General features: G+C 62.3%; 97 protein-coding genes, 1 tRNA gene and 1 pseudogene (1 of these 99 running past the window's edge). 55 read left to right on the plus strand and 44 right to left on the minus strand.

Annotated features, from left to right (window positions below):
* The first annotated feature begins 820 nt into the window (after positions 1 to 820).
* The 8 genes and pseudogenes from SB753_RS06610 (at position 821) to SB753_RS06645 (ending at position 6,677) form a co-directional block, all read left to right on the plus strand.
* Positions 821 to 973: a hypothetical protein gene (locus SB753_RS06610; RefSeq protein WP_410799647.1), complete on the plus strand. Its 153-nt coding sequence runs from the start codon at positions 821 to 823 to the stop codon at positions 971 to 973.
* Between the two features lie 117 nt (positions 974 to 1,090).
* Positions 1,091 to 1,748: pseudogene (locus tag SB753_RS06615) on the plus strand (PrkA family serine protein kinase); the annotation flags it as partial.
* A 166-nt stretch (positions 1,749 to 1,914) separates the two neighbouring features.
* Positions 1,915 to 2,667, plus strand: a complete 753-nt coding sequence (locus SB753_RS06620; RefSeq protein ID WP_410799649.1) for a hypothetical protein — start codon at positions 1,915 to 1,917, stop codon at positions 2,665 to 2,667.
* A gap of 175 nt (positions 2,668 to 2,842) precedes the next feature.
* Positions 2,843 to 3,655: a hypothetical protein gene (locus SB753_RS06625; protein WP_410799650.1), complete on the plus strand. Its 813-nt coding sequence runs from the start codon at positions 2,843 to 2,845 to the stop codon at positions 3,653 to 3,655.
* A gap of 51 nt (positions 3,656 to 3,706) precedes the next feature.
* Positions 3,707 to 3,967, plus strand: a complete 261-nt coding sequence (locus SB753_RS06630) for a hypothetical protein (RefSeq protein WP_410799652.1) — start codon at positions 3,707 to 3,709, stop codon at positions 3,965 to 3,967.
* Positions 3,968 to 4,228: 261 nt separating this feature from the next.
* Positions 4,229 to 4,729: a hypothetical protein gene (locus SB753_RS06635; protein ID WP_410799654.1), complete on the plus strand. Its 501-nt coding sequence runs from the start codon at positions 4,229 to 4,231 to the stop codon at positions 4,727 to 4,729.
* Positions 4,726 to 5,025 carry a hypothetical protein gene (locus SB753_RS06640; RefSeq protein ID WP_410799656.1) on the plus strand — a complete coding sequence of 100 codons (300 nt, stop codon included), beginning with the start codon at positions 4,726 to 4,728 and terminating at the stop codon, positions 5,023 to 5,025. The genes SB753_RS06635 and SB753_RS06640 overlap by 4 nt, the downstream gene beginning before the upstream one ends.
* Positions 5,026 to 5,516: 491 nt before the next feature.
* Entirely contained in the window at positions 5,517 to 6,677 is a 1,161-nt protein-coding gene (locus SB753_RS06645) for a hypothetical protein (protein ID WP_410799658.1), read from the plus strand.
* Positions 6,678 to 6,733: 56 nt separating this feature from the next.
* Here the strand turns inward: SB753_RS06645 and SB753_RS06650 are convergent, their stop codons facing one another.
* The 3 genes from SB753_RS06650 to SB753_RS06660 all read right to left on the minus strand — a co-directional run bounded on the left by SB753_RS06650 (position 6,734) and on the right by SB753_RS06660 (position 8,540).
* Positions 6,734 to 7,213, minus strand: a complete 480-nt coding sequence (locus SB753_RS06650; protein WP_410799660.1) for a hypothetical protein — start codon at positions 7,211 to 7,213, stop codon at positions 6,734 to 6,736.
* The gene (locus SB753_RS06655) at positions 7,152 to 7,529 is read right to left on the minus strand and encodes a hypothetical protein (RefSeq protein ID WP_410799662.1); all 378 of its coding nucleotides are present in this window, start codon (positions 7,527 to 7,529) and stop codon (positions 7,152 to 7,154) included. Before SB753_RS06655 ends, SB753_RS06650 begins: the two co-directional genes overlap by 62 nt.
* A 225-nt stretch (positions 7,530 to 7,754) precedes the next feature.
* The gene (locus tag SB753_RS06660; RefSeq protein WP_410799664.1) at positions 7,755 to 8,540 is read right to left on the minus strand and encodes an SPOR domain-containing protein; all 786 of its coding nucleotides are present in this window, start codon (positions 8,538 to 8,540) and stop codon (positions 7,755 to 7,757) included.
* 829 nt (positions 8,541 to 9,369) lie between these two features.
* On the opposite strand from SB753_RS06660, the gene SB753_RS06665 reads away from it, so the two are divergent.
* The gene (locus SB753_RS06665; protein WP_410799665.1) at positions 9,370 to 9,744 is read left to right on the plus strand and encodes a hypothetical protein; all 375 of its coding nucleotides are present in this window, start codon (positions 9,370 to 9,372) and stop codon (positions 9,742 to 9,744) included.
* A 295-nt stretch (positions 9,745 to 10,039) separates the two neighbouring features.
* On the opposite strand, the gene SB753_RS06670 is transcribed toward SB753_RS06665, so the two are convergent.
* The 5 genes from SB753_RS06670 to SB753_RS06690 form a co-directional block, all read right to left on the minus strand.
* A complete protein-coding gene (locus SB753_RS06670; protein ID WP_410799667.1) occupies positions 10,040 to 10,663 on the minus strand; it encodes a hypothetical protein in 624 nt (207 codons plus the stop codon).
* Positions 10,664 to 10,775: 112 nt separating this feature from the next.
* Complete coding sequence (locus tag SB753_RS06675) at positions 10,776 to 11,096, minus strand: hypothetical protein (RefSeq protein WP_143062220.1); 321 nt, start codon at positions 11,094 to 11,096, stop codon at positions 10,776 to 10,778.
* Positions 11,077 to 12,423 (minus strand): hypothetical protein, encoded by a 1,347-nt coding sequence (locus SB753_RS06680; RefSeq protein ID WP_410799669.1) that lies wholly within the window; start codon positions 12,421 to 12,423, stop codon positions 11,077 to 11,079. Before SB753_RS06680 ends, SB753_RS06675 begins: the two co-directional genes overlap by 20 nt.
* 175 nt (positions 12,424 to 12,598) lie before the next feature.
* Positions 12,599 to 12,673, minus strand: a tRNA-Arg gene (locus SB753_RS06685).
* Between the two features lie 367 nt (positions 12,674 to 13,040).
* Positions 13,041 to 13,232, minus strand: coding sequence for a rubredoxin (locus SB753_RS06690; protein WP_027775604.1), 192 nt, complete (start codon positions 13,230 to 13,232; stop codon positions 13,041 to 13,043).
* Positions 13,233 to 13,450: 218 nt separating this feature from the next.
* Here SB753_RS06690 and SB753_RS06695 point away from each other — a divergent pair, with 218 nt between their 5' ends.
* From SB753_RS06695 to SB753_RS06715, 5 genes are all read left to right on the plus strand, one after another.
* Positions 13,451 to 13,852 carry a DUF4399 domain-containing protein gene (locus SB753_RS06695; RefSeq protein ID WP_088172904.1) on the plus strand — a complete coding sequence of 134 codons (402 nt, stop codon included), beginning with the start codon at positions 13,451 to 13,453 and terminating at the stop codon, positions 13,850 to 13,852.
* A gap of 139 nt (positions 13,853 to 13,991) precedes the next feature.
* A complete protein-coding gene (locus SB753_RS06700; RefSeq protein ID WP_410799671.1) occupies positions 13,992 to 15,941 on the plus strand; it encodes an ATP-binding cassette domain-containing protein in 1,950 nt (649 codons plus the stop codon).
* A 407-nt stretch (positions 15,942 to 16,348) separates the two neighbouring features.
* Positions 16,349 to 18,334, plus strand: a complete 1,986-nt coding sequence (locus SB753_RS06705) for a DNA topoisomerase IV subunit B (RefSeq protein ID WP_020065293.1) — start codon at positions 16,349 to 16,351, stop codon at positions 18,332 to 18,334.
* Between the two features lie 69 nt (positions 18,335 to 18,403).
* Positions 18,404 to 20,728: a DNA topoisomerase IV subunit A gene (gene parC / locus SB753_RS06710; RefSeq protein ID WP_088172902.1), complete on the plus strand. Its 2,325-nt coding sequence runs from the start codon at positions 18,404 to 18,406 to the stop codon at positions 20,726 to 20,728.
* Positions 20,729 to 21,058: 330 nt separating this feature from the next.
* Complete coding sequence (locus SB753_RS06715) at positions 21,059 to 21,517, plus strand: CopD family protein (protein ID WP_020065296.1); 459 nt, start codon at positions 21,059 to 21,061, stop codon at positions 21,515 to 21,517.
* Positions 21,518 to 21,601: 84 nt separating this feature from the next.
* On the opposite strand, the gene SB753_RS06720 is transcribed toward SB753_RS06715, so the two are convergent.
* The 6 genes from SB753_RS06720 to SB753_RS06745 form a co-directional block, all read right to left on the minus strand.
* Positions 21,602 to 22,810 carry a chromate transporter gene (locus tag SB753_RS06720; RefSeq protein ID WP_087751297.1) on the minus strand — a complete coding sequence of 403 codons (1,209 nt, stop codon included), beginning with the start codon at positions 22,808 to 22,810 and terminating at the stop codon, positions 21,602 to 21,604.
* Positions 22,811 to 23,010: 200 nt separating this feature from the next.
* Entirely contained in the window at positions 23,011 to 25,362 is a 2,352-nt protein-coding gene (locus SB753_RS06725; protein WP_020065298.1) for an EAL domain-containing protein, read from the minus strand.
* Positions 25,363 to 25,949: 587 nt separating this feature from the next.
* Positions 25,950 to 26,852 carry a PhzF family phenazine biosynthesis protein gene (locus SB753_RS06730; RefSeq protein WP_410799674.1) on the minus strand — a complete coding sequence of 301 codons (903 nt, stop codon included), beginning with the start codon at positions 26,850 to 26,852 and terminating at the stop codon, positions 25,950 to 25,952.
* Between the two features lie 166 nt (positions 26,853 to 27,018).
* Positions 27,019 to 27,483, minus strand: a complete 465-nt coding sequence (locus SB753_RS06735; RefSeq protein ID WP_020065300.1) for a RidA family protein — start codon at positions 27,481 to 27,483, stop codon at positions 27,019 to 27,021.
* A gap of 55 nt (positions 27,484 to 27,538) precedes the next feature.
* Entirely contained in the window at positions 27,539 to 28,735 is a 1,197-nt protein-coding gene (locus SB753_RS06740; protein WP_087751292.1) for a PLP-dependent aminotransferase family protein, read from the minus strand.
* Between the two features lie 75 nt (positions 28,736 to 28,810).
* On the minus strand, positions 28,811 to 29,515 hold the full coding sequence (locus tag SB753_RS06745; RefSeq protein ID WP_410799675.1) for a VOC family protein: 705 nt from the start codon (positions 29,513 to 29,515) through the stop codon (positions 28,811 to 28,813).
* Between the two features lie 441 nt (positions 29,516 to 29,956).
* On the opposite strand from SB753_RS06745, the gene SB753_RS06750 reads away from it, so the two are divergent.
* Entirely contained in the window at positions 29,957 to 31,408 is a 1,452-nt protein-coding gene (locus tag SB753_RS06750) for a PLP-dependent aminotransferase family protein (RefSeq protein ID WP_204520438.1), read from the plus strand.
* Positions 31,409 to 31,557: 149 nt separating this feature from the next.
* The gene (gene htpG / locus SB753_RS06755) at positions 31,558 to 33,456 is read left to right on the plus strand and encodes a molecular chaperone HtpG (RefSeq protein ID WP_410799677.1); all 1,899 of its coding nucleotides are present in this window, start codon (positions 31,558 to 31,560) and stop codon (positions 33,454 to 33,456) included.
* Positions 33,457 to 33,597: 141 nt separating this feature from the next.
* On the opposite strand, the gene SB753_RS06760 is transcribed toward htpG, so the two are convergent.
* On the minus strand, positions 33,598 to 33,867 hold the full coding sequence (locus SB753_RS06760) for a hypothetical protein (RefSeq protein WP_020065305.1): 270 nt from the start codon (positions 33,865 to 33,867) through the stop codon (positions 33,598 to 33,600).
* A gap of 280 nt (positions 33,868 to 34,147) precedes the next feature.
* On the opposite strand from SB753_RS06760, the gene SB753_RS06765 reads away from it, so the two are divergent.
* A complete protein-coding gene (locus tag SB753_RS06765) occupies positions 34,148 to 36,040 on the plus strand; it encodes a hypothetical protein (protein WP_410799678.1) in 1,893 nt (630 codons plus the stop codon).
* Entirely contained in the window at positions 36,040 to 37,785 is a 1,746-nt protein-coding gene (locus SB753_RS06770) for a hypothetical protein (RefSeq protein ID WP_410799680.1), read from the plus strand. Before SB753_RS06765 ends, SB753_RS06770 begins: the two co-directional genes overlap by 1 nt.
* A 102-nt stretch (positions 37,786 to 37,887) precedes the next feature.
* Here the strand turns inward: SB753_RS06770 and SB753_RS06775 are convergent, their stop codons facing one another.
* Complete coding sequence (locus tag SB753_RS06775; RefSeq protein ID WP_087751296.1) at positions 37,888 to 38,394, minus strand: OmpA family protein; 507 nt, start codon at positions 38,392 to 38,394, stop codon at positions 37,888 to 37,890.
* A gap of 238 nt (positions 38,395 to 38,632) precedes the next feature.
* Between SB753_RS06775 and SB753_RS06780 the strand changes: the two genes are divergently transcribed.
* The 6 genes from SB753_RS06780 to SB753_RS06805 all read left to right on the plus strand — a co-directional run bounded on the left by SB753_RS06780 (position 38,633) and on the right by SB753_RS06805 (position 44,332).
* Complete coding sequence (locus tag SB753_RS06780; RefSeq protein WP_410799681.1) at positions 38,633 to 39,343, plus strand: chorismate--pyruvate lyase family protein; 711 nt, start codon at positions 38,633 to 38,635, stop codon at positions 39,341 to 39,343.
* Positions 39,343 to 39,816 carry a DNA-deoxyinosine glycosylase gene (locus SB753_RS06785; protein WP_020065310.1) on the plus strand — a complete coding sequence of 158 codons (474 nt, stop codon included), beginning with the start codon at positions 39,343 to 39,345 and terminating at the stop codon, positions 39,814 to 39,816. Before SB753_RS06780 ends, SB753_RS06785 begins: the two co-directional genes overlap by 1 nt.
* Complete coding sequence (locus SB753_RS06790) at positions 39,813 to 40,724, plus strand: spermidine synthase (protein WP_020065311.1); 912 nt, start codon at positions 39,813 to 39,815, stop codon at positions 40,722 to 40,724. The genes SB753_RS06785 and SB753_RS06790 overlap by 4 nt, the downstream gene beginning before the upstream one ends.
* A gap of 443 nt (positions 40,725 to 41,167) precedes the next feature.
* Complete coding sequence (locus SB753_RS06795; RefSeq protein ID WP_020065312.1) at positions 41,168 to 41,407, plus strand: DUF3311 domain-containing protein; 240 nt, start codon at positions 41,168 to 41,170, stop codon at positions 41,405 to 41,407.
* Positions 41,407 to 42,957 (plus strand): monocarboxylate uptake permease MctP, encoded by a 1,551-nt coding sequence (gene mctP, locus SB753_RS06800; RefSeq protein ID WP_020065313.1) that lies wholly within the window; start codon positions 41,407 to 41,409, stop codon positions 42,955 to 42,957. The genes SB753_RS06795 and mctP overlap by 1 nt, the downstream gene beginning before the upstream one ends.
* 160 nt (positions 42,958 to 43,117) lie before the next feature.
* Positions 43,118 to 44,332: an FUSC family protein gene (locus SB753_RS06805; RefSeq protein WP_027804201.1), complete on the plus strand. Its 1,215-nt coding sequence runs from the start codon at positions 43,118 to 43,120 to the stop codon at positions 44,330 to 44,332.
* Between the two features lie 55 nt (positions 44,333 to 44,387).
* On the opposite strand, the gene SB753_RS06810 is transcribed toward SB753_RS06805, so the two are convergent.
* The 5 genes from SB753_RS06810 to SB753_RS06830 all read right to left on the minus strand — a co-directional run bounded on the left by SB753_RS06810 (position 44,388) and on the right by SB753_RS06830 (position 49,662).
* On the minus strand, positions 44,388 to 44,804 hold the full coding sequence (locus tag SB753_RS06810) for a VOC family protein (protein ID WP_020065315.1): 417 nt from the start codon (positions 44,802 to 44,804) through the stop codon (positions 44,388 to 44,390).
* 294 nt (positions 44,805 to 45,098) lie between these two features.
* Complete coding sequence (gene tal, locus SB753_RS06815) at positions 45,099 to 46,052, minus strand: transaldolase (protein WP_410799684.1); 954 nt, start codon at positions 46,050 to 46,052, stop codon at positions 45,099 to 45,101.
* 294 nt (positions 46,053 to 46,346) lie between these two features.
* Positions 46,347 to 47,567, minus strand: coding sequence for a benzoate/H(+) symporter BenE family transporter (locus SB753_RS06820; RefSeq protein ID WP_408471872.1), 1,221 nt, complete (start codon positions 47,565 to 47,567; stop codon positions 46,347 to 46,349).
* 40 nt (positions 47,568 to 47,607) lie between these two features.
* A complete protein-coding gene (locus tag SB753_RS06825; protein ID WP_288823648.1) occupies positions 47,608 to 48,783 on the minus strand; it encodes a vWA domain-containing protein in 1,176 nt (391 codons plus the stop codon).
* A gap of 36 nt (positions 48,784 to 48,819) precedes the next feature.
* Entirely contained in the window at positions 48,820 to 49,662 is an 843-nt protein-coding gene (locus tag SB753_RS06830) for an AAA family ATPase (protein WP_020065319.1), read from the minus strand.
* 265 nt (positions 49,663 to 49,927) lie between these two features.
* On the opposite strand from SB753_RS06830, the gene SB753_RS06835 reads away from it, so the two are divergent.
* Positions 49,928 to 50,296 carry a c-type cytochrome gene (locus SB753_RS06835; protein ID WP_013338619.1) on the plus strand — a complete coding sequence of 123 codons (369 nt, stop codon included), beginning with the start codon at positions 49,928 to 49,930 and terminating at the stop codon, positions 50,294 to 50,296.
* 58 nt (positions 50,297 to 50,354) lie between these two features.
* Entirely contained in the window at positions 50,355 to 50,738 is a 384-nt protein-coding gene (locus SB753_RS06840; RefSeq protein WP_020065320.1) for a c-type cytochrome, read from the plus strand.
* 174 nt (positions 50,739 to 50,912) lie between these two features.
* Here the strand turns inward: SB753_RS06840 and SB753_RS06845 are convergent, their stop codons facing one another.
* From SB753_RS06845 to rsxB, 3 genes are all read right to left on the minus strand, one after another.
* A complete protein-coding gene (locus SB753_RS06845; protein ID WP_020065321.1) occupies positions 50,913 to 51,347 on the minus strand; it encodes a DUF1841 family protein in 435 nt (144 codons plus the stop codon).
* Positions 51,348 to 51,540: 193 nt separating this feature from the next.
* Entirely contained in the window at positions 51,541 to 52,185 is a 645-nt protein-coding gene (gene nth / locus SB753_RS06850; RefSeq protein WP_410799685.1) for an endonuclease III, read from the minus strand.
* Positions 52,186 to 52,204: 19 nt separating this feature from the next.
* A complete protein-coding gene (gene rsxB / locus SB753_RS06855; protein WP_410799687.1) occupies positions 52,205 to 53,137 on the minus strand; it encodes an electron transport complex subunit RsxB in 933 nt (310 codons plus the stop codon).
* Positions 53,138 to 53,371: 234 nt separating this feature from the next.
* Here rsxB and SB753_RS06860 point away from each other — a divergent pair, with 234 nt between their 5' ends.
* Complete coding sequence (locus SB753_RS06860; RefSeq protein ID WP_020065324.1) at positions 53,372 to 54,004, plus strand: TetR/AcrR family transcriptional regulator; 633 nt, start codon at positions 53,372 to 53,374, stop codon at positions 54,002 to 54,004.
* Between the two features lie 208 nt (positions 54,005 to 54,212).
* Here SB753_RS06860 and SB753_RS06865 read toward each other — a convergent pair whose 3' ends face one another.
* Positions 54,213 to 55,490: a polyhydroxyalkanoate depolymerase gene (locus SB753_RS06865; protein ID WP_020065325.1), complete on the minus strand. Its 1,278-nt coding sequence runs from the start codon at positions 55,488 to 55,490 to the stop codon at positions 54,213 to 54,215.
* Between the two features lie 181 nt (positions 55,491 to 55,671).
* Entirely contained in the window at positions 55,672 to 57,552 is a 1,881-nt protein-coding gene (locus SB753_RS06870) for a glycoside hydrolase family 15 protein (RefSeq protein WP_410799689.1), read from the minus strand.
* A 237-nt stretch (positions 57,553 to 57,789) separates the two neighbouring features.
* Between SB753_RS06870 and SB753_RS06875 the strand changes: the two genes are divergently transcribed.
* Positions 57,790 to 58,035, plus strand: a complete 246-nt coding sequence (locus SB753_RS06875) for a hypothetical protein (protein WP_006048362.1) — start codon at positions 57,790 to 57,792, stop codon at positions 58,033 to 58,035.
* A gap of 261 nt (positions 58,036 to 58,296) precedes the next feature.
* On the opposite strand, the gene SB753_RS06880 is transcribed toward SB753_RS06875, so the two are convergent.
* Positions 58,297 to 58,449, minus strand: coding sequence for a DUF3096 domain-containing protein (locus SB753_RS06880; protein ID WP_007175701.1), 153 nt, complete (start codon positions 58,447 to 58,449; stop codon positions 58,297 to 58,299).
* Between the two features lie 277 nt (positions 58,450 to 58,726).
* Here SB753_RS06880 and SB753_RS06885 point away from each other — a divergent pair, with 277 nt between their 5' ends.
* The gene (locus tag SB753_RS06885; RefSeq protein ID WP_310354655.1) at positions 58,727 to 60,031 is read left to right on the plus strand and encodes a lactonase family protein; all 1,305 of its coding nucleotides are present in this window, start codon (positions 58,727 to 58,729) and stop codon (positions 60,029 to 60,031) included.
* A 187-nt stretch (positions 60,032 to 60,218) separates the two neighbouring features.
* On the opposite strand, the gene SB753_RS06890 is transcribed toward SB753_RS06885, so the two are convergent.
* Together SB753_RS06890 and SB753_RS06895 are read right to left on the minus strand one after the other, a co-directional pair.
* Positions 60,219 to 64,271 (minus strand): DNA translocase FtsK, encoded by a 4,053-nt coding sequence (locus tag SB753_RS06890; RefSeq protein ID WP_410799691.1) that lies wholly within the window; start codon positions 64,269 to 64,271, stop codon positions 60,219 to 60,221.
* A gap of 154 nt (positions 64,272 to 64,425) precedes the next feature.
* Positions 64,426 to 64,965 carry an META domain-containing protein gene (locus tag SB753_RS06895; RefSeq protein ID WP_408170903.1) on the minus strand — a complete coding sequence of 180 codons (540 nt, stop codon included), beginning with the start codon at positions 64,963 to 64,965 and terminating at the stop codon, positions 64,426 to 64,428.
* A 240-nt stretch (positions 64,966 to 65,205) separates the two neighbouring features.
* Here SB753_RS06895 and purT point away from each other — a divergent pair, with 240 nt between their 5' ends.
* The 6 genes from purT (at position 65,206) to SB753_RS06925 (ending at position 72,357) form a co-directional block, all read left to right on the plus strand.
* Positions 65,206 to 66,429: a formate-dependent phosphoribosylglycinamide formyltransferase gene (gene purT, locus SB753_RS06900; protein WP_392392429.1), complete on the plus strand. Its 1,224-nt coding sequence runs from the start codon at positions 65,206 to 65,208 to the stop codon at positions 66,427 to 66,429.
* Between the two features lie 91 nt (positions 66,430 to 66,520).
* The gene (locus tag SB753_RS06905; RefSeq protein ID WP_204521197.1) at positions 66,521 to 66,748 is read left to right on the plus strand and encodes a DUF6726 family protein; all 228 of its coding nucleotides are present in this window, start codon (positions 66,521 to 66,523) and stop codon (positions 66,746 to 66,748) included.
* 22 nt (positions 66,749 to 66,770) lie between these two features.
* Entirely contained in the window at positions 66,771 to 67,127 is a 357-nt protein-coding gene (locus tag SB753_RS06910; RefSeq protein WP_020065333.1) for an MliC family protein, read from the plus strand.
* A 270-nt stretch (positions 67,128 to 67,397) separates the two neighbouring features.
* Entirely contained in the window at positions 67,398 to 69,050 is a 1,653-nt protein-coding gene (locus SB753_RS06915) for an acetolactate synthase large subunit (RefSeq protein ID WP_020065334.1), read from the plus strand.
* Between the two features lie 60 nt (positions 69,051 to 69,110).
* The gene (locus tag SB753_RS06920) at positions 69,111 to 70,547 is read left to right on the plus strand and encodes an aldehyde dehydrogenase family protein (RefSeq protein ID WP_131316623.1); all 1,437 of its coding nucleotides are present in this window, start codon (positions 69,111 to 69,113) and stop codon (positions 70,545 to 70,547) included.
* Between the two features lie 349 nt (positions 70,548 to 70,896).
* Positions 70,897 to 72,357, plus strand: coding sequence for a DEAD/DEAH box helicase (locus SB753_RS06925; RefSeq protein WP_410799694.1), 1,461 nt, complete (start codon positions 70,897 to 70,899; stop codon positions 72,355 to 72,357).
* A gap of 134 nt (positions 72,358 to 72,491) precedes the next feature.
* Here SB753_RS06925 and gluQRS read toward each other — a convergent pair whose 3' ends face one another.
* Together gluQRS and SB753_RS06935 are read right to left on the minus strand one after the other, a co-directional pair.
* Positions 72,492 to 73,388: a tRNA glutamyl-Q(34) synthetase GluQRS gene (gluQRS, locus tag SB753_RS06930; protein ID WP_410799696.1), complete on the minus strand. Its 897-nt coding sequence runs from the start codon at positions 73,386 to 73,388 to the stop codon at positions 72,492 to 72,494.
* Between the two features lie 20 nt (positions 73,389 to 73,408).
* On the minus strand, positions 73,409 to 74,272 hold the full coding sequence (locus tag SB753_RS06935; RefSeq protein ID WP_410799698.1) for a sulfurtransferase: 864 nt from the start codon (positions 74,270 to 74,272) through the stop codon (positions 73,409 to 73,411).
* Between the two features lie 362 nt (positions 74,273 to 74,634).
* Between SB753_RS06935 and dnaE the strand changes: the two genes are divergently transcribed.
* Positions 74,635 to 78,225, plus strand: a complete 3,591-nt coding sequence (gene dnaE / locus SB753_RS06940) for a DNA polymerase III subunit alpha (protein WP_410799699.1) — start codon at positions 74,635 to 74,637, stop codon at positions 78,223 to 78,225.
* A 52-nt stretch (positions 78,226 to 78,277) separates the two neighbouring features.
* Here dnaE and SB753_RS06945 read toward each other — a convergent pair whose 3' ends face one another.
* Positions 78,278 to 79,042 (minus strand): glycosyltransferase family 2 protein, encoded by a 765-nt coding sequence (locus SB753_RS06945; RefSeq protein WP_410799701.1) that lies wholly within the window; start codon positions 79,040 to 79,042, stop codon positions 78,278 to 78,280.
* A 249-nt stretch (positions 79,043 to 79,291) separates the two neighbouring features.
* Between SB753_RS06945 and msbA the strand changes: the two genes are divergently transcribed.
* The 6 genes from msbA to SB753_RS06975 all read left to right on the plus strand — a co-directional run bounded on the left by msbA (position 79,292) and on the right by SB753_RS06975 (position 87,409).
* Positions 79,292 to 81,085: a lipid A export permease/ATP-binding protein MsbA gene (gene msbA, locus SB753_RS06950; protein ID WP_410799703.1), complete on the plus strand. Its 1,794-nt coding sequence runs from the start codon at positions 79,292 to 79,294 to the stop codon at positions 81,083 to 81,085.
* Positions 81,086 to 81,188: 103 nt separating this feature from the next.
* Positions 81,189 to 82,265 (plus strand): glycosyltransferase family 4 protein, encoded by a 1,077-nt coding sequence (locus SB753_RS06955; RefSeq protein WP_410800283.1) that lies wholly within the window; start codon positions 81,189 to 81,191, stop codon positions 82,263 to 82,265.
* A 362-nt stretch (positions 82,266 to 82,627) separates the two neighbouring features.
* Positions 82,628 to 83,755, plus strand: coding sequence for a glycosyltransferase family 9 protein (locus SB753_RS06960; RefSeq protein WP_410799705.1), 1,128 nt, complete (start codon positions 82,628 to 82,630; stop codon positions 83,753 to 83,755).
* Positions 83,755 to 85,110 (plus strand): O-antigen ligase family protein, encoded by a 1,356-nt coding sequence (locus SB753_RS06965; RefSeq protein WP_310354676.1) that lies wholly within the window; start codon positions 83,755 to 83,757, stop codon positions 85,108 to 85,110. The genes SB753_RS06960 and SB753_RS06965 overlap by 1 nt, the downstream gene beginning before the upstream one ends.
* Positions 85,110 to 86,345, plus strand: coding sequence for a glycosyltransferase (locus SB753_RS06970; protein WP_410799707.1), 1,236 nt, complete (start codon positions 85,110 to 85,112; stop codon positions 86,343 to 86,345). Before SB753_RS06965 ends, SB753_RS06970 begins: the two co-directional genes overlap by 1 nt.
* A 140-nt stretch (positions 86,346 to 86,485) precedes the next feature.
* Positions 86,486 to 87,409, plus strand: a complete 924-nt coding sequence (locus SB753_RS06975; RefSeq protein WP_410799709.1) for a recombination-associated protein RdgC — start codon at positions 86,486 to 86,488, stop codon at positions 87,407 to 87,409.
* 273 nt (positions 87,410 to 87,682) lie between these two features.
* On the opposite strand, the gene SB753_RS06980 is transcribed toward SB753_RS06975, so the two are convergent.
* Together SB753_RS06980 and SB753_RS06985 are read right to left on the minus strand one after the other, a co-directional pair.
* Entirely contained in the window at positions 87,683 to 88,147 is a 465-nt protein-coding gene (locus SB753_RS06980; RefSeq protein ID WP_020065348.1) for a VOC family protein, read from the minus strand.
* 224 nt (positions 88,148 to 88,371) lie between these two features.
* Entirely contained in the window at positions 88,372 to 90,087 is a 1,716-nt protein-coding gene (locus SB753_RS06985; protein ID WP_410799710.1) for an SH3 domain-containing protein, read from the minus strand.
* Positions 90,088 to 90,205: 118 nt separating this feature from the next.
* On the opposite strand from SB753_RS06985, the gene SB753_RS06990 reads away from it, so the two are divergent.
* The 6 genes from SB753_RS06990 (at position 90,206) to pqqD (ending at position 95,837) form a co-directional block, all read left to right on the plus strand.
* On the plus strand, positions 90,206 to 90,631 hold the full coding sequence (locus SB753_RS06990) for a molybdopterin-binding protein (RefSeq protein WP_087751240.1): 426 nt from the start codon (positions 90,206 to 90,208) through the stop codon (positions 90,629 to 90,631).
* Positions 90,632 to 90,718: 87 nt separating this feature from the next.
* Positions 90,719 to 91,219, plus strand: a complete 501-nt coding sequence (locus SB753_RS06995; protein WP_087751241.1) for a GAF domain-containing protein — start codon at positions 90,719 to 90,721, stop codon at positions 91,217 to 91,219.
* A gap of 47 nt (positions 91,220 to 91,266) precedes the next feature.
* A complete protein-coding gene (locus SB753_RS07000; protein WP_087751242.1) occupies positions 91,267 to 92,961 on the plus strand; it encodes a putative bifunctional diguanylate cyclase/phosphodiesterase in 1,695 nt (564 codons plus the stop codon).
* A gap of 127 nt (positions 92,962 to 93,088) precedes the next feature.
* Positions 93,089 to 95,062, plus strand: coding sequence for a sigma-54-dependent Fis family transcriptional regulator (locus SB753_RS07005; RefSeq protein ID WP_410799712.1), 1,974 nt, complete (start codon positions 93,089 to 93,091; stop codon positions 95,060 to 95,062).
* A 279-nt stretch (positions 95,063 to 95,341) separates the two neighbouring features.
* Positions 95,342 to 95,416, plus strand: coding sequence for a pyrroloquinoline quinone precursor peptide PqqA (gene pqqA, locus SB753_RS07010; RefSeq protein ID WP_033379411.1), 75 nt, complete (start codon positions 95,342 to 95,344; stop codon positions 95,414 to 95,416).
* Positions 95,417 to 95,555: 139 nt separating this feature from the next.
* Positions 95,556 to 95,837: a pyrroloquinoline quinone biosynthesis peptide chaperone PqqD gene (gene pqqD / locus SB753_RS07015; protein ID WP_088174852.1), complete on the plus strand. Its 282-nt coding sequence runs from the start codon at positions 95,556 to 95,558 to the stop codon at positions 95,835 to 95,837.
* 151 nt (positions 95,838 to 95,988) lie between these two features.
* On the opposite strand, the gene SB753_RS07020 is transcribed toward pqqD, so the two are convergent.
* The 3 genes from SB753_RS07020 to SB753_RS07030 form a co-directional block, all read right to left on the minus strand.
* Positions 95,989 to 97,239, minus strand: a complete 1,251-nt coding sequence (locus SB753_RS07020) for a c-type cytochrome (RefSeq protein WP_410800284.1) — start codon at positions 97,237 to 97,239, stop codon at positions 95,989 to 95,991.
* Between the two features lie 88 nt (positions 97,240 to 97,327).
* Positions 97,328 to 99,055: a methanol/ethanol family PQQ-dependent dehydrogenase gene (locus SB753_RS07025; RefSeq protein ID WP_131316648.1), complete on the minus strand. Its 1,728-nt coding sequence runs from the start codon at positions 99,053 to 99,055 to the stop codon at positions 97,328 to 97,330.
* A 436-nt stretch (positions 99,056 to 99,491) separates the two neighbouring features.
* Entirely contained in the window at positions 99,492 to 100,808 is a 1,317-nt protein-coding gene (locus SB753_RS07030) for a GAF domain-containing protein (RefSeq protein ID WP_410799714.1), read from the minus strand.
* Between the two features lie 176 nt (positions 100,809 to 100,984).
* Between SB753_RS07030 and SB753_RS07035 the strand changes: the two genes are divergently transcribed.
* Positions 100,985 to 102,259: an EAL and HDOD domain-containing protein gene (locus SB753_RS07035; RefSeq protein WP_410799716.1), complete on the plus strand. Its 1,275-nt coding sequence runs from the start codon at positions 100,985 to 100,987 to the stop codon at positions 102,257 to 102,259.
* Between the two features lie 185 nt (positions 102,260 to 102,444).
* Positions 102,445 to 104,142: a methyl-accepting chemotaxis protein gene (locus SB753_RS07040; protein ID WP_410799718.1), complete on the plus strand. Its 1,698-nt coding sequence runs from the start codon at positions 102,445 to 102,447 to the stop codon at positions 104,140 to 104,142.
* Between the two features lie 138 nt (positions 104,143 to 104,280).
* On the opposite strand, the gene SB753_RS07045 is transcribed toward SB753_RS07040, so the two are convergent.
* Together SB753_RS07045 and SB753_RS07050 are read right to left on the minus strand one after the other, a co-directional pair.
* Complete coding sequence (locus tag SB753_RS07045) at positions 104,281 to 105,060, minus strand: MBL fold metallo-hydrolase (protein ID WP_410799720.1); 780 nt, start codon at positions 105,058 to 105,060, stop codon at positions 104,281 to 104,283.
* Between the two features lie 172 nt (positions 105,061 to 105,232).
* Positions 105,233 to 106,117, minus strand: a complete 885-nt coding sequence (locus SB753_RS07050; RefSeq protein WP_410799722.1) for a LysR family transcriptional regulator — start codon at positions 106,115 to 106,117, stop codon at positions 105,233 to 105,235.
* 56 nt (positions 106,118 to 106,173) lie between these two features.
* On the opposite strand from SB753_RS07050, the gene SB753_RS07055 reads away from it, so the two are divergent.
* Positions 106,174 to 107,010, plus strand: coding sequence for an SDR family oxidoreductase (locus SB753_RS07055; protein ID WP_410799724.1), 837 nt, complete (start codon positions 106,174 to 106,176; stop codon positions 107,008 to 107,010).
* A 49-nt stretch (positions 107,011 to 107,059) separates the two neighbouring features.
* On the opposite strand, the gene SB753_RS07060 is transcribed toward SB753_RS07055, so the two are convergent.
* Together SB753_RS07060 and SB753_RS07065 are read right to left on the minus strand one after the other, a co-directional pair.
* Positions 107,060 to 107,737 carry a carbonic anhydrase gene (locus tag SB753_RS07060; protein ID WP_020065365.1) on the minus strand — a complete coding sequence of 226 codons (678 nt, stop codon included), beginning with the start codon at positions 107,735 to 107,737 and terminating at the stop codon, positions 107,060 to 107,062.
* Between the two features lie 22 nt (positions 107,738 to 107,759).
* Positions 107,760 to 109,076, minus strand: a complete 1,317-nt coding sequence (locus tag SB753_RS07065) for a DUF2254 domain-containing protein (RefSeq protein WP_087751254.1) — start codon at positions 109,074 to 109,076, stop codon at positions 107,760 to 107,762.
* 347 nt (positions 109,077 to 109,423) lie between these two features.
* On the opposite strand from SB753_RS07065, the gene SB753_RS07070 reads away from it, so the two are divergent.
* The 3 genes from SB753_RS07070 (at position 109,424) to SB753_RS07080 (ending at position 111,274) form a co-directional block, all read left to right on the plus strand.
* On the plus strand, positions 109,424 to 109,642 hold the full coding sequence (locus SB753_RS07070; protein ID WP_020065367.1) for a DUF2964 family protein: 219 nt from the start codon (positions 109,424 to 109,426) through the stop codon (positions 109,640 to 109,642).
* A 168-nt stretch (positions 109,643 to 109,810) separates the two neighbouring features.
* Positions 109,811 to 110,275 carry a DUF4126 family protein gene (locus SB753_RS07075; RefSeq protein WP_204520466.1) on the plus strand — a complete coding sequence of 155 codons (465 nt, stop codon included), beginning with the start codon at positions 109,811 to 109,813 and terminating at the stop codon, positions 110,273 to 110,275.
* 159 nt (positions 110,276 to 110,434) lie between these two features.
* Positions 110,435 to 111,274 carry a class II glutamine amidotransferase gene (locus SB753_RS07080; protein WP_204520467.1) on the plus strand — a complete coding sequence of 280 codons (840 nt, stop codon included), beginning with the start codon at positions 110,435 to 110,437 and terminating at the stop codon, positions 111,272 to 111,274.
* A 24-nt stretch (positions 111,275 to 111,298) separates the two neighbouring features.
* On the opposite strand, the gene SB753_RS07085 is transcribed toward SB753_RS07080, so the two are convergent.
* Both SB753_RS07085 and SB753_RS07090 read right to left on the minus strand, forming a co-directional pair.
* A complete protein-coding gene (locus SB753_RS07085) occupies positions 111,299 to 111,652 on the minus strand; it encodes a BON domain-containing protein (protein WP_410799726.1) in 354 nt (117 codons plus the stop codon).
* Between the two features lie 197 nt (positions 111,653 to 111,849).
* The gene (locus tag SB753_RS07090) at positions 111,850 to 112,917 is read right to left on the minus strand and encodes a transporter (protein ID WP_410799728.1); all 1,068 of its coding nucleotides are present in this window, start codon (positions 112,915 to 112,917) and stop codon (positions 111,850 to 111,852) included.
* 181 nt (positions 112,918 to 113,098) lie between these two features.
* On the opposite strand from SB753_RS07090, the gene SB753_RS07095 reads away from it, so the two are divergent.
* Complete coding sequence (locus tag SB753_RS07095) at positions 113,099 to 114,139, plus strand: hypothetical protein (protein ID WP_410799730.1); 1,041 nt, start codon at positions 113,099 to 113,101, stop codon at positions 114,137 to 114,139.
* Positions 114,140 to 114,175: 36 nt separating this feature from the next.
* Here the strand turns inward: SB753_RS07095 and SB753_RS07100 are convergent, their stop codons facing one another.
* On the minus strand, positions 114,176 to 115,343 hold the 3' portion of the coding sequence (locus SB753_RS07100; RefSeq protein ID WP_087751260.1) for a SulP family inorganic anion transporter. The gene runs 569 nt beyond the window's last position; the window shows 1,168 of its 1,737 coding nt (coding positions 570–1,737); its start codon lies beyond the right edge, outside the window; it ends in the stop codon at positions 114,176 to 114,178.

Here is a 115,343-nt window from a genome sequence, read left to right on the forward strand (position 1 = left end):
AGAGTGATGTTTATGAGCATCAAGGGTGGGTCAATTCTAGATGCAAAAAGTGGGTCAGTTTCCGGCGCAAATCAACACCCTTACCAATAAAGGCGCCGGCAGCGTCGCGCAGCAGATCCTTAATCTGTTGTTCGTGCGCGCTCGTCGAGGAAGCTGTGTAGACGGTCGTTCACGACGGTTTCGGACGTGGTGAACAACATGACTTTATTCGCGCGACGGCCGAGCGCGGCATCGAAGCGCCGCGCGGCTCGCGCAACACGCCTATTGGCGCCCTGCGACCGTCCGTACGATAGGCGACATCAACCAGAGTTCGACGCAGATCCCCGGCATCGGCTCGATCATCAAGGGCGTCGTTGCCGCTCCAGTCGGAGAAGGCGGTAACTTGGGTTGGCACATGGGTTCGGGCTGCCACGCGAGCGTCTGCTGCACCAACTGGATCACTCTTTAGCGCGGAGATCGAAACGGAATCGACGGTCCCGACCGGGTCGTATGTCGACGCGCGCAGGCCCGGCCAGCCGGGCGCTCTGGCCGAAAGGCTGTAGTGACCAAATCTGTGTTTGCAAGTGATGAATGCTGGGAGGCGAATGCGGCGCGATTTTCGCGGCGTAGTTCGTGAAAAAAAATTTAAAAGGGTTTAGGATGAATTGGAGCGATGCCGTTTCTTTGACGTACCGCAAAGCATTTAGCAGTGCTGGCGTTACATCGCGGATGGCAATGGCGCGAAGAGGTTGATCGCGCCATTGCTGAATAGGTGAAGGCCCACCCGACTCTTGGCCGGGCACGGGTGGAACCTTCGTCACGTCCCCTGTAGGAAAGGAACATGATTGAACAGAAACGTCGCCTTCTCTGGCGAGGCATTAGGCATCTCGCGATCGGCACCGTCCTCGTCGGACTGGTGCTGTTGCCCGACGCGTGGTTTTTCCATGCGACGGCCACGCACCCGTGGCTGGTGCATCTCGTGCACGGGGGGTAACGGACCGTAGCGCGAGACGAGGCGGGACCCTTGGTTTTTCAGGGGAGCCCGGCTTGTCGATTCCAGATTAGCACAATCGGCGGCGAAGGGTTATCTAGACCAAAAATGCATCATCTGCGCCTGTCGCGCATCTTCGCGAACAAGGTTATCAAGTTATAACCCGCACTCCGTGAGTTCTACGGAATGGAAGAGGTGATCGAGCAGGTGGTCGCCTACTTCCGGCATTCGGCCCAGGGGCTCGAAGAAAAGAAGGAGATTCTGTATCTGTTGTGTCCGGTCGGGGACGGTAAATCGTCGATTACCGAACGTCTCAAGCAGATCACGGGAACGCGTGCCGTTCTACGCGTTCACGGGCGAGCCCTTGAACGCGTCGCCGCTCGGTCTGTTCGACTATGAGGAGGACGGCCCGATTCTCGAAGAACAATACGGCATTCCACGCCGCTACCTGAAAAGCATCCTCAGTCCGTGGGCGGTGAAGCGCCCGCACAAATACAACGGCGACATCCGCAAGTTCCGCGTGGTGCGCCGCTACCCGTCGATTCTTCGCCAGATCGGCATTGCCAAGACCGAGCCGGGCGACGAGAACAATCAGGACGTCCCGTCACTGGTCGGCAAGGTCGACATCCGCAAGCTCGAACAGTATGCGCAGGATGACGCGGATGCATGCAGCTACTCCGGTGGCCTATGTCTCGCCAATCAGGGCCTGCTCGAATTCGTCGAAATGTTCAAGGCGCCGATCAAGGGGCTGCGACTGTCGCTCGTTGAGTGTCACGAGCGTGTACCTCAAAGTTATGCGCCCTCGCATTTCACGGCATTGATCGAATAGAACCAGGCCTTTGTTTGAGGAAAGCCGGGCCGTCCATCTGGTCGTGACACAAACAATTCGGCAAGCGCGGGCGATCGCCGGCGCTACAGAAACCTAGACGACGGAGTTAGTGAGAATGGCCAATTTCGAACACGGCGCGATCGTCGCCGAACTGAATGCCGGTATCGACGCGGCATGCGAAGCGTTGAGGGCGGCGACTGCTGTTTGTGACGGTGACGCGGTGAAGGTGGCAAATGCAATGATCTCGCGCCTGGTAAACGACCTGCAGGTGGCGGAGGCGATGGAAGCCGCCGGCCGCGTCGACGACGCTGCACGCGCCAAGGATGATCTTCAGACGGCGATCGAGGCGACCCTTGGCCCGTCGATCGACGCACTCAATCGTGCTCTGCTCGGCGTCGGCATCCAGTACCTGGTCGGGCCGGAGGAGGAGGGGCTTGCGTCTGCCGCGCGCGATGTCGCTGTGGCGCGCCGGCGGTACGAGCAGGCACAAGCGGCCGTTGTCGAGACGGCGGCCGCTCTCTCGCACCGGGACGGCGTTATCGGCGGGACCGAGGCAATGCATCGGGCAGCCGTGAGCGCGTTCACCGACGGCGATCGCAGCGATGCGTCCCGGCAACGGATGGCGGAGCATGTCGACGCCCGCGAGCCGGCCAACGGCGTCGATTCCGGCGACGCCCTTCGCGAGCTGTGCATCGCAACGGCGATGCTGGAACGACGACAGGCGCAGGTTCTCGCGCGCGTGGCTAAGCAGCACATTGCGCACGCAGAGACGGCGACGACGGCGGCCCACGCTGCGGCTAAGAGGCTCGGCGACGTGATTGATCGGCACCTCGGCGCAGGTGCCTGGGCGAAGCTGCTGGCCTGCTGAACGGGATAGCGGCCGCGCTGGTGATCTGGCGCGGCTTCTTAGGCATTGAATGAGAAAAAACACGGCATTGTTTGCATAAATTAGCTCAACTAATCAGGTCGTGACACGAAGATATGTCATCGGCTGGCCCGACAGTGGGCTCCGAAAAACCAAATCAGATAGCGGAGTAGAAACCATGTCTCAGGCAACACAGGCAGTTCTCGACGCGTTGAACGAAAAGATCAGCGGGGTTAACGTATCCATTAATCAGGCGCTCGTCGCCGGGCAGGCAACGGCGCCCCTGCGGAAGAAACTGCAGGAATTGCGGGACGATCTGTCTGCCGCTCAGGCGCGCCATGAAACCGCACAGGCCGATGCGCACGCTGCTGCTCTCCGTACAGCGGAAGACGACGCGGCGGCTCTCGTGCTGGCGGCGAATGCCGAAGTGAACGATGCGCTGCAGGCGATCGGCACCGATCTGCGCCTCGCTAACGACGACCAACGCTTTGCGGCGGCTGCTCGAGGCGTGACGTTCGCCCAGCTCGCGGTCGACACCGTCGTGTCGAAGTTCCATGAAGCGAACGCCAAATTCGATCAGGTTCACGAGCAGCTTGCGAAGGTCTCCGCGAAGCACGACGAGCTGCTCGCGCTCCGTCAAGGCGGCGACACGTCGGATAAGACGGCCGCACAGCTCTACGCGTGCTCGCTCGACCGTGCGGCACTTCAGGGCTTGGCGGACTCCGCGCCTGTCGCCGGCAACGCTGTGACCGAACGCGCGTTCCTGGCGAACGCACAGGCCGATTTCGCGAAACAGAAAAGCAACGCAATTATTGGCCTGGCGCGCGAAGACATCGCCCGGGTTGAGGATCTGTTCATTGCCCGCGTGCGCGGTCTCGACAACTTTGCGAGATCGAATCGCCTGATCAACGGCGGCTCCATCTTCAGCGTGATCAAACCCGGCGAAAAGATCAGCTACATGATGCGCACTGGTTCCCTGCCGTCGGCATAAGCGACAACACCCGGCGGCTGCGGTCGCCGGCAACACAGAAAGGTGCATTAAATGGCATTCCAGAAAGACAACGCGTACGCACTTGCGCCCGGCGAAACGATCCCGACGCGTGGTCGGCCCAGATCCGGCCGGACCATCAAGCGCGGCGTCGCCAAGATGCTGAATCAGGCCGCTGCGCCCCTGTGTGAGCTGGCCGTGCGCAAGGCTCTCGAGGGCGACGCGGGCTGTCTGGCGGCCTGCATCATCCTTTTGGCTAACAGCGACGTCATGATCGACCGTAAAGCAGTGAAGATCGAGGCGTCGGCCACGTAAAGATTGACTCCGTCCGCGCTCTGACAGGCGCGGTTTCCCGGGCTGTCATGCGATGGTCCGGGCTTTTTCTAGGCTTCCAGATGAGTAGCAGAGAGATCCGAAAGGCACGGCGTCAACACGGCCGCAACGCCCTGAATCCGGCACTCCCGATGAGCGCGGCGCTCGAGGCGCTGGGCAGTCACCTGCGCGACGCGCGGCTCATAACCAGGCCCGAAGCTCCGCAAAACGCGCGGCGCGTGGCACAACCAAAGGTAATTAGAGATGACGCGTAGCAATCAGTTTGAAGCCCTGTTGGACGATCTGTATCACGAGTCAGTCGCCAAGGGCTACGCCGGCAAGAAGACCGGGCAGTCGACGCTCACGAAACCGATGACGGTTCGCGACGTCATGGCAAAAGCAGGACTCGACGCGGACAAGGTCAAGCCCTTCACGGGCAAGCCGGCGACCATCCGCGAGAAAGGCGTGAAGGTCGGCGACCGTGTGATGGTGAAAGGCAAGACAGCGATGACAGATAAGCCGGCGCCAGCCGCAGAGCCTCGTGAGCACACTGCGCTACGCGTCGCGCGCGCGATTGGCGAGATGAAGCGATTCGCGCAGAGTGCCGATATGAATGGTCCGGTGACTCAACAGCAACTTCAGGCCTGCCACGCGTTGGCCCGCTCGGGCGAAATGTCTCAAGAGGAAGTCGCGGACGTCGAGAAAGCGCTCAACGATAAGCGCGCTCTGCCGACGTACATCCTCCGCAAGCTGAGCAACGCATGATGACCCGCCGGCGCATCATCTTTCACAACAAGACGGCCGTGCCGGCCGCTGCTCCTGCACGCGTGCCTGCGCTGCCCGTGATGTTCGTCAAGGCCGCGCCGGATCCGCTCGACGCCGTCGGCTGGACAGCTAGTATCACGCACGCACAGCTCGAGACGTTGATCAAGGCTGCACACGCCGGCGAGATCGACATGTCCGACCTGGCGCGCGCGGCTGACGCGTCGCTGTGTCGGCGCCCCGTTCCGGACGATCTGCGCCGCGTGATCGTAGGTACGCATCTGGATCCGCTCAAGTGATGTGCGATCGCGCTGACTTTCTGCGCACGCTGTGGGCGCCGTTGCCGGACCAGCTCGAGCAGGATCCGGCTGGCCACGCGCCCGCGAGCTCGCAGGAGTTCGGCGCGGTCTGCGCGGCGTACGTCGTCGGTCGATGCGGGCGTGATGAAGTTGTCCGCGCTGCCGCGTGCCGTATGCGGTGTGAGCTGCCCGCCGATATTCGCGAGCTCGTCGCGGTTGAATAGTGTTGTTCCGGCGGCGCCTGCTGCCGGCTGTTGCGTTCAACGTATAGCGCTCGGCGCAAGGTGGTTTTCATGGCGAGCATTCGCGTCCGCGCACTGAGCCTGCTCGGGGACGGCAATGCTCTTACGGCGACTGCGATCTCTGAGAAGCTCGGAGTCGACCGGAGTGCAGCGAGTCACGCGATCGCACGCGCACACGCTTCGGGTGGCGTGCGCATCGTTGAATACCTGCGGACGGGCACGTCACTGGCGCCGGTCTACGGGTTGATCGTGGCCGGCGGCGACGAGTGCGACGTCGAACGCCCCGCGCCGCTCGATAACGACGCCTGCGCGGCCGCGTACCGCGCGCGGCATCCTGAACGTAATCGTGCGAGCTCGCGCCTCTGGCGCGATCGAAACCTCGAGCACGTGCTCGCCAAGCAGGCGGAGTATCGCGCGCGTCGTCGTGCCGATGCGACGGGTGCGGCTGCCGCTGCAGTTGATTCGGTTGTGCCAGTCGAGTCGTGCTCGCAGAATCCAGTATTGCCCGCCAAGGAGATCGTCGTGTCTGTGCCCGTGCTGGAATACTTCGAGATGCCGGAGATGCCCGGGCGACGCTTCTTCAAGTGCGAACCGTTGCGCGCGTCGATGCTCGTCGAATCATGTGCTGACCGATGGACTCTGGCGCAAGCGCAGACGGAGGGCAAATATCAAGCCTGTAAACGCTGCGCGCGAGGCCAAGCCCATGCCGGCGCGGCACCGGATCTGAACGTCGGCACCCTGAAGGGCAGTCTGACGTGCTCGAGGTGTCATCGGCAGAATGGCCGGCTGATTGGGAAAAGGCTCTGCATCTCATGTAAGAACCGCGAATACGAGTGGGTCAAAGGCCGGAATGCGAAACAGACCAAGCCGGTTCGTCTCCCTCCGCTATTCAAACTCGAGATGGTCTACATGGCCGGCGGAAAGGTTTGGACGCACACCGTCGCTCGGGCCGTCGATACGACGGAGCTAATCGTCGACGCGTTAAGGGACAGCGAGCACACGCCTAGCTTTGGCTGGCTGGCGGATCCGGCGCCGCGCGCGCTGCGCAACAATCCCGATCTCGACTTTTCCATACCGGACGACGTCGATGAGGTCGTGCCGTTTGCGGATTCTGCCGCCGTCGCCGACAGCGTGCAGGACGCGCAGGAACACGTCGACGCACTGCAGGCGCTGCGGGATGCTCTCGAGCAACTCGAGCACGATGCGCCGCTGTCGATGCCAACGATGTCTCGGCGTGCTGCGAAGAAGCTTCGCCAACAGGCGCGGCGCCAGGTGCGCGTAAGCAACGTCACTGGCGGGTTGCTGCGCGGTATCGGTGCCCTGCCACCTGCCGCGCCGGCGGTCGTGCCGATGCCGGTCGCGCCGTCCTACTCGCCGGCTGTGATGTCCGGTGGGCTTGCCTCCGGTTAAGATTCTCCGCTCTCACTGCTACAACAGCTTGAGCCTTGAAGTCGACGCCGGGGACTCTAGCCGCCCGAGGGCTTGTATTTCCTGGCTTCCTTCAGGAGGTCAATCGCGAACAGTTCATCACCAGTATCACCAAGTTTCTTTAGCACAGAGTGATCTGAGCCAATGGCTTGTCTTGCGCTAATGCGCCGGACCTTGAGCACCTCATGGCCCCATCCATTCACAACATGCGCGTGGACGGACAACAGAACGTCGTGCTTGCACAGATCCTTGACTACGTTGTAGTGGGTCTCGCCATCGGGATCCACCGACGTTACAACGAAATACATTTCAATCTCCGGTTGCACCCATGTGGTGCGGCTTGTCTGCTGCTCGCGCCGGAGCGCTGACACCCGACCATTCGGACGCGATTCTCGTTCGACTTCTTTCGAAAGGGGCTCGGCTTCGTCATTGCTCGCGCCGATTTTTGCGCTTGTATCACGAGGCGTCGCGCAGGAACATGGCGAGGCTATTTTCGGCGTAGATAGGTAGCGGCTCATTGCGGAGCGCGCCATTCTTCGCCCGTGTCTCACGAACAAACGTCTCCAGGGCGTCGCGCCAAAGCGCCGGGCCGATCGCCGCGCCACGCACGACGGTCCAGTACTGGCGGCCGAACACGCGCGGATAGCTAAGAATCGTCCCGATCTGCGCCTCGAGGCCATCATCGTCCTCACATTCGATCGCCGTCCACGCGCGACGCGCCTCGAGCGCTGTGATCTGCTTGCGACGACGCCTGCGCACGATAATCGTCTGGGCGGCGATCACGGTGTGCTCCGGGCTGTGGACGATGCTTTGTTTTGGATAGACTGTGCTCACGCGGACGTCCTGCAGAACAGATACTCAGCGGCGATCGAGGCGACGAAGAGACAGGCCGAAAACTCGACGACACCTGCGGCCGTCACGCCGGCTTGATAGACGGTTGACGACTGCATAACGTAAAGCGCGTCGACCCAAAAGAGATAAAGGAATCGGCCGAAAGCGGCCGTTCCGCAACCACTAAACAGGCTTTCAGGGTTCAGTTCACTAGGTGCGGGCGCGCGATTATTGGTCGGCCTGCTTGATCAAGCCCCGCATCATGTCGTCGCACGAACGCTCGGACGACGCGTAGACAACGTACGCCCCGCTAGGGTAGCGATACACCAGCGTGTACTCGCCATGCTGAACGTACGCGCCGATGAGCGGCGTATCCCTGACGTCACGGTTCGCATGCCGGTCCTCTGCGGGCGTATTGTCGAGCGCATCGCACTCGCCATTTCTGATAGGCTCGCGCGCTCGCCACCACTGCCTAACCTGCGCGTGCCTCGCCTGCGCTTCGATTTCCTCGTTGGGCCGGCTGACCTCCGGCGCCGATGCCGCGTCAGATACGAGCGCGTGCGTCGTTTGAGCGGACGCCGATGCGGCGGCGGCCGGCGCAGGCACATCGCTGGCGCTTGGTCCTGCGTCGTCGCTCGACGGAAACATCGCCTCCCGAGCCTTTGCGATAGCCGCCAACGCATCAACTCGACTACCGAACGGGCCAGCGCGCAAGAGCGTGCGAGTCGAGCCGTCCGGCTGGACGTTCGTCTCAGCGTATGCGGGCACACCTAGTGCCTTTAGTCTATCGATCCAGCTTCGCGCGGCGGCATCGTCAGTGAAGGAGCCGAGCTGCACTGCAAAGCGCTGCGGCGCCGATCCCCCCGGTTGTGCGGAGGCATCGTCGGCGGCTCCCCCGATAGATTTGGCGGCGACGGCGACGGCGGCGGCCTGCGCGGCGTCACGGTTGCCGCAGGCAGACAGCGCCAAGGCAGCCAGCGCGACAGCAGACAGATTGCGAGACGTCTTTTTCATTGCAGTTCAATTCCAGGCTCGGTCCGGTTCTTTATCGTCATGGCTATCTCTGTGTTCCACGTGCCCGCTTCAGTTGGCTGGTTGCGCTAGGAGGTATCACTCCGGCTTGAGCGAGGCCTTCGTTAGCTTTTTATCGGTCAATTTCTGCCGGAGTTGAGTACGCAGGTTCGATTGTCATCAAAATGACCGTCGATATGGAATGTCCGGAGCTGGCCCGATCTGCGTCGGCGGATCCTACACGGGATTACGCCGCACGCGGTATAGAAAGTTCAGAAGCGCAAGACATGGGCGGGTTGATTGAGTCCTTGGCGAGGACGCGGGTTGTCGCGTAGAAAGCGCTATTCGGCTAGTTCGCAAAAGGCGCTTGACGGCGGGTTTACCGGCGCGCTACAGTTCCAACACGGTGCTGAACACACCAATCCGCAAGCGGCCATCCACGTCCGATATCCGTGGTTTTTTTACGTCCATAGCGTCCATAGATCTCTCGTCTATGGCCGGGTAGCGCGCAGCTATACAAGACCCGCAAGGGGAAAGCTGTGGGCCGTCTTGCGGCGGTGTTCAAGTACCTGGCCGCCCCCTGAACAGGGGCGAATTGAACGAACCGCAAGGATGTCATCATGTCTTCAGCCGAACTCGCGCTATTTCCAATCTCCCGCACTTCGCAGTCCTCATCGACACCCGTATTTCGTCCCTACGTTCTCCGCTTTATCGCTGATGACGGTACGCGTTCTCCCGTCGCATTTGCAGATCGCGCGGAACGCGACGAGCGCGGTGCGCAGTTGTTGGCCCTTGGATCCGCCGTGTGCCTGGCAACTGTGCGGGGTGCAGCATGAGAGGTCCAGCGATCTACATTACCGAAGGCATTGTCCATAACTCCTCAGAGACGATCGCGGCCGCAAAGGCGCTCATCATCCGTAAGCGCGCGGGCCTCGCAATTACCGCCGATCAGGCGCGCTCAGCTTGGACCGATCTCGAGACCGATGACGAGGATCTCGAGGCGCAGATTTCGACGGTGCTGCGGCATCGCGACGTCTTCGGCCCGGATTACTCGTCTGTCATTCGCGGATGCGTGATCGGGGAGGGGATCCTGTGGCGTGGTGCCCTCGAAAAGTTCGTCGCCGATACGCGCGCGGCAAACGGTGCCCTGTATGGCGAGATCCATACGCCTCTCGGTTTTGGCATGTTCGGGCGGCAAGGCTGCTGATGAGAGCCAAAACCCGGGGATTATTGTTCGCTGTCGCGCGGGCGGACTGGTCGCCGACGACCGGTCGAGCGTTCGCACAAGTCGGCCCGCACCAGGTCATATGCTGCGAGTCCAGCGCCGATATCGCGAGCGACGCGCAGGACGCTTCTGAGCTGGCGCGCCGCTGGAACGCTTATCCGGTTCTCGTCGCTGCGCTTGAGCGAATCGCGGCGACGCGCGACGCCCGCTACGCAGTCGACGCGCTGTCGAAAACGTGCGGCGACCACCCACAGGCGCGGCGCAATGCGTTAGAAACTCATGAGAGTCGATTCTGAAAACGCTGGACGGCGCCTAGAATGCCATTCATGTTTTCTTGGATTTTTGCGACTAGCGGGCCTCGTGGTTGGGCTGCAGACCCGTCGGCGTGCTTTGTCTCCATGGCATTCTCGCCGCAATAGTCGAGCACCCCATCCTCGATGTCGTCCAGATGCTCGCCAGCTTTTTCAAACAGGGGGAGCTCGAGTTGCTTGAGAACGATCAGATTGCGTCGGTGCACGAGCATTTGCGCTTGGAACGTATCTCGATAAGCCGACGCGGCATCTCTCGAAAATGTCGCTTCGGAGCAATCCGCGGGAAGCTCCCCGACGGTCTCCAAGAGCCATTTGACCAAGGGTTCAATGACGAGCGGGCTTACGATTTTGCGGAGCCAGTACTCGTCGTTGATCGACTGCTGACGCGCTTTCGAGTCCTTTCGTCGGGTGTACACCGCCGTATAGGCGGCGGAGCCGAGCGAGACCAGCAATGCCAGTAATGAGAACGTGGTCGCGAGTGTCCAGCTCGGGGCCTTCTTTGACTCTAGATGGCTCTCGCGAACGTCAGCGGCGATGCTCTGGAGCTCGGCGTAGATGCCGCTTGAAGACTGCGCAACTTGCGCAACCATTGAAGCAGTAAGGGGAGATGCGGGAGGTGGGGAAACTGCGCTCGTTTGGCTTGCCGGACGCGCTACCGACGCGTTGGATAACCCACAGACGAGCGCTACCAGGACCGCAAGATCAATGATCGAACAACGTCTTGTTTTGGAGTGCACGCGTTACACAGGTATCAACGACGTCTCGAAATAGCTGGGACGTTTGGAAGTGGAATTTTTCGTAAAACGCCTGCTTGCTTCCCGCATGAACAACACTTTTCCCGAACAAACCCAAGACGAATGAACTACTTACCGAATAAGTGGTGTCGGGAATTTTTACCTCGACTACCTGATCAGATTCGTCAAGCGCGTCGACGCCGAGCTTCGTCCGAAGCTGCTCGCCTCTTGGCCGGCCTGTAAACACGGGGCCCTCTAACTTTCCAAAATCAATCACGGTTTGGCTCATTTCTGTTCACTCCCAAAGCAACCGTACTGGTCGTACTTAGGGGAAAACGGATGCTAATGATGGTTCCTGGAAACTTTAACGTGCCCAAGGACTTAACATATGAACTATCCGGCTGCTTGTACAACGTGTTTTCTGCGTTGAACGCAATAACTTTACCACGCCCAGGCAATCCGCTCAGCCGATACTTGCCATCAAACAGAATGTGTGTGCTTCCGGACAGTATCGCCATTTTCGCCGCCTCTCCGCTGCCTGTCGCACATTCCTCGTAGACCTTCTGAAAAAACTCGATCAGATCAACGGTGCCTTGTCCGCGCGTGTCCTTTTCAGAGCGGTTCTTCGAACTGACGTTCCCTTGCAGGGCGATCAACGTAAGCAGATCCCGTTCCCGCCAACCAGCGCGGAACAACCTGGCACCTCGATGCATCAACACATACGAACTGATTTGTCGCCACGTATAGCTGTCCGCGGGCAGCCCCGTCAGCGTTTCCGCGATAGACGCTCCAAAGTTGAAGATCGCTATCTCACACATGGGTGTGTTAACGGCGTTATCAAGATAGCCTTGAATTGTCCAGTCCTCAAATCCCGCGTGATCTTCCGCGTTCCCAAGGATTTCGCCGATGTATACGCAAAGCTTATGGACTGCTGCCGGCGTCAGCGCTCGTCCATGATCGTTGAGGCAGTCGTTGATATGGTCCACAAAATCTACGGCGACGCGCGATTTGAAGTCAGCTTGGGTCGGGTCGACGGGATCATGATAATGGCGCTTTCGCTTGTCAAAAACGCGCACACCGTTTTTTTCCTCCGGAGAGGGCACTTCGTGCGCGATTGAGAGTTGCTTCACAATTCCTATGCATTGAACAAAGCGCTTCAGGTGCGTGGGGATAGGGTAGCGGCCAAAGAAACGTATCTTTGAATGCCTTTGGCGTGCTTCGGTCGACAGTTCGCTGGCGACCAGGTCGAGAACTGCGTTCGCTGCCAAGTCGCAGACCTGCATTCTGCTGTGGTCAATCTCTACCGTCCGCAGTCGATTCTCGCGAGCCAGCTTTGCGAACGAAAGGATTACCTGCAGCGCTGTGACGGGGTCGTCGATAATTGAAAAGGTCGGCGGGACGACAACCTTGGCGCCCGCACGCGGAAGCTTCACATCGGCCGTACAACAATCGGCCAGCATGCGGACAATTCGAGAATAGTCTCCAAATCGTAGCTTGTTCACACGGCGCTGCTCGGCGAGCCGTGCGCGTCCCTTCATCTCACGCCAGCGCCGCCGGCTGGCTTTGCGAAAGCGCTTATCGGAAAGAAGCTGGTCGACGGCTAGGGGAATTGGCATAAGGGATTTTTAATTTTTTTGGGACGCGAAACACGCCACCTGCGTGGCCGTACAATTTGGGCAATCTGTAGGGGAGCCACCTTCAGAACGCCATTCGCGAACAAACTCGTGTTACGCCAAAATTACGCCAAATTAACCAGCGAGCCCCGCCGCGTGGTCATTCACGCCTTCGGGTTGGTCCCCCTGGCAGGAATCGAACCTGCATCTAGCGCTTAGGAGGCACTTGTTCTATCCATTGAACTACAGGGAGATGGATAACTTTGCGGGGCGGACCGGGCCCCTGATTTTTGCTCGCTGCGCCCACATTCGGCGGCAGCGGCTCACATGTCGAGCTATGCAAGCGAGGGCAAGAGTATAGCAAAAACGTTGGAAACGAATGCCGCCTTCAAAGCCCGCCAATACACGATCGGAGCCCGCCGACGCGTCACTATCGCCGACGTTTTCGCCTGACGGCCGCACCGGCGAAGAAGAGTATCAGACCCGGCTCGCTCCCCGAGCCCGCCCCAAAAAACAAGCGGCCCAGCAGGCAAAGACCTGCTGGGCCGCGCGAACTACCGACGCCTTATCTCAACGTCCGGCCGGTCAAGGCTGGCACACCACAGCCAAGCCGCTCAGCCTCAAAATTCGACCACCGCGAATTCCGCTTTGCCGACGTCGCACAGCGGGCAGCGCCAGTCCTCCGGAATCGCGGCGAAGCGGGTGCCCGCGGCGATGCCTTCTTCGGGCAGACCTTCTTCCTCGTTGTAGATCCAGCCGCAAATCAGACACACCCAGCTTTTATATTCTGTCACTTCCGTTACTTCGCTCACGACGCACTCATCTCTCTTCAATGCAATGATCCGCCCAGTCTGCCCCTTTTTTGGGCATGGCGGCGACCCGCAATACTACAGGAATTCGTCCGATGCCCCGAGTTACCGACGTTCCGCGCAGGGCTTGCGCGAGGGCGTGTCACGTAGAGCGTGTATCCTCGGACTCGCAGCGGCTCGGCGTTTCCACGCGGTTTATGTTTCCAACCAGGAGAGAAGCCATGTTCAGAAGCAGATGGTTGAGCGGCGCGGCACTGGCCGCATTGCTGGCGGCGTCGGGTGCAGCGCAGGCTGCAAGCGTGTCGTTCGTGCAGCCGACGGACGGCGCGAGCGTCAGCAATCCGGTCCACGTGGTGTTCCGCGTCGAGGGCATGAAGATTGCGCCCGCCGGCACGATGACGGACGGCACCGGCCATCATCATCTGCTGGTGGACGGCAAGCCGCTCCCCAAAGGCGAGGTGATTCCCGCCAACGACAAATCGCTGCACTTCGGCAAAGGGCAGACCGAAACGGATCTGACACTGCCGCCGGGCGATCACACGCTGACGCTGCAATTTGGCGACGGCGCGCATCGTTCTTATGGCCCCGACCTCAGCAAGACGATTACGGTGCATGTGAAGTGATGGGTGCGCCCTTGCGAGGGCGCAAGGGCGGGCATGCGCGGCCCGGTGATTCGTCCTATGTCTTCAGGCTTACAGGCACCAGCCCGCGCGCCCGGTACAATGAGCAGTTCCGACTCATCGCTGTCTTCTCCAATTCTCCATGTCGCTTTACACCATTACCGGAGCCCAACTGGCATTCGGTCACGTCGCGTTGCTCGATCACGCGGACTTCTCTCTCGAATCGGGCGAGCGCGTCGGGCTGATCGGCCGCAATGGCGCGGGCAAGTCGTCGCTGCTGAAAATCGTCGCCGAACTCGCCAAGCCCGACGACGGACTCGTCACGCGCCAGCAGAATCTGACCACGGTGTACGTGCCTCAGGAGCCGGAGTTCGATACGGACGACACGGTGTTCGACGCAGTCGCCGCTGGTCTCACGCACGCCCGCGCGCTGCTCGACGAATACGACGCGGTCGCCAACCAGCTCGCGGACGAACCGGAAGGCGCACAGCACGACGCGCTGATGGCACGCATGAACACGCTGCAATCGTCGCTGGACGCGGCGGACGCCTGGAACTGGAGCACGCGCGTTGCCACCACGCTGCAGCAGATCGGCCTGAACGGCGAGCCGCGCGTCGGTTCGCTGTCGGGCGGCATGCAAAAGCGCGTGGCGCTCGCCCGTGCGCTCGTCGTGCAGCCTGACGTACTGCTGCTCGACGAGCCGACCAACCACCTGGATTTCGACGGCATCCGCTGGCTCGAAGATCTGCTCGTGTCGCAGCGGGCGGCGCTGCTCTTCATCACGCACGACCGGGCGTTTCTCGACCGCGTCGCCACGCGCATCGTCGAACTGGATCGCGGGCGTCTGCTTTCGTATCCCGGCAATTTCTCGGCTTACCAGACGCGCAAGGCGCAGCAACTGGAAATTGAACGCGTTGAAAACGAGAAGGCCGACAAGCTCCTCGCGCAGGAAGAGGTGTGGATTCGCAAGGGTGTCGAGGCGCGCCGCACGCGCAGCGTCGGCCGGATTGCCCGGCTCGTCGAAATGCGCAACCAGCGCGCAGAACGCCGCAACGTGCAAGGCAACGTCAAGCTCGACGTGGGCCAGGGCGAGAAGTCGGGCAAGATCGTCGCCGAGCTGACGGACGTCACGAAGCGCTACGGCTCGCGCACCGTGATCGACAGTTTCACGGCGACCGTCATGCGCGGCGACAAGATCGGCTTTGTCGGTCCGAACGGCGCGGGCAAGACCACGCTGCTGAAGATCATCCTCGGCGAATTGCAGCCTGACGAAGGCACGGTGCGCGTCGGCACCAATCTGCAAGTGGCTTATTTCGACCAGATGCGCGCGCAGCTGGACCTGGACAAAAGTCTCGCCGATACGATCAGCCCCGGCAGCGAGTGGGTGGAAGTCAACGGCCAGAAAAAGCACGTCATGAGCTACCTGGGCGACTTCCTGTTCGCACCGGAGCGCGCCCGTTCGCCGGTCAAGTCGTTGTCGGGCGGCGAGCGTAACCGTCTGCTGCTCGCACGTCTTTTTGCGCGGCCGGCCAACGTGCTGGTGCTCGACGAACCCACCAACGACCTCGACATTCCCACGCTCGAACTGCTGGAAGAGCTGCTCACCGACTACGACGGCACGGTGCTGCTCGTCAGCCACGACCGCGCGTTTCTCGATAACGTCGCGACGTCGGTGATCGCGTCGGAAGGCGGGGGCAAGTGGCGCGAATACGTGGGCGGCTTCACAGACTGGCAGATCCAGAGCCAGCGCTCGCAGCAAATGGCGCAGGAAGCGCAGAAAGAGGCGAGCAGGGACGCGGCCAAAGACAGCGCGAAAGATAGCGCGGCTTCGAAGGACAATTCCGCCGGCCGCAACCCCCAACGCGCGGCCAAATTGTCGTTCAAGGAACAGCGCGAACTGGAAGCGTTGCCGGAGAAAATTGCCGCTCTCGAAGCGGAGCAGAAAGCCATCGGTGCTCAGCTTGAAGACGGCTCGATATTCGCGAAAGACGCGCAGGAGGGCAAGCGCCTTTCCGAACGCTACGCCGCGATCGACGAAGAACTGCTGCTCGCGCTCGAGCGCTGGGACGAACTGGAAAAGCGCCGCAAATAAAGCGGCGAGCGCTGACGTGTTGCGTCGTCGGCGCATTTGCTTTTGCATGGGCGACGCCTTGTCCGGAAGGCCGATCGCTTGAGCCGTGAATTGCCGCCAGGTTTGAAATCAGTAAAATACCCCGCGAACAGGCTTCCCCGGCGTTCGCACCGGCGGCAACGATGCGCGGCAATAGTGCCGTGCGTCGGGCCGTTATCCTGCGTGTCGATAAGAGCCCGCGCACAAAAGCGCGTGGCCGTCGCGTGGAATGCGCGCGGAAGCCATGCGGCAAAACAGTTTGCCCGCGCTGCGGGCACCCCACCTAACCACGTTGTTTCGTTTCGCTTTTTTTGAAAACTCAACGCATTGTCCACGGACCTGTCCACAGGACCTGTGGACAACGATGAACCGACGCACCCGAGTCAACCATGTCCACGAAAAAGCCAAACGCCGCGTATAGCGAAGCGTCGATCAAGGTGTTGAAGGGTCTCGAGCCGGTCAAGCAACGGCCCGGCATGTACACCCGCACCGAGAATCCGCTGCACATCATTCAGGAAGTTATAGACAACGCGTCGGACGAAGCCCTCGGCGGCCACGGCCGGCAAATCACGGTCACGCTGCACGCGGACCATTCGGTGTCGGTCGAAGACGACGGCCGCGGTATTCCGTTCGGCCTGCATCCGGAAGAAGGCGTGCCGGTCGTGGAAATCGTGTTCACGCGGCTGCACGCGGGCGGCAAGTTCGATAAAGCCGCCGGCGGCGCCTACACGTTCTCGGGCGGCTTGCACGGCGTCGGCGTGTCGGTCACCAACGCGCTGTCCACGCGCCTCGACGTCACCGTGTGGCGCGACGGCAAGGTCGCCGCGCTGAGCTTTGCGCATGGCGACGTGGCGAAGCCGCTCGAAGTGCGCGCCGCAGCGAAGGGCGAAAAGAAGTCCGGCACGCGCGTTACCGCTTGGGCGGACCCGAAGTACTTCGACTCGCCCAATCTGCCGCTCGGCGAATTGCAACGGCTGCTGCGTTCGAAGGCAGTGTTGTTGCCGGGCGTCGAAGTCACGCTTATCAACGAGAAAACCGGCGAACAGCAAAGCTGGAAATACGAAGACGGTTTGCGCGGCTATCTGCTCGAAGGCATGAACGGCAGTGACCTGCTCATTCCGCTTTTCGAAGGCGAGCGTTACGCCGAAAACTCGCGATCGAGCGAAGAAACCTTTGCCGAAGGCGAGGGTGCCGCGTGGGTCGTCGCATGGAGCGAGGAAGGGTCGCTCACGCGCGAGTCGTACGTCAACCTGATCCCGACGCCCGCAGGCGGCACGCACGAATCTGGCTTGCGCGACGGCTTGTACCAGGCAGTGAAGAGTTTTGTCGAATTGCACAACCTGCAGCCGAAGGGCGTAAAGCTTCTCGCTGAAGACGTGTTTGCGCGCGTGTCGTTCGTGCTGTCGGCAAAGGTGCTCGATCCGCAATTCCAAGGGCAGATCAAGGAGCGTCTGAATAGCCGCGACGCGGTGAAGCTCGTGTCGTCGTTTGCGCGCCCGGCGCTCGAATTGTGGCTGAACCAGCATGTGGAGCACGGCAAGAAGCTTGCGGACCTCGTCATCAAGCAGGCGCAGGCGCGCACGCGAGCGGGGCAGAAGGTCGAGAAGCGCAAGAGCTCCGGCGTGGCCGTGCTGCCAGGCAAGCTGACCGACTGCGAGTCGACGGAAATCGGCCGCAATGAGTTGTTCCTCGTCGAGGGCGATTCGGCCGGCGGCTCCGCGAAAATGGGCCGCGACAAGGAATATCAGGCGATCCTGCCGCTGCGCGGCAAGGTGCTGAACACGTGGGAAACCGAGCGCGACCGCCTCTTTGCGAATAACGAAGTGCACGACATTTCGGTGGCGATCGGCGTCGATCCGCATAGTCCGGACGACAAGGTCGACCTGTCGAACCTGCGCTACGGAAAGATCTGCATTCTGTCGGACGCGGACGTGGACGGCTCGCACATTCAGGTGTTGCTGCTCACGCTGTTCTTCAAGCATTTCCCGCAGTTGATCGAACGCGGGCATGTGTGCGTCGCGCGCCCGCCGCTCTTTCGCGTCGACGCGCCCGCGCGCGGCAAGAAACCGGCGCAAAAGCTCTATGCACTCGACGAAGGCGAACTCGAAGCGATTCTCGACAAGCTGCGCAAAGACGGCGTGCGCGACACGCAATGGTCGATCAGCCGCTTCAAAGGCCTCGGCGAAATGAGCGCCGAGCAACTGTGGGATACGACGATGAACCCGGACACACGTCGACTCACGCCGGTCGCGCTCGGCGAGCTCGACTACGATGCCACGGTCGCGCGCATGACCATGTTGATGGGCAAGGGCGAAGCGGCATCGCGGCGCAGCTGGCTGGAAGAAAAGGGCAATGAAGTGGAAGCGGATATCTGAGCGGTTTTACAGCGCTCGCATGTCGCACGGAAGCACGAAACTTCACGCCAAACACGATACGGAATCTAGATGGACGACGATAACACTCTCGACCTGTTCACCGAGCCACCGCCGCCGGAAGGCGATTTTTTGACGCTCGGCAATTACGCTGAACGTGCGTACCTCGACTACGCGGTCAGCGTGGTCAAGGGCCGCGCGCTGCCGGATGTGTGCGACGGCCAGAAGCCGGTGCAACGCCGCATCCTGTTCGCAATGAACGACATGGGCCTGTCCGACAACGCGAAGCCGGTCAAGTCGGCGCGCGTGGTTGGCGACGTGCTCGGTAAATATCATCCGCACGGCGACCAGTCGGCCTATGACGCGCTGGTGCGTCTCGCGCAAGACTTTTCGATGCGCTACCCGCTGATCGACGGCCAGGGCAACTTCGGTTCTCGCGACGGTGACGGCGCGGCGGCCATGCGCTACACCGAAGCGCGTCTGACGCCGATCGCCAAGCTGCTGCTCGATGAAATCGATCAGGGCACGGTCGACTTCATGAAGAACTACGACGGCGAGTTCGACGAGCCGAGGCTCTTGCCCGCGCGTCTGCCGTTCGTCCTGCTCAACGGCGCCTCGGGCATTGCCGTGGGCCTCGCCACCGAAATTCCGTCGCACAACCTGCGAGAAGTCGCGAGCGCCGCGGTCGCGATGATCCGCAACCCGAAGATTGCGCATGCCGAATTGATGCAGCACATTCCGGGTCCGGATTTCCCAGGCGGCGGCCAGATCATTTCGAGCGAAGCGGAAATTTCGGCGGCCTACGAAACCGGCCGCGGCAGCCTGAAGGTTCGAGCACGCTGGAAGATCGAAGACCTCGCGCGCGGCCAGTGGCAACTGGTCATCACCGAATTGCCGCCGAACACGGCCGCGCAAAAGGTGCTCGAAGAAATCGAGGAACAGACCAATCCGAAGATCAAGCTTGGCAAGAAGGCGCTAACGCCTGAACAGTTGCAAGGCAAGCAGACCATGCTGGCCTTGCTCGACGCGGTGCGCGACGAGTCCGGTAAGGACGCGCCCGTGCGCCTCGTGTTCGAGCCGAAGTCGAGCCGCATCGATCAGACGGAGTTCGTCACCACGCTGCTCGCGCATACGAGTCTCGAATCGAATGCGTCGCTGAATCTCGTGATGGTCGGCGGCGACGGCCGGCCGCGTCAGAAGGGTTTGAGCGAAATCCTGCACGAGTGGATCGCGTTCCGCTTCGCGACGGTCACGCGCCGCACGCGTCACCGTTTGACGAAGGTGGACGACCGGATCCACATCCTCGAAGGCCGGATGATCGTCTTTTTGAATATCGACGAAGTCATCCGCATCATTCGCGAGTCCGACGAACCGAAGGTCGCGTTGATGGCCGCGTTCGGTCTGTCCGATCGCCAGGCCGAGGACATCCTCGAAATCCGGCTGCGTCAGTTGGCTCGTCTCGAGAAGATCAAGATCGAGAAAGAGCTTGCCGAACTGCGCGACGAGAAAGCGAAGCTCGAAGAACTGCTTGGCAGCGAATCGGCGATGAAGCGCCTGCTCATCAAGGAAATCGAAGGCGACGCGAAGCAGTACGGCGACGAGCGCCGCACGCTGATCCAGCAGGAAAAGCGCGCGACGTACGAAGCGCGCGTGGTCGATGAACCTGTCACGGTCGTGGTCTCGCAAAAGGGCTGGGTGCGGGCATTGAAGGGGCACGGGCTGGACACGGCTGGCTTCACGTTCAAGGCCGGCGACGGTCTCTACGCCGCGTTTCAGTGCCGCACGCCCGATACGCTCGTCGCGTGGGGCAGCAATGGTCGCGTCTATTCGGTCGCGGTGGCGTCGCTGCCGGGCGGCCGTGGCGACGGCGTGCCGGTGACGTCGCTGATCGAACTCGAATCGGGCAGCCACCTGATGCATTACTACGCGGCTTCGGCTGACCAGGCATTGTTGCTCGCGTCGAGCAACGGCTTTGGCTTCATCGCGAAGGTCGGCGACATGGTGAGCCGCCTGAAGGCGGGCAAGTCGTTCATGACGATCGACGCCGGCGCTGTGCCGCTCGCGCCCATGCCGATGCTGCCGGACGCGACGCAGGTCGCGTGTCTGTCGTCGAGCGGGCGCCTGCTGGTATTCGGTCTCGACGAAATGAAGACGCTCTCCGGCGGCGGTCGCGGCGTCACGCTAATGGCGCTCGACGACAAGGAAACGCTGGTTCAGGCGCTCGCGATCAACGCGGCGGGGGTCATGCTGATCGGCGCGCGTCGCGGCGGACGTCTGGACGAAGAAAAGCTGAGCGGCGCCGCTTTGGCGTCGCATGTCGGCAAGCGGGCGCGCAAAGGGCGCGCGCCTGAAACCAAGCTGAAGCTCGAAGGTATGCGCCCCGTGCTGGCCGCTTGACGAAGATTGACGTTCCAATACGGCCGGCGTCTGCTAGCATGCGAGGCGCTGGCCGTGCGTGGTGAAGTGTGCCGCAGTGGCTCGCGGCAACCACGCAGTTACCACGCCGTAACTGCGGGGCACGTTGCAGAAAATTCGGGGGCGGCGTTACGGTGTCGAAGTGCGGTATTCCGTCGAGATACAGGCGCGCTGCAATAACAACAAGAAAAACGACGAGAAAGCCTTGGGCCTGCTGGAACTGCACGCATGGCGTGCGGTCGAACGCGCTCAATAGCCGCTGCTCATATCATTCGTCATAAGCGGTGTGGCGTCGTCGGAGAGGAATACAACATGAACAAGGCTATCGAACTCGCGCTGTTTCTACACCTGCTCGCAGTCGCGATATGGATCGGCGGGATGGTCTTCGCGCATTTCTGCTTGCGCCCGGCAATTGCCGATCTTTCGCCGCAATTGCGTTTGCCGTTGTGGGAGTCGGTGTTTGGCCGCTTCTTCAATTGGGTTGCAGCTTCGGTGCTGGTTATTCTGCTGACGGGCGGCTTCCTGCTAATGCAATTCGGCGGTGGCCACGCCACGTGGCCGTTGCATGCAATGGCCGGCCTTGGCATCGTCATGATGCTGATCTTCGGACACATCCGCTTTGCGGTGTTTCCGCGCATTCGCCGCGCGGTGCAGGCGCAGAAGTGGCCTGACGGCGCACAGGCAGTCGGCACGATCCGGCGTCTGGTGCTGATCAATATCGTGCTTGGCGTGGTGACTGTCGGATTCGCCGTGCTGTCGCGCGGGTTTTAACAGACGCTTGCCGGCTCGCTGAACGGTCGATGCACGGTCGCTGATCTGTCGCTGCGCAGCGACGGAGAATCTCCGGGCGCGCGGCTAAAGCAATGCGCCGTATGCGAGCCACAGTCCACATACGACCGCGACGGTGCCGTACACCACGTACACGGGCACCTTCAGCTTCGCGAAACACATCGCCGAGAATAGCGCGGTAATCAGATAGACCGGTTGCAACGGCACGCGTCCGGCGATACGCAGCACGGCCACCGCAAGGAAGGCCGTGGTGACCGCGCGCAGAATCCGCATGCCGTGCTCGAATTGCTGGTTCATCTTCAATTGATGCAGGTGCTGCTGCGCCAGCACCACGAGGCATCCGGACGGCACGAACAACGCGAGCGTGGCGATCAACGCGCCAGCCCACCCGTCGACGAGATAGCCGAAGAACGGCACGACATTCAGAAGCGGTCCCGGCGATAGCGGCGACAGTGAAAACGCCAGCGTGAAATCGTTGTCCGATATGCCGATCGTCGGCGTGACGAACAGTGTCTTGAGCACCGGCAATGCGGAGAAGCCGCCGCCGAACAGCGTCATGCCCGCGCCCGCGAGCCGCGGCCATAGCAGCGCGAGATCGTAGCGATGCGGCAGCGGTAACGCGAACAGCAGCACGAACACGCACAGCATCGTGAGGATCTGCCAGTCGACGCGCGCGAACGACACGGCAAAGCGCGTGTCGCGCACGGGGCTGACCACCCAGCCCGCACCGAACGCCGCGCTTAGCATCAGCACATAAGCGGCAGGGCTGTGCGCATAGAAAAGCGCGATACAGCCGACGACCGCCGCGGTCCATTCGAGCTTGCCGCGCACGAGCGCACGTGTCTGCTTGTACCAGGTGATGCCGATCAACGTGGCGAGTACGACGCTGAAGTGATTCAGCAGAGTCTGCGACGCGGCGGCGCGCACGATCGGCGTGCGATAGAAGATCGCGAAGAGCGTCATCAGCATGAAAAAGGGCAGCACGCTGGCAATGCCCGCGACCCATGCGCCGGCGCGTCCGCGCAGCGCGTGTCCGAGTTGCACGGCGACATTGCAGCCCACCGGCCCCGGCACCATCCACGCAAGCGCGATCAGATCGGAGAACGCGACCCGCGAGAGCCGCCCTTCACGTTCGACATAGTGATTCTCGAGCTGGGCCATCAGCGCGAGGCCGCCCCATGACAATGCCGACAGGCCGAACACGACCCGAAACAGCGTCCATAGCGGTTCCCGTTCCCCTCGTCTTGCCGCATCGTGGCTTGTTATGGTCTGCATGGCGCCACGGCGCCCGCTGAGCGGGCGTCCGTCCTGTGGATCGTGTGGGTGTTGCGCGCGGCCGACCGGTCTGGCGGCACCGCGCGAGATTGCAATACAGCGAGAATGTAGCCCGTTTTGTGTGACTGCGGTATGGGCGGGCTTCTCGATTGCAGCATCGAAAGTCAAAGCCTTGCAACCGACGCCGTCGGCGCGACTGCCTAGCCGTTCGTGCTGGTGCTGGCGCTCGTATTCGTTTCCTGAACGGGATGCCGGCCCGTCATGCCGCACACGCCGAAACGTTCGAGCAGCGCCGGAATTGCGTCGACAGGAACCGGACGCGAAAACAGAAAACCCTGTGCCTCGATATGACCGAGCGCGGCGAGCCACGCAATCTGCTCTTCCGTTTCCGTTCCTTCGACAACCACTGTCAGCCCGAGCGAGCGCGCTAGATTGACGATCGCGGTGACCATCACGCAAACGCTGCGGTCGCCCGGAATGGCCTGAACGAACGACCGGTCCACCTTCAGCGTATCCACGGAAAAACGGTTCAGATACGACAGCGACGAATAGCCAGTGCCGAAGTCGTCGAGTGCGATCCGCACGCCAAGGCGCTTGAGCGCAAAGATCTTTTCGGAGACGAGTTCCGGATATTCCATCATCGCCGTTTCCGTGATTTCGAGTTCCAGGCGGCGTGCCGAAATGCCGCTTTCCTCGATCGCGTGCGACACCGTTTCGTACAGATCGCCGCGCCAGAATTGCACGGCCGAAATGTTCACGGCGAGTGACAGCGTGTCGTAGCCTTGCTGCTGCCACACGGCCAGTTGCCGGCACGCGGTCTCGATCACGAAGTCGCCGATCGGCACGATGAGGCCGGTGGACTCCGCGACCGGAATGAATTCGTTGGCCGGAATCAGACCGTGCTGCGGGTGGTTCCAGCGCACCAGCGCCTCGAAGCCGGTGATGCAGCGGCGCGTGAGGTCGATCTTCGGCTGGTAGGCGAGAAACAGTTGCCCTTCGGCAAGCGCGACGCGCAACTGCTGCTCCCACTTCATCAGATGGTCGGCGCGATGCGACAGTTGCGGCGAATAGAACTGGTAGCAGTTCTTGCCCGCATCCTTCGCGCTGTACATCGCGAGGTCGGCCTTTTTCAGCAGGTCGATCTCGCTCTCGTTGGCGACCGAATAAAGCGCGATGCCGATGCTCGCATGCAGCACGAACGAACTGCCGCGCACTTCGAACGGTTTCGCGAAGGCTTCCGCTGCCGCTTCGGCGAGCGCGACCGCGCGCTTCTCGACGTCCTCGCCCTTGATGACGACGACGAACTCGTCGCCGCCGATGCGGCTTAGCGTGCCGTCGTCCGCGACCGCGGTGGAGAGCCGCGAGGCCGTCATTTGCAGCACGATGTCGCCGGCGTTGTGACCGAGCGTGTCGTTGACCGTCTTGAAGTTGTCGAGGTCGATAAACAGAATCGCGAGGCGGCCCAGGTTGGCCGGTTGCGCGACTTCGTGGCGCAGCGTCCGCAAGGTTGCATAGCGATTGCGCAAGCCGGTGAGCAGGTCGTATTCGACCAGATGCGTCATTTCGCGCTCGCGGCCGAGCAGCTTGCCGATCAGGCCGGTTGCCACGGCGAAGAAGCTCAGCATGGCGAGCGAGATGAACCCCGCCATCAGCAGATAGACGTTGCGCGTATGGTTGTAGTCGGCGAACTCCTCGGCTTGCGACAGACCGACCAGCACGCCGAGCGGATAACCGTCGATATGCCGGTACGACACGATGCGCGTGACGTTGTCGATCGAATCGACATAGGTGCCCGAGACGTGTTCCGACGTCGGATACGAGCCGCTCGCCGAGAACGAGCCGTTCGCATTCACGGCGCTGCCGGTGCGGCGCGCGAGCACCCTGCCGTTGTCGGAGATGACCGCAATCACGCCTTCGCGGCCGATCGCCGCGTTGTTGTAGAAGTCGCTCGTGAAATAGCTCGGGTCTTCGGATACCACGACGACACCCGCAAACGTGCCGTCCGGATGATTCAGGCGCCGCGTCATCTGCAAGGTCCAGTGGCCCGACACGCGGCCGAGCACCGGCTTGCTGATATACAACTGGTCGTCGTTTTCGTGCTCGTGGACTTTGAAGTGTTCGCGGTCCGACAGATCGATGCGCTTGGGATTCAACTCGGCCGTATTGGCGATCAACTGCCCGCGTTCATCGATCAGCGATACCTGCACGAGCGTCTCGCTTTGCACGACGCCTTTTTCAACCGTGCTGGCAAGATCGAAACGTCCCGGTGTCTTCTCGAACTCGTATTTGACGAACCGCGTGATCTGATCGACCTGGTGAATCGCCTTGATCGTATGCTGTTCGAGCGCTGCCGAGAGAATCGCGGCAGACGCCATGGCCTCGCGATAAGTGGCTTCTTTCTCGACGGAAAGACGCGCGAAGATCACGGTCCATAGAAGCACCAGCACCAGTACGCCGAGCGCGGGAATCGCGAACAGCGCACGCCGTCTGGACGCAGCGGGATCGCGGCGGCTTTTGGCTTCGCGCTGATCGGAGAAGCGGGTTTTGCTCATCAGGCGGCCCGTACCCGACTGGGGGCCGGTTGCGAACGCGCGAGGGTCGTCGGCGCTGTTTTCATGGATGGCTGCATGGTGACCAAGTTGCCGGAACTACTGCGCAAGAAAGGGCGTGGCCTGGCGCCTGATCGTTCGCACTTTGTCGAGTACGTTTCGATATTACTTAATGCCACTGGATTAAGGAAGGGTCCCGGCATCGGGTATACGCTGGCGCGGTCCGCGCCTGTATCGAGGCTGTTTTGCGGTCCGTCCGGGCTGCGGTTTTCCGCCTCGTTCCTTGGCGCGCTCCATAGTCCGCCGGTCCGCGAGTCGGAGCATGAGCGGGATAGAACGGCGTTGGAACTGGTATTCGGATGCTGCATCGAGGTTCGGCGTTCCGGCATGGCGGCTGTCACGTGCGTGGTCTTTTCGGGCGGTCTTTATGCGAATTGCATCGGCTCAGCACAGCGAGCGGCTTTTTGTGGCTAAACGTGGTTAAGCGTGGCGAATGGGGCAAGTTGCGTGCGTCTGCTTCTTCACTGCCTTGCAGGAGCCTTGCGATTGCTCCATTCAATGCGGTGAGATGTAAGCAAACGATGGGCCGGTCACGGCATCCGGAACGTACCGTCGACGACAGTCACCGACGAGCCGCCGATCCACGTCTTGCTGTTCGTGTCGTCGTAGCGCACGAAGACCTGGCCGGCGCGTCCGAGCGCGGTGCCCTGGCGCGCGGTGTAGCTCGCGCCCGGCCGTAGATTCTGCGCACTCAACAAACCGGCGAGCGCCGCATTGGCACTGCCCGTAACAGGGTCTTCGCCGACGCCGAACGCGCCGCCCGCCATCAGGCAGCGCACTTCGAACGTGGCAGGGCCGCCGGCCTCGTGCGGACCATAAACGGCGAGACCGTGCGTGCCGACCGATTGCACGATGCGCGCGAGCGCTGCGGCGTCGGGTTCGAGCGCGAGACAATCGCGCGCCGAATTCACGCGCACGACGAGCCACGGCGCGCCATTGTCGACGGCGCTCGGCGTGGCGCCGAAGTCTATCGCGTCGCTACGCAAAGCCGTAGACAGTGCGGCGTATTGCTGTTCCGGCAGCGGCGAAATTCGCGCAGGCGGTGCGGCGAAGGCCCACGCGCCATGCATGTCGCCGGAGTCCTCACGAACGGACTGCAATTCGACGAGCCCCACGCCGCACTGCTGAACGAGCTTGCCCGGTTGTTTCGGCTGATAGCCGCTTTCGAGCAGGGCGTGCGCGGTGCCGAGCGTCGGATGACCGGCAAAGGGCAATTCCCCTTGAGTCGTGAAAATGCGCACGCGATAGTCGGCGGCCGGGTCCGTCGGCTTCAACAGGAAGGTTGTTTCGGACAGATTGGTCCAGTGCGCGATCGCCTGCATCTGCTCGGCGCTGAGCGTGTCGGCGTCGAATATGACAGCAAGCGGATTGCCTTTGAACGGCACCGACGTGAACACGTCGACCTGTTTGAAACGAACTGTGTTAGCGGGCATCGGGGGCGGTCCGGCGATTCCTGCGGTTGATAGGGTTCGCGGATTCTATCTGCTGCTGCGGGAACGGGCTACCTCGCCACAAATGCAAAACGCGCCGCGGGTGATCGACACCTCGCGACGCGTTCAATGCGACAGGCCGGACGAGCCGGCCTTAAATCGCGATGCGTTACTCGACTTCCGCGATCATTTCGATTTCGACGCATGCGCCGAGCGGAATCTGCGCGACGCCGAATGCCGAGCGTGCGTGCTTGCCGCGCTCGCCGAACACGTCGGCGACGAGTTCCGACGCACCGTTCGTGACGAGGTGCTGCTCGGTGAATTCGTGCGTGGAATTGACCAGACTCATCAGCTTGACGATGCGCGTGACGCGGTTGAGATCGCCCACATGCGCGTGCAGTGTGGCAAGCAGGTCGATGGCGATCGATCGCGCCGCGGCCTTGCCGTCTTCGGTGCTGAGCTCGGCGCCGAGCTTGCCCGCCCACACCTTGCCGTCCTTCTTCGCGATGTGGCCGGACAGGTACACGGTATTGCCGCTTTGCGCGCTCATCACATAGGCGGCCGCCGGCGCGCCGGCGTTGGGCAATTCGATGCCCAGTTCCTTCAGCTTGTCATAAACATTAGTTTGAGCCATGTTGTGTCCTCGGGTCGGTAATGAGAGGTGGTTGCGGCGAACGGGCCGGCTAGTTTCAGAGCTTGGCGCGGACCAGCGTCGCGAGACGCGACACGCCTTCGTCGATCTTCGCCGGCGGCACCGTGACGAACGACAGGCGCAATGTGTTGTGCTGCGCTTCGTTGGCGAAGAACGGACCGCCCGGCACGAACGCGACATTCTGTGCGACCGCTTCCTCGAGCAGCTTCATGCTGTCGATTTGCGCAGGCAGGCTCACCCAGATGAACATGCCGCCTTCGGGACGGTTCCACTGCACGCCTTCGGGCATGTAACGCTCGAGCGCGGCGAGCATTGCCGCGCACTGGTCGCGGTAAAGCTCGCGGATGGTCGGCACATGCGTGTCGAGAAAGCCGTCCTTGATCACTTCATGAACGATGCGCTGGGTAAAGCTCGGCGTGTGCAGGTCGGTGGCCTGCTTGGCCTGCACGAGTTTGAAGATCAACTCTTCGGGCGCGATGATGTAGCCGACCCGCAGACCCGGCGCCAGCACCTTGGAGAAAGAACCCAGGTGGACAATGTGGTCGGGCGCCATCGACAGCATGGTCGGCAGCGGTTCCCCCGCATAATCCAGCGCGCCGTAGGGGTCGTCTTCGATTACCGGGAACGGCGCGGTCTTCGCGAATTCGGCGAGCGCGCGGCGGCGCTCGACCGGCAGGCGGCGGCCAGTCGGATTCTGGAAATTCGGTTGTGCGTACAACAGGCGGGCGCCGGCGGTGAGTTCGGGCGTGAGTCCTTCGGGAATCAGCCCTTGTTCGTCAGTCGGCACCTGGATGTAGTGCGGCTCGTACATGGAGAACGATTGCAGCGCGCCGAGGTAAGTCGGCGTTTCGACCAGTACGGGGCTTTGCGGACAGACCAGCACCTTGCCGAGCAGATCGAGCGCCTGCTGCGAGCCGGTCGTGATGAGCACCTGACTCGGGCGGATCTGCGCGCCGTTCACCGAGTAGCGCTTCGCGACCCACTCGCGCAGCGGCGCATAGCCTTCCGTTGCGCTGTACTGAAGCGCGGCGGCGGGCGAGTCGCGCAAAATGCGGTCGGACGCTTCCCGCATGCGTTCGGCCGGGAAGGTGGCCGGCGAGGGCAGGCCGCCCGCGAACGAAATGACTTCGGGCCGCTCCGTGACCTTCAGGATCTCGCGGATCGCCGAGCTGGTGAGCTTGCGTGCGCGTTCGGACAATTGCCACGTGGGGGCTTTCAAGTCGCTTTGGTCCATGGTCTCCTCTGCTGGTATCTCTGGAACCTGTCAAAACTTCGATTATCGCGCGAGTCGGCGACCCGCGCGCGCTGGCTATTTAAGGGTCCGTAGACCGTTGGGTGTTTCGAACTCGGCGGTGAGCGCGGCCGGGGCCGCTGCGTCGTCCGTCGGATGCAGCTTTATCAGATGCGCGGCGCCTAGCCACTGCAATTGCGCGGCCACCGTCCCGGCTTGCGGATGCTGGCCGTTCAGCGCTTTTAGTGCGATGCCGGTTTCCGGAAGTGACTCCGACGGATGCCGCGCCGTGTCCCACTGGATGAGCGAGGGCAGCACGCCGTCGCCGGCGCCTTGCCAGGAGGGAAATGCGCCGTCGTCCGCAATGGACAGCCCCCAGCTGAACTCGCCGCGCGTGAGAGGCACGATCGGCGGGATGCGCTGCGGGTACTGGGCCTGCCACGTCGGCAGATGCTTCGGGCGGTCGACGCGGACGACCCAATGCGACAGATACGGCCCGTTCTCGAGGCGCGCGTGCGTGGCGGGGTCGTCGAGCGCGAAGAGCCGCGCGCGCGGCGCGGCGGCGGCCGATTCCTGCGCGGCGTCGGCATGCGGATCGATTGCGATTACTTCCAGATACGCGCCGTCCCACAGGTTCAGCAGGCGGTTGTGGGTCCGCATCAACGGATGCGCGCCGCCGCCGGCCGGTGCCACGCCAAGAACGTCGGCGACGTACTGCGTACCCTCGTCGAGCGTGCGGGCGGAAACAACGAGATGATCGAGACGAAGCAAATGTGCGGTCATTGCGGATCGGGAAAACGGGTTTCACATCGGGCCGGACCCGCACCACGCGCAGCGTATGCGGGGGCCCGGGCACGTAAGCATAACCGGTCACGGGGCGACGACGACCCCCGAACGTGCGCTTGACGTGCCCTTAACAGGCGATCAACGGGCGGTGCGAGGTCTTTGCGGCGGCTTCACGGCAACTTTACGGCGACTGGCCGTGAGTCTGTCTGGGGGCGCGTGCCGGTTAGCTTGCCGGCTTGCCCTATCGGTTCGCTCGCCGCTGCAAAACGGCGCTCGCGCCTCCGATAGCCTGCTCGGCGGGATCGCCGCCAGGCTCGGTACTTCGAAGACGCCGCGAATCCGGCCGGCGCGCTTCTTCTGTCTCAAATGTAGCGGCGGCGACCTGCACAGTAACGGTACAATCGATTCGATACCGTTCGGTACAGTTGGAGTGCGTCTATGTCCGTCCCGCTTACACAAATTCCCGCCCCGCACGACACGGCGTCGCTGACGCTGGTCGAGCAACTCGTGCAATGGGCCCGCCGCCGCATCGAAGAGCGCGTGTTTCGCCCCGGCATGCGTATGCCGTCCATCCGCAAGCTGGCGCTCGACAAAGGCGTGTCGCGTTTCACGGTGGTCGAGGCGTACGAGCGGCTAGTCGCACAGGGTTACCTGGAGTCGCGGCGCGGCTCGGGTTTCTTCGTGCGCGAGCGTCTGGCGGGCGCGGCGGCTTTGGAAATGCGTCCGGTCACGCAGGCGCCTGCGCCGGCGACCATCGACGTGGTCTGGCTGCTGCGCAACATGCTGCACACCGGCGCGCGCCCGGAGCGCAGTCCCGGTCTCGGCTATCTGCCGGCGCGCTGGCTCGACGGCGAGTTGATCACCAACGCGCTTCGCACGCTGGGCCGGCAAAGCGGCGCGCAGATGCTGGGGATCGGCACGCCGCTCGGTTTTCTGCCGCTGCGCCAGCAATTGCAGACACGGCTCGAGGAACTGGAGATTGGCGCGTCGCCCGAGCAGATCGTGATGGTGTCGGGCATCACGCAGGCGATCGACCTGATTTCGCGCATTTATGTGAAGGCGGGCGATTCGGTGATCGTCGGCGATCCGGCGTGGTTCCAGATGTTCGGGCGTTTCGCGTCGCAAGGCGCACGGCTTGTCGGCATGCCCTATACGCCGGACGGCCCGGATCTCGACGCGCTCGAATCGTTGGTGCAGACGTGGCGGCCCAAGATGCTGGTGATCAATTCGGTGCTGCAGAATCCGACCGGCACGTCGCTGACGGCCGCGCAGGCGTTCCGCATCTTGAGGCTTGCCGAGGCGTACGACTTCATCGTGGTCGAAGACGACATTTACGGCGATCTCTGCCCGCCGAGCTATGCGGGCACGCGGCTGGCAAGCCTCGATCAGCTCAAGCGCGTGATCTATCTGGGCAGTTTTTCGAAGACGCTCGCGCCGAATCTGCGCGTGGGTTTCATCGCGTGCGCGCCGGAAGTCGCGAAGGCGGTCAGCGATCAGAAAATGCTGGTCGGCATGACGAGCCCGGAATTGAACGAGCGGGTGCTGTACAAAATCCTCACCGAGGGTCACTACCGACGCCACGTCGAGCGGTTGCGTGCGCGGCTCGACGGCGTGCGCGAAAAATCCGTGCGGATGCTGGAAAAGACCGGCCTGAAGCTGTTCCTGACACCCACGGCGGGTATGTTCGTGTGGGCCGACACCGGAGTCGACGCCGACGGCCTCGCGGCCGCCGGCCACGAAGCCGGTTTTCTGCTGACGCCCGGCAGCCTTTTTTCGCCGCAGCAGTCGCCCACCACGTGGATGCGCTTCAACATCGCCAATTGCGGGGATCCGGAACTGGCGACGTTCCTCTGCCGTTACCTGGACGGCGTTGCGCGCCGCGCCTCTTGAAACGGCGCCGCGTCGCCCTTATTTAGGCGGACGATCCGGCGGCACGGCACCGCACGTCGGCAATCCGGCCCCGTGCCACGCCTGACCCGAAGCGCATCCGCAACACCCGATTCGCAAAAACCGATTCGCAACAGAGAGGAAGTCCGACCATGGCACAAGAAACCATGAGCTTTCAGGCAGAAGTGAAACAGCTTCTGCAACTGATGATCCATTCGCTGTACAGCAACAAGGAAATTTTTTTGCGCGAGCTGATTTCCAATGCGTCCGACGCGGCCGACAAGCTGCGTTTCGAAGCAATTGAAAACAGCGGGTTGTACGAGAACGACCCGAATCTGCGCATTCGCGTGTCGTATGACAAGGACGCGCGCACCATCACGATCGACGATAACGGCATCGGCATGAGCCGTGACGAAGCTATCGCGAACCTCGGCACGATCGCGCGCTCGGGCACCAAGGAATTCTTCGGCAAGCTGTCGGGCGACCAGCAGAAAGACGCTGCGCTGATCGGGCAGTTCGGCGTGGGCTTCTACTCGGGCTTCATCGTCGCGGACAAGATCACGGTCGAGACGCGCCGCGCCGGATTGCCGGCGTCGGAAGGCGTGCGCTGGGAAAGCGCCGGCGAGGGCGATTTCGCCGTCGAGCAGATCGAGCGTGCCGCGCGCGGCACGACCATCACGCTGCATCTGCGTGCAGATGAAGACGAACTTCTGTCGTCACATCGGCTCAAGTCGATCATTCAGCGGTATTCCGATCACGTCGCGCTGCCCATTCTGATGAAAAAGGAAGAGTGGGACGCGGAAAAGAGCGCGATGGTCACGAAAGACGAGGACGAGACCGTCAATCAGGCCAGCGCGCTGTGGACCCGTGCGAAGAACGACATCACCGAAGAGCAGTACAAGCAGTTTTATCAGCACCTGTCGCACGATCATCAGGATCCGCTTACGTGGACGCATAACCGCGTCGAAGGCCGGAGCGAATACACGCAGTTGCTGTACGTGCCGAGCCACGCGCCGTTCGACATGTGGAATCGCGATCATCGCGGCGGGCTGAAGCTGTACGTGAAGCGCGTGTTCATCATGGACGACGCCGAGCAACTGCTGCCCGCGTACTTGCGTTTCGTGAAGGGTGTGGTCGATTCGAGCGATCTGCCGCTTAACGTCTCGCGTGAGATCCTGCAGGAAAGCCGCGACGTCAAGGCGATCCGCGAGGGCGTGACCAAGCGCGCGCTGTCGATGCTGGAAGATCTGGCCAACTCGGATAACGACGCCGACAAGGAGAAGTACGCCGGCTTCTGGAAGGAGTTCGGCCAGGTGCTGAAGGAAGGCATCGGCGAAGATTTTGCGAATCGCGAGCGTATTGCCAAGCTCGTGCGCTTTGCGTCCACGCATACGGAAACGCCGGAGCAGAACGTGTCGCTCGCCGATTACGTCGCGCGCATGAAGCCGGAGCAAAGCAAGATTTACTACGTGACCGCCGACGCCTGGCAGGCCGCGACGCACAGCCCGCATCTCGAAGTGTTCCGCAAGAAGGGTGTGGAAGTGCTGCTGCTGACCGACCGCGTGGACGAATGGATGCTGTCGTTCCTGAACGAATTCGACGGCAAGCCGCTGCAAAGCGTGGCGCGCGGCGATCTGGATCTGGGTGCGCTAAACGACGAGGAGAAAGAGGCGCAGGAAAAGGTGAGCGAGGAGCTCAAGCCGCTCGTCGACAAAATGAAGGAAGCGCTGAAGGACAAGGCAAAAGACGTGCGCCTCACGTTCCGCCTGACCGATTCGCCCTCGTGCCTCGTTGCAGACGACGGCGAGATGAGCGGTTACCTGCAGCGCATGCTGAAGGCCGCAGGGCAGCAGGCGCCTTCGTTCCATCCGATTCTGGAAGTGAATCCGGAGCACGCACTGGTCAAGGGCTTGCATGCTGATAGCGCGAACTTCGACGACTGGTGCCACCTGCTGTTCGACCAGGCTTTGCTGGCCGAGGGCGGCGCGCTTGAAGATCCGGCGAGCTTCGTGAAGCGTACGAACACGTTGTTGCTTGCGCGCGCGAACTGAGCCTGTTCGTTTAGCGTTGAACCGACGTTCGACGTAGTGAAAGAAAAAATGCGCTGCTTCGGCAGCGCATTTTTTTTTGCCGCGCGCTTTGTGGTGTCATGGACCGACCGAGAGAAATCCGGATCGGTCACTGCATGTGCATTAATGGGCGAATGTTAGCCCGTGCAGGTGACGCACTTGCGCAAGCACGCTCCCGGCCAGTTCCTTCGCCTCGAAACTGGAATGATGATCGCCGAGCACCTGCGCCGCGAGGCTGCCGATTGCCGCGCTCGTCTGTTTAGCAGTGTGGTGTTGCGCGAGCGCGGAGCCGGCTAGCTCTTTCTCGATATGGGTAGCGCCCTGACGAGCCAATACGACCGACGCAAGATGCGCGATACGGTCAGAAGTTTCCTTTACGTTCGTAGTACTCAAGCTGACTCCCTGCTGCTAGTTATAGATTTGCTCGACGCCTTGGGTTTGTTTCGATGCCGTGCAAAATTAATTATGGTTAACTAACTAAAACTAATCAACGACCATAAATTGAGATTAGTTTATGAGACACAGGGCACGGCATTATCTTGACCGTCGCGCTTCGAAACTGGGCGGCTCGAAGATCGGGCACGTTCTTCGAGCCACTTTCTGTACAAGCCGTGCGCGTGGAATCCCTTTTGCGATTGAAGCGCCTGCGCGTTGCGGCACTTTCTGAGTTTTCATGTCCGATTCCGCTTTGGCCGCTCCGGCGGCACTGATCAATGTCACAACGCCTCTCGAGACGGTTCATCTTCTTTGGTCGGTTCTGCGCGAGGAGGGCCACCACGCGGCAGTGCTGCGTGCGGCCGAACTGGCCGCCGCTGGCGTGACATGGCAGTTGCATGCCGACCTGCATGCGAGCGCCGGGCGTTTTGAAGAGGCGTATCACAGCGCATCGCAGGCACAAGCTGAAGCCGGCGGCGCGCGCCATGCTCGCCTTGCGCTGTTCGCCGACGCGCTCGCCCGCGCCGAGGTCGCGCGGCATCACAGCGAGATCGCGGTCGCCGCGCAGCCCCTTGCCACCACGCTCGAATGGATCGTCTGGCTCATCAACGGGTGTGGCGCGCATTCGGCGGCGGCGCATATGTTGCGCGCCTATCGGCAGCGAGCGCCGCACGACGCGCGCGCGCCGTGGTGGCTGGCTATTTCGCTCGGTGCGCTGGGTGCGGCGGGTGGGGCCAGCGGTCCGGGCGTGCGCGAGGAGCGGCGTGCCGCGCTCGCGAGTGCATATGCGCTGGATCCGGCCGTCGATCCGGCGTTGCCGTTGCAGTTCGTGCTGGCATTGCGCGAGGTGCGCGACTGGACTGCGGTCGGGCACGTGTGCCGCGAGGCGCTGGCGCGCAATCCCGCAGACGCGGAAATGGCGTGGCAGCTCAGCCACGCGCAATGGCAGTGCAACGACGCCGCGGCGGCCGAGGCGACCATGCGCGCCGCGAATGCTGCGTCGCCAGGCAATGCGGACGTGCTCGCCGCGATTGGCTTCTATCTATGCGAACAGGCGCGCTACGAGGACAGTGCCGCGATGTTGCGAGAAGCACTCGCGGTCAATCCGCACGCGGTGACGCCGGCAGTCGATCTTGCAGACCTGGATCTGCGGCACGGCGCATGGGCAAGCGGCTGGAAGCGTTTCGAGGCACGCCTCGCACGCGACGACCGCGAGCCGAACAATATCGTTTCGGTTATGGCTCGCCTGTGTCCGCGCTGGCAAGGGGAGGAGCTCGCCGGCAAGACGCTTGTCGTGCACAGCGAACTCGGCAACGGCGACGACATTCACATGGTGCGCTATGTCCCGCAACTTGCCGCCCGCGTGCGTCAGGAAGGCGGCAGGCTCGTGCTCTGCGTGCGTAAGTCGTTGCACGCGCTGCTCACGCGTTTTTACGCGGACTGCGTGTCCATCGAAGACGGCCCGCTCGGCGCGCCGGATTACAGCCTGCCCATCATGAGCTTGCCGCTTGTGCTGGACCTGCAGCCGGAGCAGGTCCGAGGCGATGCGTATCTTCACGCCGATCCGGACAAGGTGAGCGCGTGGCGTGAGCAGCTACGCAGACAGGCGCCGCAGGCGAGACTGCATGTTGGGCTCGTGTGGGCGGGAAGCCCTACGCATCGTCGCGACGAAAAGCGTTCGATTGCGCGGGCAACGCTTGAACCGTTGCTGTCGCTTGCAGATGTAATCTTCTATTCGCTTACGCCAGGACGTGCGGCCGATGTCGCGGTGTTGACCGCGCAGGGTTACCGCGTGTACGACATGACGGCGCAATACCACGCCGGCTTCGACGACGTTGCCGCCCATCTCGGTGCGCTCGACGCGCTAATCACGGTCGACAGTGCACCGTTGCATCTTGGCGGCGCGTTAGGGCGGCCGGTGTTGGCGATGCTCGACCACGTGTCGCACTGGGCGTGGGGCAACGAGGAGGCGCAACCCTGGTACGACTCGGTGGGGCTCTTCAGGCAGCCGCAGCCGGGGCACTGGGCCCCCGTCATCGAGCGTGTGACGGCGCGCCTGCAAGCGCTGATGGCGACCGGCGCGAGCAGCGTGGAATCGAGCCACGCAGCGCATCCGGCAGTAATCGGCTGATGACAACTGACACGGACGATTCGGGTTTATTACGCAGCGAGGCGCCGCCAACCGACCTAGGTGCAGATTCAGACGCAGACGCACTGCATCAACTCGGGCTTGCATACTTTCGCGACGGCGCGCTCGAGCGTGCCTCTGAGCAGATGGATCGCGCACTGAACTTCGCGCCCGATCGTGCGGATATCTGGGAGCATCGCGGGCTGCTTGCGGCACTGGGCGGCAATCGGATCGCGGCCGAGGCGTTCTACCATCGCGCGCTGAACTTAAGTGGTGGGAGTGCCAGCATTCATCGGAATCTTGCTGATTGCCTGAAGCTCTCCGCGCGACTCGCCGAGGCGTGCCAACACTATCAGACCGCGATCCGCTTCGAGCCCACTTTGCACCATGCGGTTCGCGCGCTCGCGCAGATCTGCACGGAACAGGAGCAGCACGCCGATGCAGCGAACTATTGGTCGCGAGCATGGGCGCTCGACTCGGCGAACATTGCAGATGCGTTCATGCTGATCGCGGCTTTGTCGAAGGCGCAGCGCGATGCCGAGATCGGCGATCTGTTGCCGGCCCTGCGCGCACGCTGCAGTTCCGACGCGGCAGCTCTGCAGCAACTCGCATTCACTCTGAACAGCGCGCATCGTTTTGCGGACGCGGTCAGCGTCGCGAGGCAGGGAATCAGCGTTGAACCGAACAACGCCTGGCTGCATCACAACGCGTCGTTCGCGCTCAATATGCTCGGCGACTTCGAGCACATGCAGATGCATACCGCCGAGGCCGCCCGGCTCATGCCGGACAACCCGTCGATGCAGTTCAACCTCGCGGCATCACAGCTCCGCGCGGGCGATTTCGAACGAGGCTGGAAGCAATACCGGTGGCATGACGCACTACCGGAAAATCACGATCTGGTTCGCCCGGATTTCCCGGAGTGGCAAGGCGAGCGCGTGCTCGGCTGCCGTTTCCTGCTGATCGGCGAACAGGGTCTTGGCGATCAGATCCAGTTTCTGCGTATGGCCGACTGGCTGCATCGGCGTGGCGCGCAGGTGGACGTCTGGGTCGAAGAGCCGCTTGGCGATGTGGCGCGCCATGCGGCAGGCGTGCATGCGGCATGGACCACAGCGCCGCCCGGCCCGTACGACTACTGGTGCCGCATGTTGAGCATGCCTGCGCATATGAAACTCGAATTGCCGATGTTGCCGCTGGCCACGGCTTACCTGCAGGGAAAGCCCGCAGCGGTGCAGCGCTGGCGTGACCGCCTGGCCGCACTCGGCCCTGTCGCGGGGCAAGGGCCGTTCACGAAGCGCGTCGGGATCGTTTGGGCGGGCAATCCCGCATATGCGCTCGACCGCTATCGGTCCATTGGGCTTCAGCAATGGCGGCCGTTTCTGGAGCAGCCGGGCGTGCGTTGGTTCTCGCTGCAAAAAGGGGAGGCGCAGCACGACGCGGCGGCTTCATCCGAGGGGATCGACATGCATGTTCTCGGACCGGAGATTCACGACTTCATGGATACGCTGGCGATCATTCAGTCGCTCGATCTGGTCGTTACCGTAGACACTGCGGTCGCGCATCTTGCCGGCGCCTGCGGCACGCCGGTGTGGGTACTGGTGCCCACCTTTACAGACTGGCGTTGGATGGCCGAACGCGCCGATAGTCCGTGGTATCCGTCAATGCGTCTTTTCAGACAGCGTGAGTTGAATCAGTGGGAAGCGGTGCTCGCTGAGGTCGCGCAGGCGCTGCAGGAGTACGTCGGCGGGTGAGTCTGCAGCTGAGTTCGCGAATGAATCGGCAGATGAGCCGGGCGCGCGCGGCGCAGCCGGCCCTGGGTGTGACTAGCGTAATCCGCCTGAAGCGGCTGGTGCCTACTTCTTGCCCATCAACGTTTCCATGGTTTCGCCACGCACGACGATCTCAGTGCGGCGATTGAGCGCGCGTCCTTCGGGCGTGTCGTTGCTTGCAACCGGATTGTTGTACGCGTTGCCCTTGGTGCGGATGCGCTCCATCGTCACGCCGCGCGCCACGAGCGCGTAACCCACGGCGGTCGCGCGCGCTTCCGAGAGTTGCTGGTTGTAGTCGAGCGTGCCGACATTGTCCGTGTAGCCTTCGACGATGACCGGCTTCTTGCTGCGCTTGAGCAGCACCGCGGACCGGTCGACCACCGCGCTCGCATCGCCGCGCACTTCCGATTTGTTGAAATCGAACAGCGCTTTCTCGGGCAGCTTCACGGCGACGCCATCCGCGACCGGTGCAACCTCGATGCCCACGGCCTTGTTCAACGACGTCTCAGTATCGCGGTTCAACGGCGCGGCGCAGCCAGCCATCAGCAGCACCGATATTGCGCAGGCGCTCATGCTCAGAATTTTCTTCATGTTTGCTCTCTCGTTCGTTTGCACATCGGATGGCGCGCCCGTCGACAGCGGGCGAATCGCCGGTTCGTAAAGCACGGAGGTTTTATCGTGGGTCGCGGCGTTGGAGAATCGGACCTTTCCGAAATCGGCGACCCGATTGGGCATTTCGATACCGATGCGGCGGTGCAGCCGGATCGTCGGAAAAGACGCGTGCGGGCCGGGCAATCGTCCGACAGTCGCGCCGTTATAATCCGAACCCATGCCTATCCGTTTCGATGCCGCCGACGCGCACTGGCGCGTCGCTCCCTCGCCTGGCCTCGGCGCCGCGCAGAAAGACTGGTTGACCCGTGGCGGTTCGCTGACCGCGCATCTGCGCGCGCTCGGCGCAGTCGCGGTGCGTGTCACGCGTGAAGGCGTGGCGTTGGCCTGGGCCGACGAGCATGCCGCGTTGGGTCTGCCCGCGCGCGCGCCAGTGTGGGTGCGCGAGGTCGTCTTGTCGGTCGATGCCGTGCCCTTCGTCGCCGCGCACAGTGTTGCGCCTCTGGCCGCGAGCGTCGGCGTATGGCAAGCCACGCGACGCCTGCGCACGCGACCGCTTGCCGAGCTGCTGTATAGCGATAGCAGCGTCGCGCGATCGGCGCTGGTCAGCCGCCGCGTGATCGCGCGGCATCCGCTGTACCGGCTGGCGGCGCGTGAAGTCGGCGGGGTGCCGCCGCACGCACTGTCGGCGCGCCGCTCGGTGTTCGAGCGTCATGGCGAGCCGCTGATGGTCACCGAATGTTTCCTGCCGGCCCTGTGGACGCATCTCGCGTCATTAGCGAATGCAGGCGGCGCTCGCCGCTCACTCGCTCCCTCCGTCGACTCCACACCCGCAGGTCACCCGCGCATGCGCGAACATGGCCGGCCGATCGAGCACACCGCATCGCGCGCGCATCCCGTGTCGCATGCGGCCAGCGAGCGGAGCAGATAATGCTGATCGGCTTTCCTCCGGTTGTCGCCGCCGACACACATACGCTGATTCTCGGCAGCTTTCCCGGCGAGGCGTCGCTCGCCGCGACCCAGTACTACGCGCATCCGCGCAACCAGTTTTGGCGTCTGCTTGGCGCCGTCCTCGACGACCCACTCGCGGAACTCGCCTACGAAGAGCGGCTGCGGCGTGTGCTTTCTCACGGGATCGGCGTATGGGACGTGCTCGCCGCGTGCCATCGCGAGGGCAGTCTCGATGCGGCCATTCGCAACGCGCAGCCGAACGACTTTGCATCGCTACGCGAACACGCGCCGAAGCTGCGCAAGGTCTGCTTCAACGGCAAGACGGCGGGCCGCTTCGCGCCGGTGATCGGCGAGGCGGGCTACACGACCCTCGTATTGCCTTCGTCCAGTCCGGCCAATGCTATGCTCTCGTTCGATCAAAAATTGCGCCTGTGGCGCGACATCCTGACATGACGAAACTCATCAAGCGCGCTTCGGCTGAAGCGCGTGCATTCCGCAACCGCAATGCCGACGGTGCGGGCAAGCGCGAGGTGGCGCGCAACAAGAAAAAGTCATCGCACGACGACGATCTGCACGACGCGCCGCAAATCGAAACGCCGCGCAAGCCGCGCTTTGCGCCCGTCACGTTTTCAGAAGAAGGCGGCGTGCGTTATCTGCATTTCGGCACGGAATGGGTGCAAGGCGCGATGCGTCTGCGCAAGCCGGACCACATCGAACTCGAATACGCTCAGCAAATGATGGCGTGGCTGCTGTTCATCGAAACGCCCAGGCGCATCGTCCAGCTCGGCCTCGGCGCGGCTGCGCTCACCAAGTTCGCCCATCGCTTCCTGAAGCGCGCCAAAGTCGAGGCGGTCGAAGTGAACCCGGCGGTGGTCATCGCCGCTCGCGCAATGTTCGAGTTGCCGCCGGACGACGCACGCCTCACCGTGCATGAGACGGACGCGTGGGACTTCGTCAACGACCGCGCGAACCACGGCACGATCGGCGCATTGCAGATCGACATTTACGATGCAACGGCGCGCGGCCCGGTGCTCGACAGCGTCGGCTTCTACCGTGCGGCTCGCGCGTGTCTGAGCGATGCGGGCGTCGCAACGGTCAATCTGTTCGGCGATCACCCGAGCTTCGTGCGCAACATGAAGCGTCTGAACGAAGCGTTCGACGGTCGCGTCGTCGCGCTGCCGGAAGTGCACGACGGCAACCGCATCGCGATTGCGTTTTCCGGCCCCGCGCTCGACGTGCCGTTCACGGCGCTGCAAACACGCGCGAAACTGATCGAAGCGGAACTCGGCTTGCCCGCCCGCAAATGGATCAAGGGTCTGCAGGAGTCGACCGGACAGACGGGCGCGTCGTTCGTCATCTGATCGCATAGCGCCGCAAGGGGCCGGGCCATAACGGACCGGCCTCACCCTGACGAGCGTCGCATCCGCGCGACGGAATTCAGATCTGCTATCTATCCGGCATTGCGCCGAAAATCCGCTGTTTTCTCCTCCGCACGCGAACGCGCCGAGGCCACAAGACCCGCGCTGCGCGTGGGTCCTGACCAGGTTCTCGCCAAGGCACTTCTCCCGCCCGACATCCGCTGAAACACCGTCCTGTCGGCTCTTGCGGCAGTGTCAATGCCTCGGGTCCTCCCTGCTTGACCGCACGTTCGCGGCTCCTATACTCTTTCGAGGCTTTCGGGGCACTCGTGTCCCACGCGGGGCGATCCTCCGCGGGCTTGCTGCCGCGAGGCGGTTTTCCGCGTGGCGGTCCAGCACCCGTCGAACACGGGCCAACATTTCAATAATAGGGAAGAGGAGACGTCATGGCTCACGACGCCGACGCGAATAAAGCCAGCAAGCACTGGCTCTGGCTGTTGCTGTTGCCCTGGATCGCCATGGTCTGGGTGCCGTCGTACAACAAGGTCGAACCGGTATTGTTCGACTTTCCGTTTTTCTACTGGTATCAGCTCCTCTGGGTGCTGATCAGCGCAGTCATTACGGCGCTCGTCTATATGAAGACCAAGGCGCGCTCGTCGGGCCGTCCTCAGGGGGACGCACAATAATGAACGCCATCGCGACTTTCGTCTTCGTTCTATTTTTTATCGGCGTCACCATTCTCGGTTTTATCGCGGCGCACTGGCGGCGCGGCGATCTTGCTCATCTGGAAGAGTGGGGTCTCGGCGGCCGGCGCTTCGGCACCATCGTCACCTGGTTTCTGCTGGGCGGCGACCTCTACACCGCGTACACCTTCATCGCGGTGCCGGCGCTGGTATTCGGTGCGGGCGCAACCGGTTTCTTCGCGCTGCCGTACACCATTCTGATCTACCCGTTCGCGTTCGTCGTCTTCCCGAAACTGTGGAGTATCGCGAAACGTCAGGGCTACGTGACGTCGGCGGACTTCGTATCGGCACGCTACGGCAGCCGTATGCTCGCTCTCGCAATCGCGGTGACGGGTATCGTCGCGACCATGCCGTACATCGCATTGCAACTGGTCGGGATCGAAGTGGTGATCGGCGCGCTCGGCTTCGACACGAAGGGCTTCGTCGGCGATCTGCCGCTCATCATCGCGTTTGCGATCCTGGCTGCCTACACGTACACGTCGGGCTTGCGCGCGCCGGCCATGATCGCCGTGGTCAAGGACGTCCTGATCTACATTACGATCTTCGCTGCGATCATTGTGATTCCGCCGCAACTGGGCGGCTTCGGCCACATCTTCGCAACGGTGCCGCCGGCCAAGTTGCTGCTGAAGGCGCCGGACGTGTCGAGTCTGAACGGCTATAGCGCGTATGCGACGCTCGCGGTGGGTTCGGCCCTCGCGCTGTTCCTGTACCCGCACTCGATCACGGCGGTGTTGTCGTCGAAATCGGGCAATACGATCCGCCGCAATATGGCGATGCTGCCGGCTTACTCGCTGGTGCTCGGTCTGCTCGCGCTGCTCGGTTTCATGGCGCTTGCCTCGGGCGTGAAGGACATGCCGGAATTCGCCCCGTACTTCAAGGCGTTCGGTCCGAACTTCGCGGTGCCGGCGCTGTTCCTGCACTTCTTCCCGTCGTGGTTCGTCGGCGTGGCGTTCGCGGCGATCGGCATCGGCGCGCTGGTGCCGGCGGCGATCATGTCGATTGCGGCAGCGAACCTGTACACGCGGAACATCCACAAGGAGTTCGTGAATCGCAACATGACGCACGAACAGGAGACCAACGTCGCGAAGCTGGTGTCGCTGATCGTGAAGGTCGGCGCAGTGGCGTTCATTCTCGGCCTGCCGCTCACGTATGCGATCCAGTTGCAATTGCTCGGCGGCATCTGGATCATCCAGACGCTGCCCGCGATCGTGCTCGGTCTGTACACGCGAGTGCTCGACTATCGCGGCTTGCTGCTCGGCTGGGCAGTGGGCATCGCGACCGGCACGTGGATGGCCGTTTCGCTGAAGCTCGCCGGTTCGATCTTTACGATCCACCTGTTCGGCATGGCGATTCCGGGCTACGCGGCTGTCTGGTCGCTGATCGTGAACCTGGTTGTGGCGGTGGTGGTGAGCCTGCTGGTGCGCGCGTTCGGCATGCAGCGCGCCGAAGACCGCACGCGTCCGGAAGACTATCTGGACGTGGTCGAAAGCTAAGCGTCGCAAGCTTGTTGGCGGCCGGGCATACCGGCTAGCAAGCGAAACGGTGCAACTCAAACGCAACGCCCGCAGATGAAAGTCTGCGGGCGTTTGTGTTTGCAGCGCACTCCAGGGCACGATAGCGGGACCGTCTCTCACAAGCGTCGTTAACTCCGCCATGGCTCCTGCCGATTCCCGCACCGTGATTCCGCGCCGTTCGGCGGTGAGCCGGATGGTTCGCGCGATCACGTCGCCGTATTACCGCTATCGACACGCGAAGGTCCTGCACAGCCTGCGCGTAGGACTGGCAATGCTGTTCTCGATTCTCGCGACAACCGGTATCGACATTCCGCACGGCATCTGGTCGTCGGTGACGCTGCTCGTGGTGATCGGCGGTTTGCAGCACCACGGCAATATCCGCAAGAAAGCGGCGGAGCGGGCCGCGGGCACCTTGCTCGGGGCGTCGATCGGGCTGCTGCTGATCGTGCAGCAGAATCTGCTTGGCTCGCTGCCGCTCACCTATGTTTTGATGTCGATCTTCGCCGCGATCTGCGCGTGGTTCGCAATCGGCTCGTCCGGCTATATCGGGCTGTTGACGGCCATCACGATGTGCATCGTCGCGGGGCATGGCGACAATCTGATCGACGTCGGACTGTGGCGCACGCTGAACGTGCTGATCGGCATTGTGATTGCGCTGGCTTTTTCATTCGCGCTGCCGCTGCACGCCACTTATTCATGGCGCTACGGTATTGCGGCCAATCTGCGCGAGTGCGCGCAAATCTATACGCGTTTGCTGGAGGGCGAGACGATTGGCGAGGAAGAGCAGGTGAAGCGGTTTCTCGCGATCAACCGGCGGCTCGTGCAATTGCGTTCGCTGATGCCTTCGGTGGCAAAGGAGATCGACGTGCCGCAGGCGAAGCTCGAGGAGATTCAGCGGCTGCATCGCTCGGTGCTGAGTTCGCTCGAACTGCTTGCCACCGGTCCATTGATGCAGGCCGGCGCCGCCGCGCGTACCGCGTATGCCGAACAGTGCGGCGCGGAGGTGCGGGCGGTGCGCGCCATGCTGCTGGCGATCGCGCGCGGCCTGCGCTTTGGCCGCGCGACGCATTTTAGGATTCCGGCGGCCGGCGATCCGGCGGGCGGCGGGCCGGTGGACTGCACTCCGGCGGCCGGCGATCCGGTGGCCGGCAATCCGGTGGCCGGCAATCCGGCCGCGTCGCCGCTCGTGCGAACCGCGGGAGACGTCGCGTCTAAACTCCCGCCCGACCTGCAAGGGCCGTATTGGCTCGGGCAGCGGCTCGCGGAACAGGTGGACCGCCTGCGCGCAGCGTTACTTGAGACAGAGGTGAACTGGAACATCGAGCGGCGCTCGCGGGTTCTGCAGAAGGCTTAGTTAGAAAAGATGCCGGTGAAGTCCGGTCACGGTTTCTGACAAGGGCTCGGGCCGATCACTCTTGCGGCAGCGTCACCATCCACATCAGGCCGAAGCGGTCCACCGTCATGCCGAAGCCTTTGCTCCAGAAGGTCTCGCCCCATGGCATCACGATCTGACCGCCGTCGGCGAGCGCGTTGAAGTATTTTTGCGCCGATGCCGTGTCGTCCGCCGTCAGCGACAGGCTGAAGCCGCTCATGGGCTTCGCGTCCTGGTCGCAATTGCCGTCGGACGCCATCCACTGTGTCGAGCCCATCTGAACGTTCGCGTGCATGATCTTGTCTTCGACGCCGGCCCGCGGCTGGTTCTGCGAGTCGGGCGGGGCGTCCTTGAAGCGCATCATGAACGTGACTTCGGCACCGAGGTGCTGGCGATAATAATCGAGCGCTTCTTCGCAGCGTCCGTTGAAAAAAACGTAGGGTTGAACTTCCATCATCGTCTCCCGAAATGTGGATATGAACGCCTTCGCGCCGTATGGCGGCCAAAGCAGCAGGCGTGCAGACCATTTTAGGCAACGGTTTTCGGGCGTTTGTGACTTTGTGTCGTGAGGAAAAGACGGCTCGCCGGAAACGGCCGAAGGCCGCCGTCAGCGGATGAGCGGATAGCCGGATCCCGGTAAACGGAACGCGGCCCCGAACCATGAGCTTCGGGGCCGCGAGTTGTGATCGACTGCTTGGGTCGCCGTGTCTTGCCGACGTACGACGACCGCCGCGACTGACGCGGACGTTTAACGCAGCGCTTCGATGAGCTTTTCCAGCTTCACTGCGTCGGCCGCAAATGCGCGGATGCCTTCGGCGAGCTTTTCGGTTGCCATGGCTTCGTCGTTGACGAGGAAGCGGAACGACGCTTCATCGACCGGCACGCGTTCAATGTCGGCGTCTTTCGCGCTGTCCGGCGAGAGCTTGCGCTCGACCTTCTCGGTGCTTTCGTGCAGCTTTTGCAGCAGATCCGGGCTGATGGTCAGCAAATCACAGCCTGCCAGTTCCAGAATCTGGCCCGTGGTTCGGAAGCTCGCGCCCATGACCTCGGTCTTGTAGCCGAATTTCTTGTAGTACGCGTAAATGCGGCGCACGGACTGCACGCCCGGGTCGTTCGCGCCGCCGTCCTTCGCTTCGTCCCACGCACTGCCGGCATTTTTCTTGTACCAGTCGTAAATGCGGCCGACGAACGGCGAGATCAGCTTCGCTCCGGCGTCAGCACAGGCGGCGGCCTGGGCGAGCGAGAACAGCAGCGTCATGTTGCAGTTGATGCCTTCTTTCTGCAGCACTTCGGCCGCGCGCACGCCTTCCCAGGTGGAAGCCAGTTTGACCAGCACGCGTTCGCGGTCGATGCCGTGGTCCTTGTAGAGCGCAACGATTTCGCGGCCCTTGGCGATCGAACCTTGCACGTCGAACGACAGGCGCGCATCCACTTCGGTCGACACGCGCCCGGGGATGATTTTCAGGATTTCAGTACCGAAAGCGATCAGCAACTGGTCGATGATCGCGCCCATCGGCTTCGACGCATGATCTTTCACCGTTTTTTCGAGCAGCGGCCGGTAGTCGTCTTTCTGGACGGCCTTCAGAATCAGCGACGGATTGGTGGTCGCGTCCTGCGGCTTGTACTGCGCGAGTTGCTGGAAGTCACCGGTATCGGCCACGACCGTGGTGTATTGCTTGAGTTGCTCGAGTGCGGTTGTCATATTCGTGCCTTCAGAGGGCGCATGCGCCGTGGTTCAGGAGAACGAGGTCGCCGCCGGAATGAAAGACCGGGCCCGGCGGCCGCGAGTCACGCTGCAGCATTTGCCCGATGTTGCCGGGAAACGCTGCCGGATGCTTCTATTTTATGGCGGATCGTCGGATGTAGTGTTGACAGTTGCCAGCGGCGATCCGTTCACAGCTATTTCGCTGCCATTCCACCGCGATCGCGGGCGAGCTAAGGTGCCGCTATGCGCCGCATGCAGGAACACCCGCAACGCGCGGGCCATCGCACGTACTCATGCGCGCCGCGCATTCAGGACGACCTGGGTGAGCACGCCCGCCACCAGCCCCCAGAAGGCCGACCCGATAGACAACAACGTCAGCCCCGACGCCGTCACCATGAAGGTCACGAGTGCCGCTTCGCGCTGCCTCACGTCCTGCATTGCGTTGGTGAGTCCGCTCATGATCGAGCCGAACAGCGCCAGCGCCGCGACCGACACGACGAGTTCGCGCGGAAACGCCGCGAACAGTGCCGCGATGGTCGCGCCGAAAACGCCGGCGATCAGATAGAAGATACCGCACCACACCGCCGCCATGTAACGCTTGCCGTGTTTTTCGTGCGCTTCGGGGCCGGTACAGATCGCCGCCGTGATCGCGGCAAGGTTGACGCCGTGCGAGCCGAACGGCGCGAGCAGCAGCGACGCGATTCCCGTCGCGGAAATCAGCGGCGCCGACGGCGTCGTATAGCCGTCCGCGCGCAGCACCGCGATGCCGGGCACGTTCTGTGACGCCATGGCGACGACAAAAAGCGGAATCCCGATGCTGACGCTCGCGGCGAGCGAAAACGCCGGCATCGTAAAGACGGGATGCGCGAGCGCCACCTGAAAGTGACTGAAGTCGAGCAGGCCGAGGGCGCCCGCAGCAATCGTGCCGGCAATCAGCGTCATTGGAATCGCGTAACGCGGCGCGATGCGTTTAATCACCAGGTAGGTCAGAAACATCGTCAGAACGAGCGCCGTCTGGAACTGCGCGGCGCGAAAAATCTCGATGCCGATCTCGAACAGGATGCCCGCCAGCAGTGCGGCCGCAATGCCAGCGGGAATTTTCTTCATGAGCGTGTCGAACCAGCCCGTCAGTCCGACAATGGTCAGCAGCAGCGCGCAGACGATAAACGCACCGATCGCCTGCCCGTAAGGCACATGCGGCAGCGACGACACCAGAAGCGCCGCGCCGGGCGTCGACCACGCAATCACAATCGGGGCGCGGAACCGCAACGACAGTCCGATCGTGCAGAGGGCCATGCCGATCGACAACGCCCAGATCCATGACGAAATCTGCGCATTCGTCAGATGTGCGGCCTGACCCGCCTGGAACATGAGCACGAGCGAACTGGTGTAGCCCGTCATCATCGCGACGAAGCCCGCGACGATCGCAGACAGCGAGGTGTCGGCCAATGGGTTGAAGCGCCCGGGCGGAATGCCGGCAGGCGCGAGATCAGGCGATGACGAGCGACTCATGCAAAAACTTTCTTGTCGTTGGAGGGTGGAGCGGTCGGTTCTATTTGCTCAGCATCCGCATGGCGGACTCGAGCCCGGCGAGCGTGAGCGGATACATGCGCTGGCCGAGCACTTCGCGGATCGCGCTGACGGACTGGCGGTACGCCCACAGGCCTTCAGGTTCCGGATTGAGCCACGCGTAATGCGGGAAGTGGTCGGCGAGGCGTCGCAGCCACACGGCGCCGGCTTCGGCGTTGTTGTATTCGACGGAGCCGCCCGGCTGCAGCACTTCGTAGGGGCTCATGGTTGCGTCGCCGACGAAGATCAGCTTGTAATCGGGCGTGAATTTGTGCAGCACGTCCCACGTCGGCATGCGCTCGGTGTGGCGGCGACGATTGTTCTTCCACAGGAAGTCGTACACGCAGTTGTGGAAATAGTAGAACTCGAGGTGCTTGAATTCGGCCTTCGCGGCGGAGAACAGTTCTTCGGTGCGCTTGATGTGATCGTCCATGGAGCCGCCGACATCGAGCAGCATCAGCACTTTCACCTTGTTGTGCCGCTCGGGCACCATCTTGAGATCGAGCCAGCCGGCGTTCGCGGCCGTGCTGCGGATCGTGTCGGGCAGGTCGAGTTCTTCGGCCGCGCCTTCGCGCGCGAAGCGGCGCAAGCGGCGTAACGCGACCTTGATGTTGCGCGTGCCGATTTCGACCTGGTCGTCGTAGTCGCGATAGGCGCGCGCTTCCCAGACTTTCACGGCAGTGCGATTGCCCGCCGCGTCGCCGCCGATGCGCACGCCTTCCGGGTTGTAGCCGCCATTGCCGAACGGCGACGTGCCGCCCGTGCCGATCCACTTGCTGCCGCCTTCGTGGCGCTCTTTCTGTTCGTCGAACAGCTGCTTCAGGCGTTCCATCAGTTTGTCGATGCCGCCCATCGCCTCGATTTGCGCCTTTTCTTCCGGCGACAGATCGCGTTGCAGCTTTTTCTTCAGCCAGTCGAGCGGGACGTCGAAGGCAAGTTCGGAGGCCTGCGCGACGCCGTTGAAATACGCGCCGAACGCCTGGTCGAACTTGTCGAAATACTGTTCGTCCTTAACGAGCGTCATGCGCGCGAGGTAATAAAACTCGTCGAGCGACGGCGCGATCACGTTGGCTTTGAGCGCCTCGAGCAGCGTGAGGTATTCCTTCACCGACACGGGCAGTTTCGCGGCGCGCAGCGAGTAGAAGAAGTCGATCAGCATGCTGGGTTCTCCGCGGCGCGGGCACTCACTAGAAATTCAACGATTATTGCGGTTCATGAAAATGAGCCGCTCGAACAGGCTTACGTCCTGTTCGTTCTTCAGAAGCGCGCCGTGCAGCGGCGGGATGATCTGCTTCTGATCCGACGAGCGCAGCGCTTCGGGTGGAATGTCTTCGGCGAGCAGCAGCTTGAGCCAGTCGAGCAGTTCGGACGTGGACGGCTTTTTCTTCAGCCCGGCCACGTTGCGCAGCTCGAAAAAGCTCTGCATGGCCGCGGCCAGCAGCTCCTTCTTGATGCCGGGATAATGCACCTCCACGATCTGCTGCATCGTGGCCGGGTCGGGAAACTTGATGTAATGGAAAAAGCAGCGGCGCAGAAACGCGTCGGGCAGCTCCTTCTCATTGTTCGACGTGATGATGACGAGCGGACGCTGTTTCGCGCGGATCAACTCGTGCGTCTCATACACGTAGAACTCCATGCGGTCGAGCTCGCGCAACAGGTCGTTCGGAAACTCGATGTCGGCCTTGTCGATCTCGTCGATCAGCAGCACCGTCTGTTCGTCCGACTCGAACGCCTGCCACAGCACGCCCTTGACGATGTAGTTGCGGATGTCCTTCACCCGCTCGTCGCCGAGTTGCGAATCGCGCAGGCGCGACACCGCGTCGTATTCGTAGAGACCCTGCTGGGCCTTGGTGGTGGACTTGATATGCCACTGCAGCAGCGGCATGCCGAGCGCGGCGGCGACTTCTTCGGCCAGCATGGTCTTGCCGGTGCCGGGCTCGCCCTTGATCAGCAGCGGGCGCTTGAGCGTCATCGCGGCGTTGACCGCGAGCTTGAGGTCGTCGGTGGCGACGTACTGCGATGAGCCTTCGAAACGCATGGCAAGATGCTCTTTGGGCGGAAAAAACCCAGTATAAGTCAGAAGCCCTGTTGGCCTGAAACGGGCTCGCGTATGGTTTCAGCCGCGGCGCGGCCCGGCCGCAATGCAGGCCCGCCGGCCGGCGCGCCCCGCGCGGTGGACGTTCGGCGCGGCGTCGCGGTACAATTAGCCCGATTTTTTTGGCCTGCGTGGCTCCCTATAAGAATAACGGCGCGGGCCGTTGCCTTTTTGGGCGCCCGTTTCCCCTCAAGCCAGGTTACATGCTATGAATAAATTCGTCGGCAAACACGTCGTGATCGCAGCGCTGTCGGTGCTCGCGGGCTATGCGGCCAGTGCGCAGGCAGCGGATGTCGTCGGCAACGCGAAAGCGGGCCAAGGCAAGGTCGCGATGTGTATTGGCTGCCACGGCATCCCTGAATATCGCACGGCTTATCCTGAGGTCTACCGCGTGCCCATGCTCGGCGGCCAGAATCAGGCGTACCTCGAAAACGCCCTGCGCGGCTACAAGAAGGGCGATCGCCACTTCGAAACGATGCACGCGATCACCGCGTCGCTATCGGATCAGGACATCGCCGACATCGCTGCTTACTACGCGGCGCAAAATTCCTCATCGAAGAGCAATCCCGACAAGTGACCGGCTGCGGTTATCCAACCAGTCACACGGCTATTAAATTCGCGGGATAGGAGAATTCATGAATAAGCCCCAACAGGCACTCCACACGGTGTTCAAGGCTGCATGCGCGTCGGCGGCAGTAATCGGTCTGGTTGCAACGAGCGTCGCCCATGCGGCCGACGCCGGCAACGGCAAGGTGCTGTCCGAGAGCCACAACTGCGCGGCATGTCACGGCCCGAACCTGAACAAGCCCGTAAGCCCGGAATATCCGAAGCTCGCGGGTCAGCATTCCGATTACGTCTACTGGGCGCTGCGTCAGTATCAGATGGGTAACGGCAACCCGCACATGGGTCGCAATAACGCGATCATGCAGGCGCAGGTGCAGAGCCTGTCGCAATCTGACATGAAAGACATCGCGGCTTACATCGAATCGCTGAACGGCGATCTCGTGCAGAAGAAGTAAGCACGCCGCGCCACCTCGGCGCTGCCTGGCAACTTCAACGACACCCCGCTTCGACGGGGTGTCGTGCTTTTTGACGCCGGAGTTTGCGTGCGTGGTTGAGTTCGCGGCCCGCGCGCTCTTTTGCGCGTTCCCTTCGATGCTCCTATTCGCGTCGCGATCCGCGCACGCTTGCCGCTAGTCGCGCGTCGCGCGCCGTTCGATGCGCTGCAGATACGCGTCCGTATCGGGCGGCAAGCCTGTCCGCTGCGCTTCCCAAATGGTTTCGCCGAGGCATTCCATGATCGCGTGCTGCGCGTCGTGCGTCGACCCGAGACGGGCAGCAAGACGCTCGTGCGCGGCGCGGATACCTGGCGGTTGGTCGATCGACAGTTGTTCCGTGATGGCCAGGTGCATCGACAGATGCAGGAACGGATTGGTCTGTCCGCGCTCGGGCGAGTAGTCCTGAGCCTGGGCCGCCTCGGTATCGGTCAGTTCCGCGTGATACTCGGGATGCTCAGTGATCCAGTCGGCGGCAATCGCTTCGAGCGGCGTCAGAATCTCGCCCTGACGCTGCTTGCGCCAGGTCTCGGTGAAAAATTGACGGACTTCGTCGCGGCTTGGATTGAACATCGTGGGACCGGTTTATCGAGTGGAAAGTGAGAGGACGCAACGGTTGCGTGCGGTGAGGCGTTGCTGTGAGAACGCGCCATGCGGAGCCGCTCACGCTGGCCGGTGCCGCCGCGTATAACTCAGGCCGGCGCCGCTCTATATATAACGCGGCATTTTACGCGCCGGTGCTGCGGCTTGCTGGGGACGCGCCCGCTCAAAGATCGGGCGGCGGCGTCTTTGGCCGGAATTCGCAAAGCGGCTCGATCGCGCAGTGCCAGCACTCCGGCCGACGCGCCTTGCACACATAACGGCCATGCAGGATCAGCCAATGATGCGCGTCCTTCTTGAACTCGGCGGGCGTGAATTTTTCGAGCGCTGTTTCGACCACGCGCACGTCTTTGCCGGGAGCCAGCCCGGTTCGATTCGCAACCCGAAAGATGTGTGTGTCGACGGCGATAGTCGGATGGCCGAACGCCGTGTTCAGAATCACGTTAGCCGTCTTGCGCCCGACGCCCGGCAGACTTTCCAGCGCCTCGCGGTCCTCCGGCACTTCGCCGCCGTATTGATCGAGCAAGATGCGGCAAGTCGCGATCACGTTCTTGGCCTTGTTCCTGTACAACCCGATCGTCTTGATGTAGTCGGCGACGCCTTCTTCTCCGAGGGCCAACACTTTTTGCGGCGTGTTGGCCACAGGGAACATCTTGCGCATGGCCTTGTTGACCGAGACGTCAGTCGCCTGCGCCGAAAGCAGCACGGCAATCAGCAGTTCGAACGGTGTGGTGTACTCCAGTTCGGTCGTAGGATGCGGATTGATGCTCTGAAGCGTTTCGTAGATGGCGCGGCGTTTGTTCGCGTTCATGCTGAGCGGGCGGATGCTGTTAGCGCGGATTGCGCGTGCCGACCGGCGTCGACGGCGGCGGGTTGCCGGCGGCATCGTCGGCGGGCTTATCGGTACGTTGATCGGTACGTTGGTCGGTGCCTGTGCCGGTAAGTCCAAGACGGCGGCGGCGCGCTTCGGCCGCGTCGATCTGCGCCTGCACGTCGGCGCTCACCTGCTCGGTGTTCAACGGGACCTGGCCTTTGGCGGCCAGCTCTTCCTTCTTCTTGCGCGCGCGTTCGAGCGCGGCCTGGATAATCGCGCGTTTCTTCGCTTCGGCGTCCGCATTCTCAGCAGTGCTTGCAGGCGATGCCGATGGCGTCGGCACGTTGCCTGCCGGCGCAGTGGCAGCCGCAGTAGTAGCGCCGCTAGCGGCTGCGCTGCTTCGCCGCGCCGCAACACGTGCTTCGGCGGCTTCGCGCTCGCGTGCGAGACGCGCTTCACGCCGGTTATGTCGCTCGCGCGCGGCGTCGGCGAGCGGCTGGCTCCATGCGTCCCAGCCGGTCGCCTCGCCGGTGACAGGCGGCATCGAAATGCAATCGACCGGGCAGGGCGGCACGCACAGGTCGCAGCCCGTGCACAACTCGGCGACTACCGTGTGCATGTGTTTCGGTGCCCCAACTATTGCGTCGACCGGGCACGCTTGCATGCACAAAGTGCAACCGATGCACACCTGTTCGTCGATAACCGCCAGAGGGCGCGGGCGTTCGACGCCATTGGCGGAATTGAGCGGAATCACCGGTTTGCCGAGCAAGGCGGCGAGGCGTGCGACGCCTTCTTCACCACCCGGCGGGCACTGGTTGTAATTGGCTTCTCCGCATGCGACGGCCTCGGCATACGGACGGCACGCCGGATAACCGCACTTGGTGCATTGCGTCTGGGGAAGCAGATCTTCAATGCGATCTGCGAGTGTTTTGATCTGTGTCACGGTCACGATGTGGGGCCAAGCGGGGCTCGGCGGGGCGGCCGCACAGCTTGAACTAAATAGCACATTATCGCCGATTTCCCCAATTGCCATCGGCAATCCATGTGCCATAATCGAAGCGCCTTTTTCGAAAGACCGCAGAAGGGTTTCCCCCAACCAGCCCGTTCAGTGCCGTCTATGCAAGGCCCGAGGAGAGGCCGGCGGCACGATCTGGAAAACGCGGCTCACGAAGACCATGCCACCATGAATCAGCCGAAAATCAAAAGAGATCCTGAAGGCACCCGGCGCCGCATTCTGCTTGCGGCTGCCGAAGAGTTTGCAAATGGTGGGCTATTCGGCGCGCGCGTCGATCAGATCGCCCGCCGAGCGGAGACGAATGAACGCATGCTCTACTACTACTTCGGTAGCAAGGAGCAGCTCTTCACTGCAGTACTCGAGCACGCGTTCAGCGCGCTCAACGAAGCGGAACGCACGCTCGAACTTAACGGCATTGCGCCGGTCGAGGCAGTTACGCGTCTCGCGCATTTTGTTTGGGATTACTACCGCGACCATCCTGAACTGCTGCGCCTCGTCAATAACGAAAATTTGCACGAGGCGCGTTATATGCAGAAGTCCACGCGCATCCGCGAAATGATTTCGCCGATCGTCGCCACGCTTGGCAGCATTCTCGAGCGTGGTCAACGCGCAGGGCTCTTTCGCACGAACGTGGATCCGCTGCGCTTCTACGTCACGCTGTCGGGCATGGGCTATTACATCGTGTCCAATCGCTTCACGCTCGAAGCCACGCTTGGTCGCGATTTCAGCAGTGCGAGCGAACGCAGTGAGGTGATTCAGATGAACACCGAACTATTGCTCGCTTATCTGTTGCGAAAGTAGGACGGCCTCGGTGTTGGTCTGCAAAGTTGAGAAGTGCTAAGACGCTTCTCAACCTTGCTTGCTTTTCAACGGGCCGTTTGAGACGGGCCAAAAAAAACGGCCTCCTAATCAGGAGGCCGTTCTTATCTGTTTCGCGAGGACTTCGTGTGACTTCATGATTGGCCGAAAAAGCCTGCATGACGCTTGCGCGAAGTCCGCATGACACGCGTCACACTTCGGCTTTTTCCTTCACGACCTTCGGCGCCTTGTTGTGCTCGAGGATGAAGTCGCGCAACTGCGGATAAATGATCGTGCGCCAGCGGCGGCCCGAAAAGATACCGTAGTGCCCGCACTTTTCCGCCGTGAAGTGACGCTTGTTGTTCTCCGGAATGCCGGTGCACAACCCGTGAGCGGCATAGGTCTGACCGTCGCCGGAAATGTCGTCCAGTTCGCCTTCAATCGTGAAGAGCGCAGTTTTCGTGATGTCCTGCGGACGCACGCGTTCGCCGGCCACGTCCCAGGTGCCTTCGGCCAGACAGAACTCCTGAAACACCACGCGGATCGTGTCCAGGTAGTAATCGGCGTCCATGTCGAGCACGGCGTTGTACTCGTCGTAGAAGCGGCGATGCGCTTCCGCGTCGTCTTCGTCGCCACGCAGGAGGCTCTGGTAGAAGTCCCAATGCGAAGCCGCATGACGTTCCGGGTTCATCGCGACAAAGCCCGTGTGTTGCAGGAAGCCCGGGTACACCTTGCGGCCCACGCCCGGATAGTTCGGCGGCACCGTGAAGATCACGTTGTTTTCGAACCACTCGTAGGAGTGTTGCGTGGCGAGCGAGTTGACCGAGGTCGGGCTCTTACGCGCGTCGATAGGCCCGCCCATCATGGTCATGGTGCGCGGCGTGTCTTCGCCGCGGCTCGCCAGCAACGAAATGGCGGCGAGCACCGGCACGGTCGGCTGGCACACCGAGATCACATGCAGATTCTTCGCGCCGATGTGGCGGATGAATTCCTGAATGTAGGCGACGTAATCGTCGAGATGAAACTCGCCGTCTTCGAGCGGCACCATGCGCGCGTCGATCCAGTCGGTCAGATAGACCTTGTGGTCCTGCAACAACGTGCGCACTGTGTCACGCAGCAGCGTGGCATGGTGGCCCGATAACGGCGCGCAGACCAGCACGACCGGCTCGTCCTTGAGCTGGGTCACGGCGTCGCTGTCGTCCGCGAAACGCTTGAAGCGCATCAGACGGCAGAACGGCTTTTCGATGATCGTTTGCTCGATGATCGGAATGTTGTGACCGTCTTTGACGATCTGATGCAGATTGAACTCCGGCTTCTCGTAATCTTTACCAAGCCGGTAGAGCAGTTCGTAGCCGGCGGAAAGGCGCGTGGCACCGGGCACGTAGGCCAGCGGGCTGGCAGGATTCGCGAACGATTTGGACGCGGCCTGAGCCCAGGCGGTAAGCGGGCTCAGCATAGCCCGCTGGAATTCGTGCAATTGGTAGAGCATGGGTGCTCCGTTTTAAGCGGTTCGCATGGGGCTTCGCAAACACGCGTGTGGCGTTGCGGCAGGCCATTCTTGGTTGTTGGCACACTATTTTTGGGCCGACAGACGGTTCGATGATATAGAAACAAGTGGTGTTGTGCAATGCAGCAATCGGGTGGCGTTAATCCGTGAAAGTGTCATTGAATCATGCTACTGGCGATGTTGCTGTGCCGCTATCCGGGCTTGCAGCAGCCTCAAGTTCCGCCTGGTGCATGCCGTTATGAGACGGCTGACCCGTGGCCCGCGCCATCGCCTGTTCGTGTTTCATCAGGTTCAGGCCGGTATTGACGAGCGACACATGCGAAAACGCCTGCGGGAAGTTGCCAACCAGGCGTTTCGCCGCCGGATCGTATTCCTCCGCGAGCAGCCCGACGTCGTTGCATAGTCTGAGCAGCCGTTCGTACATGGCGATCGCTTCGTCAAGCCGGCCTTGGAGCGCCAGGTTGTCCACCATCCAGAACGAGCAAGCCAGAAACGTGCCTTCCCCCGGCGGAAGGCCGTCGTCGAATTCGGTCGTGCGGTAGCGCATCACGAAACCGTCGTGCATCAGGTCGCGTTCGATCGCCTCCACCGTACCTTTTATTCGTGGATCGTTCGGCGGCAGGAAGCTCACGAGCGGCATGAGCAGCACGCTCGCGTCCAGCTGGTCGCTGCCGTACGCCTGGACGAACGCGTTGCGCGACGGATTCCACGCCTTTTCGCAGACTTCCGCGTGAATCTGCGCGCGGGTGGCGCGCCATTCGTCGAGCGGGCCTTCGAGCTTGAACATTTCCGCCGATGCAAGCGCGCGGTCGAACGCAACCCACGCCATGACCTTCGAGAAAGTGAAATGCTGGCGCCCGCCGCGCGTCTCCCAGATGCCCTCGTCGGGTTGCTGCCAGATCGTCGTCAGGTGGCGGAGCAGCGCGCATTGCACGTTCCACGCGGTGTCGTCTGCCTGCAAGCCGCCGACGCGCGCCAGATGCAGCGCGTTCATCACCTCGCCGTACACGTCCAGCTGAAGCTGCCCCACCGCGTTATTGCCGATCCGCACGGGCTTCGCGCCCTGATAGCCGGGCAGCCAGTCGATCTCGAACTCGGGCAGGCGCCGCTCGCCGGCGAGCCCATACATGATCTGCAACTGGTCGGGCGCGCCGGCCGTAACGCGGCCGAGCCAGCTGCGCCATGCACGCGCCTCGTCGTAATAGCCGCCGCGCATCAGCGCGAGCAGCGTGATGGTCGCATCGCGCAGCCAGCAGTAGCGGTAGTCCCAGTTGCGCGTGCCACCCAGCTGTTCGGGCAGCGACGTGGTGGGCGCGGCGACGATTCCGCCGGTCGGCTCGTAGGCGAGCGCCCGCAGCGTGATCAGCGAGCGGCGGATCGGCTCGGCCCATCTCCCCTGGATGCTGCCGCGCGCCGACCATTCGAGCCAATGGTTCTCGGTGCGTGCGAGCGCCGTGTGCGGATCGCGTGCCGGCGGCAGCCGCAAGTGCGAAGCCGCGTAGGCGAGCGAGAAGGGCACGCGCTCGCCTTCCTTGACGGTAAATTCGGCCACCGTTTTCATGTTCTCGCCGACGAGTTCAACGGGCGTGCGCAGCACCGCGTTATCCGGGCCGACGATCGCGCGGATGCCGCTCTCGTTCTTCAGGCGTTGGACCCACGGAATCGAGAAGCCGTAGTCGAAGCGCAGCACGAGTTCCATCTTCATGCGCACGGTGCCGCGTTTGCCGACGACGATACGCACCATCTCCGACCAGCCGTTGCCCGGCGGCATGAAATCCACGAGCGTCACCGCGCCTTCGGGCGTTTCGAAGTCGGTTTCGAGTATCAGCGTTTCGCCCCGATACCGGCGGGTGATTTTCACGGGCGCGTCGGTATCGGGACAAATCAGCCATCGGCCGTTGTCCGGCGTGCCGAGCAGCGCGGCGAAACATGCTCCGGAGTCGAAACGCGGCCAGCAAAGCCAGTCGACGGAACCTTCGCGGGAAATGAGCGCGGCGGTGTGGCCGTCGCCGATGAGCGCATAGTCTTCGATGGGTGCGGGCATGAGGTTGCGTATCAGTGCGTTTGAGTAGCAGGTGCGGCGCAACGGGCCCCACCTGTTCGTTGTTCTTTCCGGACTCGCTGGCGGTTTTTCGGCTTGGTCGGCAATGCGGCAAAACGCGAGTTGGTAAATTTCGAGCCTATGCCTACAATCAGTAATCTGGCCGGCGCGGAATTCTTCACTGTTTTGCGAACCGGCTTGCCCATCGCGCATGCACACGCCGTTTCGAGGACGAAAGCCATGCTGAATCCGTCAAAATCCGACTGCATCACGATTCTCTCCGCCGCGAGCCAGCTTGCGGACGATTCAATGTTGCCTCTCGATCACAGCCGCCTTGGTCTGAGCCGCAACGGCATGCAGACCGCCGCGAGCTTTCTGATCGAACGAGCCTGCTTCCGGCGTTATCAGGAAGGTGACGGCCATTATGCCGTCGGCGCGCTGTCGCTGCAGGGGCGTTGGCGTCTGGAACAGCTTTCGAACGGCTGACGCCGGCGTTTTCCGCGAGCGGCATTGACACCGCGCGTTGTCTTGCCGGGGCGCCTGACGTCTATTCCTGCCAGCCTGCGGCAGTGACCGCACGGTCTTGTCGGGCCGTGCGCACTTGCGCTTGCGTGCTCCCACGCGTTCGTGCAGTTCGTGCACGTTGAGCACTGTCGCCGGGCGGCAGTGTCGGCGAAGTTCGCACACCCGCCGCCCATCCACTTCGCATCGAAATATGCCGGGCCGTCTTGCGCCCGGCTGCCGCGCTCAGAAGTGCGAAGACCCCACGCCAAAAATCCCAATGATCCCGATGATGATCAGATAGAGCGCGACGATATAGTTCAACAGCCGCGGCATCACGAGAATCAGTATGCCGGCGATCAACGAAACCAGCGGGCCCAGGCTGAGTGTGACGTTCATGAATACTCCGTAGTGTGGTGATACGCGATTAAAAAAGATCCCGTTCAGGCGGGACAATTGCTACCCATGCAGCGGCCGGCGTTGCAGCATCCGAGTTCTAAAACAGTCCGCTACCCGACTGACTAGCTGCCGACAGGTTCTCGCGGCCCTGATCGCTGCATCATCCGTTGCAACACTTTTATACTTGCTCGACGTAAGCAACGCTCGACCGTCGCGCGGCAGACCAGAGACGCCATTACAACCAGTTCATGCAAATAAACGATGTAGAGGAGGTTATATGCTTCGTCGTCACCGGGCCGCAGTGCGCGCCGCCTCAGGTGTTACTCAGCCTTCTTCGTATGCCGATGCGGGCTCCCCTTCACGGCGCGCGCGCACATGGGCTCCCATGCACTCCGCCGGCTCGATCATAAAAGGTTTCGCGCTCATGGTCTCGATTGTCGCTTCGCCCGCGTTCGCCCAGGACGCCGGCCCCGCTCCCGCCGACGGCGTCTATGACATGCTGGTCGGCACCTATACCGGCGGCAAGAGCGAGGGCTTGTATGTCTATCGCTTCGACACGAAGACCGGCGACGCGACGCGCGTCTCGGTCGCGCAGACGGTCAACCCGTCGTATCTGGTGGTGAGCCGCGACCGCCGGTTCGTCTATGCCGTCAACGAATTGCCTGGCGACAACGGACCGGCCAGCCAGCGCGGCGGCATCAGCGCATTTCGCTTCGACGCCGCGAGCGGCCAGTTGAGCTTCCTCAACAAGGTTTCCGCCGACGGCAACGATCCGTGCTACCTGAGTCTCTCACCGGATGGCAAATATCTGTTGACCGCGAACTATTCGGTTGCGGCCGACCCGGGCGGCAGCTTCGCGGTGTTTCCGGTGCAGGCGGACGGCCAGCTCGGCGCGTCGGTGTTGACCGTGCATCATGAAGGCGGCGGCCCGGTGAAAGGACGCCAGGACAACTCGCACGTGCACTCCACTGTCTTTTCGCCGGACGGACGTTATCTGTTCGCGCAGGATCTCGGCGCCGACAAGCTCTATTCGTACCGCTACACGCCCGACGGCAGTCGCGGCCTGTTCGGTCCGACCGACTGGCGCTATACGCAGGAAAAGCCGGGCACGGGCCCCCGGCATCTGGTGTTCGGCGCCGACGGCAAGCATGCGTACCTGACGAGCGAGCTCGCCGCCACCGTCAGCATCTTCAATTACGACGACGGCAAGCTCACGCAGGTCCAGACAGTCTCGCTAACGGAGCCCGGCTTCAAGGGCGCGGTCGGGGCGGCGGCGATCCATCTGTCGCCGGACGGACACTTCCTGTACGCGACCAATCGCGGCGACGCGAACGAGATCGTGATCTTCTCCGTCGATCCGACGAACGGACATCTGAAAAAGATCGGTCATCAATCGAGCCTTGGAAAGTCGCCGCGCGAATTCGCGATCGACCCCACGGGCAAATGGCTGATCGTCGGCAATCAGAACAGCGACACGGTCTACGTATTCAGGCGCGACCTGCAGAGCGGCTTGCTCGAAGCGAACCCGAAGCGTATCGAGATCGGCTCGCCGGTTGACTTCAAGCTCGTGTCGCCGTCGTGAGGGACGGGCCCGCATCTGTGCGCAGGTGAGGGCACCACTGAATCATGCGTGCGAGCATGCACGCCGTACGCTGCATGCTGCATGAAAAACGGGCCGCTTCGAGCGGCCCGTTGTTTTGTAGCAAGCCCGGCTCGCCTCGTAACGCGGATTCGATGCGTCGTCGAATCTGACCGTCAGTCAGACAGGCTTATTCCGCCGGCCCCGGCGCGAGCACTTCGCGGCTTCCGTTGATACCCATGGCCGACACCAGCCCAGCGGTTTCCATCTGTTCGACGAGACGCGCCGCACGGTTATAGCCGATGCGCAATTGCCGCTGCACCGACGAAATCGACGCGCGCCGCGTGCGGACGACAAACGCAACGGCTTCGTCGTACAGCGGATCGGCTTCGGCATCCGGCGAGTCGCCGAACAGGTCCTGCGCCGCGCCGCCGTCGGTCGCGGGGCCGTCGAGAATGCCTTCCTCGTATTGCGGCTCGCCGAACTGCTTCAGATACTCGACGATCGCGTGCACTTCCTCGTCCGCGACGAACGCGCCGTGCACGCGCTGTGGATAGCCCGTGCCTGGCGGCAGGAACAGCATGTCGCCCTGGCCGAGCAGCGACTCCGCGCCCATCTGGTCGAGAATCGTGCGCGAGTCGATCTTTGACGATACCTGGAACGCGACGCGCGTCGGAATGTTCGCCTTGATGAGCCCGGTGATCACGTCCACCGAAGGGCGCTGCGTCGCGAGAATCAAGTGGATGCCGGCGGCGCGCGCTTTTTGCGCAAGCCGCGCGATCAGTTCCTCGATTTTCTTGCCGGCCACCATCATCAGGTCGGCAAGTTCGTCGATCACCACGACGATCAGCGGCAGAGGCGCGAGCGGCTCGGGCGCCTCTGGCGTCAGTGAAAACGGATTGCCCAGCTTCTTGCCCTTCGCTTCTGTGTCGCGAATTTTCTGATTGAAGCCTGCGAGGTTGCGCACGCCGACCGCGGACATCAGACGGTAGCGCTTTTCCATTTCGCCGACGCACCAGTTCAGCGCGTTGGCCGCGAGCTTCATGTCGGTGACGACCGGCGCGAGCAGATGCGGAATGCCCTCGTAGACCGACAGCTCCAGCATTTTCGGGTCGATCATGATGAGGCGCACTTCCTCGGGCGTCGCCTTGTAGAGGAGCGAGCAGATCATCGCGTTGATTGCGACCGACTTGCCCGAGCCGGTCGTGCCCGCAACCAGCATGTGCGGCGCCTTTGCCAGATCGGCGACGACCGGATGGCCAGTGATGTCCTTGCCCATCGCCAGTGTCAATTGCGAATGCGAGTTCTGATAGACGCTCGCTTCGAGAATCTCGGACAGGCGGATCGTCTGGCGCTTCGCGTTTGGCAATTCGAGGCCCATGCACGTCTTGCCGGGAATCGTTTCGACGACGCGGATCGACGTGAGTCCGAGACCGCGTGACAGGTCCTTCATCAACCCGACGATCTGACTGCCGCGCACCCCGAGCGCCGGTTCGACCTCGAAACGCGTGATGACGGGACCTGCCGATGCACCGACCACCGTCACCGGCACCTTGAATTCCTGCAGGCGCTGTTCGATCAGAAGACCGGTCTCGATGAGCTTCTCCTCGGAAACGGGCTCGACGTCGGTATCGGCGGGCGCAAGCAGATCGAGCGTGGGCAATTCGACCATCGACGCGGCCGGCGCGTGAAACTCGAAGCCGTTAGTCGGGCTGTGGCCGCGCAGCGGCGTGCGCTGCACGGGCGGTTCGGCCGCGGGCACCGGTTCGTGCCCGGCGTTCGATGCCGCCGGCGGTGGAGAGGGCGGCGCGGAATGGGTGGCGTACACGTCCAGAGCGGGAGCGTGGATCGACGGTGCGGTCGGGGGTGCGCTGAGGCTTTCCTCGTTATTCGGTTGCGCATGCGGTTGCGGTACCGCCTGGTCGCGCGTTGCCGTGTGCGCTTGGGTTACCAAGCTGGGGAAACGAACCACGTTAGACGGCGCCGGCGTCGCAGCGCCTGGCTCCGGCGCCACGGCTGTATCAGCCACAGGTGCGGCGTTCGGTTCGACCAGTGTGGTCGCTTGATCCGCGAGGGTAGGGGCCGTGTGCAGGTCGGCAGTGGCTGAGGATGCCAAGCCTGCGGTGGTTTCGCTCGTATCTGTGTTTGTGCCTGTGATTGCCGCGTGCTGGACCTGTGGAGCGTGGACCGGAGCGTTGTCTGGCGCAATGTCCGGAGCGACCGACACCGGCCTGATCACGAGCGGCGTAGCGGGGTGTTCGACGCGCTCGTCGCGGTGCTGACCTGCAAGCGTGGCCGGGCTGTCCGGACCGTCATCCGGCTGTTGCGCCGACGAAGGCAGATCTTCTTCCCAAGGCGGCGTCTGCGACGGCGCGTCGGGCTCCTGCAGTCGGGTTGCAAAGATGCCGAACGGCGTGCGATTGAGCGGTGGTGCGGCAACCGGCAGTGTTGGCACGACCGTCGATGCCATCCCCGCTGCGGGCACGATCGCCGGCGTTGGCGGCGTTGGCGGCGTTGGCGGCGTTGACGGCGTTGCAAGTTCAGTCGGCAAGCTTATCGGCGCTTGAATGACCGGCGGCTCAATCGGCCACTGCACGACTGGCACCGTACTGCTCGTAGCCGGCGCCTCGGGCTCCGTCCGCAGCGTGTGAGCGTGCGCGACAACCGGCGTTTCATGCGGCGTTTCAAGTGCAGTTTGTTCCACTGACATTGAAGGTTGCATGCCAACGGGCCGCTCGAACGGCGTTTCATCGGCGTGGATCGCATCGACTTGCGGCGCATTGCTCGCCGCCGGACTTGCGACATCGTCAGACTCTGCCTGATCCGCGAATGAAGGCGGCTCGACGTTGCCGTAGTGCGCAATTTCCCCGCTCGCAGTGGCGCCCGAACCCGACGGCGGCATGTTCGGCTCCGCGATCTTCGCAACGTCCGCGCCGGTGCTTCGCGCGAGGCTGACGCCGGCGATATCCGTCCAGCGGGCGGCGTTCTCGGCAATGCTGCGCAGCGTCTCCTGGACGCTGGCTGGCGGCGTGACCTTCTGTGTTGCAGGCAAGGGTCGCGTGTAGCTCGGCGCAGCCGACAACGGACGACGCGTGCCCGAAACCGAAGCGACATCCTGGGTGCGCGGGGTCGATGGCGGCACTTGCGCCGGCGATGCCGCGCGATTGAGCGGCGTCGAAGCAGGGTTGAGCGCGGCGCGGCCATCGACGGATCCGCTCGGCGGCGTCGTACCGGCAGGCCCGCGCGGACCCGCGCTTGTGCTCGCTGCAAAGCGCGCGGCATGCGCATCAGCGCCTTGCATGCCGGCGGCCACTCCCGCCGCACCCATGCCGGTTCCCAACAATCCGCTGCCTCGCGGGTCACGAGTTGGGCGGCCTGTGCCGAGCGAGCCGTTATCGCCGGCCGCGTTTTGCGCTGCCGTGCTCGCAGTAGACGCACGCGGCTGCGACGTGGTCTCGCGCAGCCAACCAGCCGGCGCGACCGGTTCGGTCGGCGCCCAAGTCGCCTTGCCGGCAGACGACCCATGCATCGGCGTCTGTGACGTTGCGTGCCGCGCCGGATTCGCGCTGCCGGTGACCAGAACCGGCTCTGCTTGCGAGCTTCGGCTGCGCGGCGCAACTCGCCCGGCTCGCCAGCTTTCGCTAGTCGCGCGCGTTGGCGCGTCCCTGCCAGCGGCAGACCCGGCAGCGCCGACGCCTGCAGCCCCGGCGCCACCCGCAGCGCGTGCCTTGACAGGCGGTCGCCAAACGGTGGGCCGTGAATAACGCCCTTTGGTCTTGGGCGCCATCGTGTTCATGGAACTGGAAATATGTGGCGACGCGCCGTCGTCGATGCGATGGCGGCGCGCCTCATCGTCACGCCTTGCAAGACCGCGCGAGGCGAGGCCGAGGCCGAACGCGCCGTCGGCCCACGCGAGAAACTCGCGCCAGTGGAAACCGATCAGCCAGGGCAGGCTGACCAGCAGCAGCGCCAGCGCTGCCAGCGGCGTGCCGATATGTCCGAGCAGATGGCCGAAGCCCGCCGCGAGCGCATGGCCGATCGCGTTTGTGCCGGCCGCGCCGATCAGCGACGCCTCCAGCGTGCAACTCGCCACCATCACGCAGACGAAGCCGAGCCAGAGCCGGATCGTGCCGGGGCCGCGCAAACCCGCGCCGCCCGGCAGCATCGACTTGACGAGCCGCCATATGAGAGGAATGAACCAGACGGCCGACCCGCCGAACCAGCCGAAAACTACCGTGTGCATACTCGACATCAACAAATGACGGATTGAGGGAAACGCAATCCGTCGAGTTTAAACCGGCGAAGCCCGAGGGCTCCGAAGGCGGACACAAGTATGCCTGCGTCCTCATGCAAACCGGGCGGCGCGCCGAATAATGCGCACGCCGCCCGCGCTACTGCTACTTGACGCTACGCTCGAACACCAGCGTATCGCCGTTATCGAGTACCAACTGCATTTGCTGCGGCTCACGCATCTGCACGCCGGTCCGTTCGATGTGCGTCAGCGCGCTCAGGTAGGTGCTCTCGATTTGTCCGCCCGGCGTCGCGCAAGCCATGCGTGTACCGCCCAGCGTGCCGAAACTGAGCTTGCCGTCTTTTAGCGAGTACGAGCCCATATAGCGATTGCAGCCGGAAAAGCCGCTCGCGTGGCGCTGGCCCTTCGCGGTCGAAAGCGTGAGTGTGATCGGTGCGCCGAGATTCGCGAACGGAATGGTGCGGGCCGTGCCGTCCGGCTGCTTCCATCCGGTGAGAACCCAGCTCGTGTCGTCGAGTAATTGAGTGGCGGCGGGGTTGAACGGGTCGGGCGCGGGGGCTTCTGAATCCGGATGCTTCGGAATCGCGCAGGCGCCGAGCAGCGCCGCGACGCTCAACGCGGCGAGGACCGTGCGCGCAAATGGAGCAATGCCCGCAAGACGTCGCGTGGAGAAGCTTGGATGCATGGCGTCGTTCCTCTTGAAACTGGCAAAGGCGTAAGGGTAACGCACTCGGTGCGTCGAGCGCTCACGCAGATTGCGGCAGCGCCCTTTATTGCGCCGCAATTGAGGTCAGCGCGCGGCAGCTCTTCGAGCGCACCGCGCAGATCGGAGCGGTCGCCGCGAGCAAGGCGCGGCGAGGGGCCCGCATGTTAACATCGTGCTCTACCCAATCCCACCCTCATCCGACTTTTATCTGGAGACCCCATGCAGATCGGCCAACGGATCGGCACGCCGCTTTCTGAATCCGCCACGCGCGTCATGCTGCTCGGCGCCGGCGAACTCGGCAAGGAGGTGATCATCTCGCTGCAGCGGCTGGGCGTCGAGGTCATTGCCGTCGACCGTTATCCGAACGCGCCGGGCCATCAGGTCGCGCACCGCACGCACGTGATCGACATGACCGACGGCGCCGCGCTGCGCGCGCTCGTCGAGCAGGAACGCCCGCATCTGATCGTCCCCGAGATCGAGGCGATCGCCACCGACGCCCTTGCCGCTATCGAAAGCGACGGTCTTGCCGAGGTGATTCCGACCGCGCGCGCCACGCAGCTCACAATGAACCGCGAAGGCATCCGCCGTCTTGCCGCCGAAGAACTCGGCTTGCCCACCTCGCCGTATGCGTTCGCCGATTCGCTCGATGAACTGCGGGCGGGCATCGCCAAGGTCGGTTATCCGTGCGTGGTGAAGCCGGTCATGTCGTCGTCGGGCAAGGGGCAATCGGTGCTGAAAAGCGACGCCGACGTCGAGCCCGCCTGGCAGTATGCAATGGCCGGCGGGCGAGTGAATCATGGCCGCGTGATCGTCGAAGGCTTTATCGACTTCGACTACGAGATCACGCAGTTGACCGTGCGCGCCGTCGATCCGTCGACTGGTGAAGTCGCCACGTACTTCTGCGATCCGATCGGTCATGTGCAGGTGGCGGGCGACTATGTCGAATCGTGGCAGCCGCAGCCCATGAGCCCGCTCGCACTCGAACGTTCGCGTGAAGTCGCGCACAAGGTGACGGCCGCGCTCGGCGGCCGCGGCCTCTTCGGCGTGGAACTTTTCGTCCGCGGCGATGACGTATGGTTCTCGGAAGTGAGCCCGCGTCCGCACGACACGGGTCTCGTTACGCTGTGCTCGCAACGCTTTTCGGAATTCGAATTGCACGCGCGCGCAATTCTGGGTTTGCCGGTCGATACGTCGTTGCGCGCGCCTGGTGCGTCGGCGGTGATTTACGGCGGGCTCGATGAAGCGGGCATCGCCTTCGAAGGCGTTGCTGCGGCGCTCGCCGTGCCGAATGCGGACCTGCGCCTTTTCGGCAAGCCGGAGAGCTTCGTCAAGCGCCGCATGGGCGTGGCGCTGGCAACCGGCGGCAACATCGACGAAGCACGCTCGCGCGCGAAAGAGGCCGCGGCGGCGGTGCGTCCGGTGTCGGGAAAGCCTGCGCAATGACGCGCTCGCGAGCGTGCCGGCCAGCCCGGCGCGATCGCAGCCTGATTGTCCGAGCCCACGAATGAATGGTCTCACCGAAGTCGAGGTACGAATGTCGCAGGAATCCGGCAGCACAGTGGCGCGCACCTCAACCCGGCACGGCAACGCCGTTCGTCTCGGCGCTCTTGGCGTGTTGTTCGCGCTTTGCGCGGCGTTGACGGGCTGCGGGCTCGCCGCTGCACCGTGCCGCATTGCGTCCGCCGGTCTGAAGATCGTGCCGGTGGTCGGGCACGTGGCCGCCGCGCCGACCGACGCCTGCGCCGACGTCATCGACCCTTGATCAGCAACGAGCGGGGCATTCAATGAAGAAAAGGCTGGTTGCAGTGAGCCTCGCGGCAATGTGTGGCTATGCGTTCGCCGCGCCCTTGCATCTCGACGACGTTCAGGCGAAAAATCGTCAAACGCGTAAATACACCTGCGCGACCGGCAGGATCCTGCACGTCACCTACTGGAATACGGCCAACGGCCAGAGCTTCGCGCTCGTGCCCGTGAAGGGCAAGCAACTGCTGTTCGTCAACACGATCGCCGCGTCCGGCGTGAAATATCAGGCCGGCAGCTTTACATGGTGGACCAAGGGTCCGCGCGCCGATCTCTACGACGCCATGGCCGGCGAAGACGCGCCGCCAGTTCTGTCCGACTGCATCACCCTCAATCGCTGAAGGCCGGCCGAAGCCGTGCCGGAATGCCGGCTCGATATCATCGAGCGGCCGGCCGAAGCCGTCGGCCTTTTGTTCCCTCGCGCTGCAGTGTCTCCGTGCGCGCATCATTTCTTCCCGAGTAGTAAGCTGTCCGGCGTGGCATTGCGCGTGTCGTCGTGACTGTTGTCGCCGTTGCTGTCTCTGCGGTCGTCCTGAGTCTCCGATCGTCCGTTTCCGCTCACCCACGGCCAGGCCTTGCGCCCGCGTCCGTACCATCAAGCGAGACCCTCCATGAAAGCATCCGACCTGTTCGTCAAATCGCTGGAAGCCGAAGGTGTCGAGTATGTGTTCGGCATCCCCGGCGAAGAAAATCTCGATCTGCTCGAATCGCTGCGCCGCTCGAAAATCCGCTTGATCCTTACGCGTCATGAACAGGCAGCGGGCTTCATGGCCGCGACCTACGGACGTCTGACGGGCCGCACCGGCGTGTGTCTTGCAACGCTCGGCCCGGGCGCGACCAACTTCGTGACGGCGGCGGCCTACGCGCAGCTGGGCGGTATGCCAATGCTGATGGTCACGGGCCAGAAGCCGATCAAGTCGAGCAAGCAGGGCCATTTTCAGATTGTCGATGTCGTGCGGATGATGGAGCCGCTCACCAAGTACACGCGCCAGATCGTGTCCATCGCCAATATTCCGGCCGCGGTGCGCGAGGCCGTGAGGCAGGCCGAGGAAGAGCGCCCGGGCGCCACGCACCTCGAGTTGCCCGAAGACGTCGCGCACGAAGAGGGCGACGGCAAGCCGATTCCGAAGAGCTACAGCCGGCGTCCGGTCGCCGAGGAAAAAGCGGTCGCGCGAGCCGTTGAAGCCATCATGAAAGCGAAGCATCCGTTGCTGATGATTGGCGCAGGAGGCAACCGCAAGACCACGACGAAGATGCTGCGCGAATTCGTCGACCAGACCGGCATTCCGTTCTTCACCACGCAGATGGGCAAGGGCGTAATCGACGAATCGCATCCTATGTGGCTCGGCAACGCCACGTTGTCCGACGGCGACTTCGTGCACCGCGCGATCGATCACGCCGACTGCATCATCAATGTCGGGCACGACGTGATCGAGAAGCCGCCGTTCTTCATGCGCAGCGGCGAGGCCGGCGAGAAAACGGTGATTCACGTCAACTTCCTCGGCGCGGAAGTCGATACCGTGTATTTCCCGCAGATCGAAGTGGTCGGCGACATCGCCAATGCGGTGTGGCAGCTAAAGGAGAGCCTGAAGGAGCGCCAGGAACACTGGGATTTCACGCGCTTCAAGGAGATCAAGGAGCACTTCGAGGCGCATCTGGTGAAAGGCCAGCACGACGACCGCTTTCCGATGTACCCGGTGCGGCTCGTCAACGACGTGTACGAGACCACGCCCGTTGACGGCATCGTGTGTCTGGACAACGGCATGTACAAGATCTGGTTCGCGCGCTACTACCGTGCGCACGAACCCAATTCGCTGCTGCTCGACAACGCGCTTGCCTCGATGGGCGCCGGCTTGCCGTCCGCAATCGCCACCAAGATCGTGCACCCGGACCGAAAAGTCATGGCCGTGTGCGGCGACGGCGGCTTCATGATGAATTCGCAGGAGCTGGAAACGGCGGTGCGGCTGAAGCTCGATCTCGTGATCCTGATTTTGCGCGACGACGCGTTCGGCATGATCCGCTGGAAGCAGGAGAACATGAACTTCCCCGATTACGGCATGACGCTCGCGAATCCGGACTTCGTCGCGTACGCGCAGAGCTATGGAGCGAAGGGGCACCGGGTCGAAGCGGCGGCGGAATTCGCACCGCTGCTGCGCGAATGTTTTGCCACGCCGGGCGTGCATGTGATCGACGTGCCCATCGACTATTCGGATAACGAGCGCGTGCTGAACCGCGAGATCAAGCGGCTTTCCGCACAACTGTGAGCGGTGCGGGCTGCTTCGGCGCCGCGCTGTCGCTGTGACCTACCGGAAGGAGAATGCGTCATGCTGAACAAGACTTACCCGTACTACCTCGCGAACGAAGCCGTGGCGGCGAACACGGATCTTGAAGTCACCGACAAATTCAGCGGCGAAGTCGCAACGCGTGTCGCAATGGCCGACGCGGCCGCGATTGACAAGGCAATCGGCTTCGCCGTCGAAGCGATGCCCGCAATGCGTGCGTTTGCTCCGTTCAAGCGCCAGGCGGTGCTCGAGCATTGCGTGAAGCGCTTTCGCGAGCGTTACGACGAACTGGCGCTCGCGCTGTGCATCGAGGCAGGCAAGCCGATCAACGACTCGAAGGGCGAAGTCACGCGCCTGATCGACACGTTCAAGGTAGCCGCCGAGGAAGCCGTGCGGATCGACGGCGAGATCGTCAATCTGCAAATCTCGCCGCGCGCCAACGGTTACCACGGCTATGTGAAGCGTGTGCCCATCGGTCCATGTTCGTTTATCTCGCCGTTCAATTTTCCGCTGAACCTGACCGCGCATAAGGTCGCGCCCGCAATTGCCGCGGGCGTGCCGTTCGTGCTGAAGCCGGCGAGCCGCACGCCGGTCGGCGCGCTGATCATGGGCGAGATTCTCGCCGAAACCGACTTGCCGAAGGGCGCCTTTTCGATTCTTCCCGCGCACCGCGACGGCGCAGATCTCTTCACGACCGACGAACGCTTCAAGCTGCTGTCGTTCACGGGCTCGCCGGCGGTGGGTTGGGAACTGAAGAAAAAGGCGGGCAAGAAGAAGGTGATTCTGGAACTCGGCGGCAACGCGGCAGCGATTGTCGACGGCGATCAGGGCGGCAAGCTCGACTATGTCGTCGACCGGCTCGCGTTCGGCGCGTTCTATCAGTCGGGGCAAAGCTGTATCGGCGTGCAGCGGATTCTCGTGCACGCAAGCATCTACGATGCGCTGCGCGAGAAGTTGATCGCCAAAACCAGGTCGCTCGTGATGGGCGACCCGAAGGACGAAAAGACCTTCGTCGGGCCGATGATTTCCGAATCGGAGTCCAAGCGGCTCGCCGGCTGGATGGAAAGCGCGGTGCAGGCGGGCGCGACGATCGTCGCGGGCGGCAAGGTGGACGGCGCAATGTTCGAGGCCACGCTGCTCGAAGGCGTCAAGCGCGACACCGACCTGTATCGCAAGGAAGCGTTCGGGCCGGTCGCCATTCTGGAACGTTTCGACGATTTCGGTGCCGCGCTCGCGACCGTCAACGACAGCGACTTCGGCCTCCAGGCGGGCGTGTTTACCGATTCTCTGGCGCACGCGCATCGCGCGTGGGACGAACTCGAAGTGGGCGGCGTGGTGATCAACGACGTGCCGTCGTTTCGCGTCGATAACATGCCGTACGGCGGCGTGAAGGACTCGGGGCTCGGGCGCGAGGGCGTGCGCTATGCGATCGAAGACATGACCGAACTGCGTCTGATGGTGATGCGCGAGACCTGGTGAGGTGCGGGAGTCGGTGCGGGCGCAAAACCGCTTTTCCCTCTGTCATGCGACTGTCGTTTGAACGCACTACGCTCGCCGAGCGAGGCGCACAGCGGCGCGCGCCGGCACGCGCCGCCGGGCTTTTGCCGCATAAGCAGAAAGCCGGCGCCTGCGCCATGAGTGTTTTTGCTGAAGTGCTACAATACCGGCCTTTCCGGCGGGTGTTTCCGCCGGCCGGAGCCGGCCGCATCCTTTCCCGCAACGACGGGTCCTGTGCGGAACGCCGTGGCTCCGCCTTCATCCTGATGCCTTCTGCGGTTCCGACCGCTGCCGCGCGCACGCGCCAAGCGCATTTTTAGCGAAAGCCACCATGTCCGACACAGCCGTCACCCCCAGCACTGCGACCTTCGATCAATTCGGTCTCGCACCCGACATCCTGAAAGCGGTCAAAGAATCGGGCTACACCACGCCCACGCCGATTCAGGAGCAGGCGATTCCTGTCGTGCTGGCAGGCCGCGACGTCATGGGCGCCGCGCAAACCGGCACCGGCAAGACCGCGAGCTTCTCGCTGCCGATCATCCAGCGCCTGTTGCCGCAGGCCAGCACGAGCGCTTCGCCCGCCCGCCATCCGGTGCGCGCGCTGATTCTCACGCCGACCCGCGAGCTGGCCGATCAGGTTGCGGCGAACGTTCAGTCGTATGCGAAGCACACGGCGCTGCGCAGCGCCGTCGTTTTCGGCGGCGTGGACATGAACCCGCAGTCGGAGCAGTTGCGCCGTGGCGTTGAAATTCTGATCGCCACGCCGGGCCGCCTGCTCGACCACGTGCAACAGAAAACCGCCAACCTCGGGCAGGTACAAATCCTCGTGCTCGACGAAGCCGACCGGATGCTCGACATGGGCTTCCTGCCGGACTTGCAGCGCATTCTGAATCTGCTGCCGAAAGAGCGTCAGACGCTGCTGTTCTCGGCCACGTTCTCGGGCGAAATCAAGAAGCTGGCCGCCACGTACCTGCGCAATCCGCAGACTATCGAAGTGGCGCGCAGCAACTCGACTGCCACCAATGTCACGCAGGTCGTCTACGAAGTGGCCGAAGGCGACAAAACTGGCGCGGTGGTTCAGTTGATCCGCGAGCGCGGCCTGAAGCAGGTAATCGTGTTCTGCAACAGCAAGATCGGCGCGAGCCGACTTGCGCGCAGTCTGGAGCGTGACGGCGTGGTCGCGACCGCGATTCACGGCGATCGCTCGCAAAACGAGCGGATGCAGGCGCTCGATGCATTCAAGCGAGGCGAGATCGAGGCGCTGGTCGCCACCGACGTCGCCGCCCGCGGTCTGGACATCGCCGAACTGCCGGCTGTCATCAACTTCGATTTGCCGTTCAACGCCGAAGATTATGTGCACCGCATTGGCCGTACGGGCCGCGCGGGCGCTTCCGGCGACGCTTTGTCGCTGTGCAGCCCGAACGAGCGCAAGCAGCTGGCGGATATCGAGAAACTGATCAAGCGTCCGTTGGAAGTTCTGCGTCTGACCGTCGAGGCGCCCGTGCGTCATCATCACGAAGAGCGCGCACCGCGGCGTGAGCGCAGCGAGGGCCGTGACGAGCGGGGCGGTCGCCGCCGCTCGGGCGCGCCGTCGGGTTCGTTCGACCGGCCGCATCATCATCGCGCGCAGCCTGTGGACGACTTCTTCCTGAAGCCTTATGAACCGTCGCCTGCTTCGGTTCGCAAGGGCGAAGAGGCCGAGGCTGCCGGGTCGGCGCCGCAGAAGTCGTCTTCGAAGCAGCCGCTTGCGGCATTGCTGGGCGGCTTTGGCATGCCGCGCAAATCGTCGTAAAAGAGGGCGGCCGACAGTTTCAGGGTTGGCGCTGTTGCGCCGGGCGCTTGATTTAGACCGGCGGAAGTAGCTTTTCAGCGCTCATGCGAATGGCGGCCTTGGGCTTCATGGCTTGCATGCAGCGCAGCGCCAGGTCATATGGCCGAGCACATGCGCTTTGACCACGCCGCGGTCGCCGCGGTGTAGAAATCGTCCAACGTCGTGCAGGCTTTGACGCTTGCGTCACTATCCAGATTCAATCCCAGATGCCGCGCGGCCGCGTTCAGCGCTTCGAGCGGCTGATCGCAGTCGAGCGCGCTCGCTCCATTCTGTTTGCTGAGCTTTTCACCATACTGGTTTGTGACCACAGGCACGTGCAAGTACCGTGGCGTTGGCACGCCGAGGCATCGCTGCAAGTAAATCTGCCTTGCCGTTGAATCCATCAGATCTGCGCCCCGCACAATGTGCGTGATGCCCGCGTCGGCGTCGTCGACTACCACCGCCAGTTGATACGCCCACTGGTCGTCCGCCCGTCTCAGCACGAAATCGCCGACGTCGGTGGCGAGATTCTGCGTCTGCCTGCCCTGCCAGCGATCTTCGAAGGCGATCACGGCCGCGTCGTCGTCCGGCACGCGCAGGCGCCACGCGCGCGCCGGCTTGCCGTGCAGTCCGTTGCGACACGTGCCCGGATAGGCAAGCGTGGTGTTACGCGTGTGTGCGTGCAGCAGCGAGTCGGCGATTTCCTTGCGCGTGCAGCCGCACGGATAGACGAGGCCCGCCGCCTTCAACTGTTCGAAGGCCTGCTGATAACGCGCGATGCGCGTGCTTTGCCAGACGGGCGGCTCGTCGGCGTACATGCCGAAGCGTTCGAGCGTGGCGAGAATGTCTTGCGCGGCGCCCGGCACGGTGCGCGGTCCGTCGATATCTTCAATGCGAACCAGCCACGCGCCGTGATGAGCCCGGGCGTCGAGCCAGCTTGCGAGCGCACTCACCAGCGAGCCGAAATGCAGCGGGCCGGTGGGAGAGGGCGCGAAGCGTCCGCGATAGTTCATGAGTCGGCAAGCACCGCCGTTCAGGCAGCGCGAGCCGCCTTGCCGTCCGGATGACATGCCGGACACGTCTTGCCAGGCACGTACATCGGCGACTTCTGCGCTTCAGGCGTGACCACCGCGCGGCAGCCGAAGCATTGCGCGGTCGCGGTGGGCTCGAGTTGCGGATTGAGCGCAGTGCGGTAGTCGAACACGAAGCAGTCGCCGTGATAATGCGCGCCGCCCACTTCCTCGAAATACTTGAGGATGCCGCCTTCGAGCTGATACACGTGCTCGATACCCACTTCCTTCATGTGAATCGCGGCCTTCTCGCAGCGAATCCCGCCCGTGCAGAACGAGACGACGGTCTTGCCTTCCAGGTCGGCACGGTTCTGCTCGATGACTTCCGGAAACTCGCTGAATTTCGTGATGCGGTAATCGAGGGCGTTGTCGAACGTGCCGACGTCTACTTCGAACGCGTTGCGCGTGTCGAGCATGACGACCGGGCGGCCCTCGTCGTCGTAGCCGCGGTCGAGCCAGGCTTTCAGCGTAGGCGCGTCGACGAACGGCGCGCGGCCCAGCTCCGGCCGGATGGCCGGCTTTTTCATTGTGATGATTTCGCGCTTGAGCTTCACCAGCATGCGCGTGAACGGCTGCTTCTCCGACAGGCTTTCCTTGAATTGCAGGCTCGCGAACTTGCCCTCGAATAGCGGATCGTGACGGATGTATTGGATAAACGCGTCGGTGTCCTCGCGCGTGCCCGCGACGAACAGATTGATGCCTTCCGGCGCCAGCAGAATGGTGCCGCGCAGGCCGAGCGCGTTGCAGCGCTCCGTGACGTGCGGGCGCCATGCGGCGGTGTCTTCGATGGTCGCGAAATGGTACGCGGCGAGGTTAACGATACTCATGAATGTCCAGCGGTAATAAGTGGCGGCGTTGTGCGTGACGGGCGCGGTGGGCTGCTGCCGGATGGTCGCGTGCGGGGAAAGCCCGCAGCGTGAAGCCCGGTGCCCGAAGCCGCGGCCACGTCGAACGCGGCAAAACCCATATTATCCCTCAAGCCGGCGCTTTCCCCGACTCGGCCGAACGGCCAGTCAGTTGCGTTAGCGCAAATGGCCTGCGAACTTGCGCGCATCAGGTCCGTACAAGGCTGGGGGAGACCTTGCAAAAGTCCCGAAAACGCCAAGGCGCGGCGCTGTGAAGTCAGCTTCCTACGCCGGATGGCTAACACAGGTTTTTGCGCTGAAATCTCCGGGAGGGTGGAGTTACAATGTCGCCCATGTCAGATCCCCGCTTCGTTCATCTCCGCGTCCACTCCGAATTCTCGATTGCCGACGGCATCGTGCGTCTTGACGACGTCGTCAAGGCGGCTGCCCAGGACGGTCAGGGCGCGCTCGCCCTCACCGATCTCGGCAACGCGTTCGGCCTCGTCCGTTTCTATAAGGAAGCGCGCGGCAAAGGGGTCAAACCCATTGCCGGCTGCGACGTCTGGATCACCAATCCGGACGACCGCGACAAGCCTTCGCGCCTGCTGCTGCTGGTTAAAGACCGTCGCGGCTACCTGAACTTGTGCGAGTTGCTGAGCAAGGCTTCCCTCACGAACCAGTATCGCGGTCGTGCGGAAGTCGAGGCTGGCTGGCTGGAATCCGGTTTGGGCGAGGGCTTGCTCGCATTGTCGGGGGCGCAGCAGGGCGACGTCGGACTCGCGCTTGCCGCGGGCAATCAGGAAGCGGCAAAGCGCAACGCGCTGCATTGGGCAAAGGTCTTCCCGGGCGGCTTCTACATCGAGTTGCAGCGTTGCGGTCAGCCGGGCGGCGAGCAGTATGTCCAGCAGGCGGTCGCGCTCGCAGCTTCGTTGAAGCTGCCGGTAGTCGCCACGCATCCCATGCAGTTCATGACACCCGACGACTTCACCGCGCACGAAGCGCGCGTGTGCATTTCGGAAGGCGACATTCTCGCCAATCCGCGGCGCCAGAAGCGCTTCACGCCCGAGCAGTATTTCCGCACGCAAGAGGAAATGGCCGCGCTCTTTGCGGATATTCCGTCGGCGCTTGCCAATACGGTGGAAATCGCCAAGCGCTGCAATCTCACGCTCGAACTGGGCAAGCCGAAGCTGCCGCTCTTTCCGACGCCCGACGGCATGTCGCTCGACGACTACCTCGTGCATCTGTCGAAAGAAGGGCTCGAAAAGCGTCTCGAGCAGTTGTACCCGGACGAAGCGGAGCGCGCCGCGCAGCGCGACACGTATTATCAGCGGCTCGAGTTCGAGTGCGGCACGATCATCAAGATGGGCTTTCCGGGCTACTTCCTGATCGTCGCGGACTTCATCAACTGGGCGAAGAACAATGGCGTGCCCGTGGGCCCCGGCCGCGGTTCGGGCGCGGGCTCGCTCGTCGCCTATGCGCTCGGCGTGACCGACCTCGATCCGCTGCGCTATAACCTGCTGTTCGAGCGTTTCCTGAACCCGGAACGCGTGTCGATGCCCGACTTCGACATCGACTTCTGCCAGCACGGCCGCGACCGCGTGATCCAGTACGTGAAGGAGAAATACGGCGCAGACGCCGTGTCGCAGATCGCGACGTTCGGCACGATGGCGGCGAAGGCGGCGGTGCGCGACATCGGCCGCGTGCTCGATCTCGGCTACATGTTCACAGACGGCATCGCCAAGCTTATTCCGTTCAAGCCGGGCAAGCACGTCACGATCGCCGACGCGATGAAGGAAGAGCCGCTCCTGCAGGAGCGCTTCGACAACGAAGACGAAGTGCATCAGCTGCTCGAACTCGCGCAACGCGTGGAAGGCCTCACGCGCAACGTCGGCATGCACGCGGGCGGCGTGCTGATCGCGCCGGGCAAGCTGACCGATTTCTGCCCGCTCTACACGCAGGGCGACGAAAGCGGCGTCGTGAGCCAGTACGACAAGGACGACGTCGAAGCGGTCGGCCTCGTGAAGTTCGACTTTCTGGGTCTCACCACGCTGACCATTCTCGATTGGGCCGAGCGTTATATCCGCCGTCTCGATCCGTCGAAGAAAGACTGGTCGCTCGGGCAAGTGCCGCTCGACGACCCGGCGTCGTTCTCGATCCTGAAGAAAGCGAATACGGTCGCCGTGTTCCAGCTGGAAAGCCGCGGCATGCAGGGCATGCTGAAAGACGCGCAGCCGGACCGCTTCGAGGACATCATCGCGCTCGTCGCGTTGTACCGTCCTGGCCCGATGGACCTGATCCCAAGCTTCTGCGCACGTAAGCACGGCCGCGAAGTGGTTGAGTATCCTGACCCGCGCGTCGAACCTGTTCTGAAAGAGACCTACGGCATCATGGTCTACCAGGAGCAGGTGATGCAGATGGCGCAGATCATCGGCGGCTACTCGCTGGGCGGCGCCGACTTGCTGCGTCGCGCGATGGGTAAGAAGAAGGCCGAGGAAATGGCCCAGCATCGCGAGCTGTTCCGCCAGGGCGCCGCGAAGAACGGGCTAACCGGCGAGAAGGCCGACGAAATCTTCGACTTGATGGAGAAGTTCGCGGGTTATGGCTTCAACAAGTCGCACGCGGCTGCGTATGCGCTCCTCGCGTATTACACCGCGTGGCTGAAGGCGCACCATCCGGCGGAATTCATGGCGGCGAATATGTCGCTCGCCATGGACGACACGGACAAGGTCAAGATCCTGTTCGAAGACTGTCTCGCCAACAAGATGGTGGTGCTGCCGCCGGACATCAATCTGTCGGCGTATCGTTTCGAGCCGGTCGCGGAAGCCGACGGCAAGCGCTCAAAGACCATCCGCTATGGTCTCGGCGCGATCAAGGGCAGCGGCCAGAATGCGATCGAGGAAATCCTGCGCGCGCGCGAAGACGGTCCGTTTATCGACATCTTCGATTTCTGCAACCGGATCGATCGCCGCGTCGTGAATCGCCGCACGGTTGAAGCGCTGATCCGCGCAGGCGCGTTCGACACCTTGCATCCGAATCGCGCGCAGCTGATCGCGTCGGTTTCGCTCGCCATGGAAGCCGCCGAGCAGGCGAGCGCGAATGCGCTGCAAGCGGGACTCTTCGACATGGGCGACGCGCCGTCGCAAGGCCACGAACTGGTGGACGAACCGGAGTGGCCCGAAAAGAAGAAGTTGCAGGAAGAGAAGGCCGCGCTCGGCTTCTACCTGTCGGGCCATCTGTTCGATGCGTACAAGACCGAAGTGCGTCGCTTCGTGCGTCAGAAAATCGGCGAGCTGAAAGAAGGGCGCGACAAGCTGGTTGCCGGCATCATCGCCTCGCTGCGAACGCAGATGACCCAGCGCGGCAAGATGCTGATTGCGCTACTCGACGACGGCACCGGTCAATGCGAAGTGACGGTCTTCAACGAGACCTTCGAAGCGAACAAGCAACTGTTCAAGGAAGACGAGTTGCTGGTCGTGCAGGGCCAGGCACGCAACGACGCGTTCACGGGCGGTATCCGCTTCACGGTCGACACGGTCATGGATCTGGGCCGCGCGCGTTGCCGCTATGCCGAGGCCGTGAAAGTGCAGATGAACGGCAACGCTGACGCATTGGCGTTGCGGCGCGTGCTCGAAGCACATAGCGCGGGTAAAGATGAGTCGCAGGCAGTGCCGGCGCCGGCGGCTTCATCGCGCGGCGGCAACGGCGGTGGGCGAAACGGGGGCGGCGGATTTGGTGGCGGCTATGGCGGCGACAATGGGCGGCAACGTCAGCCGGTCCAGATCCCGAACGGCCTCGCCGTTCAGGTGGTGTACCGCAGCGAGAACGCGGAGGGCGAAATGCGTCTTGGCGACGCCTGGCGCGTGAAGCCCACCGACGAACTGCTTGCCGACCTGCGCGGCCAGTTCGCCGGCAGCGCGATCGAGATCGTGTATTGATGCGAGCGCCGCTGGCGCCGATGCAGGCGCCGCCGCGTACGCCCTGCAGGCGCTACTGCGAGCGCCGCTCTTCGCCGAGCCTCGCGAGTTTGAGGAAGCGGTAGTACACCGTCTCGGCGTTGAACACGGCGATCATGAAGCCGGCGCGGCCGTCCAGGAAACCGCGCCGCAACAGGTAGGTTCGCAGGAACGCCCAGGCGCCGCGGCCAAGCGCCTTGCCGAAGCTGCCGCGTTGACCCGCGGCGTGACGCTGCAGCGCGCCGGCGGTCGAATAGGCGTCGAGCTTGCGTAATACGCCCTCGAAGTTTTCGTACGAGTAGTGCATCAGCTTGCCGGCGAGGCGTTGCGCCGGTGTATCGAACACCAGTCGTTCGTGAACCAGATCGTCGGAAAAACGCGCGGTGCCGCGTTTGAAGAGACGCGGAATCCAGTCCGGATACCAGCCGCTGTGGTGAATCCAGTGCCCGCAAAAACTCGACAGTCGGTCCACTGCATAAACGTCGGCGGTGGGTGCTGCGAGCGCTGCACGGATAGCGGCCGCAAGTTCCGGCGAAACGATTTCGTCGGCGTCGAGCGAGAAAATCCATGTGGTGGTGAGCGCGTCCACCGCGCGGTTCTTTTGCGGGCCGAACCCTGGCCAGTCCGTTTGTTCGATCACCTGCGCGCCGTGTGCCCGCGCGATTTCAGCTGTGCCGTCGGTGCTGCCGCCGTCGATCACGACGATCTGGTCGGCAAAGGCCACGGACTGCAGACATTCGGCCAGCCGCGCCGCCGCGTTTCTAGTGATGATGGCGACGCCGAGGGTGGTTGCTTGCATACCTGAATTGCCTGATCGCGAAATGGACTGGACGCGGAATGACCGGACGGATCGCGCAAAAGCGCGCGATGGAGCGCAACGGGTCGCGGAAGTATACACAGCCTGTCCGATCCTTCGCTAACCGGGATCGTCGCGCCAAAACGTCAGCCGACCGTCAACTCCAACCGTTTACAATGCTTCTTTTCGATCTTCGCGCGGCGGGCGGCCCGTTGCCGGCGCGAATCTCGTACCGCATTCCCAGAGGATTCCTTGAGCGCGAAGCCAACGTTAAGCAAACCCATCGGTGAAGGTGAGGCGTCGTCCCCTGCCGTCGTTTTCCGCCGCCTGTGGCCGTTCATCAAGCCGCTCTTGTGGGTGATCGTCGGGGCGATCGTCGCAATGGCGGTGAGCGCCGGCACCGACGCGGCTATCCCCGCGTTGCTCAAGCCGCTGCTCGACAAAGGCTTTGGCGCGCATGCGAGCGACAACGCGAAATGGTTCGTGCCGGCCGCTGTGATCGGCCTCGCGCTGATCCGCGGTGTATCGCAATATGCGTCGGGCTACCTGCTCGCATACGTATCTAACAAGATTCTGCTCGAACTGCGCCTGAGAATGTTCGACCGCATGATTCACACGAGCGTCGCGTTTTTTCAGCGCGAAACCGCGAGCACGGTGATCAACGCGATCGTCTTCGAGGTCAACCAGATTCTCAACGTGCTGTTGGGTGTGATGGTGACGCTGGTGCGCGACTCGCTCACTGTGATCTTCCTGCTCGGCTATCTGTTCTATCTGAACTGGCGTCTGACGCTGATCGTGGCGGTACTGCTGCCGGGCATCGGCTGGCTGGTCGGCAAGATCAACCGCCGGCTGCGGCGTCTGAACCGCGAGCATCAGCTGCTCACGAACGAGCTGTCTTATATCGTCGAGGAGACCGTGGGCGGCTACAAGGTCGTTAAAGTTCATAACGGCGAAAAGTACGAAATGGACCGCTTTACGTCCATGAGCAAGCGCCTGCGTGGCTATGCAATGCGCATGACCGTGTCGGGCGGCCTTGCTCAACCGCTGACGCAGTTCCTCGCGTCTATCGCGCTCGCCGTCGTGATTACGATCGCGGTGGTGCAGTCGTCGTCGGATCAGACCACGGTCGGCGGCTTTGTCGCATTCGTCACGTCCATGCTGCTGATCATCTCGCCGCTCAAACACCTCATGGATGTGAACCAGCCGCTGCAGCGCGGCATGACGGCGGCCGAACTGATCTTCGGTCTGATCGACGAGCCTGCGGAGCCTGCGGGCGGCGGCAAGCCGCTCGAACGCGCGCGCGGCGAAGTTGAGTTCCGCAACGTCTCGTTTATGTACAGCACCAACGCCACGCATAACCGTCACACGCTCGACCATGTGTCGTTCAAGGTTGCGCCAGGCGAGATGGTGGCGCTCGCGGGCCCGTCGGGCAGCGGCAAGACTACCTTGGTGAATCTGCTGCCGCGCTTTTTCGATCCGACCGGCGGCGAGATTCTGGTCGACGGAGTTCCGATTGGCGACTACGACCTTCACGCGCTGCGCAGCCAGATCGCAATGGTTAGCCAGGACGTCGTGCTCTTCAACGACACCGTGGCCAACAACGTCGCCTACGGCCAGACCGCAGATCGGGACAAGGTCAACGCGGCGCTCCGGGCGGCCAATTTGTGGGACACGGTCGAGGCTATGCCCAACGACATAGACACGCTCGTGGGCGACAACGGCATGATGCTCTCCGGCGGCCAGCGGCAACGTCTCGCAATCGCGCGTGCCATCTACAAGGACGCGCCCATCCTGATTCTCGACGAAGCAACCTCGGCGCTGGATTCCGAGTCCGAGCGCCACGTGCAGGCCGCGCTCGAAACGCTCATGAAAGGCCGCACGACGCTCGTCATTGCGCACCGTCTGTCGACCATCGAGCGCGCTAACCGGATTCTCGTGATGGAGGCGGGGCGAATCGCCGAAAGCGGCAGCCACCGCGAGTTGCTCGCGCAAAACGGACTGTATGCACATCTGCATCGCATCCAGTTTCAGCAGAGCGCGGCGTAACGCGCACGACGTCAGCCTCCGGCGGTCTTGTCTGCCACGATTGCCGGACCGCGCCCCTTCTCCGATAACGTTTGACGAGGCGCTCGCGCGCGCTGTCTGAATGATGAAACTTGGACTTTCCAGCAACGCATTGCAGCACAGCGGCGGCCTAGAGCGCTATGCGATGGATCTCGTGCGAGGCTTCGCGGCACGCGGCGTCGAGCTTGCATTTTTTGCGCGCCGTTTCGATACGTCTCTGCCCGAAAGCGGCATGGTCGAACGGCACCGCATCAATGTGTCGTTCCTGCCGGGCAAACTGCGCGACCGGTGGTTTTCATGGCGTTTGCGCTCGGCGCGCAGAGCGGCGCACGTCGACTTGCTGATTGGCTGCAACCGCGTTGACTCGTCGGATATCGCCATCTGCGGCGGTACGCATCTTGGTTTTCTTCAGGCGACGGGGCGCGCGCAGAAGCGCTCGGACCATTGGCAGATCGAACTTGAGCGGCGTCAATACGCGCGCTCCAAAGTCGTCGTCGCCCATTCGCAACTCATGCACGACGAGTTGCGGCGACTGTACGAGGTCGACGAAGCAAAAATCCGCGTGTTGTATCCGCCCGTCGACGGAACACGTTTCAAGCCGACCGATGCGGCCACTCGCGCCGCCCTGCGGCGTAAATACGGTTTTGCGGATGACGAGATCGTTCTGCTGTTTCCGTCCAGCAGTCACGAGCGCAAGGGGTTGCCGCTCATCGAAGCGGCGTTGCGGGATACGTCACTGCCGATCGTGGTGGCGGTGGCGGGGCGCCCGCCCGCGCGCACTTCGGAACGGCTGCGCTACATCGGTTACGTCAAGGAACTCGCGGAGTGTTATCAGGCCGCCGATTTCACTATCCTTGCATCGACGTACGAGCCCTTCGGCCTCGTCGGCATCGAATCGGTGATGTGCGGCACGCCGGTGATTTTCCCGTCGAACATCGGTTGCTGCGACGCTATCGCCTCACATGCAAAGTTTGTCTTCGAGCCGGGCGACGTGGCCGACCTGCGGGCAACGCTGGCGCGAGCGGTCGCGGCACATCGCGACCACGCGCGCCTCGCGCCGCCCGAACTCACCGACGCCGCCGCGGTCCGCTATGACCCGAGCGTGGCCGCTCACGTCGACGCGTTGCTGAGCCTAGCGAAGCAGATCGCACCTGTCTCGTAGGTCTCGCCACTCTCTGCGGGACGGCGCGCGAGGGCCGCCGGGCACGGTCTGGCATCGTTTTGCGCGAGGGCCACATGTTATAATTTTGCGATATCGACGCTTGAAATTAACGCTTGAATTCGGCTTGATCTCATTCGAGCCGAACACCCCCTTTACTTCACCGGGCTTCGATGCCCGCGAGGACAGGCGGCGGGCCAGCAGCGCCGTCGCCGGGGCGCGCCTAGCCGTCACGACGGGGCCGCAGCCGCTGCACTGGATCTGTCGAAAAGAATACGCTGGAGATTGTGCATGGCGAACGCGACCTCGCGCCGGGTATCGGCGTACAGCAAGATCGCGGCGGAAATAAACGCGCCGATGAGCCTATGAGTCGGCTTGCCGGGCGTCTTCTTACCTTCAGGTCGGCTATTCCGCGACTGCTCGCCAAGCCTTTGCGCCGCGAGCCGCAGAGCATCCGCCGTATCCTGATCGCGCATCATCTTTTGCTTGGCGATACGTTGCTGCTCACGCCGCTGCTCGCCAAGTTGCGTGCGCAATATCCGCAAGCGGACATTTTTCTGGCCTGCCCGAAAGCCATCGTGCCGCTATATGCGGGGCGGCCTTTCGGCGTTAGCGTGTTGCCGTTCGATCCGCGCGATCCGGCGTCCGTGCGAAACGTTTTGCTTTCCGGACCTTACGACCTTGGCCTCGTGCTCGGCGATAACCGCTATAGCTGGCTCGCGCTCGCGGCCGGCTGCCGGTGGATCGTCGGACACTCCGGCGACAAGCCCGCGTGGAAGAACTGGCCGCTCGACCGGAGCGTGCCATATCCCGATGCGCCCGAGGCGTGGGCCGACCTCGCCGCGCAACTGATAGAAGGGCCGCCTCCGCGCGCTTACCGTCCCGCCGATTGGCCCGCGCCGCCGCATCTTGCGTTGCCCGAGCCGGCGCAGTTCACAAAACGTTATGTGGTGCTTCATCCGGGTGCGAGTGGGAGCGTCAAGCGCTGGCCGAATGCACGCTGGCTCGAGCTGGCGCGGCGAGTCGAAGCACTGGGTTGTCTGCCGGTGTGGACCGGCGGTCCGGGCGAAGCGGATCTCATCCGTGCGATCGACCCGCAAGCGCGTCATCCGAATCTGGCGGCTCAGCTCGGTCTCGGCGAGTTGTGGCATCTGTTTGCCGGTGCTGAGGCCGTGGTTTGTCCCGATACCGGAGTCGCCCATCTTGGGCGCCTGATCGGGGTGCCTACGCTTGCGCTCTTCGGTCCCGGCAACGCGCAGATTCATGGCGCGGGACGCTACTGGCGCGAGGTGCCGTTCGTGCCGATCACCGTCGCCGACATGCCGTGCCGCGATCAGCCTTTTATCTTCCGCCGCGAGGTAGCATGGGTGCGGCGCTGCGATCGCAATGAGACGACCTGCGTCGCGTGGCGCGGCGACCACGCCGAGTGCATGGGCCAACTCACGGTCGAGTCGGTATTCAATGTTTTGCAAAATATCCTGGTGAAAGCGTAATGACTCACACGGCTGCGCGAGTGGAGCGCCTGTTCTGGGTTGCCTGTCCGGTCCTGCTGTTCGTGGTGATGTTCGGCCACATGACGGCGATCGTCTTCAACGCGCTCGCGTTGCTTGCGCTCGGTGTCGCGGCGGCTGCCTTTTCGGCGGACCGTCCGCCGCTCGTGCGCTGGCCGCTGCTGCTGCCGGTCGCCGCGTGGGCGGGGTGGGGGCTTGCTTCGGTGGCGTGGTCGCCGTATCCGATGGTCAGCCTGCACGCGTGGTGCGACGAGGTGCTCTATCCGCTGGTGTCGTTCTGGGGCTTCTGGCTGTTCGGAAGCCAACTGCGGCGACCCGAGCCCGTGGTTGCCGTCAACTGGCTTGCGTGCCTTGCGCTCGCCACGATCAGCGCGCTCAACTGGGGGCATCTGCAGCCGCCTACGGCCAATACCTTCCCGTTGCATTTTTATAATCGCGTCGGTCATACCAGCACGCTCGCGGTGTTCTCGATGGCGCTCTTCGCCGGCTTCCTGTTGCGTCCGCGCTGGCGCGTGGTCGGCGCGAGCGGCATTGTGCTGTGCCTCTTTATCGGCCTCGCGACGCTCAACCGGTTCTTCTGGCCGGCCGCCGCCGTAACGCTTCTCGTCGCGTTATATCCGCTGTATCGGCGCCGCCTCATGCTCGCGGTGCTGGCCATTGCCGTGGTGGGTGCAGCCGGCGTCGGCACGCTCGAACTCAGTTCCCGCTTGCGCACGAGCGGTGCCGCGCCGGAGGTCACGCAGGCGCGCGACGTCGTGATCGACGGTCACCAGGTCTATGTGCCGGGCTCACTGTCGGCTATCGGCGATACGGTATCGGCCGATACGCGCCCGAAGTTGTGGGCGTTCTATGTCGGCCAGGCCGAGCATCACGCCTGGGCCGGTATCGGATTCGGCAAGCCACTGCCGGGCATCGTCTATCGCAATGCAATGCCCCCTGCGTTGCTGGCGGCCGAACCGCAAGCGCTGACGCATGCGCACAACCTGTTCATCAACACGTGGCTACAGACCGGCTTCATTGGCGTGGTGCTGCAGACGGCGCTGTTGCTAAGCCTGGTTGCGCGATTCTGGCGGTATCAGCGAGCCGAACCGTGGTTATGCGCTGCAGGCGTCGCACTGGTGGCCGGCATGATAGCTAAAAACATGACCGACGATTTCATGTGGCAGACGACCATGCTGGCGTTCTGGTCGTTCGCGGGCCTCCTGCTGGGGTACGCGGAGCACGGCAGAGCTTCGGCTGGATCTTCGCAAAGCGTTGAGCGCACCATGTCCACGGCCGGGCGGGTCGAACCGCTACGCGAATCGCAGACCGTCAAGCTGGATGAAAAAGGGCGGTGATGAGCGAGACATTGAAGGCCGCAGAGACCGACCGCGCCCCGCTGCGCATTCTGTTTCACATCAACGACTTCGGTAAGGGCGGCACCGAGACGGCGTTGCTGTCGTGGCTCAAGACATTGGACCGCCGGCTGTTCGCGCCGAGCCTCTCGGTGGCTTATCCGACCGACGACCTGGCGTTCTGGCGCGCGCATTCCATTCCCGACGACGTCGACGTCCATGTGCTCGCTTCATCGGAATGGATGGTCGCGCTGCATAAGAAAGCGCGTCAACGCAAACTCGGCCTCGGCGAGAAGCTGTTGCACAAGGCGCTGACCTACGGCGCGATCCGGCCGCTGGCGGCGCGCCGGATGCGACGCCTCGCGAGCCAGCATGACCTGGTTTGCGACTTCGATTTTTCGCTGCGTCATCTGGCAGGAAGTTGCGGCGTGCCGTGGATTGGCGTCAGTCACTTCAGTCTTGCCGCGCGGCTTGGCAACAAGAGCGAGCGTTACGTTGCCCGCCGCGTCCGGCATTTCGCACGTTACTCCGCGGTAGCCGTGCTGACGCCAGCCATGCTGCGCGAAGCGCGCGAGCTTTTCGCGACAAGTCATGTGGACGTTACCGAGTTGCCGAACGTGATCGACATCGAGGCGTTGCGGCGCGCGGCGTCCGGGCAGATCGAACGTCCGGCGGATTCGTTCATTGTGTCGGTGGCGCGTCTGGACGAAGGTCAGAAGGACCACAAGACGCTGCTGCGAGCCTACGCCCAATTACGCGAGCGTGGCCGCTGCAGCGCGGCGCTGGTGCTGATCGGCGAGGGCCGGGACCGAGGCGAGTTGGAGCAACTCGCACACGAACTGGGGATCGCCCCGTCCGTGCATTTCCTGGGTTTTTGCGCGAACCCATCGCCCTATATAAGGCAGGCAGAGCTGCTAGTGCTGAGCAGCCGCTATGAGGGCTTCGGCATGGTGCTTGGCGAGGCCATGGCGCTCGGCACGCCGGTTCTATCGACGGATTGCCCGACCGGCCCGCGCGATCTGCTGGAGGGCGGCAAAGCCGGCCTGCTAGTACCGCCGGGCGATGTCGACGCGATGGCGCTGGCCATGGAACGTCTTCTCACCGAGACCGAACTGCGCCGTAGCCTCGTGCAGGCAGCTTCACAAAAGGTCGCCAGTTTTGCGCCCGCAAGCGCGAACCAGCGGATGCTCGCACTGGCCTCGAGGCTGTTGAAGGAGAAGGCGGCGACGTCTCGGTGAGCCGGGACTTCCATCGCGTGGCGGTTGCGTTAATCTCTAAACGCTGGTCCTCCGGCGTCGCTCGCCGAGATCGCCAGCATGTCGGGCGACCTGCCAGATAGAGATAGAATGGTGCGCTTTGCCCGTACTCGACTCTGCCCATGTGGTTCAAAAACCTTCAGCTTCACCGCCTTCCCGCGCCGTGGTCCGTTACTCCCGAACAGATGCAGAAGTGGCTCGCGCCGCATGCTTTCGCGCCCGGCAATAGTGTCGAGATGCAAAGCCATGGCTGGGCGTCTCCTCGCGACAACGATTCGCTCGTGTATGCACTCAACGGGCAGATGCTGCTCACGTTTCGCACCGAAAAGAAACTGCTGCCGGCTTCGGTCGTCACGCAAGTCACCAAGGCGCGCGCCGCTGAACTGGAAGAGCAGCAGGGTTTCAAACCAGGCCGCAAACAGATGCGCGAACTCAAGGAGCAGGTCACCGACGAACTGTTGCCGCGCGCTTTCAGCATCCGGCGCGATACGCGCGTGTGGATCGATTGCCGCAACGGCTGGCTGGTCATCGACGCAGGGTCGCAAGCAGTTGCCGACGAAGTGCGCGGGTTGCTGGTGAAGTCGATCGACCAGTTGCCGCTTGGCACCGTGCGCGTTACACAATCGCCGGTTGCGGCCATGACGGGTTGGCTGCTGTCGGGCGAGGGGCCCGCTGGTTTCACGCTCGATCAGGACACCGAGTTGCGCTCACCGGCGGAAGGCAACGCAACCGTGCGTTACGTCGGACATACTTTGGACGCCGAAGATATGCGCCGTCATATCGAGGCCGGCAAGCAATGCATGCGGCTTGCGATGACGTGGAACGATCGGGTGTCGTTCGTACTGACGCCTTCGCTGACGATCAAGCGCATTGCACCGCTCGACGTGCTGAAGGAAGCCAGCGATCCGACCGCGCAGAACGACGACGAACGCTTCGACTCTGATCTCACGCTGATGACTGCGGAACTCGATCGCATGCTGGGTGACCTGCTCGACACGTTGGGCGGGGAGCAGGTTGACGCGGTGCTGCAGGCCGCGGCGGCTTGAGGGGGCAGTGCGTTCGGGGAGACCTGTTTTGCGCTTACACCAGGCTTGGGTCCCTGGAGACGGAAAGTCCGCTCGATCCCGTAGTCGGGGGAGGGCAGCAGTGGCGATACACAGGCTCGCTCAAGGAGCCGTGACCCGGTTCAGCGTAACGGCGAAAACAACTACCGTATCAATGAGTTGAGGAAGTTGTGGGGTGGTTATGCACAGACTACTGAACAGAATCTGTGGGTAACTTCACCCCGCCACTCCCCTCCAGGCATTCCGCCTCGACAATTACTTCATCGCCGCCATGGCCTGCTGGATCTCTTCGGTGCTGAGATCGCGCTTATGAGTAGCCAACGACCAGCTATGTCCGAACGGGTCTTTTAGCTGGCCGTAGCGGTCGCCCCAGAACATGTCGGCGACAGCCATCTTGACGGTCGCGCCCGCATCGACGGCTTGCTGGAAACTGGCGTCCACGTCTTCGACGTAGTGGTGGATCGTCACCGGCGTGCCTTGCAGGTGGTTCGGTCCGAACGCCTGGTGTTCGGGCCATTCGTCGGTGAGCATCAGCATCGAATCGCCGATTTTCAGGCACGCGTGCATCACCTTGCCGCCCGGCCCCGGCAGCCGGAACTGTTCGACGGCGTTGAAGGCTTTCGTGTAGAACGCGATGGCTTCGGCTGCGTTTGCGCAGATCAGGTACGGCGTGAGCGAGTGCATCCCTTCCGGGATCGGTTTGACAGCAGGGCTGCTCATGACGGCGACTCCTTGAAGTAACAGGTTCGTGGATTGAAAGTCCGACTGTTTCAGCCAGGCTCCCAACGTTACGACGAGCACGTCACCGCCGGATCGACACTCCGTAAAAAATATTTTCGAGCACGAACGTGCGCGTAACGGGCGAGGTTGAAAGGCCTGAAAGTCGCTTGTCAGCCATCGACCGTCAGCTTCCAGCCATCGCAGCCAACCATCGCAGCCAACCCTCAGCCCGCCGGATTATCTTCATCCGCAGGCGCCGGTGGCGCCGCGGCGGGGCCTGGCGAAGGCGCCGCCGTCCCGTCGGGCGCGCCGACTATGCTGATCTGAAATGTCGGCGTCGCCGCAAGCGACTGCAGCGTGGAATCCTCGGGAATGTGCTCGAAAAGCGGCAGGATGACGGAGCCGCCAATCACCGCGCGCCGGCTATTGTCAGCGGGACGCAGTCCCCACACGTCCTGATAGACGACCGGCACCGTGACGCCGTTGCGAGTCGTATTGCCGATGTAAAGCATCACATGCCCGCCGATATAAATCAGCGTGCGTAACGGCACGCCATGTTGCGCCAGATAGTCGAGGCGTTGTCCAGGCGTCGAAGCGGACAGATCGATCATGCGCCCGGCACTCATCTGCGTGGACGAATGGCGCGGCAACCACACGCCGAAGGTCGCGAAGATGCTCTGCAACTCCGACGAGCAGTCGTTATAGAGGCCGCTGTTGCCCCAGCCGTAAGGCCGGCCAATCAGTGCTTTCATCAGCGTAGCGAGATGGCGCGGCGTCGCGGCGAGCGGCATCGGTGCAATCTGTTGGTCGGTAAGTTCGGCTGTGCGAACGAGCGCGTCGCCTTCTGCGTCGCGTGCGGGCACGAGGACTTGGTGCGGAGCCGGCGCCACGGCGACTGCGCCACGTTCACTAGCGTTGGTTCCGGCACTCGCGTCCACGCTCGAGTCATTGGCAGCACCAGCACCGCTAGCGCTACCGTCAGCCGCCGCACGCGTCTTCACGCCGCGTCCCGCGTTGACCGATGAGCGCGCGATCAATGGCAACAGCGTGCCGGCAGGCGCGTCGAAACGGAAGACACCGCGGCTATCGCGCACCGGCGCCGAAGCAGAAATCACCGCGCCGAGCGACTTGGCCGTCGCTGCGCGCCAAGTATCGACGAACCGCTCGCTCGCCATGCCCACACCGTCGCTGCGCACCCAGCCCTGCACATCCGGCGTTTGCACATAACGCCATGCACCGTCGACGCTCGTGCCCAGCACATACAGCGGCGTCCCCGGCCGCACCGCGGAGATCTGCAGATTGTCGAACGGATAGCCTTCGCCAGCCAGACGGTGGCTGTAGAACGACGGGTCGGAGGTCGGCAGTTCGCGCACCATGAGGTTGGTCGTCGCGATTGCACGCCGTGAGGGCTGGTAGACCGGCGCCTCGGTGAACTGCGCGACGTTCATGTTGCGCGCGATGGCGTCGATCCAAGCCTTGTCGTGCGGGCGGAAGTTCTCGCCATAGCCGACAGCCGCGCCGCTCTTGCCGCTATTGTCGAAGCTGGCAATGCGGCGCTGCTGCAGCGCGACGATATCCGCGCCTTGCTGGCGATAGACGCGCATGGCGACGTACTCGGAATTCCACGGCGACGGCGCATTGGTGCCGGTGCCGAAGTAGCGTGCATAGAGCGCCCGGAAGTGCGCCTGCTGGTCGGCGGCACTCAGGAACGCCTGGTCGTAACCGGGGCTCGCCGGATCGAGCCAGTGATCGACGTCCTGATCATAGGCGCCGAGCGGGAACAGCGTGATCGTATCCGCGGTAACGCGCGCGTCGCGTGTCTGCGACGGATTACTACACGCGGCGAGCCCCGCAAGCGACGCGAAAGCCACGGAAATGACGACGGCGCGCGCGGCGTTCGGCCAGGAGCGAGCGATGCGGAAAGGGACGGCTACAGGCATGAGTTCGGCGAAGTAAGTCCAAGGCCACGATGATACGGTGTCGCGCGTTCCATTACACTTGATCGATTCGCAAACGAACGCATTCAACGCCTCGTGCGTTGATCCATAGGAGCAAGATATGCAAACGAGCGCACGCAACCAGTTTGCCGGCGAAGTCACGACAGTCACGCACGGCGCCGTCAACGACGAAGTCACGCTGCGCACCGCGGACGGACTGGACATCGTCGCAATCATTACGCACGGCAGTGCAACGGCGCTTGGTCTCGCCGCAGGCAAGAAAGCTTTTGCGTTGGTGAAGGCGTCGTCGATTATCGTGATGGTCGACGTAGCGAAGAATCAGGTGTCGGCGCGCAACTGCATCGCGGGTACCGTGACGTCAGTAACGAAAGGCGCGGTCAATTCGGAGGTGATCATTGGCGCGGGCGGCGCGCAGATCGCTGCGGTCGTGACCAACGAGAGTGCCGAGCGCCTGGGCCTCGCGGCAGGCAAAGCGGCAACGGCGATCTTCAAGGCATCGAGCGTGATCATCGGCGTGCAGTCGTAGTGGCCGCACTCCAGTGAACCAGAGCGCCGCTTGCTTTACACTGGGCCGACTGGTTTCCTCACTTTCCGCTTTCATCACGGACCCGTCATGTTCGAAGTTTCCTCTGCCTCGCAATTGCCCAAGCCCGCGCATTACGAAGAACTCGTCGCGCAGGCGCGCGCGCTTCTCGCCGACGAAACCGACTGGATCGCCAACGCCGCGAATTTCTCGTCGTTCGTGTTTCATTCGCTGAGCGGTCTGAACTGGGCCGGGTTCTACTTTTACGATGGCCGCGAACTCGTGGTCGGCCCATTCCAGGGCAAGCCGGCGTGCGTGCGCATTGCGCTCGGCAAGGGCGTCTGCGGCACTGCTGCGCAAACGCGCGAGACGCAGGTTGTACGCGACGTCCACGAATTCCCCGGCCATATCGCCTGCGATTCCACGTCGCAATCGGAAATCGTCGTGCCGCTCGTTGCGCCAGACGGCACGCTGATCGGCGTATGGGACGTGGACAGCCCGCTCGTTGCGCGCTTCGACGAAGACGACGCAAAGGGCATGCAAGCGCTCTGTGCGGTGTTTATCGAATCAGCGCTGCCGCGCGCGCCTTAGTCGCCGCACGCGGTCTCGGCCATTATCAGAAAAATATAAGGCGCGCGATGCAAGACCCGTCTCATCCCGCAGTGCATGCGCGCGACGCCGCTCTCGAAGCGGCGCCCTTCGGCATGTTCATTTGCAATGCACGCGGCACGTTCGAGCACGTCAACGCGGCCTTCGAAAAACTGACGGGAATGACCGCCAATGAACTGGTCGGCCGGCGTAGCTTTGAGTCTCTGCACGATCCGGCAGAGCTTGCGAGACGTCGCGGTGAATTGCCGATATTGGCCAGGATAGGCGCCCGCTACGAGAGTGAGTGGACTTATCTGCGACGCAGCGGCACGCCCGTGCGCGTGGTGCTCGCGCTGTCTCCGCTCTCCGGTGAAGGGGTGTGTCATCCCGGCGACGCGCGTTACGTCGGCGTTGTCGTCGACATGACGCGCTATGCGCAATCGGACGCGCGCCTCTGGTACGTGTCGCATCACGACGGCGTGACGCGTCTGCCCAATCAGACGCTTTTCACCGAGCGCCTCGAGTTGACGATCGCACGCTGCGAACGCCATACGAGCGGCTTTACAGTGCTGATCGCTGAGCTCGATCACTTGCGCAAGCTTCGCGACGCACTCGGTTTGCACGCAGCCGAACTGGTGTTGCAGATCGTCGGCGAGCGGTTGCGAGGTCTCTTTCCGAACGACGGCACGATCGCCTCGATCGGCGGCACGCAGTTCGCATTGCTGATCAACGAGACCGGCTCCGCTGCCGATGCGTTCGCCGCCGAGGCGCTCAGCCGCATTGCCGAACCGATCGATTACGGCGGTACGGCGCTGAACATCGCGGCGAGCATCGGCATCGTCGCGTATCCGGACGACGGCGGCGATGCGCCCACGCTGATGCGCCGCGCGGGCGTCGCGCTCTCGGCGGCAGCAGCGGTCAACGGCAACGCGGTCCGGCGTTTTTCGACCGCGCTCGAAGGGCAGGCCGCGCGCCGCTTCCAGATCGAGACCATGTTGCGTGAAGCGCTGGAGCGCCAGCAGTTGCATCTTGTCTACCAGCCGCAGGTGACGCTCGCCACTGGCCGCATCGCGCAAGTCGAAGCGCTGCTGCGCTGGAATCATCCGGAGCGCGGCATGATCAGTCCGGCCGAGTTCGTGCCGGTTGCCGAAGAGTCCGGACTCATCGAGCAGATCGGCGAATGGGTGATCCGCACCGCGTGTCGCGACGCGGGCAAGCTGCTTCGCATCACCGGCAACCTGCCGCGCGTCGCGGTCAATGTGTCGCCGCAGCAGTTCCAGCGGCACGACCTGTTCGAGACCATTCGCGGCGCGCTCGACAGCGCCGCGCTCGCTCCGTCCTATCTGGAAGTGGAGATCACTGAAGGCGTATTGCTGGGCGACACCGACCAGACGCTAGAAACGCTCCACGCGCTGCGCGGGCTCGGCGTGGAGATTGCCGTCGACGACTTCGGCACAGGCTATTCGAGTCTCGCGTATTTGACGCGGTTTCCGCTCAATCGCCTGAAGATCGACCAGTCGTTCGTGACGAGAATGGCCGGCGATCCGCAATGTCACGCGCTCGTCGGCGCGATCGTCGCAATGGCGCACGCGCTCGGGCTGCGCGTCACGGCGGAGGGCGTCGAAACACCTGAGCAGGCGGCGCAGCTACAGGCGCTCGGCTGCGACGAGGCGCAAGGTTTCTGGTTTTCGCGGCCGGTGACGGCGTCGGCGTTGGGGAATCTGCTGAGTCCGTCGGGCGCGTGATGTCGGTGGCATGCGTGCCGTCAACCATCAGGCCAGCCGCTGTGCGTGACGAGTTGGCGCAATATTTGCATTGTGTCGCACCATCACGGCCCGGGCAAAACGACCCGGGCCTGACCAGGAGGAGACAATGCGCGACGACACGTATCACGCCGTAACCCCATTCGCCCCCAACGAGACTTGCTGGCTTACCCCGTCGATTCAGAAGTCCCATGAACGCTCGGAAGTGTTCGGTCTGAGCGAGTCCATGCGTCCCGACTACGATGTGCTGCCGGCCGGCGAACTGGCGCTGAAGCTCGAGCAGAACCGCATTCTTTGCGCGCACGCCACGCCGGTCATGGAAACCCTCCATGAGCAGATTGTGAACACTCAGAGCATGATCGTGCTGACGGACGCCGAAGGTCTGATCCTTCATTCGATCGGCGACGACGACTTCCTGCGGCGCGCCGAAAAGGTCGCGCTGCGGCCGGGCGCGAACTGGGCGGAAAACCGTCAAGGCACCAATGCAATCGGCACAGCGCTCGCCGAGCGCAGCGCGACCGTCGTGCACGGCGAGCAGCACTATCTCGCCGCGAACCGGTTCCTGACCTGCTCCAGCGTGCCGATTCTCGATCCGTACGGCGATCTCATCGGCGTGCTCGACGTCACGGGCGACCATCGCAGCTATCACCAGCACACCATGGCGCTCGCGAAAATGTCCGTGCAGATGATCGAGAATCACCTGTTTGCCAACACGTTCCGCGAAACCTTGCAGATCGCATTTCATGGCCGCCCGGAATTTCTCGGTACCTTGATGGAAGGCATCGCCGCCTTCACGTGCGACGGCCGCTTTCTGTCCGCCAATCGCAGCGCGCAGTTCCAGCTCGGCTTGCCGCTTGCGGGGTTGCGCGCGCATACGCTGTCGTCGCTGTTCGGGCTCACGAGCGCCCAGTTGATCGACCGTTTGCGCACGCATCGCGATCGTCATCTGTCGCTGAACCTGAGCAACGGCGCCGTGGTGTGCGCGAACGTCCGGTTCCGCCGCGCGACAGTCGCCGACGAGCCCGCCCGTTCGCGCACGCCGACCGAATCGGCTGCAGGCCAGCGCAGCGAACCGTCCGCCATGCCCGCGCATCCGCTGTCGAAGCTCGGTTATCTCGACACCGGCGACCCGCAGATCGCGGCGGTCATCGCCAAGGTGCGCAAGGTCATCGGCAAGAACATCCCGATTCTGATCACCGGCGAGACGGGCACCGGCAAGGAACTGCTCGCGCAGGCGATTCACAACGATTCGCCTCGCCGCGCCGGCCCTTTCGTCGCGGTGAACTGCGCGTCGATACCGGAAACGTTGATTGAATCGGAACTGTTTGGCTACGAGGAGGGCGCATTCACCGGCGCGCGGCGCAAAGGCGCCGTCGGCAAACTGTTGCAGGCCAACGGCGGCACGCTTTTTCTCGATGAAATCGGCGACATGCCGTACCCGTTGCAAGTGCGTCTGTTGCGGGTGCTGCAGGAGCGTCTCGTGAACCCGCTCGGCTCGACAAAGTCGATTCCCGTCGATGTCGCGATCATTTGCGCGACCCATCGCGATCTGCGTGAAATGATCGCGCAGAGCCGCTTTCGCGAGGATTTGTACTACCGCCTCAACGGTCTGGTCGTCAAATTGCCGCCGCTGCGCGAACGCACCGATCTGTCGGCGGTGATCAGAAAAATGCTGGATTGCGCAGCGGCTGAGAACGGCGGCGGCCAGGCACTGAGCATCGCAGACGACGTCATGACGCTCTTCGGGCAATGCGCGTGGCCCGGCAACTTCCGCCAGCTCGGCAATCTGCTGCGCACGGCGGCGGTGATGGTGGATGCAGACGGAGAAATTCGCCGCGAGCATCTTCCCGACGATTTCTTCGACGACCTGCGTGTCGCCGGGCCATCGTCCCCGCACGGAGTGGATGTGTTGTCGTTACCGAGCGGGCGGCTTCACGACGTTGCCGCGAGCGTGATCGCCAACGCGGTCGCGCAGCATGGCGGCAACGTGTCGGCTGCGGCTCGCACGCTCGGCATCTCGCGCAATACCATCTATCGGAAGCTGCCGGCGCACGGCGCGAACAACAGCGAAGACGCAGCGTGATTCACGTGCGGAGCGATGCGCTGCAATGCTCCGTTGTGCAACAGCACTGTTCCGGAATTGAACGGGTGCGAATTTCGATCCGGCGCCCAGCGCGCCGTGCTTGCCACGCGCGGCAGGCATTGGGTCGCAAACGAGCCGTCGCTTGGGACGCAGCGCTTTGGCTGCACTACAGGCGAAATGAAAGCGCCGGTCGATACGTTCGGCATGGACCTTGCGTCGGCGAGAGGACCGCTTCGACGATGCGGTTTTTTATCAAATGTCCTATTCAAGGAGACAGCCATGCAGTGGACCACCCCCGCTTACACCGACTTGCGCTTTGGTTTTGAAATTACGATGTATATCGCCACTCGCTAAGCCATGTTCAAACGCCGCCGCGCGCGTCACGTTGCACGACGCGCGCGGCGGCGTTCAAAGCATCGCCTGCGCAAGCATAGATTCCGGGGTTCGATGCAGGCAGCGCCCTGCCACAACGAATCAGAAACGCGTAACTGCCATGAATGCTCCGGATACTGAAAACTTCATTGGTCCGCGCCCGAATTTGCATCCGCGCTTTTGCTTGCAGCGGGATGTCGCGCAAGTCGGCTATGTGCTGGTGTCTGCGGCAGGGGTCGTCAAGTTGAATCCGACAGCCGGCGAAATACTAAGCCGCTGCGACGGCACGCGCGAACTCGACGAGATCATCGGCGAGCTCGAGGACATGTTCAACGCGTCGGATCTCGCCACGGACATCTATCGTTTCATCGAGCATGCGCGGCAACGCGGCTGGGTAGAGTGATCACGACTTGTGATCACGACTTGAGTGTTCGGCGGCGCAACGCGCTCTGCACACGCGTTAAAAGCGCCCAGCGATTCTCCTGAACCACAGGGAATCGCTGAGCGCTTTCACTCGCGCCGCACGGCGCGAATCACATTTTCAGCGCTTGCCTCTAGGGCGAAGTACCCGCATTGAGCGAGCTACCGGCGCTCAGCGGTTTCGACGACGCCCTCGCGCTCTCGTCCGTCAACTTGCTCTTTCCGGCGCTGTAGCCGTTCGAATACAACAGGAACGCCATGATGTCCGCATAGTCTTGCGGCTTCATCTTGCCGGGACGGTCCGCGGGCATGTTGGTCGCCATATACCCATACACACCGCCGATAGTCAGCTTCGCATTCGCCGTTGGTGCAAACGACGGACCTCGCAACGCAGGTGCATTCAATCCTTGCAGATCGGGACCGTGGCACTTCGCGCATGCGCTCGAGTACAAGGTCTTGCCATGCGCGACCTGGCCGCGGTCGAAAGCCGGCGCGTCCGTGGACACGGCCGCATCGACCTTGATGAAATGGCCCTCGGCAATCTCGCGACCACCGGCTCGCATGATTGCTCCTTTGATGTCGGCGCGGCGAGGACCGTCGCGATACGCAAACACCGCTGTGTCCGGCATGCTCGCCTGTGCTGTGCGAGGTAGCGTCCAGCCGCGCGTCAACGTGGCGAGCCTGCCGTCGGACTCCATCTTGCGCAGCGCGGCGTCGATACGCGGCTGCAACGCTGCTCCGTTTTTGCCGAACGCAAACACCAGTTGCCAGTCGGCATATGCCGAAGCGGCTTGCGCGATCTGAAAGCGCCGCTCGGGATGCGTTTTCGTATAAGCAACGACAGCCGGGTACCAGACGATCGCACGTTGTGCATGTCCGTTTGCGACGGCATCGACGGTGAGTTCAGCGGTGTTCTCAAGATCGAGCTTCACGTTCGGTTGCTGCACGGCGATCAACTGCGCGGGGCTCGCATATGTGGCCGCAACAATCTCGGCGTCGCCTGTGTGCGCCGCGGGTTCATGCATCGCCACGCTCACATAGCCCGAGTGCAGATAAGCCCGCGAGAAAGTCAGCTTGCTATTGGAGCCGTCGGCGACCTCGGAGCGCGGAAAGCCGGCGATCACATCGCACTTGCGGGCGAGCGCCTTGTCGAGTTCCTTAAGCGAGACGCCGTCGTCGTCGTTGCTCGCGAAGCCTCCTGGCGCAAGCGTCAAAGCAATGCCCGCGCTGCGAAATGCTTCGCGTGTGACGGCCTCGTCGAGTACCGTCGAAGGGCTGCCTGGAAAAGTGCAAACGCGCACGCCCGCGCTGGCGTGACCAGGCATCGGCATGCCGCTCGCCAGCAACGCGCCGGCTAGAGCAAAAGAGTTGAGTCGAGTCTTCATCATATTGCTTCCGGGAAAGACGGGACCGCCGCAAGCCATCTGCGCGCGCGATCAGGCGCGCGAGGCCGGCGCGGCGGCCGCGTGGAGATCAGCCGTGGTTGAGTGCGAATACGTACAGCGTGCCGCCGCGTGGGATTTTTTCGGCAGCTTTCGCCATCGGCCCGCCCCAGATCGGATTTGCGCCGCCGTAGCCGGCGAGAATCGCCACGTACTCCTTGCCGTCGACTTCGAACACCGACGGTTGCGCCACGATGCCGCTGGCGAGCTTCGGGCTTTTCCAGAGGACCTTGCCGGTCGACGAGTCGAATGCGTACAGATGGCCGTCCAACGAACCGCTAAACGCGAGTCCGCTCGCGGTGGTGGCAACGCCACCGTTCCACGGCAGCTTGCTCCAATAACTCCACATCTTCTTGCCGGTCGTGACGTCGATAGCCTGCAGTTCGCCGTAGCCCTTGCTGCCAGGCTCAGGCTTGATCTCGAAGCCTTCGCCGAGGTACGGCAGTCCTTCCATGTACGTGACCGACTTGCCGGACAGCGACATGCACGCATGCAGCGCCGGAACAATCGCAACCTGCCTGTCGGGGTCGTACGATACCGACCACCAGTTCTTGCCGCCGAGGAAGCTCGGGCACGTCTCGATGGTCGTGCCTGTCTTCGGGTATTTCGACGGGTCCTGAACCGGCACGCCGTCCGCCGTGTAGCCCGTCACTGAGGTGGCTTTGACGAAGGGCTTCGCGTAGATCAGCTTGCCCGTGCCGCGGTCGATCGCGTGGAAGTAGCCGTTGCGGTCCGCATGAATGATCGCGTCATAGTTCTTGTCCTGATACTTGATGTTGGCGAGCACCGGCGTGTTGACGCCGTCATAGTCCCAGGTGTCGTGCTTCGTGTACTGGTAATGCCATTTGAGGTCGCCGGTCTTCGGGTCGAGCGCGAGCAGCGAATCCGAATAGAGGTTGTCGCCCGGCCGCAGATCTGCGAGCCACGGGCCCGGATTGCCCACGCCCCAGTACAGCGTTCTCGATGCCGCGTCATACGTTCCCGTGAGCCACGCAGGCGCGCCGCCGTGCTCCTGCATGCCGTCGGGCCAGGTGTTGGCGCCTTTCTCTCCGGCCGCCGGCACCGTGAAGCGCTTCCACAGCACGTTCCCGTTATCGGGATTCAATGCCGCGATGAAGCCGCGTGCGCCATACTCGCCGCCCGCGCTGCCCACCACCAGTGCGCCGTCGATCGCGAGCGGCGCAAGCGAGAACGCATAGCCGACTCCCGGCTCGAACATCGTCTTGCGCCATGCGAGCGAACCTGTTTGCGCGTCGAGCGCGACGACCTCGCCGTTGAGCATCGCGACATACACGTTCTTGCCGTAAAGCGCGACGCCGCGATTGATCACGTCGCAGCATGCGGTCTTGAACGACTCGGCGCCGAGCTTCGGTTCGAACTTCCACAACTGCTTGCCGCTTGCCGCATCGAATGCATAGACGTTGTCTTTCGGCGTGGTCACGAAGAGGTAACGGCCATTGACGATCGGCGTGGCTTCGAAACCCTGTTGCAGATCCGCGGGAAATTTGTAGCTCCACACCTGTTTCAACTGCTTCACATTCGACGTATCGATCTGCTTGAGCGGCGAATGTGCCTGACCGTTGTAGGTGCGGTAATACGTGAGCCAACCCGGATCGCTTTGCGCGGCGCTCAGCCGGTCGTAGGTGACGGCGGGATAGTCGTCGGCGAAGGCGGCCGTTGCGCATGACAGACTGACGACCGCGGCGACGCTTGTTGCAAGCGCTCGCGGCCGCAGCACCGAAATTGAACGTGCTTTCATCCTTGTCTCCTGTGTCGACCTGAGGTCGCGCTTAAGCGCTGCTCCGGTCTCATGCGACGTGGTCGCGGCCAATCAGAACTCGAGCGCGGCGCGCTGGTCCGATCCACACCACATGGTTGCTGTTGAGTTATCGACGCGAAGCCGGACGGCGACGTCATCGCATTGCGAACGCAGTCTGACTGCGAGTCGTTCAAGGCAAGTCGCATGCCATTTCGGCAGGGCTAAGCCGCAAGACGCGCCAGGCTGGAGAGGCGGGGAACATTGGAGCCCGTCAGCGTGCTTGCTGACGGTCATGACGCTGTTGCGTGTTGGCGCAACCAGGCGGCTATGTGTTGCGAAAAAAGACAGCGCGGCTTCGAGTGCGCGAGCGACGCGCCGTCGTGCTTACTGACGGCGTCGAGCCTTCAGTTGGTGGACCAGGATCATTCGTTCGATCTCAGGCGACGGGCGGGGCACCCGCGTCAGCGCGCCTCGTCAGAGCCCATCTGAGTTGGCGTTCCCTGATGCGCAGGTTGATACGGTCCGACGCAAGGCGCCCGAGCGTGGAGAGTGCGTCGCGCTGCGACTGGAGGAGTCTGCGCGGCGCGCGGTCGATCACAGCCAGCGACCCGAGCGCGTAGCCCTGAATGTCGCGAACGCTCACGCCCGCATAGAAGCGGATGTGGGGCTCGCCCGTCACCAGCGGATTCTCTGCAAAGCGCAGGTCGGCCACCGCGTCCTCAACGACGAATACGTCGTCCTGCTGGATCGTGAAGTTGCAGAAGGCCCATGAACGCGGTGTTTCGCTGCGCTCAAGGCCCCAATGAGATTTGAACCACTGCCGCTCAGGCGTGAGCAACGTCAGCAACGCAATGGGCGCCTCAAGCAGGGTTGCCGCCAGTCGCGTGATCTCGTCGAACGCTTCTTCCTCAGGCGTATCGACTACGCCGGCGGCGGCAACGGCCATCAACCGTTGCGACTCGTTGCTCGCTGGATCACCGCTCTCCGGCCCGACCGAAGGCCGGGCCAGTGCCCCTTTGTCACCGAGTAAGTGGCGGACTGTCTTCTGCAGAATTTCCGAAGTCCCGCCCGCCGGCAACACATGCAGGCGGCTTCCTGGGCCACCGAGATTCGCCACCTGTTTGCCTGGCACCTCTCCGGTCACGACGACGTGAGTGTGTCCTAGGCCCGGATGCTGAAGGATTTCTTTTATGAGCCGCGGGTAGACGCCGTCTTCCCCGTCGAATTCGACGACGATCACTGGCGGTAGCAGATATCCGGCCGTTAACAATGTTGCGAACGGGTCGGAATCGGCGCGAACGGTGCACTCCGGCAAAACGCCCAAGGTTTCAACGTAGCGATGCATTTTATGTTGCGGCGCATGGACGAGGACCATCGCAGGGCCGTGGATTCTTTCACGCGCCAGTCTCGCCATCAGGTCCATTACAGCGCTGCGGCGCACGCGCCGGTGGCCGCCTGGCGTTTTCCATGAGTCGAGGGCGTTCTGTTCGATCCATGTCTGCGCAGTGCGGATCGAAACGCCGAGCAGTTCCGCCGCCGCCCGGGTGGTGATGATTGGGTCTTCCATCTTGTTCCAGTCTTTTCGTCCCCGGGAGGATACGGCATATAGGGGTAAACGGCGAATCACGAAAAAAATATAGCAAATTCGGCAAATCGAGTTAAGATGGAGGCTCGTATCAACCCTCGTCCTACCCGTACCCCGACGGGCAAGGATTTCTGAAACCGGCCATTGGCCGGTTTTTTTTTTGAACATGGCGCACGGCGATCAATTCGGCAGAGTGGACGAGACGGCGTTTTAGGCATCCGCATAAAATGGAAAAAATGGAAATTTCACTAAAGAATCGTCAGACTCGCGCCGTTATCAATATTTGAAGACGCCGGTCAGCGGCGAAAACAATACGAACCGGACAAACAACGGGAGGCGAGAGCATGAGTAGCAGTGAGCAGACTGAAGCTAGCCAGGCTGCAACAACCTGGGTCGCGCGCCAACCGATTGTCGACCGGGCGGGCCGGCTCGTGGCTTATGAGCTTCTGTTCAGGGATGGACCTGGCCCCGGGGCGAATATCCACGACGGGTTTGGCTGCACTGCGGAGGTTGTCGAGCGCACCGTGGGGGCGTTGGGGATCGAGGCAGTTCTGGACGGTCTCGATGGATATCTGAATTGCACGGCGGACTTCCTGCACTCCGCAGTGACTCAGATTCTTGGTGGCAGGCGCTTCGTGCTGGAAGTACTCGAGACGTGCGAGCTCGACAACCAGCTTAAAAAACGATGCGCTCTGCTGCGCGCTGCCGGATTCCGGATCGCGCTGGACGATGTGCTGGACATCACTCCTGACATCGAGGCTTTTCTGCCGGTAGTAGACATCGTCAAGCTCGAGTGGCCCGCCATTGAAGCAGGCAGGGCAAAGACAGTGGTGCGCGATCTGAAACGCACTGGCAAGGTCGTCGTAGCAGAGAAGGTCGACGATAGGCAGCAGTTGCAGGCTGCCATCGATTCGGGTTGCGACATGGTTCAGGGGTTCTACTTCAGCAGGCCAGAGCTCATGCAGGCGCGCCGTATGGTGCCTGATCTGGGGCAGGTGCTGGAGGTGCTGAACCTGCTGATCGACGATGCGTGTGATCACCGGATCATACGTGCACTGTCGACTATGCCAGTGCTGGTGGCGCAACTGCTTCGGCTTGCGAACTGCCCGGGTACTGCCAACCAGAAACGTACGGCCATCTCATCGCTGCACCACGCACTCGCTGCGGCCGGGACAACGAGGCTCTTCCAGTGGTGCAGCCTGCTGCTCTACAACCATGGGGACTTCGACATCGTCTCCCGTGACCCGCTGATTGCGCTGGCGACTCAACGCGCGTCTCTCATGCTGAGACTCGCCCTGCTGCAGCGCCCGGCTGGAACGGCGTTCGCACAGACCGCCTACCTCACCGGCATGCTGTCGTTGCTGCACGTGAGTTATGCGCGGGAACAGGCTGAGTTTGCTCAGGAGCTACCGCTCGAGCAGTCCATCAGGGCCGCGCTGACCGGGCGCAGCGGAGAGCTGGGGGAGCTGCTTGCCGTTGCAGAAAGCTACGAGAGCGGGCCGCATGGGAAGGCGCGGGAGCGAAAAGCGGACGCCTGCGTTGCGTCGCCATTGGCCGGATCGACCATGGAGCAAGGGATACGCACGTCACCTTCGAGGGAATGCCTGTCGTACGCCTGATGTCTGCGGAGACTGGGGGAAGGGGCCGCTAAATCACATTCGAGTCCTGAATTAAGCTTTAAATGGATTGGAAAAACAGTTAAGCATACCGAACATTATTTATTAGAAGTGTTTACACATGGCACCGTTCAGTGTGCCATTGACCGATCCGATATATCTAAGACACATCAAGTGGGAGTTGAGCAATGAAGTATCTGGGCAATCTACGAATTGGGGCGCGACTTAGAGTCGGATTTGGCGTTGCGCTGCTGTTGCTGCTGCTGACCGGGGGGCTGGCAGTTCTGCAGGTTTCCAGAATCTATGGAGGCACTCAGGACATCGCCGAGAACTGGCTGCCGAGCGTGCAGAGTCTTGGGGAGATCAGGGCCCTGGCCAACGGCGTGCGCAGGGCAAGTCTGCGTTCCATACTGGAAAGCGATACACGCCAGAAACAGGACCAACGCACGCAGCACGACGCGGCACTGTCATCGCTAAGTACTGCGATGGCCGACTATGAGAAGCTTGTTTCCTCACACGAGGAACAGCAGATCGTCGACAACATGAAGAAGGCGTGGACGACATACCTCGGTTCCGACAAGAGCCTGCTTGAACTGTCCGAGTCGGGAGACGCTGGCTTTGCCGCCGCTAGAACGCTGGCAACGGGCGAGTCCGCACGGCAATTCACAGATGCGCTTCAATGGATCGAGCAAGGTGTGAAGCTGAATCGCGCCGGAGCCGCTGCAGCGAGTACTGAAGCTGCGTCGAACTACCGTAGTACGATTGTGCTCACTGCAACGCTTGCCTGTGCGGCGATCCTTCTTTCTATCTTCGTGGCATGGCTGATCACACGTTCGATCGTCACTCCGCTCGGCCGCGCGGTTGGTATTGCCGAGACGGTGGCCCGCGGTGATCTCACATCTGACATTGCGGTGTCCGGTTCCGATGAAACCAGCCAGCTGTTACTGGCGCTGCGAAACATGAACGAACGACTCGTGGACGTTGTCAGCCGCGTTCGATCCAGCAGCGAAAGCATTGCTACCGGCTCCTCGCAGATTGCCGCCGGCAACACTGACCTTAGCCAGCGAACGGAAGAGCAGGCGGCATCGCTCGAAGAAACCGCAGCGAGCATGGAGCAGCTGACCGCGACGGTCAAACAGAACACGGATAACGCGAAGCAAGGCAATACGCTGGCCAGCAACGCATCCGAGGTGGCAGCAAGAGGTGGCGAAGTCGTGGCGCAAGTGGTTCATACCATGCACGACATTTCCGCGAGTTCGGCAAAAGTGGCCGAGATCATTTCCGTGATCGAGGGCATTGCATTTCAGACCAACATCCTCGCGCTCAACGCGGCAGTCGAGGCCGCACGGGCCGGGGAGGAAGGCAGGGGATTTGCAGTTGTCGCCAGCGAAGTCCGCGGACTCGCGCAGCGTAGTGCTTCGGCGGCAAAAGAGATCAAGGAACTCATCAGCCAGTCCGTGGCGAAAGTGGAGGCCGGAACATCACTGGTCGATAACGCGGGGACTACCATGAAAGAGGTGGTCGACTCGGTAAAGCGTGTTACTGATCTGATGGGGGAGATCGCTTCTGCGTCGGTCGAACAGCATACCGGTATCGAGCAGGTGAACCAGGCCGTCATGCAGATGGACGAGGTGACGCAGCAGAACGCGGCGCTTGTTGAGGAAGCCTCTGCAGCTGCGCAGTCGATGGCGGCACAGTCAGGCACGCTGCGCGAACTTGTTTCGACGTTTCGTTTGCCCGCGCACGTCGTCGGCCTCGCAAGCCTGCCGGAGCACACGACGGTCGCAGCAAGCCGCCCTATGCTGAAGACCAGGAAGAGTGTCCAGCGCAGGACCGACGCACCCGTTATGTCCGGCGATAGCAATCCGGCCTGGCAGTCCTTCTAGCCGTGCCTTGAGGCTCGGAGCGATGCCGGGTTGCGCCTTGCAGGCGACCCGGCACACTTTTCTGGATGAGGCATAGCGTGTGCGCTGCGCTCTGTCGACACCGAGCGTAGGACCGGCTGCGTTCGCCGGGTTTGTCATTCACCACTCGATTTTCAAAGGCTCGCCGCGCAGCAAGGGCAACAAGCGATCGCCGACGCCGAGCGAGTTGAATACCGACGCGAGGTCGTCGGCGCTTTCCGTGTTGTGCTTCCAGCCTTCGTTGTGCACTGCCAGGATCTTCGCATTGGGGAAGGCGTGGGCGGCAGCGAGAGCATCGTTGCTGTCCATCGTCATCTGGAAGCGTCCCCGCGGTTCGGCCGCGCCGGCGAAGACGATCACCACCTTTGGAGAATACCGGCGGGCGACCTCAGCCGTGCCCTCGTACCAGACAGTATCGCCGGTCACGTAGATCGCATCGCCTTCTTCCTCTTCTCCCAGCAGAAAACCGATGACGTCACCCGAATACGGCTCGATTCCCACCGGGCCATGTCGTGCCGGCGTCCCGGTAATCAGCAAACGCCTGCCGCCCGGGCCTTCGAACGTTTTTGTTTCGAAGGGGGCGAGAGCCAACGCATTGCCGCCCAAACGCTCCTGCCCGGACATCGTGGTGAAGGTCGTTTTCACGCCCGGCAAGATTGTGCGCCCCGCTGAGTCGAGATTATCGAAGTGATGGTCGTGGCTGAGCAATACGGCATCTAACGAGCCGATCTGCTCGATCGTCATCGCGGGACCGGTGGTTTTATCAAACGTCACTGACTTGCCAGGGTATGGCTGGTAAGTACCAGGCGGATCGAACGTCGGGTCCGTTAAAAACCGGCAGCCGTTTATCTCGATCAAAGTGGTGGGTCCGCCAATCAGGGTAATCGTTGCACCAGTCATCGCAGCGCCTAATGTCGAATGAGAATGGGGCGATTATGGCGACATCGCTCTCCGGGCGGCATTCCTCGGATTTGTTCAACGGATGATCAATTTTGTACAGATGCGCTCAAGGCGGAACCGACGTGCGTGCGACACGACTCTTGGCAAGGGTTAAGCGATATCGGAGCGCAACCTATTCGATCGATTCACGCTCGCTGGAGAAGAGGTTGATCAGAAAGTCGGCCACCGTTTTGGTTGCGAGGTCGGTGACGCCATCGCGTCGGATCAATAGCCAAAGTTCTCGTGATGGCGGCGCTTCCAATATCAGGCAGCGCACCAATGTATCCTGGTTGCGCCCGACAACATGCGGTAATAGGGCGATTCCTGCGCCGGCGCGCGCCGCTGCAGCCTGCATCACCTGACTATTGCTTCTGAATGCCATGCGGGCGCGCGGGTAGGTTTCACTGAGCCAGGTGGCTTCCGGCAAGTGCGCGTTGGCCTCGTCGAAGCCAACAAAGGTTGGGCTCTCGCCGGCATCCAGACGTCGCCGCCATTCATCCAGAGCATAAAAACCGAAACCGACCGTCGCCGCCCGCTTTGCAATGACATCGCCGTCAGTTGGCCGACCGAACCGCAGCGCAATGTCGGCTTCACGTCGCTCGAGGCTGACCGCTCGAAAGTCGGTGGCGAGATCGATATCCAACGTTGGATAGGTCGTGCTCAAGCGGGCTAGTCTTTCGACGAGAAAGCTTTGGGCCAAACTGGGAGGGGCATTGACGCGCACCAGTCCACTCGGGACCTGGGTTTCGCCTCGGCGTCCGAATCTTGCAGCGGCCGCTTCCATCTCGCTCGCAGGAGACAGAGCGCGCACGCCAGCCGCGGTCAACGCATAACCATCGGGACGACGTTCCACCAATTTCTCCCCCATCGCTTTCTCGAGCGTCCGAATGCGGCGGGATATCGTCGCGTGGGACAGCGACAATGCACGCGCTGCGGCTGACAGGCTCCCATAACGTGCTAGAGACACGAAGATACGGATGTCTTCCCAATCGAACGGTGTGCGGATTTGATCAGCCATTGTCGGAAATTAGCGAATGGTTCAACGAAAACATGCCGGTTAGCATGAGGCCTTCGATGAGCAACAGCATCTGTCGATGCATGAACGGCGGCTCGGGCGTTTGCTCAACGCAAATGCGCCGAAGCTCATCAAAGGCAAAAGGATACGTGATGCGTGAAGGAATCAAGGGTAAGGTGGTTTTGATCGTAGGCGGCGCGGGCGGAATCGGCTCTGCCGCGGCGAGAGCGTTAGCCGCAGACGGCGCAATCGTTGCCGTTGCGGACATAGACGAAAAGAGATCGGCGCTGCTGGTCCAGCAAATTCGTGCCGAGGATGGAGACGCCAGGCACTACAACGTCGACGTCACTCGAAAGAGCGATATCGAGCGGGTCGTCAATACCGTCGTCGCCGATCTCGGCAAGCTCGACGTGCTAATCAACAGCGCGGGCGTCATGTTGATTCGTCCGATGGCCGAGGTGAACACCGAGGAATGGGAAACCACGATTGACCTGAACTTGAAGGGGACCCTGTGGGGGATCGCAGCCGCCTTGCCCGTATTTCTGCGACAAGGCTTTGGCCACGTGATCAACCTGGGCTCGGTGCATGGCTTGAAGGTGTTTTCACCGGGTGGCGCCGTGCACTCTGCTTCCAAGTTTGCCATTCGAGCGCTCTCGGAAGGATTGCGAGCCGAGATGGCCCAATATTCAATCCGGGTGACCTCGATCACGCCCGGTGCAGTAGACAGTGGTATTCAGAACAAAACTACCGGCACAGACAGCGCCCGCATTCTGGAGATCTACAAAAAAGCGATCTCTCCCACAGCCGTTGCGCGTGCCATTATGTTCGCCATCGAGCAGCCGGCTGAAGTCGATGTCAACGAAATCGTCGTACGTCCCACTGCGCAACTCATCTGATTTCGTTTCATCGAGTGACGTCGCCGCGAGCGAACATCGGAGCGCGCCTTCACCGTGCACGTGCGGCCAGGCGCGCAATCATCCGGTCAGCCATCGCACGGTCGATGACTTCGAATGAGCGGCTCGTGCGCTCATAGGCGTACATGTCGCCCGTCGCGATGTCGAACCACCAGCCGCTCAATACCAGTGCCCCGGACGTGACCTGCTGATGAACTATCGGGTATGTCATCAGGTGCTCGAGTTGCACAAGCACGTTGAGTTGCGACAATTGATCGTGCGTTTTCAACGTCCCATTGAGCGGACCTTCGTTTTCGAGGCGAAACGCTGCGTTATTGGCGTGGAATAGCCATCTATCGAGATTCGGCGCTTTCAGCTTGGCGTTGTGTGCATATACGGCTTTCATCGCACCGCACTCGGAATGCCCGCATACAACGATATTCGCGACTTTCAGCACCAGCACTGCGTACTCGATTGCACTTGCCTCGGAGAGGTCGCCGGTAGAGGTTCCTTCCGAAGTTGCTGGTGGTATCAGATTGCCGACATTGCGCATCGTGAACAGATCGCCAGGATGGGTCGAGACAAGCAGGTCCGGCACAACCCGGCTGTCCGAGCACGTGATGAAGAGCGCATCGGGTGTCTGCGCAAGCGCCAGTTTGCTGAACTGCTTCGCGTATTGCGGCAGCATTTTCTCGCGAAACTCGACGATGCCCATTATCAGTTTGCGCATGGCTTGTCTCCGGAAGGGCTACTTAATAGTTATTCGTCGTCGAGACCGCCGAACCTCCAAGCCCTTGCGAGTCAGGAATGCGGGCCAACGCCAGGTCTTCCGGGAATGGATGATGCCTGGTGATCGCACGGTCGATCAGCATTAGCTCGACGCGCAATGCCTCATGACGATGCACCGGCAGACACTGGATGAGGTTCTCTATCGCCGCGCGCAGACGCCGTGCGATTTGAATGCTGCTCGCGCCATACTGACGTATCTCGCGGAAACTGATATGCACGAAATCTTCCCAATTGGGCGTTCGCAAGATCACCCGAACCCGCCCCGAACGATCCTCGATCTCTTCGACGCGCAAAGAACGTTTGCCCACCATGCGTAATAGCCGGTGCAACTGATCGATCGCAAGCACCGCCGTGGTCGGATCGTTTATCGCCGCCGACAGCGCTTTGAGCGCAATATCGACCAGGATGCGAAACGCGAACATAGGGTCCTGCTCCATCGTGCGCTCCGTCCCGAAAGCGACGAGCGTGCGCAGCTTGTTTTCGTCGATTGCGCCGAAGTTTCCGTACAAATGAAAGAGGGGTTCGTCCACCGCGACGAAATCACCGACTTGCGGCACGAATTCGATCACTACGTCAGCGCGCCGTGCCTTGGCCACCAGCCTTTCCAGATTCACGGCCAGAACGATGCCAGGCTTTCCGCGCTGACAAACAATGCGATCGGGTACGCCTCGCTCTTTGTGAAGTTCCGGCGCGACGACCACGCCCGTAGACGGGGAGGGGTAAACGCTCTCAATGACCGCGATTCCTTGCTCTCCGACGCGAGCCACGAGGCTGACAGGGCGCAAAAATTTTGCCGCGTAGTCGATCAAAAAGAGAAAAGCGACGACGGAAGTAAATCCGAATAGCGCTGCAATGAACACTTGCAGCTGGAGTACCTGATTCTCGCCCATCCAGCCGGCCGTTCTATTGGCGAACAGCAGTGTGAAAACGAATAACCCCGAAATGCTACGGATGACGTTATCGCGCAGCAATGTCGTCGCGATGATTCGCGGGGTGTATTGTCCCCCGGCGACCTGGATTGCGACGAGCAGCGAACCAAACGTGAATACGAGGAACGCCAGGTCTGCGGAAACGATGTCGCCGAGCAGTGACCGCGCACCCGTCATGGACAGTCCAAGAAGGCTGGTTTTTGCATCAAGGGTCCCTTGCCTCGTCATCCATCTTCCGATCATTTCAGCCACGGGCTTTACCACGGCATAGATCGCGATCGCAATGAGTGGCACAGTCCACAGCGAAGATCTCAGGTAGCTCTTCAAGCTGTACCAGCGATTCCAGTCCATGTCTGTTCTCTCTCTACACGGTTCATATCGCGGTGTGGCCGAAGGTATCCGCGGTGCGTCAGCCAGTATTTAGTGGAGGCTTCACGGGCGAGCGTGCACCGGGCTCAGATCAGTCCAAAACCGGCGCGAAGCAGGTTACGGACACGCAAACCTTCCCGATGCAATAAAACACTCGAACTTCAGGGTGGTCAATGAGACCTTGGTCCTGGACGTCGAGATTCCGGAATGGCGCGTCGATGGGCTCGTCCGCCCGAATATTTGTCGGCGCAAACGCGCCTTTTCTGGAAAACGCCGCAACGGCGCACTAATATGGTTTGAGGAACCAGTCGCAGACTGCAGAGGTCCTGATGAAAAAATCGGAAAGGCGGGTTGCGATCGCATTGGTCGGCGTCGCTCTATGGCTGAGCGGTCTTTATACGACTATCGTCGGCTTGCTTTACGATCGCCCGGCGGAGTTTCGCTACGGCGTACTCGCGATTTTTTTCGGTGTCGCAATCGCGGTGATTGCGCTTAACCTGATATCCATTCCAGGCCTGTCGAGCAAAAAGAAGCCGATCTCGCGATAGCGAGTGCGCCCCGAAGATCCCTCTTTGTTGTTCTGAGGAACACCCAACGCCGGCGGTCCCTGTAGCTGCGCATCGCAACTCGCGACCGCAAATCGATGCGGTACCCCGATGACACGGAAGTCAATGAGCGTGTTTAATACGCGTTATTGGTTCCGACCTGGAGTCCGCATGTCTATGTATGTTCTCGCATTGCTGATTGGCGTTGTGGCAGGGCTTCGCACGATGACTGCACCCACCGCCGTCAGTTGGGCGGCGTACCTCGGCTGGTTGCCGTTGCGGGAGACACCGCTCGCATTCTTCGGCTTCGCTGCCACGCCCTACATTTTCACGGTGCTGGCGATTGCGGAGTTCATCGTCGATCAGTTGCCCAATACCGCCAGCCGCACCGTGCCGATACAGTTCGGCGCGCGTCTCGTGTCGGGCGGGCTGAGCGGCGCGGCAATCGGCGCGGCGCACGGCGGTTGGGTCGGCGGCGTGATTGCTGGACTGGTCGGCGCAGTCATCGGTACATTGGGCGGCGCGAGAGCCCGCGGAGCCATGTCGCGCGCGTTTGGTCGCGACCGGCCGGCGGCGCTGGTCGAAGACGCAGTGGCGGTGGTCGCCGCCGCGTTGATCGTAATGGCCGTGCAGTGATCGGATCGAGAGGGACTTAGTGCCTTGCTCGAACGATATCGTCAAGTTGGTCTATCGGCACCGCGCGTGCGGCCCGCAATTTCACAGAGCCGGTGCGGCGCTCCTTTGCCTCGCGAACTTCTCGCCACTTACCCCGGCGTATCTGACAGGAGACCTCTCATGTGCCGCTGGCTCGCTTATTCCGGCAACCCGATTCAGCTTGAAACGGTGATGTTCAACGCCAAGCATTCCTTGATCGATCAGAGCCTGAATTCGCGGCTCGGCCACACGACCACCAATGGTGACGGCTTCGGGATCGGCTGGTACGGCCATCCGACCGACATACCTTTTCGCTACCGCTGCATTCAGCCCGCATGGAGCGACCGCAATCTGCGCGAAGCGGCGCGAGCGGTCCGCGCGCCGCTATTCGTCGCCCACATCCGGGCGGCGACCGACACGCCGTCGCAGGAAACCAACTGTCATCCGTTCCGTCATGGCCGCTGGCTGTTCGCGCACAACGGGCTCGTGCGTAATTATCCTGCGGTGCGTCGCGACCTGATGATCGCGATTTCGCCCGAACTGTTCCCTTCAATCGAAGGCTCGACCGACTCCGAAGTGCTGTTCTTCCTCGCGCTCACGTTCGGTCTCGAACTGGAACCCGTTACGGCTCTCGAGAGGATGGTGGGGTTCGTCGAAGAAACGGGGCGACGCCACGGCGTCGCCGAACCGTTGAACATGACCGTCTGCGCAACCGATGGCGAGCAGATCGTCGCCGTGCGCTACTCGAGCGAAAGACAGTCGCGCTCGTTGTTTCACAACACGTCGTTCCGCCACCTGCACCAGTTGTATCCCGACGATACGCGCATCGCGATGGCCGGGCAGGATGCGTTTCTGGTTCTTTCAGAACCGCTCGCCGATTTGCCCGGATGGTGGCAAGAGATTCCGGAGAGCACCGCGGTGGTGGCGCGCGGCGGCGAGATCGAGCGGTTCGCATTCGAGCCTCGCGGCGCCGCCGGTTAAGCCCGCGATTTGCATGGTCGGGCGTCAATACCCCTTGGTGTACAGCGACAGATGGTTACTCACCGAAGTTACGCCCGGCACGTTCATCGCCACCGTCGCGGCCTGCTCGATCTGGGCACCGTCGGGCACGCTGCCCGATAAGGTCACGACGCCGCTGCGCGCCTTGACGAATACGTTCGATACGTTGAAGTGGGGCGCTTTAGACAACGCTTTGCGAACATCGCGGGCCAGCTTCTTGTCGGACTGTGCCGTACTGCCTGAGCTTGCACCTGAAGCTGACGTCGTCGGCATCGCGTTGCTGGTTTGCGCGTAGACGTTCGAGGCCAGCGTCAGACATCCGGCGAAGACAAGCCGGCTCACGACGTGAAGTGTTTTCATGATTGCGTCTCCAGGTGGTTTTAATTAACTCTGAATCAAAGATAGCCAACGTTTCGTTCCGAATAAAGCCGTCTGTACGGTCGCGGCCAAACCTGACTTGAAGGTCTCGCGCCATTGACGAGTGAGCGAATGCGGCAGCGCTTAGCTAAGCGGGTACAACACACTCGGGCATAACGCTCCTTGGCGCGTGGCCATGATCATCGACTAAACCAGCGATACTGCAGCGTCAACGAAATGGACGTGAAGTCTCCGCCGGCGCGTGTGACGAGTCCGTGCGAGAAGGCCAACTTGGTCGACCAGCCTCGTGCAATGGGCACGGAGAACGTCATCCCGTATCGCATATTGGCCGATCGATCGGCGGCGTCGACACCGTTCGTCGTGGTTCGGCCGCCTGCTGCGTAGCCGATATCGCCCGCGACCCAGAGGCCGGGGCGAAAGCCGTAGCCCACGTGCAACTGAAAGATCATTAAAGGCGCCTGGCTGCGCTTCTTGCCGCGAAAGAAGTCATTGTTAGCCGTGAAAAACCACGCACCGGCGGACCCGTCCATGAACCAGTTTCCGAATGGCTGCGAGATGCCCAGTTCGGGCTTGAATGCCCATCGGTTTGCGCCAATGTTGACGAGCCTCGAATCCACATACTGCCCGGACGGCGCAATGACCGTCAGGCTCGTGCCAAGCGACGTAGTCGACTCCGGCTTCGTGAAAGCCTCGGGCGGCAACGGTGGATTACCGAAGACGTTGTAAGCGAAGCGAAGTCGCGTGTCTCCAATGCCGCTTCGATGTACTTCGGTGGGCGCGTCGATCACATTGCCGCTGACGTTGCCGCGCGCGAACGGCACCCCGACTCCGAACGAGGCTGTGTGACCGAGCAGATCGAAGGTCCTGACGTAGCCGAGCGTCAGCAGGTTGAACTGGGCCTGCACACCCGTAATCGGTAAAGACGAGTCCGTCAGTACATCGCCAGAAAGATGCGAGTATGTTGCGACCAGAAAATTGGTGCCTACAGGCGAAGGAGAATACGAGCGAGGTTCCAGTTCCTGTGAACACGCTGGGGCGTTGGCCAGTAGAGTGCCGAATGCACTTGCACACGCAAGCGCCCAACGGCACCAGATACGCGTCATCGTCGGCCTGAATGGACGGTCGAGCGCAGCGCGCGACCGCGCCCGAAAATGAACCGGAGTTGGCGAATCCAGCGTAACCGCTGGCTGATCCACCGGTAATACGACCTTGGTCTGATTACAGGAGTCGTACAGCGGTGCGACCATGAACAGACTCCGATCAAGATCAGCGTGGACTACGCTTTGCATTGGCCGTTAACGCGAGGCCGCTTGCTCATGCATGCCGCGAGAACATTGCCGTCGCGCATCCATAACAAGTACTGCCAGTCTTGATCAACGCGCAGATTCTTCGGGGACGCGAGAGATAAAAGCACGCCAGGAGCCGGCGATGAGCATGCTGTCATGGTTGCTGAACCACCACCGTCACGACGATCGAAGCGATCACCAGCAGATGAAGCAAATGTTGGAGCGCGTCGTCGGAATGAGCCCTCCATTACGTTTCGCCCGGAATTATGAGGCGCGTCTGTTGCCCGCGTTGACTGAAGCCGTGCGTTACATCGAGCGGCTCACTGCGGAAGTTCCCGCTGCGCACGAGGCGACTGCTGCCGCATGGTCCAGCGATCCCTGCATTCACGCCTTCTTTACGACGCCGCAGGACGTGTGTGCCGCATTGAGTCAATCAGAACACTTGCGGAGTTACTTCGAGGAGCATGCGGAATTGCTTGAGGTATTCGCGGTGTTGGGCATGGCCTTGCATCAGAGGCAGGTGTTCGGCGTTGCACAGCACGGCGTAGCCACCCGATCGGATGTCGCTCAAACTACCGTCAGTTTCAGCGATCATCAGGTGCGCGTATGCGGCGCAACCGATGCAGAACTTCGTCAACAGATCGTGCTGCGACTGCTCGACCAGTTGATGTTGCAAGGCCTGCAAAAAATCGAAACCGACGAATCGCGGCGTAATGCCCTTCAGGAAGAGCGCGCATTGTTGAGAGCACGCCTAATGCTATTGGAGCGGCAAGCCGCTGGCGTGCAGTCCATGCTGGGAAGCAAAGCGCCGCCGAGCGTCGGCGAGATGGCGAGTGCCCAGGCGCAACTCGACCGGAACGAACAGGAACTGGCGAAGCTCGGTCTCAAGACGGAGACCATCGAGCGTGGACTGGGTCTGATATGCGAAGTACTGTCTTCGCCGGGGCCATACCTATGCGTGCAACAGAAAAAGCTGCGGCTAGACCCGATGAATATCGTGGCCGATGGTACGGATGGTACGAATGGAACGGGCGGTCGGGAGGCGAACGAGGTCGAGTTCACGGTCGTGCAACTGCCTGAGTCCGCCAACCTGACCCGTGCGTTTGCATTGCTGCGCTTCAAACGCAGTGATCTTCTCCCTGAACGGGATATGTTTGGAGAGGCGAGGCGGCTGCTGATCTGAGGCTGGGAAGCGCGTAACCCATTCATAGCGGATGAGTTATTGCGCTGAGTGCCGCTCGAGGTAATCATCGACGGCACTCCCCACGGTCGGATGAAATTGCGCATCGCCGAGCACATCGGACATTTCGAAACGTCTGAGCTTGTCTCGCACAGGATCCTTCATTTCCGCAAAGTGCAACTCAATGTCGCGCTTGCCTAGTGTTCGCGTCAGTTCTCTGAGCATGTCTGCCGAAGTCACATCGATGCTGGTGACAGGCTCGGCAGCCACTACGATTGTGCGCACGGGCGTTGGAGAGGTATCGACGGCTTCCAGCAGGCATTCCTGAAAAAGCTCGGCATTGGCGAAAAACAATGGCGCGTCCCAGCGGAATAGAAGCAGTCCCGGAATCCGCAAGGCATGCGGATAGCGCTCGATGTCATGGTAGCCGCGAAGGTGTTCCACGCGTCCGAGAATGGCATAGTGGGGGCGCCAACCGTCCCACAGGAACTCTATGACTGCGATCACAATTGCGATGCAGATACCGGGAATCGCACCGAAGACGGCGACGCCCACGAAGCAGACAATGGAAAGCCAGAACTCCCATTGCTGGATTCGAAAGATGCGGCCGAGGTCCGCAAATTCGAACAGGCCGAGGGCTGCGGCAATGACGACAGCGGCGAGCGCGCTATTGGGCAGGTAGCGCATCAGATTGGGCGCGGCGATCAGAAGGATTGCTACCGCCACCGCGCCGACAACACCTGTCACCTGCGTTCTCGCGCCCGCTGCTTCGGCCACGGGTGTTCGCGAAGAACTGCTGCTGATCGGAAAGCCCTGAAAAAAGCCAGCTGCTAAATTGGCCGCTCCCAAGCCGACCATCTCCTGGTTGGGATCCACATGTGTATGAAATCGCGCAGCGAAGGTCCGTGACAGCACGCTGGTATCCGCAAATGAAATCAGTGCGACCGCACAGCCGCCCAACAGAATCTTGATGGGATCGGCATCGCCGATCGATGGCAACGCGAATGACGGGAGACCTTGTGGGATCTTGCCGAGTACTTTGACGCCTCGGCTGTCCAGATCGAAAACGATAACGCTTAGCGTCGCGACCACGACGGCGATAAGAATACCCGGCACTTTGTCGAAGCGTTTTAGCAACAGTATCAGCGCGAGGCTTCCCGCACCGACCGCGAAGCTGTACCAGTTGGTTTTGCCGTCGACGATTGCG

This window comes from Paraburkholderia sp. SIMBA_053, from assembly GCF_046534895.1.
In the GTDB taxonomy this organism is placed as follows: Bacteria; Pseudomonadota; Gammaproteobacteria; order Burkholderiales; family Burkholderiaceae; genus Paraburkholderia; species Paraburkholderia caledonica.

Bases quoted from the DNA above. Each gene is read 5' to 3' on its own strand.
- SB753_RS07065 (WP_087751254.1), bottom strand. From the start codon at position 109,076: ATGGACTGGAATCGCTGGTACAGCTTGAAGAGCTACCTGAGATCTTCG.
- SB753_RS07020 (WP_410800284.1), bottom strand. From the start codon at position 97,239: ATGAAGACTCGACTCAACTCTTTTGCTCTAGCCGGCGCGTTGCTGGCG.
- SB753_RS06820 (WP_408471872.1), bottom strand. From the start codon at position 47,567: ATGAGTCGCTCGTCATCGCCTGATCTCGCGCCTGCCGGCATTCCGCCC.
- SB753_RS07005 (WP_410799712.1), top strand. From the start codon at position 93,089: ATGCGCGACGACACGTATCACGCCGTAACCCCATTCGCCCCCAACGAG.
- SB753_RS06805 (WP_027804201.1), top strand. From the start codon at position 43,118: ATGGCTCCTGCCGATTCCCGCACCGTGATTCCGCGCCGTTCGGCGGTG.
- pqqD (WP_088174852.1), top strand. From the start codon at position 95,556: ATGAATGCTCCGGATACTGAAAACTTCATTGGTCCGCGCCCGAATTTG.
- SB753_RS06665 (WP_410799665.1), top strand. From the start codon at position 9,370: ATGAGAGGTCCAGCGATCTACATTACCGAAGGCATTGTCCATAACTCC.
- SB753_RS07090 (WP_410799728.1), bottom strand. From the start codon at position 112,917: ATGGTCGCACCGCTGTACGACTCCTGTAATCAGACCAAGGTCGTATTA.
- SB753_RS07045 (WP_410799720.1), bottom strand. From the start codon at position 105,060: ATGACTGGTGCAACGATTACCCTGATTGGCGGACCCACCACTTTGATC.
- SB753_RS06705 (WP_020065293.1), top strand. From the start codon at position 16,349: ATGTCCACGAAAAAGCCAAACGCCGCGTATAGCGAAGCGTCGATCAAG.
- SB753_RS06725 (WP_020065298.1), bottom strand. From the start codon at position 25,362: ATGAGCAAAACCCGCTTCTCCGATCAGCGCGAAGCCAAAAGCCGCCGC.
- SB753_RS06795 (WP_020065312.1), top strand. From the start codon at position 41,168: ATGGCTCACGACGCCGACGCGAATAAAGCCAGCAAGCACTGGCTCTGG.
- SB753_RS06910 (WP_020065333.1), top strand. From the start codon at position 66,771: ATGAAGAAAAGGCTGGTTGCAGTGAGCCTCGCGGCAATGTGTGGCTAT.
- SB753_RS06730 (WP_410799674.1), bottom strand. From the start codon at position 26,852: ATGCCCGCTAACACAGTTCGTTTCAAACAGGTCGACGTGTTCACGTCG.
- SB753_RS07070 (WP_020065367.1), top strand. From the start codon at position 109,424: ATGAAAAAATCGGAAAGGCGGGTTGCGATCGCATTGGTCGGCGTCGCT.
- SB753_RS06895 (WP_408170903.1), bottom strand. From the start codon at position 64,965: ATGCATCCAAGCTTCTCCACGCGACGTCTTGCGGGCATTGCTCCATTT.
- gluQRS (WP_410799696.1), bottom strand. From the start codon at position 73,388: ATGAACTATCGCGGACGCTTCGCGCCCTCTCCCACCGGCCCGCTGCAT.
- SB753_RS06635 (WP_410799654.1), top strand. From the start codon at position 4,229: ATGACGCGTAGCAATCAGTTTGAAGCCCTGTTGGACGATCTGTATCAC.
- nth (WP_410799685.1), bottom strand. From the start codon at position 52,185: ATGAACGCGAACAAACGCCGCGCCATCTACGAAACGCTTCAGAGCATC.
- purT (WP_392392429.1), top strand. From the start codon at position 65,206: ATGCAGATCGGCCAACGGATCGGCACGCCGCTTTCTGAATCCGCCACG.
- SB753_RS06970 (WP_410799707.1), top strand. From the start codon at position 85,110: ATGAGCGAGACATTGAAGGCCGCAGAGACCGACCGCGCCCCGCTGCGC.
- SB753_RS06785 (WP_020065310.1), top strand. From the start codon at position 39,343: ATGCTGATCGGCTTTCCTCCGGTTGTCGCCGCCGACACACATACGCTG.
- SB753_RS06935 (WP_410799698.1), bottom strand. From the start codon at position 74,272: ATGAGTATCGTTAACCTCGCCGCGTACCATTTCGCGACCATCGAAGAC.
- SB753_RS06790 (WP_020065311.1), top strand. From the start codon at position 39,813: ATGACGAAACTCATCAAGCGCGCTTCGGCTGAAGCGCGTGCATTCCGC.
- SB753_RS06830 (WP_020065319.1), bottom strand. From the start codon at position 49,662: ATGCGTTTCGAAGGCTCATCGCAGTACGTCGCCACCGACGACCTCAAG.
- SB753_RS07025 (WP_131316648.1), bottom strand. From the start codon at position 99,055: ATGAAAGCACGTTCAATTTCGGTGCTGCGGCCGCGAGCGCTTGCAACA.
- SB753_RS06880 (WP_007175701.1), bottom strand. From the start codon at position 58,449: ATGAACGTCACACTCAGCCTGGGCCCGCTGGTTTCGTTGATCGCCGGC.
- SB753_RS06735 (WP_020065300.1), bottom strand. From the start codon at position 27,483: ATGGCTCAAACTAATGTTTATGACAAGCTGAAGGAACTGGGCATCGAA.
- htpG (WP_410799677.1), top strand. From the start codon at position 31,558: ATGGCACAAGAAACCATGAGCTTTCAGGCAGAAGTGAAACAGCTTCTG.
- SB753_RS06775 (WP_087751296.1), bottom strand. From the start codon at position 38,394: ATGAAGAAAATTCTGAGCATGAGCGCCTGCGCAATATCGGTGCTGCTG.
- SB753_RS06980 (WP_020065348.1), bottom strand. From the start codon at position 88,147: ATGAGCAGCCCTGCTGTCAAACCGATCCCGGAAGGGATGCACTCGCTC.
- SB753_RS06975 (WP_410799709.1), top strand. From the start codon at position 86,486: ATGTGGTTCAAAAACCTTCAGCTTCACCGCCTTCCCGCGCCGTGGTCC.
- SB753_RS06960 (WP_410799705.1), top strand. From the start codon at position 82,628: ATGAGTCGGCTTGCCGGGCGTCTTCTTACCTTCAGGTCGGCTATTCCG.
- SB753_RS06765 (WP_410799678.1), top strand. From the start codon at position 34,148: ATGTCCGATTCCGCTTTGGCCGCTCCGGCGGCACTGATCAATGTCACA.
- SB753_RS07040 (WP_410799718.1), top strand. From the start codon at position 102,445: ATGAAGTATCTGGGCAATCTACGAATTGGGGCGCGACTTAGAGTCGGA.
- SB753_RS06630 (WP_410799652.1), top strand. From the start codon at position 3,707: ATGGCATTCCAGAAAGACAACGCGTACGCACTTGCGCCCGGCGAAACG.
- SB753_RS06780 (WP_410799681.1), top strand. From the start codon at position 38,633: ATGCCTATCCGTTTCGATGCCGCCGACGCGCACTGGCGCGTCGCTCCC.
- SB753_RS06985 (WP_410799710.1), bottom strand. From the start codon at position 90,087: ATGCCTGTAGCCGTCCCTTTCCGCATCGCTCGCTCCTGGCCGAACGCC.
- SB753_RS06625 (WP_410799650.1), top strand. From the start codon at position 2,843: ATGTCTCAGGCAACACAGGCAGTTCTCGACGCGTTGAACGAAAAGATC.
- SB753_RS06745 (WP_410799675.1), bottom strand. From the start codon at position 29,515: ATGACCGCACATTTGCTTCGTCTCGATCATCTCGTTGTTTCCGCCCGC.
- SB753_RS06920 (WP_131316623.1), top strand. From the start codon at position 69,111: ATGCTGAACAAGACTTACCCGTACTACCTCGCGAACGAAGCCGTGGCG.
- tal (WP_410799684.1), bottom strand. From the start codon at position 46,052: ATGACAACCGCACTCGAGCAACTCAAGCAATACACCACGGTCGTGGCC.
- SB753_RS06660 (WP_410799664.1), bottom strand. From the start codon at position 8,540: ATGAAAAAGACGTCTCGCAATCTGTCTGCTGTCGCGCTGGCTGCCTTG.
- SB753_RS06995 (WP_087751241.1), top strand. From the start codon at position 90,719: ATGTTCGAAGTTTCCTCTGCCTCGCAATTGCCCAAGCCCGCGCATTAC.
- SB753_RS06965 (WP_310354676.1), top strand. From the start codon at position 83,755: ATGACTCACACGGCTGCGCGAGTGGAGCGCCTGTTCTGGGTTGCCTGT.
- SB753_RS06945 (WP_410799701.1), bottom strand. From the start codon at position 79,042: ATGCAAGCAACCACCCTCGGCGTCGCCATCATCACTAGAAACGCGGCG.
- dnaE (WP_410799699.1), top strand. From the start codon at position 74,635: ATGTCGCCCATGTCAGATCCCCGCTTCGTTCATCTCCGCGTCCACTCC.
- SB753_RS07000 (WP_087751242.1), top strand. From the start codon at position 91,267: ATGCAAGACCCGTCTCATCCCGCAGTGCATGCGCGCGACGCCGCTCTC.
- SB753_RS06740 (WP_087751292.1), bottom strand. From the start codon at position 28,735: ATGGACCAAAGCGACTTGAAAGCCCCCACGTGGCAATTGTCCGAACGC.
- SB753_RS07055 (WP_410799724.1), top strand. From the start codon at position 106,174: ATGAGCAACAGCATCTGTCGATGCATGAACGGCGGCTCGGGCGTTTGC.
- SB753_RS06715 (WP_020065296.1), top strand. From the start codon at position 21,059: ATGAACAAGGCTATCGAACTCGCGCTGTTTCTACACCTGCTCGCAGTC.
- SB753_RS07085 (WP_410799726.1), bottom strand. From the start codon at position 111,652: ATGAAAACACTTCACGTCGTGAGCCGGCTTGTCTTCGCCGGATGTCTG.
- SB753_RS06610 (WP_410799647.1), top strand. From the start codon at position 821: ATGATTGAACAGAAACGTCGCCTTCTCTGGCGAGGCATTAGGCATCTC.
- SB753_RS06695 (WP_088172904.1), top strand. From the start codon at position 13,451: ATGTTCAGAAGCAGATGGTTGAGCGGCGCGGCACTGGCCGCATTGCTG.
- SB753_RS06810 (WP_020065315.1), bottom strand. From the start codon at position 44,804: ATGGAAGTTCAACCCTACGTTTTTTTCAACGGACGCTGCGAAGAAGCG.
- SB753_RS07035 (WP_410799716.1), top strand. From the start codon at position 100,985: ATGAGTAGCAGTGAGCAGACTGAAGCTAGCCAGGCTGCAACAACCTGG.
- SB753_RS06720 (WP_087751297.1), bottom strand. From the start codon at position 22,810: ATGCAGACCATAACAAGCCACGATGCGGCAAGACGAGGGGAACGGGAA.
- SB753_RS06865 (WP_020065325.1), bottom strand. From the start codon at position 55,490: ATGCTCTACCAATTGCACGAATTCCAGCGGGCTATGCTGAGCCCGCTT.
- SB753_RS06875 (WP_006048362.1), top strand. From the start codon at position 57,790: ATGCTGAATCCGTCAAAATCCGACTGCATCACGATTCTCTCCGCCGCG.
- SB753_RS06915 (WP_020065334.1), top strand. From the start codon at position 67,398: ATGAAAGCATCCGACCTGTTCGTCAAATCGCTGGAAGCCGAAGGTGTC.
- SB753_RS06835 (WP_013338619.1), top strand. From the start codon at position 49,928: ATGAATAAATTCGTCGGCAAACACGTCGTGATCGCAGCGCTGTCGGTG.
- SB753_RS06955 (WP_410800283.1), top strand. From the start codon at position 81,189: ATGAAACTTGGACTTTCCAGCAACGCATTGCAGCACAGCGGCGGCCTA.
- SB753_RS06750 (WP_204520438.1), top strand. From the start codon at position 29,957: ATGTCCGTCCCGCTTACACAAATTCCCGCCCCGCACGACACGGCGTCG.
- SB753_RS06640 (WP_410799656.1), top strand. From the start codon at position 4,726: ATGATGACCCGCCGGCGCATCATCTTTCACAACAAGACGGCCGTGCCG.
- SB753_RS07075 (WP_204520466.1), top strand. From the start codon at position 109,811: ATGTCTATGTATGTTCTCGCATTGCTGATTGGCGTTGTGGCAGGGCTT.
- SB753_RS07060 (WP_020065365.1), bottom strand. From the start codon at position 107,737: ATGCGCAAACTGATAATGGGCATCGTCGAGTTTCGCGAGAAAATGCTG.
- SB753_RS06890 (WP_410799691.1), bottom strand. From the start codon at position 64,271: ATGCACACGGTAGTTTTCGGCTGGTTCGGCGGGTCGGCCGTCTGGTTC.
- SB753_RS06885 (WP_310354655.1), top strand. From the start codon at position 58,727: ATGCTTCGTCGTCACCGGGCCGCAGTGCGCGCCGCCTCAGGTGTTACT.
- SB753_RS07080 (WP_204520467.1), top strand. From the start codon at position 110,435: ATGTGCCGCTGGCTCGCTTATTCCGGCAACCCGATTCAGCTTGAAACG.
- SB753_RS07050 (WP_410799722.1), bottom strand. From the start codon at position 106,117: ATGGCTGATCAAATCCGCACACCGTTCGATTGGGAAGACATCCGTATC.
- SB753_RS06700 (WP_410799671.1), top strand. From the start codon at position 13,992: ATGTCGCTTTACACCATTACCGGAGCCCAACTGGCATTCGGTCACGTC.
- SB753_RS06870 (WP_410799689.1), bottom strand. From the start codon at position 57,552: ATGCCCGCACCCATCGAAGACTATGCGCTCATCGGCGACGGCCACACC.
- SB753_RS06860 (WP_020065324.1), top strand. From the start codon at position 53,372: ATGAATCAGCCGAAAATCAAAAGAGATCCTGAAGGCACCCGGCGCCGC.
- SB753_RS06650 (WP_410799660.1), bottom strand. From the start codon at position 7,213: ATGAGCCGCTACCTATCTACGCCGAAAATAGCCTCGCCATGTTCCTGC.
- parC (WP_088172902.1), top strand. From the start codon at position 18,404: ATGGACGACGATAACACTCTCGACCTGTTCACCGAGCCACCGCCGCCG.
- SB753_RS06905 (WP_204521197.1), top strand. From the start codon at position 66,521: ATGTCGCAGGAATCCGGCAGCACAGTGGCGCGCACCTCAACCCGGCAC.
- SB753_RS06825 (WP_288823648.1), bottom strand. From the start codon at position 48,783: ATGCTGATCGACTTCTTCTACTCGCTGCGCGCCGCGAAACTGCCCGTG.
- SB753_RS06675 (WP_143062220.1), bottom strand. From the start codon at position 11,096: ATGAGCCAAACCGTGATTGATTTTGGAAAGTTAGAGGGCCCCGTGTTT.
- SB753_RS06680 (WP_410799669.1), bottom strand. From the start codon at position 12,423: ATGCCAATTCCCCTAGCCGTCGACCAGCTTCTTTCCGATAAGCGCTTT.
- SB753_RS06925 (WP_410799694.1), top strand. From the start codon at position 70,897: ATGTCCGACACAGCCGTCACCCCCAGCACTGCGACCTTCGATCAATTC.
- SB753_RS06770 (WP_410799680.1), top strand. From the start codon at position 36,040: ATGACAACTGACACGGACGATTCGGGTTTATTACGCAGCGAGGCGCCG.
- SB753_RS06670 (WP_410799667.1), bottom strand. From the start codon at position 10,663: ATGGTTGCGCAAGTTGCGCAGTCTTCAAGCGGCATCTACGCCGAGCTC.
- mctP (WP_020065313.1), top strand. From the start codon at position 41,407: ATGAACGCCATCGCGACTTTCGTCTTCGTTCTATTTTTTATCGGCGTC.
- SB753_RS07095 (WP_410799730.1), top strand. From the start codon at position 113,099: ATGAGCATGCTGTCATGGTTGCTGAACCACCACCGTCACGACGATCGA.
- SB753_RS06620 (WP_410799649.1), top strand. From the start codon at position 1,915: ATGGCCAATTTCGAACACGGCGCGATCGTCGCCGAACTGAATGCCGGT.
- SB753_RS06840 (WP_020065320.1), top strand. From the start codon at position 50,355: ATGAATAAGCCCCAACAGGCACTCCACACGGTGTTCAAGGCTGCATGC.
- SB753_RS07030 (WP_410799714.1), bottom strand. From the start codon at position 100,808: ATGTTCAAAAAAAAAACCGGCCAATGGCCGGTTTCAGAAATCCTTGCC.
- SB753_RS06845 (WP_020065321.1), bottom strand. From the start codon at position 51,347: ATGTTCAATCCAAGCCGCGACGAAGTCCGTCAATTTTTCACCGAGACC.
- SB753_RS06990 (WP_087751240.1), top strand. From the start codon at position 90,206: ATGCAAACGAGCGCACGCAACCAGTTTGCCGGCGAAGTCACGACAGTC.